Source organism: Neobacillus sp. MER 74 (assembly GCF_023714155.1).
Genome location: NZ_JAMAUV010000002.1, coordinates 1 through 115,343 on the forward strand (window position 1 = coordinate 1; position 115,343 = coordinate 115,343).

Sequence of the window (115,343 nt, forward strand, 5' to 3'; positions counted from 1 at the left end):
ATAATAACTAGCTCCTTCCGTAATGTAGCTCTGATTTGGTTATGTTTTTTCCAGTAAACATTCTAACCAAATTAATCTACGATGTTACGAGTAAGGAGCTAGTTTCGTTCATGATAACTCGTCGCTTCGCTCCTGCGGGGTCTCCCCTGCCCCGTACTCTCGCAGGAGTCTTCTCGCCTTCCGCGCCAATCAACAGAGTGTCTCAATAAAGTACTTCAACTCAACTGATAAATAATAAAAATAATTGATTTCACTGTGTTTGAAAAATAAACGGAAATATTCCATTTATATTAGAAAATACCCATTTTCCCTTAAAAATAAAGGAAGTTTTTCCGTTTATATTATACAAATCTTTGGATTTTTCCTTATTTTGAGCACTTAATCGGAATATCTCCGCTTATATATGCTTCTTAAGCTTCTTTTATATACAATAGCCGGAATTTCTCCGCCTATGAATTCTGATACCTACACGAAAATCAACAATGAATAAATTCAGATCCTTAATATAAGAAAAAGTGGTCGCAATACATTAGGTTGATTTGCCTTCCTGTTGATTGGAGCGGAGGGCACTCGACTCCTGTGGGATAGAGAGGTGACTGGAGACCCCGCAGGCGCCAAAGCGCCGAGGAGGCTGCAGGACCTCCCCGCGGAAAGTGAGTGCCTGGAGCGGAAATCAACAGGGCTGATTGCAGAAAAATACCATATTTCAATAAAAAATTGCCGAGAAAAACAACGTTTCTCGACAATCTGAGGATAGGGATTCCCCTATCCTTTCAGATTCGTTTCAACAAACTTTTTTGCTTCATTTTGCAATTGCTCATAAGTTGCCTGCTCAGAAAGTTCTGTTTTAGATGAAATTGTAAATGAATGATTCTCTAAATCCACATTTACTGTAGCATTATAAAGATAGGTTGCATTCCCTATTAGGTCAATCGTGTATTTACCCTCGCTTTCATGGGCTACACATTGAACTTTTCCACCATTATTATAAACATTTACGACGTTTTCCAATTTATTTAATTCCAGTAAACAAGTAACGAGGGTGGATGCTGACATGGCAGTCCCGCAGGCATTAGTAAAACCTACACCACGCTCAAATGTTCTAACATATATAGCACCAGGTTGTAAATGTTTAACAAAGCTTACATTAACACCGTCTGGGAACAAATGATTGGGACCATTTACTTTTTCACTAAGATGTTTTTGCAGGTCACCTTCAAGGTGTTCTGCTTCAACAATAGCAATGAGGTGCGGATTAGGAACAGCAAGTGCGGTAAACCTTAAATCTGCTGATAGTTCCTCAATTTTTTCATTGAAAAGGGTCGGTTTATTTAAATTTAAAGGGAGAGCTTTTAATTCAAACAACACAGGGGAAATTTCCACTTGGTAAGTATGAATATCTGGTAAAAGTTCATTTTGTTTGCTCACTTTTAAATTTGCTTTCATTGTTTCAATGACAGCTTTATTTTGACCAAGGTGTTCACATACATACCTTGCAACAAGACGCAATCCATTTCCACACATGGATGCTTCCGACCCATCTGAGTTAAAGACACGCATTCTTGCGTCTGCATGTTTGCTATTCATCACGAAAAGAATTCCATCAGCCCCTAATTCAGACTGACGATTACATAACATTCTCGCAAGATCTGCTCGTTCACTCTCAGAAAATACATATTGATTCGACATTTCATCGATAATTAGAAAGTCATTTCCCGATCCATGACCTTTAATTAATTGGACTTCCATTGTTATCCCCCTACTACCTTGATATAAGTATTCTATTTATCATACCAAACAATGTTCGTGAGGGAAACTGTCGAAACTTCTATCTTTCGATAAAATATTCATTAATCAAAAATGACATCCGAAGGAGTTTTTCTTGTTCAGATAAACTCTCTCTAATGGAAAGTACCGGTGTATTCGGCTCTGGAAACAAGGGTCTCCACTCCAATGGCATCCATCCACGACGGAGACGTGCTTCCTGAAAGTGATCGTGGTTTATGAATTGTTCATCCATAAAAGCAACAGCACCTTCTACTGCACCAATAAACTTTCCTTTCGAATCTAGTAATTCCTTTTTGGATGTTCTCCAATCCTTTTTACTTCGCTCAAAACTGCCTAAATATTGCCTTCGATGATTAAATACCTCTATTTTTATCGTTTTTCCACCATTAACCTTATAGTAACCTATGGCTTGGTTCTGGTTCTCCATCGAATAGAGTGCATAAATTTTTGAAAAGGAAAGCTTCTTCGTCCCACTGCCTCGGTATCTCTTAATCATTCCAGCAAGATGCCCGTTCGGAAAGTAAAATAGCAGCCTAGAAGATTTAGTGTTCAGGAAGAAAACTAGTAAATGGCGTGATTCAAATAAAGACCTTCTTCCGGCCTCCGATTTCTTCAGCTGTCTGTCAATTGAAATCGACTGCCGTCTTCTAAATAGATAGAATTGGAAACTAACCAAACTATAGATAAGAAATGGGATCGTTAATAACATGATTTCTTTTGTTTTAAAAATAGTAAGGTTGCCAGCGATGATTATGATGACTGGCAATAGTGAAGCAATACTACCATTTAAGTTCAAATGAGCTGTATCCCGGTAATATTCATTTATTTTCATCTAGAAAACTCCTTATCAATTCCTCTTTTCTTAGTTTATTTACTGTAAACCAAAAAAATGATAGGAGTTTGCAATTACACTAAAAAAGAAGAAACAAAATGGTCTCTTCTTTTAATTCTTAATATAGTTAATTATCGTTGACATAGATGCCCTGGCATCTTCGTAGCCCTGATTGTAAAGCTCTTCCAGCCTATGGGGATTCCGTTCCATTCTACCGACCTTTAATGGCTGGGATGGGCGGATAATCAAAACATTCCCCTTTTTCTCTTCCTGCTCAACATATTCGACCGTTTCATTATATATTCGATATCGGTTCCTAAGGGACTGTTGCAAGCCTTTGTATTCTGGATACTTACGATCTACCAGAAAATGAAACTTTGAGGGCTTTTTCAAATACCCTTCATTTCTTGTAAGAATCACGATATTTTTTGCAAATCCATCCTGTTGTGCTTTCTTGATTGGAATGGGATCGCTAATCCCCCCATCAAGTAATATTTTATCTTTAAAACGGACTTCAGGTGCAATAAATGGAAGGGAGCTTGATGCCCGTATTACGGTTAAAAGGTCATCTCTGTAATCCTTTTTCTTAAAATAAACAGGCTCTCCTGTCAGACAATCTGTTGTCCCCACAACAAATTCTGAAGGACTATTGTAAAAAACATCATAATGGAACGGGACATGTTTATTTGGAATTTCGTCAAAAATAAAATCCATGCCAAAAAATTGCCGATTTCGAAAATAATTTTTCCACGAAATATATCTAGGGTCGGAAGCATATTCAATCGTAACGGTTTTATTTCTCCCTTTTTGCTTCGACAAATAGGAGGCTGCATTACATGCACCTGCAGATACCCCAATAACATATGGAAAAAATAACTGTGATTCCAAGAAGTATTCAAGGATACCTGCAGTATAAACACCACGCATTCCTCCACCTTCTAGGACCAAACCTACTTGGTTTTCCATGTTGCCTCGCCCTTTCATTGTTAACATTAAACTTCCTTGTCATTATAGACCCCACTTGATTCTTTTACAAAATGATACGACTTTGTTTAAAAAATTTTTTCTGATTGAAACTAATCCCTAGGCACCTAAATTGTTAAAATTTATAAAATAACTATTATCAATGTGAAGAAAGGTTTTATTATGACAAAAATTCTTTTAAAAAATGCAACGGTATATCCTATTACATCAAAGCCGATTCCACATGGAGATATCTTAATTGATGCAGGGAAGATCCTTAAAGTTGGGAAAAATCTTACAACAGATTTAAATGTAAAAATCATTGATTGTGGGAACCAATTTCTTTTTCCAGGCTTTATTGATGTCCATACCCATTTAGGTCTCTATGATGAAGGAACAGGCTGGGCGGGAAACGATGCCAATGAAACAGCTGAAGCTCTTACTCCACATATCCGAGCTATCGACGGGGTATATCCTTTGGACCCGGCATTCTCTGATGCAGTTAAAAGCGGGATCACCACAGCTCATGTCATGCCTGGCAGTGCAAATGTTATAGGAGGAACAACATCTGTCATCAAAACTACAGGTAAAAATATCAAAAAAATGATTATCCAAGAGATTGCAGGATTAAAAATTGCCTTAGGGGAAAATCCAAAAAGAATTCATAGCAATGGCAACAGTGATTCCATTACGCGGATGGGAATTATGGGGATGCTTAGGGAGGCTTTTTACCAAGCAATCCACACGGATAATCCAGACTCGCCTAGAGTCGCACCGATTATTATGGCCCTCAAAAGAGAAATTCCCGTTAGAATCCACGCACATCGTGCTGATGATATTATTTCTGCACTTCGCTTCGCAGAAGAATTTAATCTTGACTTGAGAATAGAACATTGTACTGAAGGCCATCTTATTGCAAGTGAACTTTCAGGGGTGAATTTAAAAGTTTCCGTTGGTCCAACCTTAACACGAAGATCCAAAGTCGAATTGAAGAATAAAACCTGGAAAACGTATCAAGAACTGACGAATCATGGTGTAGAAGTTTCTATTACCACAGATCATCCCTATACACCCATCCAATACTTAAATATTTGTGCGAGCCTTGCTGTCAGAGAGGGTTTACCAGAGCAGAAAGCACTTGAAGGAATTACAATTCTGCCGGCCAAGAACTTAAGAATAGACAGTCACGTTGGAAGTATCGAGGAGGGAAAGGAAGCCGATTTAGTGCTTTGGAGCCATCATCCTTTCCAATACTTGGCTAAGCCGAAATGGACGATGATTGGCGGCGAAATGGTCTATCAAGAAGCGTAGATTATTGCTGAAAATTGGTAAAAAATATTATCGAAAAATCCACAAAAAACCTATTTATTTTTTAGCTTTTTTCTTGTATCATACTTTTAGTGAAGCCGTTTAAACCTAAAATCTTTGGAGGTTTACGAACATAGTCTTGTTAACAAAAAAATGATATAGGGAAGGCAAATGGTGCGCCACCAGTATTACTGGTTCTAGTGGGTTCGATTCCCACCCCGAAATTTTTTAGTAACTTTATAAAAAATTTCGAGGGTGGACCGGACCGTTTCTTTTGACATGGGATCGGAATGCCCTAATGGAGGGTTATTCATGCTTAAAAAACGTGATCTTCATGACAGCCACACACTGTACGAATTAATGACGCATCCTGATGTCTTCCCATTTGTGCGCCAAAAAGCTGATACCTATGAAGAATTCTTATTTATGACAAAACAAACCATTGAGGCCGAAGACCGTGGTGAATTAATATCACGAACCATTCTTGATGAATGGGGTGTACCGATTGGTACCATTAACCTTTTTGATATTGAGGAAAATGCCGGATTTTTAGGAACATGGCTTGGCAAGCCTTTCCACGGCAAAGGTTATAATAGTCCGGCGAAAGATGCCTTTTTTCAGGAACTATTTTATGAATTAGGAATCGAAACCGTCTTTATGAGAATACGGAAGGTTAATATTCGCTCAATCAAAGCAGCTGAAAAACTACCTTATGTAATAAAAGCAAACGAAACGAGAAAATCTATATATGAACAATTGAATGCTCATGGTGATGTATATGATTTGTATGAAATACCTAAGGATCAGTACACTTTCTATCTTATGCGGAATGGCGCTGTCCAATCAGACGATTCACAATTGTTGGAAGCGTAAAAAAGCAATCGGCCTTGTCCGATTGCTTTTTGTTTAGAATTTTATTAATTATTATTCTGTTACGTTTTGTTCAATCGCTTCATTCACGTCATTAAGACCCATTTGGAGCAAAAATTCGTCTAATTCCTCATTTGTTAATGTTTCAAAGCGGCCATCATGAAAAAATACCTGAGTTTGATTAGGATTTATTCTGTTCATATTAAAACTCATATTCTTTGCTCCTTTCATAGATGATTATTATCTATTATCCACAAAAGGAGGAGTTTTCATTCAGAAAATCAAATAGTTCAAAAAATTATACTAATTCTTATGTATCTTTCCTAAAACATCCATTCCCCCAGTAATAGGAATGATACTCCCTGTAATAAAATCTGAATTTTCATCAACCAAGAATGCAATGACTCTGGCTATATCTTCGCCTGTTCCATACCTGCCAATCGGTGCATTTCCTTCCATTTCCTTTGCATCATGTATATTACTTTCTTTCCATTGGTTAATGATATCCCCTGGACAAACCATATTTGCTGTAATTCCATATTCCGCTTCCTCTATCGCTATAGTTCTTGTTAGGGAGGCCAAACCTGTCTTTGCTGCAGCAAAGGCTGACCGATATATCCAACCTGGTGAAGTTTCTACGCGATCATACCCGAATGTAATAATTCTCCCCCATTTTTGGTTACGCATGGAAGGGATAACTAGTTTAGACAAATAAAAAACAGAGCTTAAATTCCCTTGGACTACATAATTCCATTCTTCGAAGGAATAGTCTGCGAGCTTTTTTCGTTCTTGGATGTATGGACCTGCATTATGTACTAAAACGTCCACAGTCTTGTAGACAGCAAGTGTTTCATTAACAATTCGGATACAATCCTTCTCGATTGCCACATCTCCTTGAACAGTAATGTTTTTGGTTCCAAAACATTCAGTCAATTGGTTTGCTAAAGAAATTGCTTCTGTTTCACTATTACGATAGTTTATGGCTAACTGATAACCATTTTCCGCTAAATATAAAGCAGTCTTTTTGCCAATACCAGTTGCTCCCCCCGTAATCAGAGCTGTTTTCTTATTCACAAATCATTACCTCTCTATGTGTAGTATCTCTCTTAACTATTTGTTAACTAGACATGTTTAGTCACATTTTTTGTACATTCATATTACTTAGGTTTTTATAACGCATGGGCAAGTGTTAGCATATGATACAAATATCTAAGTAACACGGAAAGGATGAGATCATTGTTCCCGTGGAATATATTCCCTTTTGATAAAAATATAAAGGAAAAGATGGCAAAAATGAAACCGGAAGAAATTAATAATTATGTTCAGGATGTATTAGGGAAAATCATGCCTGGAAATATGAAAGCGGGAATAAATCCAGCAGAGATGTTCCAGGGATTCCAATCATCAGGATCCACACCTTTATCTAATAGTGACGGATTAAATGCAGCTGCATTTGAGACTCATAATTATGTATACGTTAGAATTTCAATAAAACATGAAGATTGGATTAAGCAGCTTCGAATTTATCACACATCTAATCAACTCATTGTGGAGCATATTCCTCGTCATGAAGATAAACACACGATAACCCTACCGGCTATTGTAAAAAAGAAAGGGGCATCTGCTACCTTCAAGGATGGCGTACTTGAAGTTAAAATCCCTAAAAATATTGATTTGCAGTTTTCACAAATAGACGTTACAGAAATTTAACCAAGCAAAAGTATTCAATTTATTGGACAGCAAATCTGCTGTCCATCCTTTATTTACCATTATTTGATTCCTTCATATTATCCATATCCATGTTTTCCATTGAATTCTTTGCATTAGCATCCTCAGGTTCACTTGGGGTCCCGACAACAAATTCCTTTTTAGGCATGTTGTGCATATCTCTTGCAGTCACATGAGAGATGATATAATACGTCCCCTCTTGATTGAAAGATTTTTCAAGGCGATAGATTCCATTTTTAGAATGTTTTATTTCTACTTTTTCATGGTTGTCATTCTTTGCTCGCCAAATCTCAAAGATAACTTCTGCATCCTCCACCTGATCTTTTCCCTGGGTAACTTTCGCTTCAAATGTGACCGGCTTGCCCAGTTCACCTGGATTGGGTTTGATCGACAAGTCTACATCAACCATTTGCGGCAGATTATCCTCTTGTTCTTTTTTATTACAGGAAACAACGATATTTAAACAAAGAACAATCACCAATAAAACGAAAAACTTTTTCAAGGTCTCTCTCTCCTATCTTATTTCTTCCATCACTTTATTATGAATTTTTATTAACTGTACCTTAGCTTCTGGTGAAACTGTTGAATCACTCACTCTATTAATGGCAGAAAAATATTTCTCAAATTTGTTCTTTCTTACTCTCGGATGTGAATTTTCATCGAGAAGCTCTTTTTTTATTGCTTCTAGCAATGTCTCCTTACTGCTTTGCCCCATCGTTTCAAGTAACCGATGATTCCAAATCAGCCGATATTGTTCTAATAAATAATCAAAGGATACCTTTTCAATAGGCAAAAACAATCCCCCCTTTTTGTCTTCCCTTGCATTGTTACATATTTACTTACTACATTGCAAAAAATAACTTTTAACAAGACCGAGAAAGGAGAATCCTAATATGTCGACACCTTATAAATGTCCAAATTGCAAGACCAATCGAAGCCGTTTTAATGTGATCCAACAAGTATCTCATTCTGTTAAACTTGACCCACAATCAGGGGAAGTTATCAAAGAGTATGCCGAAAACGATTTAGAGCCCTTTCATCTCCCTTACAATGGCCCAGACTATCGAATACAATGCGGTGCTTGTGGGTTAATAGAAGATGAACGAACATTTATCAAATTTGGAGAACAGCCATTATAGCATTATCATCAAACAAAAACATCCCTAATTGGTGTGTCCAAATTGAGGATGTTTTTGTTTTTTATTTAAATTTATTTTCCTTAAGAAAATCCTTTGAATCCACTTTCCATGCGTCAAGCGGTGAAAATCTAATTAGGTGAATGTCTCCCCTAAAAGTTTGTCTTCCTCTATTTTTAATATACCAGTCAATTTCCACTGGTACGTCCAAACTGATTTCTTCTGTTAAATCCTCTGCTGGCAATAGTTCGATTCGAGAAAGTCTAATATTTTCAACATCTTCTAAAATGGGTCGCCAATTAATTTTTTGTAGTGAGGCTAGCGATGTAATTCGGCTGTCCTGCTGCTTAAATCCGGCTACATAGGCATTTATGACTTCATATGGATTCGCAGAACCTAAATACTGATTTAATTTCCTTGAAGCTTTCAATACCATAAGCATATGCGATAAGTCCATTGAGTTCGTACGATGTGTGTTACTGCCATAGAAATGAATACAAAAGTGTCCTGGAAAGTTATTCTGAAGTGCACCTGCGCCATGGGGCATCCCATGCATGGAACCTGCAATCCACTGGTCTTTATGAATAACAATAATGGCCCTGCGTTTCCAGCTCCATTTGCCCCCGTATATTTTTTTCATGATCTTCGTATCCTTGGAAGTTAAGGGTTGTACGTCCGCATGGTGGCTCCCCGCCCGTCTTTGCACTTTAAACTTTTTACCCGTTTCTACATCCAAAACAGTAAATTTTGTGTATTTAGGAAGAATTTGATCAACTTCCTTCCAATTCAACATCTCAATATTATAACTAATGTTTGATGCAGCTTTAACCTCTTGACCATTTAGGAGGATATGAATAAAAACAAAAAAAATAACTACCCTCTTCATCGCATCCTCCTTTAAAGTAATAAACTTTGCCACATTAAAAGAGTTACCTGAAGAGGAAATAATCATTCATTCAATCCCGGTATTTTTGTCATTTCTCAAGATTTTCTAATTGTGTTTTAATTCCGTTCCAATCAATATTCTCACCGATAAAGACAAGGTTTAATGGCATATTCATATCCTGTTTCATATATAAGGGCATGCCGTAAGAAAATTGAAATAAAAAAGGGAGCTTTGAAAAATCAAACTTAGGATAGCCTTTAATACGGTAAATCGTATCCGGCAGCTTTTTCAAAAAATCCTCAAATTCTGTTTGGCTGATTGCTGATTCAAATTGGTAAACAAAGGTCGTTAAATTAAGATGGACAGGTTGTGTCACCTTATCAACTGACACGGAAAGTTTTCGCAACTGGTCGATAGAAACCTGAGAAAAATTAGTCAGAAGGCATCTTGCATTTGGATTGATCGACTGAATTTCAAAAGTGATCTTTGCTTGCTCACTCTCTGTTAATTCATTCAACTTGTTAACAAGAATATAGTCCGCATGTCTCACCTGCTCTAGAATCAATTGCTGAAGTTGTGGACTTAATAATTTTCGAACTAACCACCTTGTCCCATCAACGGTGGTGATAATCCCCTTTATGATTAATTTATCTGCAAATAAGGGGGAAAGAATCGCATCTAAAACCTCCACAGGGTGTGCAGCTCCGGTTGTCTCGATATAGATTACTTCTGGTTCTTCCTCTACCAATAAACCTTGTAATTGGGCTTCAAGCTTATCCTGAATGGAACAGCAAATACAACCGCCCAGGAGTTCTTTTAATGTAACATCTTCCTCATCGACTATATCAGAATCAATGGAGACCTTGCCTAATTCATTCATCATGACAGCCGTTTTTCTTCCTGTTCGCTGTTCATCCTCTAATAATTGTTTGAGAAGGCTGGTTTTCCCGCTCCCTAAAAAACCGGATAAAATATAAACCTCAGCTTTTTTCATTGTCAAAACCCTTCCATTCATTGATGGTTACTTAAAAAAATGGACCCAACTTCTAGGGAAGTCGGGTCGCTATTGTTTATTTCATCGTTCCCTTTAATACTTTTATCGCCTCTTGCATTTGTGTATCATTATTTTTAATTTTGTCTCTTAATAATTCCATTAATTTTAAGGTAGAATCGCCTTTTAGAATTCCATTAGCCGGTAGCTTTTGAGCCTTTTGGAAAGCAGTGACGGCAGCTTTTGTCTTTTTATCAAAGAACCCGTCTGTACGGCCAGGGTTATATCCAACTGCTTTTAACATTTTCTGTGCAGTCTGTACTTCTGTTCCCGAACTAGATTGTTTTAATTCTTTATCCGGATTTATGATTGTTAAGGTTGCATAATCAGGCAAGGCAACTGCCACATCAGGATTAATCCCCTTTTTATGGATCCAATTACCGTTAGGTGTTAACCATTTTGCGGTTGTAAATTTAAGATTGGAACCATCCTTAAAGTCGGAAGCCGTTTGCACAGTTCCCTTCCCAAAAGACTTTTCTCCAACTAGTTTTACACCTGCAGATTCTTTTACAGCTCCGGCAAGGATTTCTGATGCACTAGCACTGCCTTTATCAATCAAGACAACTAAAGGAAGATTTGGATTCCCTTCATTTTGCGACGGATACTCTTTGATCTTTCCATTACGATCTTCTACTTTTAAAATAAGTTTTCCTTTTGGAACGAACATACTGGAAATCGAGATGGCTTGGTCTAAAAGACCTCCTGGGTTTTGACGTAAGTCTAATACAAGTCCCTTCATTCCTTTACCATTCAATTCATTGAGCTTTTCTACAAGTTCCTTTGCCGTATTACTTGAAAAACTGGTAATTTGAACCTTTGCAATACCATCGCCAGCCATTTCACCATAAACCGTTTCAATCGGAATCTCATCTCTAATAATTGGGACTGTCATTGGTGTATCTGTTCCAGGCCGTTGAATGGATAACACTACCTTCGTACCTTTTTTGCCACGAATCAAGGTTACTGCTTGTGTTGAATTCATGCCTTGGAGGCTTTTTCCATTCACGGACATAATCTTATCATTAGGTTTTAAACCAGCTTTTTCCGCTGGAGAGCCTTTAATTGGAGATACAATAATAATATGCCCGTCTTTTTCCTGAATTTCGGCCCCTATACCTTCAAACGAAGAAGAAATACTGCCATGAAAGCTTTCGGCCTCTTCATTGCTCATATAATCAGAATAGGGATCATCGAGTGACTCCACCATTCCGTTGATTGCTCCATTAATAGCCTTTTTTTGATCGATTTCTTTGTAATAACCAGTCTTTAATGTATCAAAAGCTTCATAAAGTTTATTAAATTCTGGTCGTTCCGTTCCTACAGTAACTACCTTTTCATCCCCAAATGCAAGTGCAAATGTTGTAATCCCCGCAGAAAGGAACACTACCATAAACAATAGCATGATAAAATGAAATTTCTTTAATCGTATGTATCCTGTCTTGTTTTCGTTTGTCTGCTCTTGTTCGATATTGGTATTTTCCACTTTTTCTTGTCCAATTTTCTCATCTTCCAAAGCCTTCACCACTTTCATTCACCATAAAAATTAACTCTTAGTGATTAGAATAACATCTTTTACAGAAAATTAACAAAGAAAAGTTAATGAAATTAATAATATTCGCAGGAATCCGATATTCACAATAAACGGCACCTACCAAATAGTAGGTGCCGTTCGTATCTATTCTACATCATAGCCTTGGTCTTCAACGGCTTCTTTTAGCTTCGTGACTGGGGCTTTACTTGAATCATGATCTACCTCAACCTTTCCATCCTTTAGTGAAACATTTACCTTGCTTACCCCTTCAACACCTAGAAGTGCTGTTTTGACAGCTTTTTCACAATGTCCGCAAGTCATTCCTGTAACTTGTAATGTTGTTTTCTCCATAACGATTACCTCACTTATTTTTATATATTCATTCTCTTCAATCGAAGGGAATTAGAAACTACTGAAACTGAACTAAATGCCATGGCTGCACCAGCAACCCATGGGGCTAACAATCCTAAAGCTGCTATCGGTATTCCCCCTGTATTGTATACAAGAGCCCAGAACAGATTTTGACGAATATTTTGCATTGTTTTTTTACTTAAAGCCATCGCTTTTGGAATTAAGGTTAATTCACCGCCAAGAATCGTGATATCTGCTGCTTCAATGGCCACATCTGTCCCAGTACCAATTGCTATTCCGATATCAGCAACTGCAAGAGCTGGGGCATCATTAATGCCATCACCGACCATCGCCACTTTAAGACCTTTTGACTGTAATTCTTTCACATGATTAGCCTTTTCCTCTGGCAGTACTTCTGCAATGACATTTGCGATTCCAACTTGATGTGCAATCGCCTTGGCTGTCCGCTCATTGTCACCGGTTAACATAAACACATCAATCCCTAAATGCATCAATTGCTGCACGGCTATTTTTGCCGTTTCTTTCACTGTATCAGCTACTGCAACCACACCGACCATAGTAGAATTAATAGCAATAAACATAGCTGTTTTTCCTTCGTTTTCTAAACGAGACAAATCTTTTTCTCCCGCTTGGCTGGCAATATTTTTCAGATTCATTAACTTTCGGGTGCCAACGAATATTTCATCATCACCAATTTTCGCTTCAATTCCATACCCTGGTACAGCCTTAAACCGTTTAACAGGAAGAGTACTTGATCTTTTTTCCATCCCGTATCTTACTATTGCTTCTGCTAATGGATGTTCAGAAGACTTCTCAGCGGATACAAGATATTGGAGAACCTTTTTCTCCTCCTCATATGCAATAAAATCAGTGACAATGGGTTGTCCTTTTGTAATGGTGCCTGTTTTATCGAGAATGATTGCATTAATCTTATGAGCTGTTTCTAAATGTTCTCCACCTTTAAAGAGGATACCCATTTCTGCTCCTTTCCCTGTCCCGACCATAATTGATGTCGGCGTTGCCAGGCCAAGTGCACATGGACATGCAATCACGAGAACAGCTATGGCTGTTTCAAGGGCGGAAGAAAATTCACCAGGGCGGACAAGGAAATACCAGATCAAAAAAGTAATCAACGAAATAGCTACAACAATGGGGACAAAATATCCCGATATAGTATCAGCGACACGTTGAATTGGCGCTTTGCTGCCTTGTGCTTCCTCGACAATTTTAATTATTCCAGCAAGTGCAGTATCTTTACCTACTTTCACTGCTTTTATTGTCAAGGTACCATTTTTATTGATGGTCGAACCTATGACTGTATCACCAACAGCTTTTTCAACCGGAATCGATTCACCGGTTATCATGGACTCATCAACAGATGACTGACCTAAAGTTACTTCACCGTCAACGGGAATTTTTTCACCTGGCTTCACTAATAAAAGATCGGAAACCTTCACCTCGTCTATAGGGATTTGCCACTGCTTTCCATCTCTAATTACTGTAGCCTCCTTTGCTTGGAGACTTAGTAATTTAGAGATAGCAAGCGTAGTCTTCCCCTTTGCAATCGTTTCAAATAACTTTCCCAAAAGAATTAAAGTAATCAGCACGGCGCTAGTTTCAAAATAAAGATGCGGCATATAGGCCTGGTTTCCAATTGTTTTCACTCCTTCAGCAAGGCTGTAAAAATAGGCTGCAGAAGTTCCCAAGGTAACAAGGACATCCATATTAGCACTTTTATTTTTTAATGCTTTAAAAGCACCTACATAAAATTGACCGCCAATATAAAATTGCACAGGAGTAGCCAAAAGCAATTGAAACCATGGATTCATCAAAAGGTGTGGCATTACCAATCCTAGATCCAATGGAATATGCGCAAGCATCGTATATAAAAGTGGAATGGACAAAATAACCGATAGTAGAAACTTCCGTTTTTTCCTCTGTAATTCCTCTTCTTTATATTGCTGTTTTTGTTCTGCTTCATCAAATCGTGCACCGTAGCCAAGTTTTTCTATTTTAGCAATAATATCATTACTCGAAACTTGTTCAGTATCAAAAGAAATAGCCGCTGTCTCCATGGCCAAATTGACATTTGCTTGTACACCATCCATTTTATTTAGAACCTTTTCTATTCTGCTCGAACAGGCCGCACATGTCATTCCAGTAATATCTAATTTGAGCTGCTCTTTCATTTTAATCACCTCTAATACTTATACTATACCCCCGGAGTGTATATTTCGTCAAAGGAATAATTTCAAAATCATATTATTTTAAATTTAAGCCTAATTAAAACGCCTTTCGATGATATTTATCACAGTGAAGTTTGTTTTTATTAATTCTCCATTTTATTGGTGAGTTCCTGTTATCTAAATAAATTTAAAGCCTCATCCTATATGGAAGAGGCTTGTGGAGATTATTCCTTTATAGCTGCTTCTAATGCTACTTCAATCATATCGTTAAAGGTTAGTTGTCTTTCTTCAGATGTGGTTTCTTCCCCTGTTAGGATGTGATCACTAACAGTTAGAACGGATAGTGCTTTGCGGTCAAATTTAGCAGCTAATGTATATAGTGCTGTTGTCTCCATTTCAATCGCGAGAATTTGATACTTAGCCCACTTTTCCAACTCTGCATTATCATTGTAGAACGAATCTGCTGTAAAAATATTTCCTACTTTCAAGTTAAGCCCTTTTGCCACCCCAGCATCATATGCCTTTCGAAGTAAATCGAAGTTTGCTGCAGGGGCAAAATCGACATGACCAAAGGTAAGTCGATTCATATTAGAATCTGTAGAGCTTGTCATCGCAAGTATGACATCACGAACCTTTACATCTTTTTGAATAGCTCCACATGTTCCCACTCGAATAAGATTTTGGACATTATAGCTTTGCATTAGTTCATTTATATAAATAGAAATAGATGGAACGCCCATCCCAGTCCCTTGAACCGAAATTCGCTTCCCTTTATAGGTCCCCGTAAAACCAAACATATTCCGAACTTCATTGTAACATTTCGCATCTTCTAAGAATGTTTCTGCAATATATTTTGCCCGAAGCGGATCTCCCGGCAGTAATACTGTCTCTGCTATTTCGTTTTCTTTTGCACCAATATGTACACTCATTAAAAATCCTCCAATCAAGAACTACGCACAGTATTTAATGGTTAAAACTGTATCAATGACAATATATCATAAACATTTTCCAATGAGAAACTCTGCAATGAAATAGACATGAATTTTTTAATTTGTGGAAAGCTATTTTTAGATAGGAGGGAGATTATTCATGGGTAAAAAACATCGAAGCCGCATTAATTCACCAAAGAAAAATAACCACATCCCTGCTGAGGCTATCGTAGCTGAACACGAAGCACATGCAAAAGAGCACAATGCAACAGGCGGACGAAAACATTAAGAGAACCAACCGTTTAGCTGCAGAAAATAAACCTAAGGAGTTGACCTTAGGTTTTTTAGAGTTATAGGAGAACGATTCTGTTTATAGGAAACCATCCACCAGGTTTTAATTGATAATAATGCTGGCCGCCACGGCCTTCATCAATTAATACAATATCTCCAGTTCCCTTATAGTTTGCAGGAATTCTATCGGTAACATTAAAGCGGCTGAAGGTTTCCTCTAAGCACTTTTTGCGGCTGGATGCTGGAACCATCGTTCGATAAACCTCTTTATGCCCCTTATGTTCACGATACCTTGGAGTTTGAAAGATCGTAACATCATATTGCATTCTAGCTCTTTTTGTTAAAACTTTGATCATCATAATCCTCCAATTATTAGAATTTAATGTCTATTCTAATAATTAGCGATGCCACCTTTTGATTCCTCCCTAGAACTCCCATTTTTTTGTCGAAAAACACTTTTTTTATCCAGACAGGATGATTCTTGTGATAAATTATCGAATAAAGATGGAACGTTATAAAAAAATAGGACCATACTGGCCCTATTTCCATTGGTTTTATGAATATCGTTGAATTAAACTTTGAATTTTTTGTTGTAAATATGGGATATCTGCATTTGATACTAAGAGGCGCACATTGGTCTCATCTGTCCCTAAAGCTTCCGAGAACAACCCTGATAACCCTCTTGCCCGCCTATCTACTTGAAACATGATATCGAGGCTTCCATTCCCTGATGGAAAGAAAACAACTTCTAATTCATCTAGTTTGCCTCGAAATAATCCTGAAGCAGGGACGAATTCGAATTCTTGAACAAATGGTAATCTCCCTCGTAATCTCCGCGGTGCTTCTTCACAATCGGCCTCACGAATTCTAAAGCCTAACTGATCAATGGCAGTAAACACAGCAGACATCAATGGATTGGGGACAACTTTGAGATAATCTTTATCACTTGGGTCAACACCGCCTTTAATATCAAGGCCTGTTGTTACCCAAACTTTTGATCTTCCAATGGAAAGTGGTGTATCAAACGGAAGTTGAAATGAAAAAGGAATGTCTTTTTTCTCATTCGGACGAATAACAAAAGGAGTAGTCAATCTAAACCTGTCAATTGCGGCAGTGACAGTATATTTTTTGTCATCTGACTCTCTTAAATAAGTGGTATTTAGGGTTAGATAAATCTCATCTACCTGCTGCTCCACCTTGCCGCCTTTAATCTCAACTACACCATTAACTGTCTCTCCGGGCATATAGGTATCTTTTTCAAGCTTTGTGTCTACAGCTGCAGACCCAATTCCTACACTGGCAAATACTTTGTTAAAAAAAGACATCTTTCTTCCTCCTAGATTAAGTATAAATTTATTATTTCAGCTCTTATTTCAGCACAGTTCTCATATGCAGGTTCAATCTGCAAGAGCCTTCTAATTATGTGTTTCGCTTGGTTCGAGATTTTCAGTTCCTCTTCCCAGCTTTTTTCATGTATGTCTTTTGAAAAAGTAAAATTAGAATACAGCAAAAACAAAAGGAAATGTCCAAGTCCATAGAAATCCGCTTGGAGATTTATTTCTTTACGCAAATGATTTTCCTTCGTTTTTACTACGTCATTTTCCTGATGGAAATGTCTACCCAACCCTAAATCGATCAGCCTTACGTTTGAACCATCGGTAATGACATTGGGAATGCGAATGTCACGATGGACTATTTTAAGGTTGTGCAAATATTCTAGTGGTGTAAGTAATTCATGGACAATTTGAAAGGCTTCTTTTTCTGAAATTTTCCTTCCTTCTGAAAAAATGAGCTGTTCGAAATTCATGCCTGCAATATATTCCATGGTGTAAAAGGGAATGTTTTTATAGTTCCCCCCCTCAAAATACCTTGGAAAACTTGGATGATCAATCGAATCTAACAGTTCTTTTTCTAATTCAAAACTTCTTCGCCCAGATCGGATCAATCTTTTATGAAGACGTAAGGCTTTTAGAACCTTTTTCTGCCCACTTTCCAAATCATACACTAAATAACTATGACCATAACCACCTGCTCCAAGATGGGTAATCACCTGGTATCGCTCAGCGATTAGTTCATTTTTTGTAAAGGGTTTTTCCAATAAATTTGATATGAGTAAAGCAATTTTCTTCATCATAAATTAAACACCCGATTACATTTAGCTGCTAAAAAAACTACTACTTTTATATTTCTTTTTATAATAATGGTGTCCTAAGTTGTTGTGCTTATAGTGATTCCTTTTCTTCCAGGCATCACTTGAGGAACTATACTTGTGATGTGACTTGCTTCCAAAAATCATTTTAAGGATTTTTTTTAACATCTCATTCCCCTCCTCACCTTCGTAAATAATTATACGTATCCATAAAGTAAAGGTTTCATGATCTGGAAATATTATTTAAATAAGTCTCACAGATAGTTCTACACACAACAAAAAGCGAGCATTGAATGCTCGTCTTTCGTATTAATCTATAATAAAGGAAAACTTCTTTTCCTCTTTTTTATTCATCATCTTCTTCTTCGTCGATAATACTCTTCTCAATTAGATACTCGAAGGTGATGTCTGCAATTTCTTCTAGCTCTTCTTCGCTAGGAACGTATCCCCTTTTTACAAGCTCATGAAAGAAAAATTCGGCAATCTCTTCGGTATCAATAAATACTTCAATTTCTCTCATAGCATCGCCCCCCTTTTTAGAGAATGTATGATGTACTTGGCTTTTTCATGCTAGATACTTTAGGAGCAAACGGAATATCCATTGGTTGTGAACAAATATCTAAAATAAACTTGGAAAATTTAGCTGGGGATGATGTCTTTTTTTGATTGGACAAGCATAGGATGAATGAAAAGAATTTTTCCAAGGGGTGGATTTGAATGTCAAATTTACAATTAAAATTAGAGGCATGGATTAATGATGTGAATCGGGAGAATAGTTTCACTCTCCAATTAATGGAAAAGTTTTTAGATGGAATGTTTTCCCTCATTAAATGGGCAGGTATCCCGTTTGTTGTTTATTTACTTTTTGAAATTTCAAAGTGGTAATTATACATGGCTTTTGCCATCGTTACTGACGAGACTTTCTAATTTTCTGATAATCACACGCATGACTTGATAATATTCCTGATCCTGAAACATTTCATATAAAATTCGGTAATCATTAAATATGTCCAATAAATTGTCAATTAGTTCCTTCTTTTCTTTTTTTCTTTCAATTTCTTCAATTTCTGCTTTTCTGATCATGTTCTGGACTTTAGGATTTTCGACTACCTTTTCTTGCTTATTCACTAAGTATAGGAGACCTAGTTTTTGAATGAATGTATCAGCATTTTCAGCATCGGCTACAAGTGTTAATTCTTCTTCACCTGCTTCAAGCCATTCACCATCACTAATCCGTGATAACTCATAAATGACATCTTCCCAGGCATCTTCCTTATAGCGCCAAATTTCTGTTCGGAAGCCTACGACTTTAAACAAGTCTGCGCCATAACCGCTTACTTGAACTAGATCACCGAAGAAAAAATTATATTCGATGTCAATTTGTTCTTTCTCCATCACAACGCCTTCAAATTCTGAAAGTAACTGTAAGGCGGATTCAATGAATAATCCGTCACTTTTATTTACTTCATATACATACTTCCCATCTAGCCACTTTACATCTGTCACCTTGCCAACTGTTCCATATATGGTAATCACGACCGTATCACCGATCTTAAACTTCGGTTTTTTTCTATTTGCCATTTCCTCCCATCCTCTCAATAATAAGTCGTGAGTTTTGATTACAATAGTATATGCACCGTTTACATAAAAGCGCATGGCATTTGTAAAATGAAAAAATCGCCCCATCAAGAGACGATTCTAATTTCCTAATCTTTTCGTTCAGTTAACAAATATTGCTGCCATGCCTCATCAAAAACAGACATGGATTCTAAATAATGACCGTTCAGCTCCAAATAAGAGCTGATTTCATCGTAGTCCTCTGATACTTTAGGAAAACTATGATCTAAATACGCATGATTCGCAAATAAACTAATGTCATCCTTTGGTGCTGGATGCCTATATTTCATTAAAAAATGGTAAAAGGATTTGATCATTTCGAAACGCCTTTCTCATCCAGATTTCTTAGAAATACTATAACGGATTCAATGATAGGCGTCCAGCGTTTTGGAACGAAATAGTTTAAAAGTAGCCTGCGAGTGGAGCTGCTTCGTTATGATGAAAAATCAAAATAATTTTTCTTTAGTAATCTCGGAATCGCCATTAATTCTTCAAAGCTGACCACTTTTCCAAGCTGCTTACAATCAATTAAATACAACTGATTTTCAATTTCTTTTACGATTGGTTCACTTTGATAAACCATCTTACAGTCAGGGCAGGAATGGGTAGGGGTTTCTGTTATTTCAATTGCCCGTGTCCCATCAGGTAATTCCCAAAACACAGAATCTGTTAATCTCACCACATTTGAGCTATTACACCACTCACATTCAATTTTCATTTACACCCCTCCTAATCCTTCATTGTTTCAGGCGATTTTCCTTTATTGACTGGTTTCTGACCTTCCATTTCTTTCTGTGTCAATGCCTTAAATTTCTTATCCTTTAATTCATCTCGTTTGCTGCGTTTATCCTTTAATGTGGTGTGTGCAGGGTCTTGGTTATAATCTTTGCGTCGATTTAGCCGCGTTAACCCTTCAGGAACAAGGTTAAAATGCTGGTCATTCATAATCCCTGCGATTCCTGTTAGCGAACGCTTCTCTTCCATATCCGGATAAACCTCTTGAAAATATTCTTCCGCCCTTCCCGGGACATAATTCTCCGGTTCAGGGTAGGAGGTTATCACCCCTTCAAAATTCCGGAGAATCACCTTTTCCGGACTTTGAGAGATTAGGTAATTTGGCTGAAGGGCAATTTTACCTCCGCCGCCAGGAGCGTCGACAACAAAAGTTGGAACTGCATAGCCAGAAGTATGGCCGCGGAGACCTTCAATAATCTCCAGTCCTTTGGAGACAGGTGCACGGAAATGTCCTATCCCCTCTGATAAATCACATTGATAAATGTAATACGGGCGGACGCGGATTTTGACAAGGTCATGCATCAGTTTCTTCATAATAGGTACACTGTCATTTATTCCTGCAAGTATAACAGACTGATTCCCAACCGGAACTCCGGCATTTGCCAGCATTTCACAAGCTCTTTTAGAATCCTCTGTAATTTCAATCGAAGTATTAAAATGGGTATTGAGCCAAATTGGATGATATTTCTTTAAAATATTACAAAGGTTTTCGGTAATTCTCTGTGGGAACACAACAGGGGCTCGTGTTCCGATTCGGATTATTTCAATATGATCGATTTCTCGCAGGTTTTTAAGGATGTATTCCAAGATATTATCATTTATCAGCAGGCCATCCCCCCCTGAAATCAAAACGTCACGAACTTGCGGGGTTTTTCTAATATAGGAAATGGCCGCATCCAGCTGCTTCTTAGGAACACCCATGCCAATTTGACCTGAGAAACGTCTCCTTGTACAGTAACGGCAATACATCGAACATTGATTGGTTACCAAGAAAAGAACCCGGTCCGGATAACGGTGTGTTAATCCTGGGACTGGTGAATCTTCATCCTCATATAATGGGTCTTCCAAGTCATATTTCGTTTTGTAAATTTCCTTTGAAATCGGGACTGATTGCATCCTGATTGGACAGCGCGGATCGTCTGGATTCATTAAGGAGGCATAATATGGTGTAATATTTAAGGGAATGGTTTTTGTTGAAATTCTTACGCCTTCTTCTTCATCAGGCGTTAAATTGATTACCTTTTTCAAATCATCTAACGTTCGAATCGTATTTGTTAACTGCCAAAGCCAATCGTTCCACTGCTCCTCGGTCACATCTTTCCACAACTCTATATCTTTCCAATGCCTGCTTGGTTTATATAAAAATTGTTTCATTGTCAGTTCCTCCCATCTTGCTTCACTAAAATAATATGCAAGATTTATACCAATGTCATAAAAAGGCTTAGAACTCACTTTAGTTGTTTTTGGCCAAAAAAAATACGCCGAAAAATCGGCGGCTTAGTCTATTATTTTTTTCAATTTATATTGTAAGGTTTGTCTAGGAATCTCTAACAGCTTTGCAGCCTGATTAATATTTCCTTCAGATAATTCAAGGGCGTTCATGATCAGATCCCTCTCTAATCTTTCGAGATTTCTCCTTAATGATAGATTTTCTTGTTCGCCGCTGTCATTTGTGGCTGTGCCAGTAAGATGTTTTAATAAACTCGGTAAATCTTCATAACGCAACTGCTCTCCTGCTTCACAAACATTCATCATATATTCAATTGTGTGTTTTAATTCCCGTACATTCCCTGGCCAGTGATAATTCGTCAGGAAGAGCCCTAGCTTCTTTTCATATCCATTAATATTTTTGTGGAGTTTTTGGTTAAATTCATTAATAAAATAGGCTGTTAAAAAAAGAATATCTTCTTTTCGCTCCCTTAAAGGGGGAAGAGAAAAGGTAAAGACATTTAGGCGGTAATAAAGGTCAGCTCTTAGTGTTTGCTCTTGGAGGGCCTTACTTGGGGATACATTCATGGCGGCAATCACACGGACATTCACCAAAATACTTTGTGAACTTCCGACCCTCCTTACCATCCCATCCTCTAAAACCCGTAAGAGCTTCGCCTGGATCTCGATCGGCATCGTATGTAGTTCATCAAGGAATAACGTACCACCATCTGCCAGTTCAAATAGTCCTTTGCGATCTATGGCACCGGTATAACTTCCTTTTGATGTGCCAAAAAGGATACTTTCTAATAGTGTTTCAGGGATGGCAGCACAGTTTTGGGCAATAAACGGGGCATTGGACCGATGGGATTCATGATGCATGCCTTGCACAAATAATTCTTTCCCTGTACCCGACTCACCATAGACAAGAATAGGAGCATCTGATTTTGCCAGTTTCTTTGCCCCATCTTTCATCCTTTGAAACCCTGGATTTACCGTCAATAGATCATTTAAAGTATAAGTAACTTGTTTCAACGCCTTCTTTCTACTACTTTTATTTAATCCTTTTTGTAAATCTAATAGTCGCTCCGCGAGCAGTTTCATCCGCGAATAATCTTTCGCGATTTCAACCGCACCAATAATTTCATTTCCGAGAAAGATCGGCAAAGTGGTGTTCATGGTATCAATCCTTGTCCCATGCAAGTTCATATAGACCTGTGTTTGATTATAAATGGGCTTTCCCGTTTTAATTACTTTTAGCAAGGTACTCGAATCTTCAGTTAGAGAAGGAAATGCGTCAAGTAAATACTTTCCCTGGACCTCCTTCACATCCATGCCATCGTGAGTGGCCGCAACTTCATTGTAAAAAATGGTTTTCCCCTCTGTATTAACTACATGAATCCCTTCATCGATACATTTTAGAATCGCGGTTAAAACTTCTTGCGTTAAAGTGGTTAATAAAACCATATCCTCACCACCCTTCATTTTCTACTTTATGGTGCCGAAAAATTGGCACAGCAGGCCGAAATTTTAGCAGTTTGCCAGATTTTTTACCCACATATTCATATTTTCCAACTTATCATAGATATAACAATTGTTCATAAACCTTCCCCGGTAGGAATAGCCTAGCTGAAATAAGACAGCATTCATCCCAAAGGATAATGACCTTGCAATGGAATAAGCACAATAAATTCCATTTTTCTGTAATTCTCCTTCTAGTTCCTGAAGAATAATTTTCATCAACCCGTATTTTCGATGTTCCGTCAATGTAGCACAATCCGTTAATTCTGCGTTTTTATAAAGAGAATTAACCTCTGCAGAAGCTGCACTAACAATTTTTCCTAAATGGAAGAAAGTGTAATAAATTGTTCCTTCCTTCATTGTCTTTTTAATATATTCGGGATCATGTAATGGAGTTGGATAAATTTGAAAAACCTGACTGTATAGTGCTGCAAGTTCCTCGGCGCAACTATCATCAGCCCTTCTTAATTCATAATCTTTCGGAGGAAATGCCTTTTGAACGGTGGAGTCTAATTGATAAATACTATGAATCATCCCATCCTCAATCACCCAATGATCATTTTTTTTACGGTCCAGTGTGTAAAACTTTGAGAAAAAATGGGCATCCGAGCCAAGAAAATAACGGTCTACCACGGCTTCTGGCTGAAGACCTTTTTCCAAGAAAGTGAAGTAATCTTCACGACGGACTTTAACAATTAATTTTTCAGCTTTGTGTTTGAGAACGAGTTCTTCGACCTTCTCTATCAACAATTTTGTATTGCCGCGGTAATCATCTACACGGATTCGTTTATTAAATGGATCAAGATAAATCTCAAGGAAATAATGGTTCTCTTCTAGAAAAATAGTGGATGCTGTTTGATTCATCGCGTTCACCTCATTTCGATTATTTTTCCAGCATTCTGAAGAAATGTCTGGCCTTAAAAAAGCCAGACATTTCTATATCAATTATATCAATTTTATGGGAATAAAATAGGAAAAAATCTGCTTCTTATTCAGCTGCCTCACACCATTTTAAAAGGGTTAACGCGATAATCTCACTAGCAATAAACATATCTTCGAGGATAATGTGCTCATTGGCATCGTGCGCGGTTTCTGTTATTCCTGGTCCGAATACCACAACGGGAGTATTACCAATCGTGGAAAGAATACCGCCATCTGTTCCCCATGGGCTTGCCTCGATGATCGGGCTATCCCCCTTAACTTCTATAAAACTCTTCGTCAATTCTGCCATCAAAGGATGATCATTTTCGAGACTTCCCGGCAGCCATCTTCCGCCAAACCATTCTAATTTCAGTGGATTCTCAAGCAGCCACTCGTCATGTTTACCTAATTCACTCAAGCACTTTTCCATCTCCAGCTGTGCAGATTGAATCGTTTCCTCCGGAGATACGCCCATCCTGCCTTCGATCACTGCGGTGTCAGGCACCGAAGAAGGCCATTCGCCACTTGAAAGCTTTCCGATATTAATGGGTATTGGAATGGGGATTTTGTCAAAGAGTGGATCGGTCATTCTTGCATTTCTATCTTTCTCTAATTGTTGTAATCTTTGAATGACTAAGAGCGCTTTTTCAATCGCGCTGATTCCTTTGTACCTCGTACCCCCGTGTGCTGCCCTTCCTTTGACAGATATTCTAAACCACATGGATCCCTGTTGTTTCGGGAATATTCTCAAATTGGTCGGTTCAGGAATTATGGCCCCATCCGCATGATAACCTCTTAATACAGCTGCAAGGGTACCAGCTCCACCGCTTTCTTCTTCTATCACACTTTGAAAAATTACATCACCTTTCAGTTTAATTCCATTCGCAATTATTGACTCCATCGCCATTAATAACGCTGCGTTGCCGCCCTTCATATCTGTCGCGCCTCTGCCATACAGCTTGCCACACTCAATTGTCCCACTGAACGGGTCATGGTTCCAACTTGATTCATCCCCAACTGGGACCACATCAATATGGCCATTTAAAATCATCGACTTCCCGCCGCCAGTCCCTTTTAACACTGCCACCAGATTTGGATTTCCTTCGAAACTCTTTCGATCACAGCAATAAGCTGGGTGGGATGTCAACTCATTACCGCCGATTTCCCAAATATCAAGGGTTAAGCCTAACTGTCTGCATTTTTCAATGATAATTGCTTGTGTACTACTTTCGTTTCCCCGAGTGCTATTTTCTCGCACCATTATTTGTAGCAATCGCGCTCCACGAGCTCGATTCTCTTTAATCCACTGTTTGATTCGCATTTCATTATTGTTCAAACGATTCACTCCTTCAGAACGCTTCTGCTTAATATGGAATCATACGAACAGTTTCCCGTATTTTGAATTCGCATCCAGTTTTAGTGACAACCGTTTCTAAACTGTATGGGGCAAATAATTCTGTTAATAGCAAACCCTCTTCCGTTACCCTGAAAACAGCTAATTCAGTTATAATTAAGTCCACACAGGCGGATGAAGTTAACGGTAATGTGCAAGAAGAAACAATTTTGGGATTCCCTTGTTTGTCACAGTGATTCATAACCACAATGACTTTTTTCGCTTTTTGCGCAAGTTCCATGGCTCCGCCCATTCCTGGAACTTTTTTCCCGGGGACAATCCAGTTAGCAAGGTCTCCTCTATTACTTACCTGCAACGATCCTAAAATGGTTAAATCCACTCTGCCCCGGCGAATCATCCCGAACGAAATCGCACTGTCACAATAAGACCCGCCCTTAGTCAAAGTAACTGGAAATCCTCCTGCATTACATAAGTTTTCATCTTCTTTACCCTTACTTGGGCTAGGACCCATCCCGGTAATACCGTTTTCCGCATGGAACATCACTTTTGTCTCACTTGAAAGATGATTCGGAACAAGCGATGGAATACCAATTCCTAAGTTGACAACCATACCGGTATGAATTTCCTCTGCTGCTCTTTTCGCCATTTGATTTCGAACATCTACTCCCATGCCCATTTCCAATTGACCCCCTTCGACAAAATCACATAATCCACGAACACTCCAGGGGTAATAATGGCGTCGGGGGAAAGAGTGCCTAAAGGAACAATTTCTTCTACTTCCGCAATTGTGATATCCCCTGCCATGGCAACGAGTGGATTAGTATTGCGGGCACTTTTGTCATAAATTAGATTCCCATACTCGTCGGCTTTTTTCGCATAAACAATGGACACCTCCGCAGTTAGGGCCGTTTCAAGCAAATACCTCCTATCTGCTAAAGAAATATAGGGTTTGTCTTTCACAACCAATTCATTGTCCAAACCGATATCAGAAAGAATCGCAGGCAGTCCGACACCACCGGCACGGATTCTTTCAGCTAATATTCCCTGTGGAGAAAATTCCACCTCTAGTTTTCCATCATGCATCAACTGTCCTGCAAACGGATTGGAACCGATATGAGATGCGATAACTTTCGATGCTCTTTGTTGGCTCACTAATTTTCCAATACCAATATGCGGGAATCCTGTATCGTTCCCTATTAATGTAAGATCACGAACTCCTTTTTCAAGAATGCCATCAATTATGTCAGGAGGTGAGCCTACCCCTCCAAACCCGCCAAACATTAATGTCATTCCATCATGGAAATATTCCATGACTGCCTCTAATGAAGTTACCTTTCCAAATGGATTTTCCATTCCAGTTTCCCCCCTTTCTTCATTCATTCTGTTGACTTTAAGAAGTCCCTAAATGTTTCTTTTAGTAATTTGACCAGATCATCCATCTCTTTTTGTGTGATGGTTAATGGTGGAGAAATAATGATTGAGTCACCATTTATTCCATCCATTCCTGCACCAGCTGGATAGACAATCAGCCCTTTTTCCTTGGCCACTTCAACCATTCTTTGTGTTACATGCGCGCTTCTAGGGAATGGGGTTTTGGTAGCAGAATTCTGAACAAACTCGATTCCTAGCAATAATCCTTTGCCGCGGACATCACCAATAAATGAGTAGTGTTGCTTTAAATTTTCAAGTTGGCCCCGTAAATAATTCCCCTTATTTTCAACCTCCTGAATGATATTGTTTTCCTCTAAATATTGAAGGACCGCAAAAGCAGCCGCACATGCCTGCGGATTTGCACTCAAGGTATGACCACTCATTACGGCTTTTGTACCAGCCAATATCGGTTCGATAACTTTGTCACTAGCAATAGCGGCGGCAATCGGCGCATACCCCGCACCCATCCCTTTTCCTAAGGCGACAATATCAGGGATGATTCCCCATTGTTCACATGCCAGCATGGTACCTGTTCTGCCACACCCTGTCATGACTTCATCTGCAATAAAAAGGATGTCATTCTCCTCACAAATTTGCTTTAAAATTTTGTAATAGCCAGGGGGTGGGGATATGGCTCCTCCTGCAGCACCAATCACTGGTTCAGCGATAAAAGCCGCAATTTGATCAGCGCCGATTCGCTTAATTGCCGTTTCTAGCTCATGGGCACATAGGTAATTACAATTTGTTGGATCGAGGTTAAATGGGCAACGGTAGCAATAAGGGGGATGAATAACTGGGAAATCCTCTAAAAGTGGAACAAATCTTGCTCTCCTTCCTGTATGCCCTGACATGGATAGTGCTCCAAGGGTTATCCCGTGGTAGCTCACCCATCTTGAAAGCACCTTTGATTTCGTTTGCACCCCCTTTTCCTGCCAATACTGAATCGCCATTTTCATCGCCGTTTCAGTAGCCTCAGAACCACTGTTCACAAAGAAGCACCAATTCAAATCACTAGGAAGCATATCTGCCATCTTTTCCGCTAAATTTTCAGCTGTCTTACTTGTAAATTGGGAACGATACACAAATGAAACCTTTTTCGCTTGTTCATTCATTGCCTCGATGATTTCTGGAACACCATGACCAATATTCGCTGTTACGGCACCGGAAGCAGCGTCTAAGTACTTTTTTCCATCTGTATCAAATAAATAAATTCCTTGGCCATAGTCAATGACGGGATATTTGTCATCGAGCATTGGTTTTATGAGAAAAGTTCGATCCAAAGGGATTCACTTCCTTTATAAGTTAAGCCGTCCTTATAGAAATTGTATGAATGGGTGATATGTTTCTTTCGTGTTATTTACAAAGAAAAGCAGAAACCAAGTCTGTTAAATAAAAGGATTCTTTTACATTTCATATTGATTCATATAGAATTACTTTTAGAATACAGAAGGAATGAATCCGATGAGCGCAATCAAAAAAATAAAGTTAAAAACAAAAGAGATTTCAACGGTACAATTAATCGTTATTTTTTATTTATCTGCTTTAGTCATTTCAACACTATTATTAAAAATCCCGATGGCCCACCGCGAGGATGTTAAACTCAGCTTTATTGATGCCATGTTTACCTCGGCTAGTGCTATAAGTGTTACCGGGTTAAGTGTGATTTCCATTAAAGATACTTTTAGCAACTTTGGAATTTTCCTCCTATGCTTAATTCTCCAATTGGGTGGATTAGGGGTCATGTCTTTAAGTACATTCCTTTGGATTATGCTTGGCAAAAAGGTAGGCTTAAAAGAACGTCAATTGATTATGATTGATCAAAATCAATCGAAACTCTCTGGACTGGTCCAATTGGCAAAACGAATATTAATTATTTTTATCTCGTTTGAATTTGTGGGTGGAATCATTTTAGGGATTCGTTTTTTGAATTATTACGACGGAATATTATCTGCATTTAAACATGGATTTTTCGCATCCATCAGCGCCACGACCAATGCGGGATTTGATTTGACAGATGAGTCACTCAGTCCATTTAGCGGGGATTATTATGTACAGTCGGTTATTATTGTATTGATGATTGTGGGAGCGATCGGCTTTCCAGTGATGGTGGAGGTTTATGAATTCTTAATAAACCTTAATAGGAGGAAGAAATTTCATTTTACTTTATATACAAAGTTAACAACCATAACATTTGTCCTTCTTACCGTAATTGGAGCTATAGTTATATATATTTTTGATAGTCAACACTTTTTTACAGATAAAAGTTGGCATCAATCCTTTTTCTACTCGTTATTTAATTCGGTGACTACCAAAAGTGCGGGCTTAGCAACCATGAATATTAATGACTTAACACCGAGCAACCAACTGTTCTTGTCCATTTTAATGTTTATTGGAGGCTCTCCTAGTAGTGCAAGCGGTGGAATCCGAACGACTACGTTTGCTATTATCATTTTAGCCATTGTATTTTATGCTCAAGGAAAAAGTTCAATCAAGATCTTTAGACGTGAATTGTTAAGTGAGGATGTTCTGAAATCCTTTATTGTCATCACGACAGGTGCGCTATTATGTTTATTTTCTATTTTAGTATTATCGATTACTGAAAACGGCACTGTTCTTGAGGTTATCTTCGAGGTTTCATCTGCTTTCGGGACGAATGGGTTATCGCTAGGGTTAACACCTCGTTTGTCTACATTTGGCCAAATTCTAATTATTATCCTTATGTTTATTGGGAGAGTCGGAATTGTTACTTGTTTACTTATTTTAAGAGGCAAAGGAAGTAAGGAAAAGATCAAATATCCGAAGGAAAAAGTAACGATTGGGTAATATAAAAAATTGCAAAGAATTGAAAATGGCTGACTCGTTTTGAGTCAGCCTTTAGTTCACTATTAACAGCCCCAGCTTGCTCCGATAATGATCAATAGGATAAAGAGAACGACAATTAACGCAAACCCACCGCCGATTCCGCAGCCTCCTACTGGATATGCAGGGTATCCACAACCACAACCACCAAAACCACCATGTCCGTAAAACATGCACATTCACTCCTCGCAAAATTGTTTCTTAACACTGATACAATATGTAGTAGGTACTTGACCCGCATGTGCATTCGCCTATATTATGTTAGACAATGATAAAAATTGTAGGTGAAACGATGAAATCGATAGTGAAAAACTTTATTAACGGTATTTTAACGATTGTCCCTATTATCCTCGTGGTCTATGTCATTTACAAAACCTTTCTATTTTTAGACGGTTTATTGGGAAATACACTGAGGCCGTATTTAAAAGAGGATTACATCCCTGGCATTGGCTTACTGTCGACCCTTATTTTAATTACAATATTGGGCTGGCTATCCACAAAATATATCTCAGGAAAGATCATCAGGTTAATTGATCGGCTTCTCGATAAAATTCCAGTTGTTAAAACAATCTATTCCGTTATTAAGGACACCGTGCAATCCTTTCTTGGTGAGAAAAAATCTTTTTCTAAAGTGGCCTTAGTTGTGATTCCAGGAACCGAAATGCGCAGTCTCGGTTTTATTACTTCTGAACAATTAGAGGACTTTTATTCTCCTTTAAAAGACCATGTGGCCGTTTATATTCCACAAACCTTTCAAGTGGCCGGGTTCACGTTTTTAATTCCCAAGGAACAAGTCGAAATTATTGACGTTAAGCCCGAGGATGCGATGAAATTCATTCTTTCAGGCGGGATGACATCAACTTCTAAACAAAAGTCAAAATAGGTCATCAGCCAGTAAAATTGAAAAAAGCCGCATAGCGCGGCTTTTTATTTTGATTCGAATAGCTTTGCGAACTCTCCGTACCCTTCCTCTTCGAGTTTATCACTTGGAATAAACCGCAAAGCGGCAGAATTAATACAATACCTCAACCCAGTTGGCGCTGGTCCGTCGTTAAATACATGTCCTAAATGGGAATCGGCTTCTTTACTTCTTACTTCGGTCCGTGTCATAAAATGACTAAAGTCAGCTTTTTCAATCACTTCTTCATCTTGAATCGGTTTTGTAAAGCTCGGCCACCCACAGCCAGCATCGAATTTATCCAATGAACTAAATAACGGTTTCCCTGAAACAAGATCCACATAGATGCCCTCTCGCGTTTCGTTCCAATATTCATTTCGGAATGGTGGTTCGGTGCCATTGTTTTGCGTAACTTCATATTGAATTGGAGTTAATTCCTTTTTCAATTGGTCTTTACTTTTCATATTTCTCCCCCCAATGACTTTGAATAAAGCCCGCACGTCCCGAGCCTACATGATAGGACTCATAATGGGCCCGATTTTTCTTATAATACAGCTGATGATAGTCTTCAGCTGGATAGAAGGTCTTTGCAGGCAAAATTGGTGTAACAATCGGCTTACTAAAACGACCGCTTTCTTGTAATGCTTGTTTGGACTGTTCAGCAAGTTCTTTTTGGTTCTCATCATGATAGAAAATCGCCGTTTGATATGACTGCCCACGATCATAGAATTGCCCGCCTGGGTCGGTCGGGTCAATTTGCTGCCAAAATAACTCCAGTAATTTCTGATAAGGAAATATCTCTGGATCATACGTAATCTGGACTGCTTCAAAGTGGCCGGTTGTATCTGAGCATACTTGTTGGTATGTCGGGTTTTCAACCGTTCCCCCTGTGTAGCCAGAAATAACACTTTTAATTCCTGGCTGTTCATCAAATGGTTTCACCATACACCAAAAACAACCGCCAGCAAATGTTGCAACTTGAAATGACTTTTCCAAGGTCCCACCCCTTTAACTATATTTTCTTGATTAAAAGTATACAGAAAGATTTAGTAAAAATACAATTTCAAGGACCATAAAAAAGCTGAGCAAGTCATGGTCGATTTCGACTAACTTGTTCAGCTTTCCTTTAATAGCTTTTTCGTTGCTGTTTCATTTGTTTGTTCAAACTTTTCCATTGCTTTTTAACTTCAGCTTGGGCCCGTTTATCCGCCTTTCGTTCAATAAATGCTAATTCTTTTTGCAGTTTATTGTAGCTTGTTAACCGTTCAGCTGCTACCAATCCTTCTTCAATCGCCCTCACCACCGCACAGCCAGGCTCATTCATATGATGACAATCCCGGTAGCGGCACGAGGTGGCTAGTTCTTCTATGTCTGAAAAGGTTTCCAATAAACCGTCCGTGCTTTCCCAAAGCTGCAATTCCCTCATTCCTGGCGTATCAATCAAGACACAGCCATTGGGAAGAGGGATTAGTTCACGGTGTGTCGTAGTATGACGTCCTTTACCATCTGCCGAGCGGATATCCTGAACCACTTGTTTTTCCTCACCTAATAGGCGATTTGTTAATGTTGATTTTCCTACACCTGAGGATCCAAGCAAAGCAATTGTTTTTCCCGGCTGCAAGAATGGTTCTAATTTCTCTAAACCACTCTCCGTTTCTGCACTCACAGCAAGCACAGGAACTCCCATACTTACTGCTTCAACCTCAGCTAACTTACGATCAAGATCCTGACAAAGGTCTGCTTTACTCAAAACAATTACAGGATTTGCCCCACTTTCCCATGCTAGCAATAGATAGCGTTCAATTCTCCTTAAATTCAAATCATCATTTAATGAATTGACCAGAAACACTGTGTCGACGTTGGTGGCCACTATTTGCTCTTCTGATGTTAAGCCTGCTGACTTTCTTGAGAACTTACTATTCCGCGGCATGATGGCTAAAATCGTTCCCTTACCTTCGTTGCACCTCGGCTTTAGTGCAACCCAATCACCAACAGCTGGGTAGTCCTCTCGGTTGAGGGCATTAAAACTAAATCTCCCGGATACCTTACACAATAATTCCCCCTGCTCTGTCCAGACCCGATACATATGTTTATGTTCAAGTGCGACACGACCTAGAATTATTTCTTCATTTGTATTTAAATGATCAAAATGATGTTTTACCGTTTCAGTTAACCCCATTGCTACTAAATTCATTTATTTTCCTCCAGCGAATCATTATTTTTACATAATAAAAAACCATAGGCACACACAGCCCATGGTTTATTCACTATTGGAATAAATGTACAAAGGAACCCTAACGAGGTAGACATTGGGCTGTGCAACTAACAATATTCAACTGACTGATTGCTTTCATTGTTTCATCTAACATTGCACGTCACCCACTTTAAAATATATTTGTTTTAAGTATATGTGTAATATTTCCATTTGTAAATATAAAGAGGAAAAAAATCTCAAATTTGTGCAAAAGAAGTTAGACACCTACCTATTTAAGCTTGAATAAATTATGATGTAATCCATTAGATAGGAGTTGATAATATGTCCGAGGAAAGAACTTATCCCGATTATCTTCAAAAAGCAGCTATGTATGACTTGTTGGCTCAATTTTATAAATATTCGTTTCCAAATTTACACATGCATTACTACCTAAAGCACATCCAATATATGAATAAAGCGATGAACTTCATGAGAACAAATCCCCAACCAGTCCAAGGAGAAGCGACTATTCGCGTTCTTCATACCTCTCCTGACTCCCCAAACGTTGATATTTATATTGATGGGCACCGAGTGATAAGGGGCTTACCATTTAATAATGTAAGTAGTTACCTATCATTAAAAGCAGGAAAACATCATATTGATATTTACCCAGCGGGAAATATGGTCGACAGTGTTTTAAATAAAAAGATTACCGTTGAACCTGGAAACTCGTACACACTTGCAACCATTGACACTGTGAAGAAAATGCGTTTGTTAGTTTTTCAGAATAAACCAGCAGTCCCAGCAAATGAATCAAAAGTTCGCTTTATCAACTTATCACCAGATACCCCGCCATTAGATATTGCAGTGAAAGACAGGGATGTGGTTTTCCCAAAAGTTTCTTATAAGCAGGCTACTGATTATTTAGGATTAACACCAATGACAGTAGATTTGGAGATTAGGGAGGCAGACACAAAAAACGTACTCTTACCGATGTCCAGAGTTCAATTTTTACCAAATGAAAGCTATACGATTGTGTTCGTTGGACTTACTAACAATGAACCAGCATTCCAATTCATCAAAATTAAGGATTAAATATAGGTGCCTCTAGTATAACGAGGCACCTATTTCACTGGTACTAATATCGTAAACCTAATGTCATCCTTTTTCAGGTCAAATTTGTCCGCTTTTAGCTTAATATCACTTTTTAATTTCAATTGTTGCATATTAATATAAATCAATCGATCTTTAGGTCTGATCTCAACACCTTTTGGGATTTTATAATTATTACTAATAAAATTTAGGACATATGAAATGGGAAGGTGTAAACTCCCGATTGTCATTGATTTTTGCTTTAATACCAAATCACCATTTTCAAGGGCATTCGGTTTAAACGTTAATTTCATATTTAATTCTTCACTAAAAAACGGTAAAGTACCATACAGTTCTACATCATCCCCCAGAACGACTTGATAGTCAATCGATCCCAAAGCCTCTTCTTTAAGATAATGATTAATTAACTGATTTAAATCATTCTTGTTGGATTTAACATGAAAGGAAACATGTTCACCCACCAGCCCCTTCGATTTGCTGGTTTCCGGGCCTTCCGATGGGAACATCATCAGGGACAAAATAATAATAGCGAACAAAAGGTTGATTCCCAGCAAGATGAGGAATCCAATTTTCCATTTGTTTTTCATCTAATTCTCCTCTGTATTAACCATATATGGGGGCTTATCCAATCCAGGTAATACTTGTTCTTCTAAGGTCTCATTCAACCTTTGTGCAATCAACTCATAGCCTTTGTCATTTGGATGGAAATTATCAGTAAATAAAAGGTCTTCTGTTGCATTTAAAAACATATCTTCAATTGGAACAAAATAGGCATTTGGATAATTGGCAATGACCAATTGCCCCGTTTTATTCCAGTCAGCTACAATCTCATCCAACTCTTTTATTTCTGAAAACCACTTAGAAAATGGATTGTACAATCCCACTAAAACCACCTGTGCATGGGGATTCTCCTGATGAATAAGGTCCAAAATTTGCGTTAAATGATTATAATAGGATTCTTTTTCAGCAGTAAACTTAGATAGTTGAAGGTTTGCAATATTATCCTTGACTACTTTCATGATATCGTTTCCGCCAATTGTTAAGATAACCAAATCTGCCTTTTTAAGCGCACCTTTCAGTTCTGATGTTTTCAATCTTTTTAACAGTTGAGTTGTTCGATTGCCTTTCACACCATAATTATAGAAATTAACTTCCTTGATTCCCTTTTCTTTTTCAAGCATCGTTTCTAAATATGGCAAGTAGCCGCCTTTGTTAGTACTATCGCCTACCCCTTGGGTAAGTGAATCGCCCGCAGCTAAGACAGTTAATTTACGGGGAACAAAATCAGCGGGAACTTGTGCAAAGGCTTGTGCAGCAGTTTTCTTTTCAGAATGTAGTGTCAACTGGTCAACTGGATTACATGAACATAGGAATAATACCGAGAGAATTAGAAGGGGGAACAACTTTTTCATCTTCATTTCACCTACCTTCTAAATTATTTTTATTATAGCACGGCTTTAATCATTCAAAACAATATGTACTATATCCTATTCCTGCCAAAAAAAATAGACCCGTCCAAAGGTCTATTGTAATGTTTTCATATCCTCAATTATTTCATCAAATGGAACATCCTTGTACCCATCATAGGATTTTCGAATATGTCCTTTCTGGTCTACTAAATAAAGGGAAGTCCCATGGATGACCTGATTTCCCTCTTGAGGCTTTTTAACCAGTGCTTTATAATTTTTCAAAGCAAAGTTTTCAATATATGCCTGTGAGTACCCTGTAAGGAAGGTCCAATTATTAAAATCGACTTGAAATTGCTCAGCATACCGTGTCATTACTTCCGGCGTATCTACCGTTGGATCGACACTGAATGAAACAAATTCAATATTCTTCAACCCTTCATCTTTAACCATTTTTTGTAATTTTGTCAGATTCGCTGTCATCGGTGGACAGACATCTGCACAGCTGGTGAAAATAAAGTCTGATATCCATACTTTTCCCTTTAAATCCTTTAAACCAAAGGATTTATTGTCTTGATTAGTAGCTGTAAACTCCTTTACAGGCCAATCGACTGCGTTTTCTATTTCTTTTTGTCCACATGCCGTCATGATCAAAGTAAATAGAACCACGATAATTAATAAAAACCTTGCTTTCATACGATCACCTGCAACCTTTATTCTATTCCATTTCGTGATTAGTTTAACAAAGAATTTAAAAAGAAGAAAGGATTTGGTTTGTTAATCAATTACACCGGTTCGTTCTATTGTATTTTTGACGTGCACATCAAATGTTACATCCTTATATACCCTGTCCCACTCTTCCTTTGTGATTGTTTTTCCTCTGAGATGTGCTTCATATTCATTTCCAAGTCCAACGGGATCAATTCCTAATTCCTTAAAACGAAGCAGTAATTCTTCAACCTTCTTTTTCATCTGTTGGTCAAACTTTTTTTGAAGAAATTTTACGGAAGCAGGTTTACCTAAATCCAAGGCTTGAGTCATTTCTAATACCCTTGAATCCAATTTAACATCTACTCGAAAGTGGAGTTTTTTTTTATTGACTAACTTAATTTTAGTCTTACTCCGAATATTATCAACAGTAACATAGATTTTACTAAATATAGGTTTCCTGGTGTAATTTTCATTTTTTAGGATAAGTTTTTCTAATTGTTCCGGCTTGAATCCCATTTCTTTTGTTCCGGCTTTATATTTATCCACTAATATTTTTAAATAAAAAAGATCACCTTGCTTTAATTCATCCACTAAACGGTCTTCTTGAAAAAGGCCGACCCCAGAAATAATCACATCTTTTCCCTTAACTTTTAGGATAGGCAGCACAGGGTCCCTGCCAATATCATAATAATTATGGTTAAACTCATGCAGTGTTGGAGAAATAACTTGTTCGCCCTCAACATTTTGTTTGATTAAATTGTACATATATGTCCCTAGGTTTAAATTCCCTTTATTTCTATTTTCAATTTGCATAATTTCTGAAGCCGTTTGATCAGCTATTGTTAAATAGACCATATTTCCAATTGCGGCATCTCGATTTAACGTGTCCACCAGTTGAATAATACCTTTTTTTGCCAGTTCTCGACTATAGGTAACCGAACGAAGTTGTCCTGAAACAAGCTTCTGATTGGATTGAAGATTTTCTTGTTGTCTTAAACCTTTGGTTGTTTTAGCATAAGATGTAATTACTTTCGTTGCCGCTCGCGTCATCGGATCAAATTTCTGAACAACCGCAGTTCCTTTAATTTTATTTTTTCCTGCTAAATCATAACCTGAGGTCGTAATTAATCCCAATTTTTCAAGTGGCTTTTGCTGTATACAACCAGCACAGAGAATCATCGTCATCAAACATATTGTCCAAAGAATTAGATTGCATTTAGGAAGCTTCTGCACTTGATTTCTTCCTCCTTAGGAACCATTTTTTCATCAATACCAGCATTGAAAGGAGTACAGGATAACAGAAGGCAGATAAAAATCCGAGTTGCGCAACAAAATCAGACAATTCATTCATTTGATACCTTGCTTTAATAAAAAACGAGCCACCCCATACGAGGATACCGATAATCCAAATCCCCTTTTTTTGTTTCCAATTAATAATTCGATTAAACCCCTTAGATGCCGCCCACAAATAGGCGCACATGTTTGGCAAGATGACTAACATCCAAAAAGATACGGCAATAAATTCAAACCGTTCTAAGTTTGGTAACCTAACAATTTTAAACATTGATAAAACAGGCCAAATAGTCCGAGCCAACCCGTTTTCAGCGAAGAAAGTAATGCACACCATTGTCACAGCCGTGAAAAATACCGTTGTATATAAGTTCGCTATTTGTGTGTACATAAATATCTTTTTTTTATCTTTTACATATGGATATAGGAACATAAGTAGTTCAAAGCCCATAAGTGATAAAGAGGTTTTATAGACCCCATAAATAATGTGCTTCAGATCTGTGTTTAAAAGAGGCAGCAAATTTTTAGGATCAGCATACTGCATTGGTACAACTAGAATAAAAACCATCCAAAGAGTCCCTAAGACAGACATAAAAGCTACACCGACAATGATACGAATGCCGCCATTCACGGCATAAATGGTTAGGAGGATCAGAGCAAGCGATATTTGCCATGTGGGCATTTCGGGAAAAATCCACACTTGGATAATTTCAATATAATTCATCAAGATCACAAAAAAACTTATGGTCATATACATCATATAAAAAACATTCAATGCATTCCCAAGCCATTTTCCAAACACATCTACTTGAATCCCATATAAATCTGCACTTTCATATTTTTTAAGCATGAGAACTATCATCGCTAAGACAAAAGCCGAAAATAATCCTCCGAGAAAAACAGAGATCCACGCATCGTGTTTTGCTGCTATATAGACAATTCTAGGTAATCCAACAATTCCTACGCCTGTTTGTACAGAGTGTATAAAAAACATGACCAGGAATGCATTAACCAATAATCCTTCTTTTGGCTGCACATTTATTTTCATCCTGACCGCTCCTATTCATCTACATCCTTTTTTTCAACACCTTTATGTTTAGGAAAAAGCTGTTTGTCCACAGGACGGTTTGTTAACGGCCTGTAGGATAAATATTGAGTCGGAAATTTGATAATACTGTACCCTAAGTCCTTCCACCTAAAGGGATATATAGGGGTAAGGTATGGCCTCCCAATGGTGGTTAATCTTAATAGGTGAACTAGAATAAAACAAAACGAAAACATAATCCCAATCCCCCCCCAAAAACCAGCTAAAATTATGATTGGAAATCGAACCATCCGAATGGCAGTACCCATTAAATAGCTAGGTGATGTAAAAGACCCAAGGGCACTAAGTGCAATAATGATAATTAAGATATTACTTGTAAATCCTGCTTGTACCGCTGCCTGTCCGATGACGATACCGCCAACAATACCCATTGTTTGACCTACTTTAGTAGGGAGTCTTGCGCCCGCCTCCCTTAAAAGTTCGATGACAAATTCTAAGAGAAGGGCTTCGAGGACTGGTGGAAATGGAACATTTGCCCTTGATTGACCAAGAGAAATGAGCAGTGCTGATGGAATAACCTCATAATGATAGGTCAAAACAGCCACATAAGCTGGAGTCAATAAGACTGAAAGAAAAATTGAAATAATCCGCAGCATCCGTAAGAAAAAGCCCATATTCCAACGCATATAGACATCTTCGGTTGATTCAAAGAAACTAAGGAAGGGTGTTGGACCATAAATAGCCGACGGGGACCGGTCCATTAATACTGCCACTCGCCCCCTCATCAAGGAAAGAGTGACCCGGTCTGGCAGTTCGGTTGACATAATTTGCGGGAAAATCGTCCAGCTATTATCCTCGATTAACTGCCCTAAGACCGTCGTATCCGGTATGTAATCATATTCTAAATCCGTAACCCTCTGCCGAAAGGTATTCACATTTTCTTCATCTGCGATATCCTTAACATAGACAAGTTTTCCAGGGGTCTTAACCCTTTTTCCAATTGTGATATCTTCCATACACAATTGTGGATCTTTTAAATTACTCCTAATAATATTTAAATTACCAATTAGAGATTCGGTAAAAGAAATCTTTGGCCCATAAACAAGTGACTCGGTTTCTGCCTTTTCAAGGGATCTTTCCACAGTTGAACCGACATTGGCAAGTATCCCATAAGGTTCACCATCGATATAAATGTACGATTTTCCTTCTATTAAGGAGGAAACAACTTCTTTTAATTGATTAGCAACCGAAAGTTCAGCAATCGGGAGAATCTGTGCAAGACTTTCCGTTGTCCATTCATTTTGTGTACTTTGCTGGACAGGTGACAAAAGAAATTCATCAAAGCTTGTTTTATCAATGAGGCTGCTTAAAAAGCAATAGACAATTTTCTTCCCATTTTTATTTATGGTTCGAAAATTCAGATCTGAACAATCGCCTATCGCTGTTTCCAATTCTTTCTTAAGATCATCCACATTTAAACTATGCGGTTTCTTATCCTCTGATCGTTTATTTTCCGATTTCCGCTTAAACATAAGCAACACCTTAACCATTCAATTTTTTTTATCTTTACCAGAACAACTAATATTATCCAAAAGAAAAAACAGAAGGGTGTCAGGCACCATGCGAAAAAATTCACATGGTGCCTGACACCCTTCGTTTGATAAATTTATTCAAAATAATACATTAAAGCGATTGTACCAGGCCCAGTATGGGTACTAATGGTAGGTCCTGTATAATCAATTGAAAGATCCTGATAGCCTGTTAATTCTGAGATTGCTGCTTTTAGTTTAGAAGATAGTTCAATCGCTTCGGCATGAACAATACCTGCACCAAGAATGGTTTTCTCTTTCACATCTTCCGTAAATTGTTTAGCCAAGTATTTAACCACCTGCGAATGACTTCGAACCTTGGCAACGGGGTTGTATTCAGCCCCTTCAAGGGAGGCAATCGGCTTGATATTTAATAACGAGCCAATAAATGCCTTCCCTTTTCCAATTCGGCCGCCCTTCACCATGTTTTCAAGTGTATCGACCATAATATAAAGTTTAGTATTTTCACGTATCTTGTCTAGGCGTGATAGAATTTCCTCCATACTCTTTCCCTGCTTCGCCATTTCCGCTGCTTCCTTAACCTGGAACTGGAGCGCCAACGAAATAAACTTCGAGTCAACAACGGTGACTTTAGTTTTTGTCATCTGTGCAGCGCTTTCAGCTGAACGAACGGTACCGCTCATTTTGCCTGTCATGTGGATCGATAAAACCTCATATCCTTCATCTCCGAGCCGGTCGTACACTTCAAGGAAGGTTCCAGCCGACGGCTGCGAACTTTTAGGTAATTCGTTAGATTGGTTCATCACTTGAATATATTCAGCCACATCTATGTCTACTCTATCTAAGTATGATTCTCCATTTATAGTTACGGACAATGGTACTACTACAATACCATGTTTTTCGGCTATATCTAATGGCATGTCCATTGTTGAATCGGTTACAATTTTAATTTTTCTCAAAAAAGTCACTTCCCTACCAGTACTGCTTTGTATTATACAGTTAAGTGCAGTGGAAAGGAATAACATACATCACTTTTGATGATTTTTTAAAATTAGGCTGTGTTAAACTTGTCTGTTGATTTCCGTTCCAGGCACTTCGCTTTCCGCGGGCGTGCCGGGGAGCCTCCTCGTCGCTTTGCTCCTGCGGGGTCTCCCCTGCCCCGTACTCCCGCAGGAGTCTTCGCGCCTTCCACTCCAATCAACAGAGTGCTAAAATCAACATTAACCTTTAACACAGCCTAAAATTAAAAAGCACCGCTGGGGGAATCCCTGCGATGCTCTGAATGCATTAAGCGTTATTCTTTAATTCTCCTATTTTAAACAAGCGTTCATAATCAGGCCATTTCATGATCTTTTTCAAATAATCTTTAAAGGAATAGCATTTTTTCAAGCTTTTTTCCTCATAGAGCGACGTAACATACGTCTGTAAACGGACTTGGATCATAAATTTATAAGCGCTATCTTCCTCCAATACAGGAATTTCAATAATTTTAACCTTCTGTCCAATATCATTTTTGAACTCTAGGCTCTTGAATAACAAAATATCAATCCTCTTTTTCACCCGTTTGTGTATATTATACACCCAATGTGGTTCGAAATGTGTCTTATTCTGCTTGGAATGAGAAATATTTATGAATTATTTACTAGTCATTAGTTATTACCCAATAATCAAAACAGGTCAATATGATGGGCTGGTTTTCTCATCAAGGTTGGTTAAAATAGAAGACTTTCATGAAAACCGTAACTACTTTAAATTTCAGTCCTGGATGAAAGAACTGAACAAATGCTAAAAAATTGCCCGCATTCCTATTGAAATGAGGGCTCACTTTTTGCTATTCCAGCTTATTTACGCTTCAACCATTTCTTCTGTTTCCTCTTCTTGCTGCTTTTTCAACCGTTTACGGTAAACAAATTTTGATAGATTAATGCTGATTTCATAAAGCAATAAAAGTGGTACGGTTACCACAAAATCAGACATAAAGTCTGGTGGCGTGATGACGATCGCGATAATAATAAGCACGAAGTAAGCATATTTACGAATTTTTGAAAGAACAAACGGATTGATAATACCCAGCGAAGTTAAAAACATAACAACAACTGGAAGTTCAAATAATACCCCGAATGGCAGCGTCATGTTTAAGATAAAACTAAAATATCTTTCGGCTGTGAAGTTTGTGACAAACATATCTTTACCTATGTTCACTAAAAAGTCTAACACCATAGGGAAAATGACAAAATATCCAAAGGCTAGTCCAATAATAAATAAGAAAAATAAAGCTGGAACATAGGAAAGGGTTATTCTTCTTTCATTCGGTTTCAATGCTGGTCTGACAAACAGCCAAATTTGTAAGGCGAGGACAGGAATGGTTCCTGCCACGGCAATTACGGTTGCCAGCATAAAATAGATCCACATAATATCACTAGGGCCGAGAACTAGTAATTTTTCATTTCCAACAAACCATTTATAGATATCATCAACATAAATAAAACCGACAATAAAAAAACCTACAAAGGCAAGTGCAGAAATAATAATCCGTTTGCGCAGTTCTTCTAAATGATCCACTAAATTTAATTCTCTATCATCCATGTACTTCCCCTGCCATTATCAAAAGATTAAAAAAGAGCACGTGCTTGTACTCTAGGTAAAACAACTTCAGTTATGATTATATACGAAATGTACCATGAACTTCCTTAGTCAAAAGGATATTTATAAAGAAGAAAAGGCGTAAGACGGAAATCTCACACCTTATTTAGTCAAGTTTTTCTTTTCTTCATCAATGTCGCTCATTACATCATCTGTGAGTTCACGAGTAGACTTTTTAAATTCCTTTAATGTTTGTCCGAAAGCACGTCCGATTTCTGGAAGTTTCTTAGGTCCGAAAATAATTAATGCAAGTGTTAAAATCAAAATCAATCCGGGTACTCCGATATTTGAAAACATGGATGTACAGCCCCTTTAATTGTTATATTATTGCTACTATGATTATATTACCTAAAATTCAATTTAGGTAAGTTATCATCAATAATTCATAGTAATTTCACAATATCAACTAAACATCATTGTAATATTTAGTATTTCTTATCACATTATAAATTACTACTGACAATTTAACAATTACAACTAGTGAAGTCAATCATTTATTTGTTATTTACACATTAGACTTTCGATTATATATTCTAAACTCATAATCATATGGATTTTTATCATCTCTTAGGCCTTTTTCAAGAGAAGCTAATTCCCATTCGCTTGAATCAAACTCAGGAAAAAATGTATCACCTGCAAATTTATCATGAATAAGCGTAATGTAGAGCCGGTCAGCAGCACTGAATGTCTCTTTGAATATTTCTGCTCCGCCAATCACAAAGATTTCATCGTTTTGCTTTTTGCAATACTTAACAAACTCCTCAACGGAGGTAAAAACCTTACAATCTTTACTGCGGTAATCAGCCTGGCGGGTGATTACAATATTCTCTCTGCCAGGAAGAACACGGCCAATGGATTCATGCGTTTTTCTTCCCATCGCAATTGGGTGGCCCATTGTAACCCGCTTAAAGAACTTTAAATCCTCGGGTAAATGCCAAGGAAGTTGATTATCTTTCCCAATCACTCTATTTTCGTCCATCGCGACAATAAAGGAAATCATACACTAACCACTCCTTTAATATGTGGATGTGGGTCATAGCCTTCAAGTGTAAAGTCTTCATACTCAAAAGAGTAGATATCTTTAACGGACGGATTTATTTTCAGGACAGGCAAAGCACGAGGCTCTCTCCCCATTTGTAACTTTACTTGTTCGAGATGATTTTGATAAATATGAACATCACCGAATGTATGGATAAATTCGCCTGGTTCTAGGTCACATACCTGTGCAATCATCATTGTTAGAAGCGCATAGGATGCAATGTTAAACGGAACGCCAAGAAAGACATCTGCTGACCTTTGGTACAGCTGACAGGACAATTTACCGTCTGCCACGTAAAATTGGAACATGCAGTGGCACGGTGGCAGCGCCATGTTGTCAATTTCCGCCACATTCCATGCATTTACCAGCAGTCTTCTGGAATTAGGATTTGTTTTGATTTGTTCGATGAGTTCGCTAATTTGATCAACAGTTTTACCGTCAGCCCCTGTCCATGACCGCCATTGGTGGCCATAGACCGGACCCAATTCACCGTTTTCATCGGCCCACTCATTCCAAATACGGACGCCATTCTCCTGTAAATATCCAACGTTGGTATCTCCGTTTAAAAACCAAAGTAGTTCATAGATAATTGATTTTAAATGCAGTTTTTTCGTAGTCATGAGCGGAAAGCCTTCCGCTAAATTAAATCTCATTTGGTAACCGAAGGTGCTAATCGTGCCCGTACCTGTTCGGTCGCCCTTTTCGTTTCCATTTTCAAGGACATGCTTACATAAATCTAAATATTGCTCCATCCCGGACAACTCCCTTATCGCACATATTTATCTATTTTAACAATCAAAGACTCATTAGTGAAGCGATAGCTGTTTCATAAATTGAAATGTTTTCGGTGCTTTCATTCGTAATAGTTCTTTTGAATCAGAATTTAAAAAGTACATTGCGAATGTTTCTGCAAAATATTCCTCTGGATATTGAAAATAGCTGTTTCCTGGAAATAATTGTTCATGTTCATTTTCCAACAAATTCATAAATTCTTTCGAACCACTAATTTCATTGAACACATAGTGATCGATGGAATGCGCCAGTTCATGTAATTCCAAATTTATCGAACCGTGGCCTTGTCCTTTATCACTCGCACCGATTTTAACTAATACCACTTTAGAACCACCAATTCCAGGGACATCATCCCAAGTTACATTATTGGTATACCCCCTAGGAATTTTCCCTTTCAGGTGACTTGCCGTTGGATTATCCGTAAGTTTTCCAGTAAATAATTTCATGCTGATTCCGTTATTAATTATTTTTTCTAATATAGAGTCAGGAATCGAGTCAATTCGGTTAATTATTTCTGCTGCTTCTTTTTGATCAAAACTTTGCTTAGGTAAGACAATAATTTGATCGAGGAGTGATAATGATTGATTGACTTTAAGTGATTGGTAGAGCAGTGAATTCGTAGAATAATCACCAAGCAAAACACCGGCACCAGAAGCCTGCGAAGTAGTGATTGATGATAGAAACAAACCAGCGATTAATACTGAAACGATAGTTTTTCGCACCCTATCATCCCCTTGTCATTCATAGATTACTTGAATTATAACATGGGAACACGAATGCGGTTTCAGAAAATTATATGGAATTACTGGATAAAAAAAGGGAAGAAGCTGCCATAACGGCAGCTTCTTCAAGTTACACTTCTAAACCATAATTTCGGCAAAGGGCTGCTAATCCACCAGCAAAACCACTGCCAATTGCGTTAAATTTCCAATCACCATTATGACGATAAAGTTCACAAAATACCACAGCTGTTTCGACGGAAAAGTCCTCGCCAAGATCAAAGCGCAATACCTCATTCTCCGTTTCTTCATCAACAAGACGGACAAAAGCGTTAGAAACTTGACCGAAATTCTGAAATCTTGCATCCGCATCATGAATGGTTACTGTAATGGCGATTCGCTGTATATGTGATGGAACTTTACTGAAGTCAATCTTGATCTGTTCATCATCGCCGTCACCTTCACCCGTACGATTATCTCCTGTATGTTCAACCGAACCTGAAGGGTGGACGAGTTGATTGTAAAAAATAAAGTCCGAATCGTTAACGACTCTGCCATTCGCATCAGCTAAAAACGCCGATGCATCCAAGTCAAAGTCATTTCCGCCATGATAACGATTCGTATCCCAGCCCAGACCACAAACTACTCTCGTTAAGCCTGGGTTTGTTTTTGTTAAATCAATTCTTTGCCCCTTTGACAAGTTAATACCCAAAAGGAATCACCTCAATTTGAACTTTTTACCTTACTTAACTAAAGGAACGAACGACTTCACTAAGGCTTGCTGCATTTGTACCACTGCCGATTGCTGCAAACTTCCATTCATTGCCGTGACGATAAATTTCTCCTGTCACAAGGCATGTTAAACCGCTGTAATCGTCTGTTAGGTTGTAGTGAAGTAACTCTTGATTATTTCCTGGATTTACGACCCTGATAAAAGCATTTTTAATCATTCCAAAATGCTGCTTTCTCTTAACACAGTCGTAAATATTTACAACGAAAACAAGTTTCTGAATATTGGCTGGTACACGGCTTAAATCGATCATTACCTGCTCGTCATCGCCGTCACCATCTCCTGTTAGATTATCTCCTGAGTGTTGTACGCTGCCATCATTGCTTCGCAAGTTTCCGAAGTAAACGACATCCTTGTTGTTTTGAAGCTTATCGTTTGCGCCCAGCATAATAACCGAGGCATCACAGTCCACATTAGCTGCACTGCCACCGCCAAACAAACCTCCGAATAAGCCGCCGCCACCGCCGCTTTGAACTGGATCCCATCCTAAACCGACCATGATTTTAGATAATCCCGGATTGCTTTTTGTTAAATCCACACGCTGACCTTTTTGTAAATTGATAGCCAATTTAATCACTCCTATTAAAAATTTTTATATTATGATTGTTTCAATTTTTTAAAGTTATCTTGCAGCTGCTCTAAACGTTTGGTGCCTTCAGCCCGCATTCGTTTATTTTCTTCTTCAATAGCCTTGGTTTCCTGCATACCCTTTATGATAATGTTCCACGATTCTTCAATCGTCTCAATTTTAATACTTGGACCACCAGCTAATCTCGCAATATCGGTACTTTGCTGCGAAATGTTCTGCGCATTCTTAAGAAGCATTTCGTTTGTCCTGCGGTCTAATTCACTCATCGAATCAGCCACTAGCTTTTGTCTTTTTGCTGCCATCGCTTGAATTAACCCATTCTTAAAAATCGGAATGGTCGTGACAAATGCCGAATTAATTTTCCCAATCAGTTTCGTATTTCCTCTTTGTAAAAGACGAATCTGAGGAGCAGTTTGCAGAGCAACCATTTTTGCCATTTCCAGATCATAGATGCGCTGTTCCAATAACTCAATCACATTTTTGAGCGAGTCCAATTGCATGGAAGCCATCTGATCACCAGCAGCTGTCCGGGCTTCAAGCTGTGGAAGTTGATTATTCTTTAATTCCTCTACTTTTATTTCACCCGCAACAATATATTTTTCAAGGGTCAAATAGTATTGATAGTTTTGCTCATACATTTGTTCGAGCATATTGGTTGAATCAACCATTTCATGCTGATATTTTGATATTTCTATGTATACCTTGTCAATTTCTGAGCCCATGGTTTGGTACTTGCCAAACAGCTTTTCGACCATCTTTTCACCCTTTTTAAAGAGCTTTCCGAAAAGTCCGCCTGACGTCTTTTGAAAGTCCTTTGCATCAAACTTATCCATGATTCGGCCCAGTTGCTTAAGTAGCTCCCCTGAGTCCTCTACTTTCGTTGTCCGCATATTATTTAGGATCTGGTCAGAAAATCGGGAAATTTGTACAGCAGGTTCCTTCCCAAACTCTAGCACTTGAATCTGGTCACGTTCATCAATGGTACGGGCCAAATTTTGAATTTCTGGTTCTTTCCGAAGTGCAAGTTTAATGTCAGAGACTTTTGTTTCTGTGAGGATGTCATCTGCACCTGCTGGCGTTAAGCCGCTTGATGGATTAGGCGTAAGATTCACTTATTAATCTCCCCTTAAATTTTTTAAGATTCCTTGGAAAAGCCCTTTTTTGAAAATGGACGGTTCCTTAAACTCCATTTCAAAAACAACATCTTCGAGCCAATGCTTATCAAATAACCGTTCGTCAAGAAAATTTTCAATATCATTATGGCCTGGAGGATTATATAGGATGATATCGATCCCAAATTGATTTAAAAGTAAAAGCAGTGCTGCATCGGATCTTGTCAGCATACCGGCTAATTCATTATTGAAAATGATTAACTTCGGTACATGTTGAGAGTAGTCAAATTTCTCAATCAACTGAATAATCGGTTTAGGCATAAACAAGGCCTGCGTAAATAAATACATTTTTACGTCTTCTATCGTTTCCGTTGGCAGGGGCTTTAAACCTGGTTTATCACATATTCTTCTCACCGCGTTAGCAATTCCCTTTTGTAAGCCGGTTGATAGGAACGAGTAAGGCCAATAATGTGACTTCATCATGATTTCAGGATTAATAAAGCCATCCTTTCCGTGAGCATTTCGATAATGAAAGCGAAAATCACTTGTGCTTTCCATCGTGATCGGCAAGCGTCGAATCAGTAAACTATGATCTAATTCACTCAGTGATTGCAAACGGTCCCAGTACTCTTTACGATTCTTACTCACACCCTGAACCTTTGCAAAGATGGAAGGAATTTTAACTTGTCCGTTCCCTACCTCAAAATCAGGCCGAATCATAGCTATTTCTTTGCCAAGGATAAAAAGTTCATCATACGTGGTTTTTAACGTAATCGAAGATGGTGTGTAATCCCTTAATTGCCATGGCTTGTAAAGGCCAGAACCCTCTTGGTTTAAAATGGTCTCAATTTCTTTAGAGGCTCGGTAAGCAACCGTTGCTTTACGCGTGCGCTTTGCCTTAGGGAATGGTTCTGCAGGGATCCGATTAGGGTATCCATGAGAGAATATCGGCTCATTCATCATCCCTTCTAAGATATCCTTACCTTCTGGGTGGAAAATGACCAGATCACAGCCTAGCTTTATTAAATAATATAAAAAATATTGATGACTTTTCTTAAAATCGCCATACCACAAAAATTTTGGCATTTCTTTTTGTGGATCGCACTTTTCCAAAACTGGCTCTAAATGATTGATAGACCATTTCACAAGATCAACCAGGACCCGCCTTAAATCATGGTTAACTAACCCGTCTTTTTCACTCTTAGCGAACATCTCTAATGTTGCAATCATCGCTTCGCGCAGTTTCCGATGTATAACTGGGTTCCTTGATTTCAACAATAGCTGTTCCCCTTCAAGAAAAGCGGTAAATCGGTTGATGGACAGCTTTTGTTCTCGATGGATATTGATGACCTTTTGAATGGATTGAAAGTGATGGTTATTAATCGTTTTATCCAGTGATTCTTCACTTAATAAATGCAAATCCCATTCCGGATTATTCACATAATCAAAGAGCTCGTTATAATAGTGGTCCTGGTCGATAGGTATTCCAAGGAACTTCCCAATTACTTGCCCAATGTGAATAGTGCCATTTTCTAATGAATAATTTGGCCGCTCTGGCAATGATTTCTTCAGCAAAGCCTGCCAATTTTCATATGAAAGGGCGACAGGTTGGGCCTTTAACTGATTATATGATGGATTCATTCATAATCCCTTCCCTCTAGAAGCGAAAGCTTTTTTTTCAAGCGTTTAGAAAATTATGTAAGGTTTCCATAACATCATATCACAGTTATTTAATTGGTTCATTTGTTTATACGAAACTCCTTAAAAAATGTTTCATACAACATGTATTTCCCTAATTCTTCACCTTTTTCCTTGTCCTTACATACTATTGAGTACTCACACTAAAGTAGGTGACTCAAATGCGTTTTTTATATAAGCGGCCGCGGATGGAGCAGATACAAGAGGAATTGGATACCGTTATGGATGTAATGGTTTCAGATGTTTTTGTTTATCTAGATTTATTTGTTTTCAGTTTCATCTTTACGTTTCTACTATCTCCAATATTGCAATCATTAGCCTTGTCAGTCCTATTCTGCTTAGGAACGTATAGTTTATTTTCCTGTGTTTATTTTTTCGTTATTACCCGAAAAGAGAAAAAAATTAAACTGTAAGACGAAGCAGTTGTAGAAATTGTAGGATAATCTCCTCCCCTGCACCGATCCCCTTATTTTTTGTCAGAGTATAATCATTGGTGCCTGACACCCTTGCCAGTTCCCCGTGGGCCGGGACAAAACGATAGTGGCAGTTTTTCAGAAAGTCCCAATCTAGTATGGAGTCCCCCGCACCAGCAATTACTTTCATTCCTTCTCGTTTTGAGATATATTCAAGTGCGTCCCCTTTGTTAATTGCTCGAGGGATAAGGTAGAGTTTTCTCCCTTGTAAGGATATTCTCCAACCATTTAGAACTGCCACTTCATGAATTACTTGGAGATCAGAAGCAGGTGGAAGACTGTTTAAGACGAAATAGAAAAATAAATTCTCCGCCTGCTTCATTTGCCCATCAAATTGGAATCCTTCCTTTTTTAGCTTAGCAAGCAGTTCATTTTGAGGAACTGATTCCTCCGTCATACGGTCGATAATATGCGCTGACCAATCTTTCAACAACAAACCCTGATAAATGATATTAGCCCCATTTGAAGTGATTGCATACTTAATTGGAATGTCATCTTTAAAAATGTGAAAACGGTTAAATTGTTCCGTTGTCCTTGTGGTAACAGGAATAAATAAACTATTTATGGCTAACTCTTTCAATGCTGAATAGGATGATTCGGTCATATAGGCAACCCAGTTATCCTCTTTTCTTTCAACTGGTTTAAGGACGACCGGATCACCGTTACCCAGATCCTCGATCGCCCGTTGCGAATAAACTATAGTACGGTCTAGGTCAGATGCAAAAATCATGGGTTACTCACCTTAACCGATTTTATTAAGCCGCAGCATAAATACTTTAAATTTGGATATGGTACGACTTCTACTTTCTTTTCTTCTGCGAGCATCAGAATATGTTTGACGAATGGACTTGAAGGATCCCGCATCAGAATTTTCCAAGGAACCCTGCGAAGTAATACGCGCGTGGTTTCTCCAACACCTGGTTTAATAAAATGAGGGCTTTCAATTCCAAATTCAGTTTGAATTCGTTTGACGTCCTCCATCCCTAGGAATCCCGTTTCTATTCTTTCGTCAACCATGTTTCGAGCGACTCCAGCCGCTTCCTCCGAAATGCTTTTAAATTCCCTACTAATCAAATCAATATATTCATTGGAAACATCGATGGAAATCAATTCCTGGTAATACTTCGCTCCATGGAAATCATCCTTGCTTATATATTGATCATTTAAAACGGTTCTGCTTACCAACCCAGATACGGTTGAGTTAAGACAAGCACTTGGGATTAAAAAATCTTCCCTTGTTCCAAACAATGTCGTGCAGTAGCCGGGGTCGGCAATGACTGCCAATGTGTCATCCAGTGAGACCCCATATTTTTTTTTGAACTCGTGACAAGCTTTTGTCAATTCTTTCGAAATGGCCCCCTTACCCGTCCACCCATCAACAAACTGAATTTCAGCATTAGGATGTTGAGTTAAAATGTACTTTAAGGCATTTTCATCGATCCCTCTATCACGAATGATAGATATACTATAATGTGGCACTGAAACATGGTAGTTCATGTGTATATATCTTTTTATCAAAATTCCAACCGGTGTTCCTGCACGTGCAAGGGACACGAGCACGGTCTTATCACCTTTCGATTGATAGATTCGTTCGGACACAATCCCAATGCATAAGGCCACTTTTTGCTTATACTCCTTGAGAGTGGACCAGAATAATTCCACATAGGCATTTGGCGGCTGGTACTCGATTGGTAACGATTCACTGTAGTGAACACCTGATTGAACCTTCATTTCACGATTCTCTGTGGTATCCTCTAGGGAAATCTCACTTAAATCCTTTAATAGAAATTGAACGTCCTCCACTTTATAACTTCCAATACTTGCTGGTTTATTGGTTGTGCTTTTCATCTTGTTCCCCTCGATTATTAGAAAAATAGACAAGCTTAATCATCTTTATTTGTAATTTTTCCAGTTCCTTCAGGAGCGGCTGTAAACTCTCTAATTCTACTTTTCTTTCCATAAAGATAAATAGTTCATCGTAGAATCCTGGTGGGATGTTGTAAACAAAGTGTGTAATCGATAGGTCTTCCGGATTTGGAAAAGATTCACCGAACCTTGCCCCATAACCCACTTTGTTTTCGATGAAGATAGGGCTGCGGGTGGTCGATTGATAAAAAACCCCATTGCCCATGAGAGATGCGAGTTTCATGGGAAGATACATAAACTCTCCCGTTCCTAAGCAAAGAGTCTTATTCCCCGATCTTTTTTGATTCAATTTCGCCGCAGCTAGAGAGGCTATATGGTGAAGATTATTATTTTCTGAACTACTCAGACCAAATCGACCTGTTTCGTGAATAAATGCTGATTGATTCATTGGATTATCCACGGATAATGTTGTTTTCGAAAAAAAAGAAGATATATCAACCCATTCTACGGTTGCCATAGCATACTCTTTCCTTTCGGTGATTGGCGAGTGGTTTGCTATTTCTCGCATCTGCTTCACCTGTACCGTACCCGTTATCAAACTTACGACATTAATTTTTATACCAAGTTCCTGTTGAAACTGTTGAAAATTTTTTCGATCTTGTTCTGAACGCCAATCCAAAATGGAAACGATCGTATAAACACGTCTCGGGAATTTATCATGAATGGATTTAATAATATTTAAGGCCGTTTTACCAGTGGTCACTTCATCATCAACAAGGATTATTTCTCGTTCATTTTGAATCATCTCTAACGGAATATAGCAGCGGTGGGATGTTGCATGAGAATGCTCTTCTTCAAAGGTAATTTCCGGTCTCAACTGCTTGATTTCTTCCCGAGTGGTATGGAAATATTCGGCGTTTTGAAAACAATCAAAGAAAGCATGCCCCAGCGCTGTGGCCGTTTCAGCAAAGCCAATCACTACTGGACTAACATGTGTAGGAATAAACGCACTACTCTTGTATAATTCTTCTCTATTAAATGAGGTTAATAGTTTCTCCGTTTCTACATATTTAATTCCCTGAACCATTTCTAAATATCTGGCACCTAGGAGGGCAGCAGTCAACAGCCCTTTATGGGGATTTATCGGGATATGTTTACCAAGCACCTTACTTACGAAAAGGAACGAACGCTTCTTATTTATCCTTGCCGCCATGGTGAATAACTCTTGGATGGATAACTCATACGGATTTTTAGTCACTTCTATCTCGGTTTCAATCGATTCTAAAATATTATACGTATATTTCTTTTTTAATAAGGTCGATGGTTGTGAATTCTTCATGCAGCACCCCGTATAACTTTGATTTTAAGATGGTTTTCTTAGCCCAATAATAGTGAGGTTTAATCTCATTCATTTTATTTTCAAAATTACTTTTCATTACACCAATTTCCCCTGTTGCTGCTGCAATGATATTGCTGGCATCAATGAATTCTTCGTAGGAAACCACATTAAGGGCTTGAACGACTTTGATATGTGTAGGATGGATGATCGTTTTTCCAGTTAGCCCGTTTGCGATATCCATGAGGATTTCCTGAATTAATCCATCCATATGATCATCAATTAACTTCGCCCGCCATTTCAGCCCTTCATCGCCATACCTTTCACGAAAAGGGGTTTGCCTTAACTGTGGCTTGAGCATTCTTTTTTTTGAAGAAAAATACTCCCAGACAGGACCAGAAACAACGTAAGGACTGTCAAAACGTTGAAAGACATTGATTATGTCAGAAATGCAATCTCTCAAAACAGCAATATCATACACCGTTGTATCTGCACTTCGGCGTATTCCATATAATCCACAAAAATCGGTCGCCCCAATCCGGACATTTAGAATATTTTCCTTGAAGCGATCAAGCAGGTTTTTTATACTTATTAATTCTTCCATTCTTGATTCTTTTTGGATGACCTTAGCTGTCTCCAAAACCGGCATAGCATAAAATGGATGCTGCTTAGTATGAATTCGACTTACCTCTAATAATAGTTCTTCACCTGTTTCGGCGCTGAATTTTGGAAGCACTACCCCTGTTAGAAGATGAATGGCATCAGTTAATTGAGCGGTTACCCTTTTAAACTGCTCGAGATTTCGAATTCTAATAAACATTAGTGGGAGATCCCTATAGCTTAGAAATCCCTTATTTATTTCTGCATGTAACATTACCAATTCATGGATGAGCATTGTCTCTGCATCCATTACCTCGTGATCCCCTACGGCATCTTCCAAGTCGATGACAAGAGAAGTTAATCCTTCATGCTTTTTAGATAATATTTCTTGATGAATATTAGGGCGTGTTGCTGGCATATAAAGAGTAGCTCCCAAACCATAGGATAGGAGTTCGAGGTTAGAATATTTAGTAAATGTCTGAGGTTTTTGATAGAAGAAGCGTTTAATTTCATCCTCGTAAAAGTATGTAAAAAATTCCATAACCAATTTCTCCTCTTTTAAAGCTAAAAAATAGAGGAGACGGACTCTCGTCAGCTCCCCTTTTTAATCAATAGTTTATGATTGGTTTTGTTTACTGGCTTCTTTCTTTTTATTCATGAAGTGAACAATAAAGGTAGCGCCAAATGTTATAGCGAGAATGATAAAGAAATGTAATGATTCAATATGAATGTTAAATAACGGTAAAGTTAATGCCATCTTAATAGAAATAATCAGGATTAAGATATAAGCAGTGGTTTCAAGTTCTGGAATTCTGTCAATTAAGGTAAGGAATACACCAGCGACACCTCGCATCATTAACACACCGAGGATACCACCTACAAACAGAATCCAAACTTGGTTGCTGACCCCAAATGCAGCAAGAACGCTATCGACGGAGAAAGCAATATCCATTAATTCAACAGCTGCTACGGTTCCCCAGAAAGTACCAAATAAACGGATTAGTAAGCCACCTTGATTAATTCCTTCTGCTTCCTCTTCATCATGACCAGTATCGCCTTTTCGCTTATCGATGAAATACTTAATCGCTAACCAAGCAAGATACGCTGCCCCAAGAGCTTTGATGACCCAAAACTTGATTAAGTATACTCCAATTCCAATTGCGATAAATCGGAATATATATGCTCCTAATAAACCGTAAAACAAAGCTTTTTTCCGCTTTTGAGGCTCCAAGTGTTTCACCATTACGGCTAAAACAAGAGCATTATCTGCAGAAAGCAAACCTTCTAAAATAATAAGTGTTCCAATAAGTCCCCAGCTGACCGGATCTACTAATATCTTACCCCACATATCTAAATCAAAAAATTGTGCATATGTGTCCAAGATATGATTAATAACTGACATTTAGAATAATTCCTCCCAAGTTGTTAAAAAGTTTTTGTAAAAAGACCCAGTATGAAACTGGATCTTTTCACAACTAATAATTAACCAATTTGTAAGCCGAAGTCTGTAGCAAGTGCTGCTAATCCGCCTTGATAACCGCTGCCGATGGCACTGAACTTCCATTCACCATTGTGGCGATATAATTCACCGACAACAATGGCTGTTTCAATCGAGAAGTCCTCACCTAAATCATAACGAATCAATTCTTCCCCATTAGCTTCATTATAGATACGGGCATAGGCATTTGAAACCTGTCCAAAGTTTTGGTTTCTGCTATCGGCATCATGAATTGTAATAGTAAAAGCAATGCGTTGAATATTAGCAGGAATCGATGTAAGATTTACTTTTACACCCTCGTCATCACCATCGCCAGCGCCTGTTCGATTATCACCAGTATGTACTACAGCACCATTTGCCCCTTGAGGATTATTATAGAAAATAAAGTCAGTTTCATTCGTTACTTTCCCATTTTCCCCCAATAAGAAAACGGAAGAATCTAGGTCAAAATCATTGCCGCCATCATATTTGTTCGTGTCCCAACCTAGTCCAACGACCACATTTGTTAATCCTGGATTGGTTTTTGTTAAATCAACTTTTTGACCTTTTGATAAACTTACTGCCATTTTTCATTCCTCCAATTTAAGTAATAGTCTATTTACGAGTTTGTCATAAAAAGGTTTCAATTATTATAATAAATTTTTTTTGTGCTTATTAGCAAATCACTTAACTCATCCATTTGGGTGGTGTATTTTTAGCCCAATAAATGGCGCCCAATTCATGGTGGTTCTGAAAATCATCGTGATAGGTGTGATAATGAAAATTAAACCAATAGCCTTCTTGTGGCGGATTATCCCGTCTCACATGGAAACGAAGGACATCTTTACCAGTACCTTGATTTTTAATATTAAATATTTTCTCCGATTGGCCTGCTCCGGGTTGTTCTGTAATAGTGAGATTTTTTAAATCTTCTTCAGGAAATTGAATGGCCATTTCCTCAAGCGCACTTTCGATATTCGGTAAAATAATTTCTTTGAATTCATTTTCGATGACAGGTTTTATTTTGGTACCAAATTTCTGATAAGACTGGATTTCTGCTTGTTTCATTAGATCTTCTATAAATTTGTCTCTATTAAACTCGGATTCTTCCTCAAAATTGTTCAGTTGTCCATATGCATTTTCTGCTGACGGCGATTCAAACGCATCAAGATCGATGAAATTACCTGCTTTTATATGGTCCATTAATTGTGTTGGTGTAACAAGTCCAAATGTTAAAACGGATACTAGTACAAATAACGTTTTACGGACCCAATTATTCATTATTAATCACCTTATTCTTTATCAATTTTCTATTATTATTTCAAATTAGTTACTATAAAAATATTATACTGCTTTTTTCATATAATTGGAAAAATTTCCGTCTTCAACACACAAAAAAAAGAGGATGTCGGCTGACATCCTAATTAATAATTAACAATGGGCTTCGAATGCCCCAAGTAAATTATGCATTACTGATTCCATCGGCATTCCTTCAATATCATGTCTTGGAATAAAATGAACAACTTGTTTATCTTTTAATAATGCCATTGAAGGAGATGATGGTTCAATTCCTTCAAAATACTCACGCATTTTTGCGGTTGCTTCTTTATCCTGTCCAGCAAACACGGTTACGATATGATTCGGTTTTTTCTCGCTATTTAGGACAGCTTGAGTTGCCGCAGGACGAGCCAACCCAGCCGCACAACCGCATACGGAATTTACGACTACAAGGGTTGTACCACTCACATTTTCCATAAATTGTTCTACCTCTTGTGCTGTTGAGAGCTCTTCAAAACCAGCTCTTGTTAATTCTTCACGCATTGGTAAAACCATTTGTTTCATATATTCTTCATATGCATTTGACAATTTTAATCACTCCGTTTCGGTTCATCCACTTTAGAATACCTAATCTACTGCTTATTTGCAATTTTATTCAACGCTCTTCCTGGCTTCCGTCATCTGCTTCCAAACAGAACCCTTTGCTTCTGAGCCGCCTTCTATTCTTTCGATTGCCATTTTTATTTGCAAACTGACTTCAAACTCCGAATCATTTTCGGCAGCTTTTAATGCTGGAAGTGCTTTTGCATCGCCTGCTTCATATAAAAACATAGCTGCCCGCCAGCGGACAAGCTTGCTTCTATCCTGTAATGCCTGCATCATTTCGTCTGTGGCTTCCGAAAAGCCTAAATCTGATAGACAATCACCTGCCGTCCTGCGAACAGTCACCGTTTTATCTTTCAGTGCCTTATATAGTAACGGCAGTACTTTCTTTTCCTTGATCATACCGAGGTAAACGGTTGCTAACCTTCGGATCGAAGCCTTTTCGTCGGATAATGCTTTTTCAAGGACAGGTAAATCCTCTAATTCAGGGTCATCCATTTGTTCCAGAACCTGATAGCGAATTTGCCAATCCGGATGATTTAACTCTTCTACCGATACTTTTTTGCGTTTTTTACTATATTTTTGTTCCGGCTTAGGATCCGTGGATTGAGCTTTTGCAACCAATTCTTCAAGCCGTACCTCAGGATAGGCGGCAATAAGTTCGTCCACCACTTCCTGGCCGATCTGATCAAAATCTCCATAGCGGACGCCTTGATTTTGCCACTTTCTAAGTAAAAGATAATGGTCATCAGGCAGCTGTGCCCGTTCTCTAGCGTTTAAAAAGTATTCCGGCATGCCAAACCGCTTTTCAGTTGTGCCGTCCGTCAGCTTTACTTGGATGGGTATATCTTTAAACAGTTGGATTTCAACTTTGATCTCACCAAAATGTTCGTTGATCTGATTGGTTCGTTTAATTTCCTCAGCTTTTTCTCCAAATGCTTGGCGTACTTGCGGCAATAATTCCTTCCAATCATATTTCGCATTTCGTTCAATGGCAAGGAAATCTGCTACATGATAAACACCTTTTATACCATCAATTTGAAGGATGGCTTGAATCCTAGCTGGTGCATCGGCAGCAGTTTCTTTTTTATAATTATGGCTTTTCCCCATGGGAAGTTCTTCATCTAGTATGATTTTCATTGTATTTGGACTTGGCGTTGGTTCAATCGCCTTAATTCTCAACACGACCACCTCATTCCTTTTCCGCAAGTTCGGCCAAGTATGACCAGCGCTCAATTAAATGCTCGAGTTTCTCGTTCAATTCAGTTTCTTGCTTCATTAAATCTTGTGCCTTGGTAAAATCACTGCCTGTCTTTGCCATTTCAGAAGCTATTTCTTCCAAGCGGGCTTCGGTTGTCTCGATGTCTTCATCAATGGATTCCCATTCTTTTTTCTCTGAATAGGTCATTCTTTTCTTTTTTTCTTTTTCGATTGTTTTTGTTGGCTTAGCGGTAACAGTGACTGTTTTTTGTGCCTCTAATGCCGCTTCCTTTTCAAGATACTCTGTATAATTTCCATAGAAGGATTCAATTGTCCCTTCTCCTTGTAAAACGAGAAGCTGCTCAGCTACCTTATCTAAGAAATAGCGGTCGTGGGAAACTGTAATCACCACTCCTGGAAAATCCTCTAAATAATCTTCGAGAACGGTCAGTGTCTGTGTATCAAGATCATTTGTAGGTTCGTCCAATAGAAGCACATTTGGTGCTGTCATTAGTATTTTCAATAAGTACAAACGTCGTTTTTCTCCACCCGATAACTTGCGGATTGGTGTTCCGTGCGTAAATGGCGGAAACAAAAAGCGTTCGAGCATTTGGGCCGCTGAGATTGTTTTCCCATCCGATGTGTTTACCACTTCGGCGGTCTCCTTAATGTATTCAATCATCCGCTTATTTTCATCCATGTCTTCGCTTTCCTGGGTATAATAAGCAATTTTCACGGTCTGCCCCATGATGAATTCCCCTTCATCAAGCGGGATTTGTTTGGCAAGAACATTTAACAGTGTTGATTTACCTGTCCCATTTTTCCCGATAATACCTATTCGATCCCCAGGCTTCACAAGCAAATCAAAGTGATGTAAGATCGTTTTTGGTCCAAATCGCTTGGATGCATCCTTCAATTCGAAAACCTGTTTGCCTAATCGGCTGCCATTTAAAGTGATATCAAGTTTCTCAGCGGTTGGCTTTCCACTTGAAACCTTATCATCGAGCTCTTCGAATCGTTGAATTCTGGCCTTTTGTTTTGTTGTTCTTGCTTTTGCACCGCGCCTGATCCACTCAAGTTCTCTTCTGAAAAGATTTTTTCTTTTTTCAAAAGTCGCAGCTTCATTCTCTTCACGAATCGCTTTTGCCTCAAGAAAGGCCGCATAATTGCCTTTATAACTATATATTTGCCCGCCATCTAATTCAAACATTCGATTGGCCACTCGGTCCAGAAAGTAACGGTCATGTGTGACAAGCAAAATCGACCCGCTATATCTGCTTAAGTACTCTTCCAGCCACTTCACTGAATCAAAATCTAGATGGTTGGTTGGTTCATCTAAAATAAGTAAATCTGGTTCAGCAATCAAAACTTGTGCTAATGCGACACGCTTCTTCTGACCACCGGACATCTCACCAATTCTTTTTGTAAAATCTTCTATTCCTAATTTCATTAATATTGATTTGGCATTCGTGCTCGCATCCCAGGCATTTAGTGCATCCATCTGCTTTTGCAAACGAAAAAGGTCTTCTTGCACTTTTGTGTCATTTGGTGAAGCGGAAAGGTCCAATAAAGTTTTTTCATAGGAGCGCATCAGTTTTAAGATGGGTGCTTCCCCAGCAAAGACTTGTTCAAGGACGGTTTTATCCCCATCTAATTCCGGTTGCTGGTTTAAAAATGTGATTGAATAATCTTTGCTCGTGATGAGTTTGCCTTCGTCCGGTGTATCTAGTCCCGCAATAATTTTTAAAAGTGATGATTTACCGGTCCCATTGACCCCGATTAAACCGACGCGTTCTTTTTCCCCAATTGTAAAGGAAATAGAATTAAAGAGTTGTTTTTCCCCATATGTTTTTGAAACATTTTCAACTGTGAGCATTTTCATCCTTGTCCATCCCATTCTTGGTAAAATTGTCCTAAAAATGTGACCATCATTTGTTGACGACTTTCTGCCATTTTTCGTGCCGTATCTGTATTTAGTAAGTCTTTCAATTTAAGCAGTTTTTCGTAAAAATGATGAACACTTGTTGATTTCCCTTTTCGATACTCTTCTACCGTCATTTCATTTCTTACTGAAATGCTCGGGTCATAGATGGATTGCCCTTTTTTGCCGCCGTAGGCAAACACCCTAGCAATCCCAATGGCTCCAATCGCATCTAAACGGTCAGCATCCTGAACAATTTTTGCTTCAACCGTGGACAGTGTTGTCGTTTGTCCACCCTTAAAGGAAATCGTTGCGATAATTTGTTTTATATGTCTTTTATCATTATCTGTCAGCGGTAAGGTTTGCAAAAAGGATTCCAGTTTTTCTTCCCCTTTTTCACAGCTTTCATTAAGCTTTTCATCTGATATGTCATGGAGGAGGGCCGCCATTTCAATAATGAACGGATTTCCTGCCGTTTCTTCCTTGCAAATATGTAGGGCATTTCTTCGAACACGGTCCACATGAAACCAATCATGGCCAGTAGCATCTTCCCCTAATTCATTGCGGACATAATTTTCTGTTTGTTCTATCATTTGGTTTTGCATTTTCTCGAACACCCACTTTCACCCTTGCTATTTTATCATGAAAAACCAATAAAAAATAACCCCGAAGAATCGGGATTATTTTTTATTTGCTTGACGTCCACTTTTTTTCTGACTTTGCGATTTGGTATTACCAATCTGAAATTCACTGCCGAGTTCAATATCATTTCGTTTGTCTTGTTTTTCAATTTGCTCTCTTGTTTGATTCGCATTTTGTCTACCCTGCTTACTAATTGTGCATCTTCCTCTCATTTAAAATTAAATGCAAAATTAGTATGCTCCGTTCAAGAAAAAGTTATTTCAACCCATTGTGCCAGCTAATCCCCAGCGTATTTTCACCTGCATGTACACCGATTACCGCTCCTAAGGGGCAATGTACTATCTCTAATTCAGGGAATTCCCTTTTGATTTCATTTTCCCAATTGGAAGCCTGTTCCTCATGTAATCCATATAAAATATATACTTCTTTAAAGTGATGCTGCTCGTAGGATGATCGTAAATAATCCAATATTTTCTCTTTCGCCTTTTTCTCGCTTCTTGCTTTTTCTTTTACATTTAGTGCTCCGTCTACGATGGATATGATTGGTTTAACATTAAGCATACTGCCAAGAAAGAATTTCAAGCCTGACATTCTGCCACTTCGGTGGAGTTGTTCTAAACTGCCTACAAGCACATATGTCTCGTTTGTTTTCTTAATTGTTTCAAGTTGATTGAGTACCGATTCAAGACTAGCACCAGCTTCTAGTAAGGCTATTCCCTTTTTAAGCAAGGCCGTCATCGGATAAGTAAGAATGTTAGAATCTAACGTGGTAACCGGAATATCTACCAATTTTGCTGCCTGCTCACTTGAAGATACCGTACCACTTAACTTTCCAGATAAAAGTACGGCCACCACTTGATCATAATCCGCTGACAATTTTTCGTATAGTGCCTGAAATGCCCCAATAGAAGGCTGTGATGTTTTTGGAGGATTTTTAAGCTGCTTTAAGCGATCAAATAATTGGGCAGATGTTAAGTCAATCCCATCTGAATATTCCTCTCCATCAAGTAAAATTGTTAAAGGTATTGTATATAAATCCGGATGATTTCTTAATTCATCGTCTAAATAGGCAGTGCTATCTGTAACCCATGCCGTTTTGACCAACGTCATCTCCCCTTTTTAATCATTTTAAATTAGTATGTAAATTAATCGTACATAAAAATTAGAATATTGTAAATATTATAGGAACAATAACAAAACCAGCTTCCAATATAAAAAGCTGGTTTTGGATTTTCAACTAATTTCCTCGTTTAGTCTCTTTAGCGTTGTGATAATAAACTCCGTCATTTCGACTAAGTCCTCAATTTGGTCTTCATGAATCAGTCTGTCAAATTCAATCGTTATTATAAGAGAATGAGCTGGGTCAATACTTAACGGGTCATAAAGAACACTTTGATTTATTATTCTGGTCGGTCCCCAAATATCCGTTAAAAGAGCTTTTATTGCGGTATAGTCAATGTCCAATTCATTCTCTTTGGCTGCAATAAATTTCAGACTTAACATACATCCTGCCTGCTCCTCTGATTGTATAGATGGTAAAAGCTCTGCTGCTAAATTAACAAGACCTGATTTCAGTTCAATTGTTGCTTTTACCTTTTTTTCGGGTAATCGAAATGTCATGTCAAATCTTCGCGACATTTTAGCCATATTAATGGAATCGTTTCGATCGGTAATAACGATTTCTCCACTAATATCCAGATCATAAAGAGCCCCTTCAATCACTACTTTCATATTATCAAATGCGGTTGGATCAAACATAAACTTTCGACTCTCCTCTTAAAATAACCCGATTGCATTCCCGTTTTCATCGACATCCATATTTAAAGCTGCAGGTTTTTTTGGCAAACCTGGCATCGTCATGACATCTCCTGTTAAGGCAACAATAAATCCGGCCCCAATTGAAGGTTTAAATTCCCTGACTGTCACACTGAAATCCGATGGCCTGCCTAACTTTGATGGATCATCAGATAAAGAATACTGAGATTTCGCCATACAAACGGCCAAATGGGACCAGCCAAACTTTTCAAAATCAATTAACTGTTTTTTTGCTTTTGATGAAAATTCAACATCGCTTCCGCCATAAACTTTTTGAACAATCGTTCGAACTTTTTTCTCGATCGGATCAGATAAGTCATATAGCGGTTTAAAATTATTTTTTTCCTTGTCCATGACAGCTAAAAGCGTATTAGCTAAATCAATCCCGCCTGCTCCACCTTTTTCCCACACTTCAGTTAAGGCAACAGGAACATTTTCCCTTTTACACCACTCAAGTAATGTTTCTACCTCCTGCTTGGTATCCGTGATGAATTTGTTAGCGGCCACAACAACTGGTAATCCAAAGCTCTGAATGGTCTCAATGTGTTTCTTTAGGTTCGCAAAGCCCAGCGTTAATGATGGAATATTTTCATTTGCTAACTCGCTCTTCGCTACACCACCATGCATTTTCAAGGCACGAATCGTTGCAACAATAACAACAGCTTCCGGTTTAATACCCGCACTTCTCGATTTTATATGTAAAAATTTCTCTGCGCCTAAATCAGCACCAAACCCTGCTTCTGTAATAACATAATCCGCTAATTTCGCTGCTGTGGTTGTAGCAATTACACTGTTACATCCATGGGCGATATTAGCAAATGGACCGCCATGAATTAGTGCTGGCGTGTGTTCAATTGTTTGTACAAGGTTGGGTTTAACCGCATCTTTCAACAATAATGTTAATGCACCTTCAACCCCTAGGTCTCCAACAGTCACCGGATTCTTATCAAAATTATAAGCAACCACCATCCGTGATAACCGTAACTTTAAATCTTTTAAGTCTGCAGCTAAACATAGAACCGCCATAATTTCTGATGCGACCGTAATATCAAAACCATCTTCCCGCGGCACTCCTTGAAGAGGACCGCCAAGTCCGATGATTACTTTTCTTAAGGCTCTGTCATTTAAATCAACCGCCCGTTTCCAGACAATTCTACGTTGATCAATGTTAAGTTCGTTACCTTGTTGGAGATGATTGTCGATTAATGCTGCGAGGGCATTGTTTGCAGTCGTTATCGCATGAAGATCTCCAGTAAAGTGTAAATTGATATCTTCCATTGGCAGTACTTGTGAGTACCCACCACCAGTCGCACCGCCTTTAATACCCATTGTAGGACCTAGGGAAGGCTCTCTTATGGCAATCATTGTTTTTTTACCAATCTTATTAAAAGCATCGGCTAGCCCAACCGTCACGGTCGACTTTCCTTCGCCAGCCGGTGTTGGATTAATAGAAGTGACAAGGATGATTTTCCCACTTTCCTTTGTACTCAGTTTAGCAAGAGCTTCGTTAGAAATTTTGGCCTTATATTTACCAAAGAGCTCTAAATCATCCGCTTCTAGACCAATTTTTTCGGCAATTTCAACAATCGGTCTCATCTTTGAGTCTTGTGCAATTTCAATGTCTGATTTCACTATTGTATTTAATACCACCTTTATCCCCCGCATTCAGCATTAGAATTGACCTACGGTTTCATTGTATCAAAAAAGCGCTTTCAATCCGATTGCCAATTATGAACAAATTATTATCTTTTCTGAAATTACAATAATGTTTATAATATTATTATTAAATATTTTAAATATTCATTGACATTTTGTCGTATATAGTAGTTATATTAATGGATGTAGTATGAAGTAAAACACCTGAAATTAAACCAGAAAAAGGGGATGGTCACTTGCCAATTAACATTCCAAAACTTCTCCCAGCAAGGGAAATTCTTGAAACAGAAAATATCTTCATCATGGACAATGAACGTGCAATTGCTCAGGATATCCGACCGTTAAATATACTTATTCTGAATTTAATGCCTGAAAAAGAAAGAGCAGAAACACAGCTTTTACGATTATTAGGAAACTCACCCTTACAGGTAAATGTAAACTTTTTAAAAACGAATTCTTATGAATCCACCCATACGAGTAAACAGCATCTCGAACAATTTTACACGACCTTTTCACAAGTGAAGAACCTGAAATTTGACGGGATGATTATTACTGGTGCCCCGGTGGAGCTGTTAGAATTTGATCAAGTGAAATATTGGTCAGAGTTAACAGAAATAATGGATTGGGCCAATGAAAATGTCACTTCGACGCTACATATTTGTTGGGGAGCCCAAGCTGCACTGCATTATCATTACGGAATTGGGAAATTTGAATTACAAAGAAAATGCTCCGGCATTTATGCCCACCGGATTTTTGAACAAAATGATATTTTGCTGCGTGGTTTTGATGATCAGTTTTACGCGCCACATTCTCGTTATACAGATGTTTCGATTGAAGCAATTAAAAAGAATTCACAATTAAAATTATTAGCTGCTTCCGATGATGCAGGAGCCCTATTAATTGCTTCGCAAGACAGAAAGCATGTGATGATTACCGGACATTTAGAATATGAATCAGATTCTCTTGCCCAGGAGTACGAAAGGGATGTGAAGAAGGGGCTTGAAATCCATATTCCCGAAAACTACTTCCCAAATAATGATCCAACGCAACCTCCTATAAATCGCTGGCGGTCCCATGGCCACTTATTCTTTTCAAACTGGCTCAATTATTATGTCTACCAAGAAACTCCTTTTTTTTGGGGTTAATAGAAAGCATCGGAAATTAAACCTCCGATGCTTTTTTTAGTTTATTTTTTGTAAAAATAGAAAGAATATAGAAAAAGTAAGAGCACCAAAAAATAGCTAAAAGGGAGAGTTTTGATGGAATCAATCGTCGCACTTCATCGCAATTACAATGGTGATATTATTAACTTCGTTACTTCTGAGGGTCGAATCATCTCGTATCGAAAAGCGTTACAAGAGGCCGAAGAGGGTCTAATCCAAGGGGTCCAGGCGATTGAGGAACACGGGAAAATGTCTTTAATACCAGAGAGCAGCCAATCTTTTGACCAATTCCCTGATTTATATTAAAAGCACCTAGCGTAATTCCGCTAGGTGCTTTATTATTCATTTTCATTCTGTTTTTGAATTTCATTTAATGCATCAATTCGCTTTTGATCCTCTTCAAAAAATTGAACCAAGTCACCGATCCGATCGATGGAATCCCAACTTAAATGGTGCTCAATCCCTTCGACATCGTTATAAATATTTTCATCTTTTACACCAATGATTTTTAGGAATTGTTCTAGCAAATCATGTCTAAAGACAAGGCGTTTACCAATCTTTTTACCCTTTGTTGTTAACACAAGACCTCTATATTTTTCATAAACTAAGTACTCATCTTTATCAAGCTTTTGCACCATTTTCGTTACTGAGGAGGGATGTACAGACAGCGCTTCGGCAATATCTGAAACCCGAGCGTATCCTTTTTCTTCAATCAATATATATATTTGTTCAATATAATCTTCCATACTTGGTGTTGGCATCCCATACCCTCCAAAAAAATTACTCAACTAAAAGTGTACTATAAGAAAAAAATAGTGACAAGGCTCTTTATCAATTATCTATAATTACTTCCTTATTTTGAGGCGTTTGTTCAAATAAAAATTTGACCTTTTTTTCAGATTCGTCTATATAAAGCCGGGCATTAAAAGTTTTATCTTTATTAACAAACCCTTCAATCGGCTCTGTTTTCCCTTCTGATAAAAGAAGCTTAATATTCTTTTGCGTAATGTTTTTACCTAAAATCTTCTTAGATATAGTAAAATCACAATGATTTTTTTGGTAATTGGAACAGCCGTAAAAACTGCCCTTGTCCACCATAGACCCCTCACATTTTTTACAAGGCCCTAGTTTGGTATATGACTGTTTTCTTCCCTTTTGCTTCCCTGGTGCAAAATTTTCACGCATTTCATCCGAAAACGACCAATTTGCCGCTTGATCTATACTAGACGAAATTAAATGAAAAACCATCTTTTTCGTTTGCTCCATGAAATGTTTTGGCGCAGCAGATCCTTCGGAAATTTCCTTCAATTTCTGTTCCCACTTGGCGGTCATCTCTGGCGAAGCTAAAATCTCCTTGCCGATGGCTTCAATCAAGATTTTGGCCTTTGCTGTGGCATAGACTAAATTTTTGTTGACCTCAATATATAAGCGATCCTTTAGCATCGTAATGATGCCTGCTCTCGTCGCTTCCGTGCCAAGACCCTCCGTTTTAGTGAGAATTTTTTCAAGTTCCTTATCATCAATATGCTTACCTGCTGTTTTCATTAACGTAATCAATTGACCTTCGGTATAACGTTTTGGAGGCTGAGTTTTACTTTCTTTCACTTCCACTTTATCTGTTTTACCTTGCTCACCTTCTGTTAACTTTGGCAGTGCAGGCTCATCATCATTATCTTTTGGTTTCAGTACCTTTCGCCAGCCTTCTTCAATTTGTACCTTTCCTTTTGAGATAAATGCCGCCCTGCTATCTACTAATGTTGTTACAGTAGTATACTCCGCAATCGCCTTATTGTAATGTGCAGCTATTAAACTTGTTACGACTAAATCATAAATTTTCTTTTCATCCGGAGTAAGCCGTTCCACAATTGGGATTTGTTCCGTTGGAATAATTGCATAGTGGTCCGTGACCTTTTTTTCATTTACATAGCGTTTGTTTTCTGAAATCGATTCTATTGGCAAAGGAAAGAAGCTTTCGTAATCTTTCAAATGACTTAATTTGTTTAAAATATCTGGGAAAGTATTAGCTTCCTCTTTCGTTACATACCGTGAATCGGAACGAGGGTATGAAACATTTCCTTTTTGATAGAGCTTTTGCATAACATCGAGAGTTTTCTTTGGAGAAAACTTATACCGTTTATTCGCTTCAGCTTGGAGAGCCGAAAGATTGTATAAGAGTGGAGGGAGAAATTCTTTTCTTTCTGATTGAACCTCACTAACCTCAGCGGGTTTATTCTTGCAAAAAGCCGCAACTTTTTCTGCTAACTCTTTTTTGTTTACTCGGGTTTCGCCATCATTCTGCCATTTTCCTGTGTACTTTTTTCCATCCATATTAAAATGTGCTAGAACCTCCCAAAAAGGTTCAGACTTAAAGTTCTCTATTTCTAGTTCTCTTTTAACAATTAACGCTAAGGTTGGGGTTTGCACTCGCCCAACTGAAAACACATCGGAAAATCCTTGTTTTTGCAATAAGAGGCTATAGAGCCGTGAAGCATTCATACCTACCACCCAGTCAGCACAAGCCCTGGTATAGGCTTCAAAATATAAACTCCTTGTCTGTTGTTCATCCAAGAGCTTCTGAAAACCTTCTCGAATACTATTGGCAGTTAACGAAGAAATCCACAGCCTTTTCATGGGTTTGTGACATTTAGTCAGCCTGAGGATATTGCGGATAATTAGCTCACCCTCGCGCCCCGCATCACCTGCATGAATAATTTCAGTAACCCTTGGGTCTGAGACCAATTTCTTAATGATGGCAAATTGTTTTGCCTTATCCTTTGTTACCTCGTATTCAAACTGTTCGGGGATCATTGGCAAATGATCTAAAGACCATTTTTTCCAGCCTTGTTGATATTTTTCAGGCGAAACTAATTGGCATATATGTCCAATGGCCCAAGTGACATAGGCTCCCTCAGGAAAAACATCATTTGAAAAAATTTCAATAAAACCATTTTGTTTTTTATGTTTAAAGATTGATGCTAAGGTCGAACCTTGATCCGGCTTTTCGGCAATAATTAATTTCATGTGATTGCTCCCTTTTTTACAAGCATCCCGAAATCCATTTTACCCATTAAATCCATCGTTAGTAAAGAGATAAAATACTGGGCATCCATTACTTTCCTTGACAAAATGATGACAAATGCGCCGGCTGGAGAATAAATAAAAGGATGGCCATTTTTATGGCCACCCTTGAGGAACATTACATTATTTGTTTTAACGTGCTAATCTTTGGATGATCATACCAATTGTCATCAGGGATAATATTTGAAACTGTTAATATTAAAGATGGAATTCTCTCAACTTCGAAAACTATCGCACCAACTTTTTTCGTAAAAATGATAAAGGCGCTTCCATGAGAATATTTACTTAAATCAGCACCGATATGAAGCAGAGCCATTAATATCGCCTGTTTTTCAACTGAATCAATATAAACTTGCGGTGAAAATCTTAATATCCATTCCGCACCTTCAATAGAAAATCGGTACATGATATCTGCCTCCTGCATGTATATTGGTTATTTAAACATATGATGCAAAAGTAGTTTTATGTTAGTGCCTGCTAACGATTATCTAAATAATTTCATAGAATCTATGAAAAATACACTAAAAAACCTAAGTCCTTCCTTGACTGTAAATTTTCAATATTGTATATTTAAAGCATCATGTATCTACTATATGCATTATTTTACTAGTGCAGATTGTCTACATGATAATATTTATCTTTGGCACCATAAGGGTGGCTTGAAAAGGCTTAGGAGGAAGAAGTAAATGCAAAACGGTAAAGTTAAATGGTTTAACAATGAAAAAGGTTTTGGTTTTATTGAAGTAGAAGGCGGCGACGATGTATTCGTACACTTCAGCGCGATCACTGGCGAAGGCTTCAAATCTTTAGAAGAAGGCCAAGAAGTTTCTTTTGAAATCGTTGAAGGAAACCGTGGACCACAAGCAGCTAACGTTGTAAAACTATAATCTAAATTAACCAATTTGGGCTGACGAATATCGTCAGCCTTTATATTTTTGCAGGAACTATGTGATTGCATTAACTTAATTTTTTCCCAAATTCCTGGAGTTGTTCCCCTACTGTACACTGGGAAATGCAAAACCGGTGTGCTGATCTTCGCCCGCCTTCTTTTTTCATATGTTGATGTAAAAAGCAGCCTTCACAGTAATGAGCCATTAAAGATTCGACATGACTCAATAATTCTCTTCTGTTGATTTCCTTCACAACAGTTTCCCACCCCTTTCCTAAAGAATTAATGTTTTTGCAAATATTTCTTTTCCTGCTAATGCTTGTGTTGCCAGTTTATCTGCCTCTTTATTATCTTTTCTATTAATCGTCGTATATTTTGGGATTAAACCTAACTCTTTAATTTTCCCCTCAATTCGGTCAAGCCAGCTGTTAAGTGTATCTTCATAGCATGGCCACTCCCCTTCTAATTGTTTTAACACAACCTGGGAGTCCCCTTTAAATTCACAAGATAAATGATGTACCCCTAAATCTTCTAAAATATTCAAGGCATAATAAAAAGCAGCATATTCTGCTTCATTGTTTGTCTCTAATTCATCTATTCGCTCATTCGCTCGAATACGATATTTCTTCCTTCCCTGTTTAAAAAATATAACTGCACCAAGACCTGCTTGATTTGTTTCCTTTTGAAAGCCCCCGTCAAAGTAAACGGTTATTTCATGTGGATCTTCTTCAATTTCAGTCATCAACTTTTTCATTTCCTTTAAGATCCAAGAGGTGCCTTTCTCATCATAAAAAAACAAATCCGATATTTTGCCAGTACTTTCAAGCTCCTCGCCGATTTGTATCGCTGTTTCACCTGATACCAATTCAGAGGAAAACTGTACCTTTTCATTAGTTTTTGTTTTATACATCCACTCTAACCGATATTTCAATGTCTTCAACCTTTCTTTAAAGAATTCAATGGCATTTAAAATAATCGATTCCTATTCGGCAATTTTACCACTTCATCCTAACCTATTCTGATATATTCTTATCATACCCACTTCTTCATAGTTGTTATAAGAATAAATATTTTCTGCCTTAAAAGAAATATGATAAACTTTCATTAGTACACATATGGAGGAAACAGAATTGATTGAAGTATATATTGACGGGGCAAGTGCTGGAAATCCTGGACCAAGCGGAGCCGGGATTTTTATTAAAGGAAATGGCATTTCTGAAAAATATTCCATTCCCCTTGGAAACATGTCAAATCATGAAGCAGAATATCATGCGTTTATTAAAGCATTAGAAATATGTTTAGAAAAAGGGGTTCAGGATTCCGTTTTGTCTTTTCGAACGGATTCTCAATTAGTAAATCAGGCCGTTGAAAAAGAGTTTGTTAAAAATAAGCTTTACACCCCATTACTTGAACACGCATTACATTTATCCAAACAAATTCCTTTATTTTTTATGAAATGGATTCCGAGTGCTGAAAATAAAGTTGCAGATGAATTAGCACGGCAGGCGATTCGAAAAAATCTTCCCGGGGAGCAATGAAACTCATGAAAAAACCTTTATTTGCTGATTTAAGTTTGCTCCTTGTCACCATTATTTGGGGTACAACGTTTGTATTAGTTCAAAATGCTATTGATTTCCTTGAACCATTTTCCTTTAATGGCATTCGCTTTCTTGCTGCAGCCATAATATTAATTCTTTGCCTTTTCCTATTTGACAAAGAGCAGTTGAAAAAATTGGATAGAAAGTTACTTTTATCCGGTGTTTTCATCGGATTTTGGTTATTTCTTGGGTATGCTACCCAAACCATCGGGCTATTATATACTACTTCTTCTAAAGCAGGATTTATAACAGGGCTAAGCGTTGTCCTCGTCCCATTATTTTCGATGATGTTATTAAAGCAGTATCCCACCAGAAATGCTGTTTTCGGTGTGCTGACAGCAACGATTGGCTTATTTCTGCTGACAATGACTGATGTAATTGCATTGAATAAGGGAGATGGCTTCGTCTTCATTTGTGCGATCAGTTTCGCGCTTCAAATTATTTATACCGGTAAATTTAGCAATAAATTTCCAACACTGCTGTTAACGATTATCCAAATTACAACTGTAGCTTTTCTTTCAATCGTATCCTCCTTCCTTTTTGAAGATTGGAGGAAGTCTTTTAATCCCGAAATACTATTTAGACAAGAGGTGCTTATTGCCCTAATCATCACGAGCTTGTTCGCGACGGCGCTTGCCTTTTTAATTCAGACCAATTTCCAAAAGTATACCTCAGCAACAAGGGTAGCCTTGATTTTTGCAATGGAGCCAGTGTTTGCTGCGATTACAGGTTTTTATTGGGCACAAGAACGATTATCCTATAGTGCTTTAATAGGCTGTTTCCTAATTTTTGCAGGCATGATATTTGCTGAACTCCCCACCCAAAAAATTGCTTTTCTTAAAAGAAGTAAGAGTATTGAAGATGAAGTTTCATGAAAAAACTCCCTTTTAAAAGGGAGTTTTCTCATGTTTATAACGCTAATAGTTCCTTTTCTTTAACAAATTGAATCGCTTCTTTTCTAGTGCTGATTTTGTTTGAAATTAAGGTTTCCAATAATGATACATAAAAACTTCCATCAAAACTTCTTTGTGCTTTAAGAGTCATCTCAATGGCCGTATTGATCATTTCATCTGAAGCGTTTGTGTAGTGCTTCCCAAAGAAAATAAACCCAATTGCATCCTCTTGGAATTGAAAACCCTTTCCTTTCAGGTGATGCAAATAATCTTCGACTGTTCCCACTGACTTTGCCATCCCTCTCCCAACAAACTCTGAACATCCCTTTAAAATCTTAACTTAAATTTTGGTAATTTTCTATTCTTTTTTGTACATAAGTGACCAATGACTCCCACCAAAACACCTAGGATGGCTCCACCAACAACCTCTTCCGGTTCATGACCTAACATCTCTTTTAACTTTTTTGGAGAGTCCTGTTTAAATTCAACGCTTTCCTCTTTATGAATTTTTTCAATTAATTCATTCATGGAATTAACTTTTAAGGTTAACTCACCTGTTTGCCTTCTAACCCCTTGTGCATCATACATGACAATTAATCCGTAGATAAGGGAAAGGGCAAAATCAAAGGTTGGCAGGCCACGCTGCATGGCAATATAGGTTGTTAAAGTAGAAACCCCGGCTGAATGGGAACTAGGCATCCCGCCAGTTCCAAAGAATAGTTCAGGGCGCCATTCTTTCTCTTTTATATAGTGAAGCGGAATTTTCATTCCTTGTGCTAGTCCGATGCTAAAAAGCGATAAATAAACACCTTTGTTCATCAAATCACCCCTGCTACTATTGTTCGAATTCCTGAGTTTTATTATTCCAACAGGAAATACTAAAAAAGTGGGAGGTGAACGATTATGGGTAAAAATGGTCAAGCAAATCGCGGCGTGAAAGCACCAGGGGTTAATCCTCAAGGATATGGTCAAGATGCCGAGTTTGCCGAAGAACCGAAAAGCAAATTGGAAAATGCCGCTAAAAAGAAAAATACAAAATAAAAAGCGGAAATTCCGGCATACCTTATTCATTAATCTAAAAAAAATGAGGTCGTCTCAAATAGACAACCTCATTTTTTCAGGAAACAAACACTTCGTCTATTGGCAGTAGGCGCTGTAATCCACGAAGTTCTAATTCCATTAACTTATTCAATGCTTTTTCTTTTTCAATTCTTAAGCCCGCCTCATCTAAGGCACAACTTACGGGAACATCACATTTTATTTCAGCAAGTATTCTCGATAAATGGAGCATTTCTAAATCCTGTTCAATTTTAGTCTTATTTGATTTGGACAAGCGATCTAAATTGGAGATAATACCTTCAACATGTTCGAACTCCTTTAAGAGCTTTAGAGCTGTCTTTTCTCCTATCCCTCTTACACCAGGATAATTATCACTAGTATCACCCATTAGAGCTTTTAAATCGATCATTTGCCGAGGAGTAATCCCCTTCTCTTCCAAAAAAGTTTCTGGCGTATGAACAAGATAATTCCCATAGCCCTTTTTCAATAAAATTACGGAAATACTGTCATCAAGCAACTGAAGCATATCCTGATCACCAGTTAAAATCGAGACATGAGCATAATCTTTCGATTGATTGGCAATGGTTCCAATGCAATCATCGGCTTCGTATCCAGCTAGTCCGATATTTGGGATATCAAAAGAGGCCACCACCTCTTTTACTAAATCAAACTGCGGAATAAGCTCAACCGGAGCTTCTCCACGATTCCCTTTATAATCAGAAAACAATTCAGTACGGAAGGTCTTACTTCCCATATCCCAACAAACGGCAAGATGTGTGGGCTTGAAAGAATTTACAGCCGTGAATAAATGCTTCACAAAGCCATGAATTCCATTCGTGGGTGTTCCTTTTGAATTTATCATAAATTGTCCAGTAACTGCGGTAGCGTAAAAAGCACGGAATAGCAAGGCCATTCCATCAACAAGCATCAGTGAAGGTTTTTGATTCGTCATTTTGGACCTCCTTATTTGGCTGTTTAAAAACAACACGATTTCCATTATAACATAAGTTGCCCCAAAATATTATTCTATCTTATTATCCTCATATGAGATCCAATCACTAAAACTTCCAACATAGAGCTTTACTCTCTCAAAACCAGCTTCTCTTAAGGCCAAGTAATTAGGGGCAGCTGTTACCCCTGATCCACAATATACAATTATTTCCTTAGAAGGGTCGAGATTTTCGAACCTTTGTTTCTGATTCTCAACAGGCTTATAATGACTGTCACTTAATCCTTCCATCCATGGCATATTGATTGCTCCAGGAATATGCCCAGCTTTGTTATCAATTGGTTCTTCTATACCTAAAAAGCGTTTTTCTTCCCGCGAATCGATTAAGATTTTATTGGTTAACTGTTTTTCAACTACTTTTCTTACCTCTTCCGTTGTTGCCAGCAATTCAGGTTGAACCCGGAAATGGAATTCAGTTTTTCCAAAGACAGGAATTTCCTTTGTTACAGGATAAGATTTTTCTACCCAAACTTTATATCCACCATCAAGCACATAGACATTTTCATGACCGAGGTATTGAAGCATCCAGCTAAAACGGGCAGCATACGCTCCTTCACCATTATCATAGGCCACTACAAGTTTGTTTTCATCAATCCCTGCATTCTCAAGTTTAGAGATAAATTCTTCTAGCACTGGCATTGGATGCCTGCCGCCATAGGTTTGTTTTGGACTGGACAGATCTTTTTCTAAATCAAAGAACACTGCTCCTGGAATATGGTCTTGTAAGTATTCTTGCTTGCCTTTTTCTGGTTCGGCTAATGAAAACCGGCAATCGATGATCCTGACATGATTCTCATTTAAGCTTTTCAAGACCCATTCCTGATCTTTAATATATTTCACTAGAGCGTCCTCCTCGATTTTGATATATAAACTTAGAACTATTATGCCAGCTTTGTTTGGATATCCTTTAAAAATTCAATGGGGATTCCACCGTCTAAGGCCGAAAGATGACTTAAATAAAAATCATTTACTTGCGCGTTCATTTCTTCTAATAGACGATCGAATTCCTTTGTGATTTCATCGCTATAATGACTATTTAATCGTTTCGCTTCTTCTGCTAAATATTCCTCTGCTGGTATATCTAACACTTGATAAAGCTCATCACTCATTTGTTTCTTTTCATTTTTTTCAAAGAAGGATTTTGGATTTTTAAAATAAGACATGGCTTTCGTAAATATTTGTTTATTTACATTTTTAAAGGCATTTGGAAATTCTATTGTTTCTTTATGCTCCATTTCAAATGGTGAAAAAGAAAGGTCTGAATTAATTTCCTGTAAGTTCCTGATAAGACTTGATTGGAAATCAGACATCTGCTTTTCAGTAAAGCGCTCAATACGTACAGTAGTTGCTCTCATTTCTTGAGCAAAATCAAACCCTAGACTTTCGAGAAATTCATCCAACGCACTTTGTAAAACTTTTTTTAAATTACGTCCATCATCCCTCAGAGAGCTTGGATTAAATGACTCCCTAAAGAAATCCCCGAAGCGTAAAAATACCCGTTTCTTAATGTAATAAACCAGCTCATCTGCCTCTTGATGCAAACGGTTTTGTAATGTTCCAACTGTTTGGTTTGTAAATAACTCTTGAATTAGCGCTTGCTGGTATCTAATATCCTCCCGTTTTTTCTCTTTTACCGATTGATCTTCGCGCGAACTTTGAATCAGATTAGTGATTAAATCATGGACACGAGTTACCTCCTTTTCCGCTGAGGAGATAGCCATTTCTGTTAATTCATTGGTAATGAAGCGATAAAACGCCTGTTCAAATTTATTCAGTCCTGAATCCAATTGTTGATTAGCATCCGTTTTTTCCTTTAAGGCTAATAAACTAGACACAGGATAAAGATGCGGATTTCTTATCCCATATTTGCTAAGTTGATCCTCAACATAATCAATCACCGATTCCTTCTCTTCCTCACTCTCAGCAAGATCGATCGCATTGATAATAAAAAACATTTTATCCATTTGGAATGATTCCTTCACACGCCCAAGTTGGATTAAGAATTCACGGTCAGCTTTAGAAAATGCATGGTTGTAATACGTAACAAAAAAACACGCATCTGAATTTTTAATATAATCAAAGGCTACACCGGTATGACGAGCATTGATTGAATCTGCTCCAGGTGTATCAACAAGTGTGATGCCTTTTCGAGTTAGCTCGCAATCATAATAAAGCTCGATCCATTCCACATAGCAAGATTTTTCTTCTTTTGCGACGAACTCGCTAAATTCAGTAACATCCGTTTCGAGAACAGTTCCCAACAAATTCCCATATGATGCATGGCCTTTCATAAATGCCTGTAAGAAGGCATAATGGGTCTTTTCTAAAACTCCACCTTCTTGCCCTGTTTGAAGCATAATCTGATCTATTTGCTTGGATGCACCTTCTAAATCTGCAACCTGGTGTTCAAATACTTTTAAAGAACGATTAACATCCTCCAGCATGGCTGATGCATCTTTAAATTTAACAAGGACTGTGCCATGAGGATGATTTTCCGTAACTGGTTTAATTTTATTAATCGCAGCCGTGGTAGGATTTGGTGAAACAGGTAATACCTTTTCACCCATAAGTGCATTGGCAAAGGATGATTTGCCTGCACTGAAAGCACCAAATAATGCGACGGTAAACCCTTTGTTTGCAAGTCTTTCTGCTTTTTCCGCTAATTCCATTGAGAGCTTTTGAAACCCAGGAATGTCTTTGATTAATGTTGAAGTAAGGCTGAGACGCTCTACGGTTTTTATTAAATGGTCTTTCGATGAATTTACTTCCGTTTCCTTAAATATGGATTTTTCAAAGGGTTCAGGCTTAGAAGTTTTGGTGACAGTTGAATCAGTGCTAGTGGTTGGCTGAGCTCTGACCACCTCAAATACTTCTTCATCCTGTTCAAAAAGATGATAACTATCTTCTTGCAGCACAACATCCGATGTTAATAACTCTTCGATTTTTGTTTCCATCAAGGTAATTTTCTGCTGCGATTTTTTTAATTCTGTTAATGCCTTAACATATCGATCTGTGCTTTTTAGTTCTTGTTCATACTTCCCTATTAGTTTGGTGGTTCGTTCCTTTAATGCTTTAAGAAACTCCTCTTTAAAAGTCGTGAGTTGGATTCGTGCCAGTTTTTTAATTTCATTGGCCACATCTTCTGTATAATGTAATACATATTCACCAGATACTCGTGCACCGGGCTTTACTGCTTCTGTTAAGAGACTTGTTGGAACATTGATGGAATAAGATTGTGCCAATCCCAGCAGTTCCCCCTCATCAAGTCCAGTTTCTTTTAATGTGCTTAGTAAAAATTCGCGGACATGCCATTCTAACTGAGCTTTCGTTTTATCAAGAATATCATGCTGGAAACGATCCAGCCTTACCTTTTTCTCTTCTGCTGTCTTTTGCTTAGAAAACAAAAATCCAATCTTAAATTCTGGCTGACATGATTCCAAATAACTTTCAGCCAATTCTCTCGTTGGAAAGGGCATCAGATAGGCGTTTTTAAGGATTTGGGCAATTTGATGATCAAATTCCTTTTCAATTCCAGCCACCCCATCTTTTAATGTCTTGAGGTTACCTACCGCTTCTTCGGCAGCATTGGACAATGTACTTCTTTCTTCATCAGATAATTCATCTAGAATCGCCAGAATAGGTGCCAAATTCTCTTGATCTAATATATGCCTTTGCTGGATATGATCCTGTGTAATTTTCTTCAAAGATTGAAATATGGATGGAACTAATAATTGATCTTTAGACGACAATTTTTCTCTAATAAAACCTTGAAGATCGTGAAATTCATTGAAGGGATGGGTTTCATGCTTCAATGAAGTATAAAATATTCTTGCTGGTTTAACCCCCCATGATGCAAACGAATCTTCCACACTGTTTTGAAACTCCAGAAAACTTAGTTCTTCATCATTGTGTTTGTCAATTTGGTTTATGACTAAGTAAACTTCTTTCCCTGCTTCAGTCAATTCTTTTGTAAATAAAAAATTCAACTCTGCTTGGACATGGTTATAATCCATTACGTAAAGAATCAAATCAGCAAGATGGATGGCCGACTCCGTTGCAATTCGGTGGGCATCGTCAGCTGAATCAATGCCAGGTGTATCCATAATGACAGTATGTTCGGGCAGACCCGTATCACTGTGACTTATTTCGATTTCTTCAATTTGGTCGCCGTCTTTACAATAATTCTTTACTAATTCATAATCATAAGGTGCTAAATATATACGAGGTGTTTCATTTTTGAAGAAGACTTTGGCGTATTCTTCCCCTGCTTTTACTTTCACCAAGTTTGCACTGGTAGGAATTGGACTCGATGGCAGTAATTTTTCACCCACTAGTTGGTTAATCATTGTCGATTTCCCTGCAGAAAAATGACCGCAAAAAGCTATTAGAAACTCTCTGTTCTCTAACTTTTTGGCTAATTGTTTAATTTTTTTTGCATGTTCAAAATCCTCTTGATTCATTAAATATTCATATATTGATATGATTTTCGTTTTCAATGTCTGGATGGCTTCTTCTTGGTTCGCTATTTTTATCATTACTTATTCCCCTTAACAACTTTGTAATATTTTTTATTTTATACGATAATTCAAACTTTTCCTATCCTGATACATTTTTTCTTAAAACAAATTTTTCCCAAAAACGACAAAAAGCCAAGGTTACCGGCCTTGGCTCAAAAAAGGTAGATATTTATTTTTAATGGGTAACATTTTTTAACACGTGCTTCATGACAAATGCATAAATAATAACCGTTCCGCCAACTAAAGCAAAAGCCATATGTAACACCTTCCTTATCAAGGTTGTTGAGAATGATTTTCATTGTTAATCAAATTTTAACATAGGTGATAATCATTTTCAATAGTCCTAATTAAATTGTCACACTTTTTTAACAACTTTAGGGAGAAAACGATTACGATCCTGAAATATCCCTTCATATTCCGTCAGTTCCATAAGCGCTTTTTCTTCTTCAGTAATCCGAACTATAAGGATAATGCTATTTAGGAAAGTAAAGAGACACGCCGTTATATAGCAGTTGAATAATAAAGGTAACACAGCTATTTCTATCGCAACCACAAAATAATTGGGATGTCTGATATAAAGATAAGGACCTTTTTTTATCACCTTTGCATCTCGTAAAACAATTATCTTCGTGTTCCAATACCTTCCAAGTGAAATAATCACCCAAATTCTCATGATTTGCATCAATAAGAAAATTGATAAGAGGATCGGCCAAAAATAAGAGAGTTCCCTATTCTCATAAACTTTTTCAGCAACTAGGCAAATAAAGAACAGTACATGCATCAAAACCATCAATCGATAATGTTTTTTACCAAATTCGATAGCACCTTGGTTCTTCATCCATTTTTCATTCCGTTTTGCGATACAAAGTTCAACCACACGTTGAAAAATAATGAAGCCAATGATGATTTCGAATACAAGAAATCCTTCCATTTACCTCCACCTCATTAAATGCAGTTCTGAACTAAACCCTGGCCCAAGAGCAGTACCAAGACCATAGGCACCTTTTGGAATTTCTTTCTCCATGAATCGCTTCAGCACAAAAAGGATTGTCGCTGAAGACATATTTCCAAACTGTTTTAGCACATCAAGTGAAACCTTAGTCATTGAGGGAGGAATTTCTAATGATTTTACATAAGCATCGATTACCTTTTTTCCACCTGGATGGGCAATAAAATAGTTAATTGTTTCAAGTTCTACATGATTTTCTACTAGAAACTCCGTTACATTCGGCTTCAACCAATTTTCAATTATATGAGGAATATCGCGAGAAAAAACGACATATAACCCGTTACTCTTTATATCCCATCCCATCACATCTAAGGAATCCGGCATAAGTGTTGACTGAGTTGCAATAATGAAGGGTGAAGTCTTCTTCTTTCTGTATTCACAATAATTTGAATCATCACCGCAAACTAACGCACAGGCAACACCATCAGCAAATAAGGATGTACCTATGAAATTACTTTTCGATAGATCATTACGTTGAAAGGTCAAGCTGCAAAGTTCCACAGAAAGTACAAGGACCTTTGCTTTCGGAAAAGCAAGGCAGTATTCACGGGCTCTTGATAACCCTGCAGCACCACCTGCACAACCAAGTCCCCATATTGGAACCCTCTTAGTATGAGGCAGGAAGGGAAGTAAGTTCATAATTCTCGCTTCGATGCTTGGAGTAGCCATTCCGGTGGTTGAAATAAAAAAAATGGCGTCAATCTCCTGATAAGGGATTTCCCTTGTTAAGAAATCAGAATTATATAAACACTTCTCGATTGCTTCTCTTCCAAGTTCAACCGCTGACTCAATATAAGCCGTATTTTTTTCTTCCAACGTTTTATCTTCTTTAAACCAATCAATGTTTTTTACAAAATGCCTTTTTTCAATTTGGCCATTTTGAAAGGCGCGTAAAAGTCTTTCAATGTCCTTAAAAGAATCGGAGAACAGCTCGCGGGCAAACTCCGATGCTTGATTTTGGTTTACTTCAAATGGCGGCGTTACCTCTGCAACTGAAATTATCGTCGGCATATCTTATCTCCTTCAAGCTATGTAAGGGTATTTTTTCCAGATTGGAGATATTTATGCAGAAAGGTCAACACATAAAAAAAAGCCCCCTTTAAGGGAGAAACCGAAGTTTCTCTATAAGGGAGCAAACGTTTTGAAGGTTGTTGCTGTGCTCTTAAATTATATAATGGATGCTAATTTCGTTCATTAGCTAATGTTTTCCAATTTCAACTTCTTAAAGAAAAGCAAGAAATATGCTTTTCTTGATCTAATTTTTATCAGGCTGCTTTTGAACTTCAATCTTAATTTTATTTTTTACTACAGTTCCACAAATTTTACAAATTTCCACATTGTCATACAAGAGACGACATCGTTCGCAATAATATTTTTCCACAAAAATCCACTCTTTTCTAGAGGAAAATAAGATTTATTATTATCATATTTTCGAACTTCGAGAGTGTGACATTGATTCCAAAAGATATCTTTTTATCGTTTATGAAGGATTATTCAATTACTTTTATCACAGAGGAAGTGTGATAGTTCACATTTTATTCACAAATACCCCGGGGTGATTGTGATATAAATCACTGTTATATCAATTTTATAATATTAACATAGTAGATACCTAAGGAATGAACAATTCGTGAACTATGATATTTGTTATTTTTTCCTCACAATTGTTTTGTATTATGAAAGAGAACTAATCAATTATTTTATTACTCTGAAGGGAGTGCGGGGGATGGCGAAGGCGGAACTTAAAACAAACAATAAAACAGAAATTGAAGACAGCTCTTCTCTTAAAGGGACATTAGCGTCCGTTTTCTTATTAGGAGCTTTTATTGTTGTTACTTGGGTAAGTGTCTATTACTTATTTGTTGATCGTTTTTAATGATTGAAGGGGGAAAAGATTATGCATATGCATAAATTCGAAAAAATTTGGCTAGCCTTTGGAATTGGCGCTCTGGTTGTTTTCTTAACAACTGTAGGTGTAAGCGCGTTCTATCTTGGCAACAAGCCGCCGAGCTGTTTAACGACGATTAATGTAGATAAGGTCGATCAAACGAAACCCTTTGATAAACCGGGATTACATAAGGTTGAAGGGAAAGATTGGGACTATGAGTTAGTCTATGTTGCTTCGGCTTTCTCCTATAATCCAGTAAAAGTGGAAGTACCACTTGGAGCAAAGGTGAAAGTTATTGCTACAACTAAAGACGTCGTCCATGGCTTTGAGGTTGCGGGAACAAATATCAACATGATGCTGGAGCCTGGTTATGTCAGTGAATATACGACAACATTTGATAAAGCAGGAGAATATTTAATTGTTTGTAATGAATATTGTGGTGCTGGACATCATTTAATGAGTTCGATGATTGAGGTGAAAAAATAATGACTAACTCCATAACAACGAAAGTAAAAGTGGACCCGCGAGATGCAAAGCTTTCAATGGCGCATTTTTTTGTTGCCTTCTCTGCTCTTGCACTTGGAGGTTTAATGGGGCTATTACAAACCCTTGTCCGTTCCGGAAAATGGGAGCTTCCATGGGGCATTGATTATTACCAAATCCTAACTGTCCATGGTGTTTTAATGGGATTGGTTTTAACGACGTTTTTTATTATGGGATTTCAATATGCTGCGGTAAGCAGAACCACTGGAGGTCATTCAATTGCTGCCCGCCGAAGCGGCTGGATCGGTTTTTGGATAATGTTAGTAGGAACTTTAATGGCAGCAACCATGGTTTTGCTAAAAGAAGCTTCTGTACTTTACACTTTTTATGCACCACTTAAAGCACATTGGATTTTTTACTTAGGTTTAACGTTTGTAGTAATTGGAAGCTGGATTGATGGTTCGGCTCAAATCATGACCTATGCAAAATGGCGAAAAAACAATCCAGGTCAGCCAAGTCCATTATTAAGTTTTATGGCTGTAATAAATACTGTCATGTGGATTATTGCTACATTGGGCGTTGCAGCAACGGTATTGTTCCAATTACTTCCTTGGTCGCTTGGATTAGTGGATACTGTTGATGTATTAGTAAGTCGGACTTTATTTTGGTATTTTGGTCACCCACTCGTTTATTTCTGGCTTTTACCTGCGTACATGTGCTGGTATGCGATTATCCCGAAAATTATCGGTGGAAAAATTTTCTCTGATTCATTGGCACGCTTGTCATTTATTTTGTTTCTGCTCTTCTCGATTCCGGTTGGTTTTCACCACCAATTAACAGAGCCAGGGATTGACCCTGCTTGGAAATTCTTACAGGTTATCTTAACATTCATGGTTATTATTCCATCATTAATGACTGCTTTCTCGTTATTCGCTACGTTTGAAAGATATGGTCGCTCAAAAGGAGCAACAGGCCTTTTTGGCTGGTTTAAAGTTCTGCCTTGGAATGACGCTAGGTTTACTGTTCCATTTATTGGGATGGCTTCATTTATTCCTGCTGGTGCTGGTGGGATCATTAACGCTTCCAACCAAATGGACCAAGTGGTGCATAACACCATTTGGGTAACTGGTCACTTCCATTTAACTGCGGCAACATCCGTTGTATTAACGTTCTTTGGAATTTCTTATTGGCTTGTTCCACATTTAACCGGCCGCAAATTAACAAAAGCTATGAATAAATTAGGTATCATTCAAGCTTGGGTATGGTTCATTGGAATGGCCTTCATGTCGGGTGCCATGCACTTCCAAGGCCTTTTAGGCGGACCAAGACGTTCTGCATTCTCTACTTATGGTGGAGCCAAACAAGCAGCTGAATGGGTTCCATATCAAATTGCACAAGCAGTGGGTGGAACAATTTTATTCCTAGGAATTATTCTGATGATTATCATATTCATCAATCTTGCCTTCTTTGCTCCTAAAGGGGATGAAGAATTCCCTGTAGCGGTAGCTGAGAATCTTGAGGAAAAAGCACCAATGGTATTTGAAAACTGGAAATTATGGCTAGGAATTGCCGCAGCCTTAATTCTTTTCGCTTACACGATTCCATTTATCGATATTATTCAAAACTCCCCTCCAGGCTCAAAAGGATTCCAGACCTGGAGTAAATGGTAATAAGAAAAGCGCAAACGCCCTGGAGCAGGACAATTCTCAAAGCAAAATATTAATAATTTAACAAGACTTCAATCTTTTCGATTGAAGTCTTGTTTCATTAATTTAATCTATATACCTTTCCAAACTTCTCATATAGATAATCAATTAAATATTTGGAATTTAGGCCCTCTCCGGTAACATCCTGTAAGATTTCAAGCGGCTTTTTCATTTTGCCGTATCGATGGATATTAGCTGTCAGCCATTCTTTGATTGGAATAAGGTTCCCCTCTTCGACTAATTGATTAAAATTCGGTAGATCTTCGACCATTTTCTGCTTAAATTGTGCTGCATACATATACCCTAAGGCATAGGAAGGGAAATAACCAAAGCTGCCTCCCGCCCAATGGACGTCCTGCAGCACACCCAATGCATCATTTTCAGGACGAATGCCTAAATACTCTTCGTACTTATCATTCCATATCTTTGGTAAGTCCTTCACAGCAACATCATCATTAAATAACCCTTTTTCAATTTCATAACGAATTATCACATGGAGCGGATATGTTAGTTCGTCCGCTTCAATTCTAATGAATGATGGTTTCGATTCATTAATAGCACGATAAAAATCTTCAATTTCCACTTGGTCAAATTGTCCAGTTGCATAGTCTTTCAGCAGTTGGTAATTATTTTTCCAAAATGAAAAGCTTCTTCCCAGGATATTCTCATAAAAAAGGGACTGCGACTCATGAATCCCCATAGAGGTACCCGTGCAAAGCGGTGTACCAATTAAGTATTTAGAAATATTCTGTTCATATAAAGCATGACCACCTTCATGTATCGTCCCAAAAACGGCAGTACGAAAGTCGTTTTCATTATAATTTGTGGTCACACGGACATCACCAGGGTTTAATCCTGTTGCAAAGGGATGAACCGTTTCATCCAGACGGCCTGCTTTGAAATTATAACCCATTTTTTCAAGAATTTTTAAACTCAATTCACGTTGGTTTTCCTTAGGAAATTTTTTAAATAGAAAATCAGTTTTAGGTTTGTTTGACGACTCTGAAATTTGTTTGACTAAAGGCACAATTTTCTCCCTTAGTTCCGCAAATACTTGATCTAATACATTCATCGTCATACCAGGCTCATACATATCTAATAACACATCGTATTTGTTTTGTTCATGCCCCCAATAACCTACGAATTTCTTAGTCATAGCAACCAGTTTTTCTAAGTAAGGACTGAACAAAGCAAAATCTGAATGTTCTTTCGCTTCCTCCCAAACACTTTCAGCCTTAGATTGGAGAATGACAAACTCTTTATACTCCTCAGCGGGGATTCTTTTATTTCGTTCATATTCTTTTTTGCACTCATCGAGAATTTTTCTAGTTCTTTCGGACAGGGGCTGTTTTCCTAAACTTGCTATATATGCAGCCATTTCCTCAGAGGTAGACATTTTAAATACTTCCGAGGAAAGCATTCCAATCACTTCAGACCGTCGCTCCACACCTTGTTTGGGAGCCCCTGTTCTTAAATCCCAATATATTAATCCTAATGCTTCATTATAGGCTGACATCTTTTTCACGTAATCCAAAAACTCTTTTTCTAGTAGCTGCTTATTCATTCCATATCCCCCTTTAGATTCCCATTTAAATTTTAACACATTATTCAGAAAAATAGGTAAATGGCTATAACCATCGGAATAAAAAAACAACAGAAAGAAATTCTGTTGTAAAATAGAAATATAGGGAAAAGAGGATGAATCCTGGAAAATAAATAGATTGGAAAATTTAGCAATGGTTAAGTTAATCAAGTTTAATTGAAATTAATTTTTAAGGGAACTACTTTTTAGCAATAGCTACTCTCCAAGTTTCTGGACCTTCTTCAAGGTACTCCCAAGAAAATTGCTCTGGTCTTTCCATCATGAATTGATATAACAATGGTCTTGGATCGTGGTCATTGACAATCATCATCGTTTCACCAGATGCTAGTTCGTCAAAGCCATTAAAAATGGTAGGATGTTTCTCACGTGGTGGGAAATCTGGTACATTGATAACTTTTGCGTATGTTTGCATTATTATCACTCCTATTAATTTGTTAACTTCTCTTTTATTATATTAAAACCTGTATGAAAACTTAGTGAGAGGCATCACACCAAAAACATGATTTTGCTTAAACGGGGGGATGACAATGAAGGAACTCATTGGAAAGTGTACATGCTGTAGTAAAGAAATCTATTGTTTGGATGGTTTTTTTAACGGGGTCCATACAGAGGAGAAAGAAATCTATTGTTTTGAGTGTTTTGAGAAAAAGAGCAAAGAAAATCCGCAAAGCTGACCTTTGCGGATTTTTAATGATTACTCTTCATCTATTGATAAATCTTTAACTGGAAGCTTTTCTCCTTCTTTATGTGTTGGCTTTCTCAAATTAAAGATTGCCTTAATACAGAATACTAACAATATCACTACGCCAATTAAGAATATGGTGTCAGGCACCGCGCGCCAAGTTAATAATGTTTCAACAATATCCTTTTGTAAGAAAGATGCTGAACGAGATGCTGCATATCCATGATTAAATGCTTCTTTAATTTGGATGAATCCGACTGGAAGTAAGGATAGGAACACCATTCCTGCGAGTCCAATGTTTAACAAGATACAGCTGATTTTAATCCATTTATCATTCCATGCTTCTGGCTTTACAATATTTCTTAAGGAGTAAAGAAGTACTGCACATGCGAACATACCGTATACCCCCATCATCGAACCATGGCCGTGTGCTGGGGTTAAGAATTGTCCATGTTCAAAATAGCTGACAGCAGGCAGGTTAATCAAGAAGCCAAGCACACCTGCACCGACTAAGTTCCAAATGGCAACTGAGATTAAGAACCAGAATGTTCCTTTGTAAGGGAAATTTACTCCACCCTCACGCATCATTTTGTATTGCTCATATGCTTCAAGGATTAACAATGTTAACGGAATAACTTCTAATGCAGAGAATACAGCGCCGAGAGACAGCCAAATTTCTGCAGAACCATTGTAGTAATAATGGTGCCCGATTCCGATTACCCCGCTGCCCAAGAGAAGGATCAATTGGAAATAAAGTTGTCTTACGGTAGATTTCTTCGTTACGAGGCCCAGTTGAACCAATAAGAAACCAATAACTACAACTGCAAACACTTCAAAAATACCTTCTACCCATAAGTGGATAATCCACCAGCGCCAGTAATCGGCAAATGTAAAGCTGGTACCTGGGTTGATAAATAAGGCAAAAATATAGAAAGCTGGTACAGCAATCGCTGAGTAGAATAATAGGTGAATGAGTCCGCCTTTATCTGTTTCTCGCTTAAGACCTGCCCTGACTCCACGATAAACAATAAACAGCCAGATAAGCATCCCCACAATGAGAATGAGCTGCCAAACACGTCCTAGTTCAATATATTCCCAACCTGTATGTCCAAATAAGAACCACTTGTTTCCTAAATAACCATTTGCACCAAGCCATTCTCCAACCATACTTCCGGCAACAAGAACCACCAGTGCCCAGAATAAAATATCTACTAATAGACCTTGTTTCTTAGGTTCATACCCGCCAACAAGCGGTGCAACATAAATTCCCATTCCAAGCCAGGCTGTAGCTATCCAGAAAATAGCCAGCTGCAGGTGGTAACCTTTTGAAATATTAAATGGAAGAATATCATGAATCCACTTCATTCCAAAGAAACTATCTGGTTCGATATAATAGTGAGCTAGTAAAGCCCCAAACATACATTGTACAAAGAATAAAGCAGCAACAATCACGAAGTATTTCCCTGTTTTCACTTGTGAACTTGTCACTGGCATTTTTCGTAGATCAATCTGCGGGAAATTACCTTCTTTATACGCTTCCTGCATTCCAAAATTATAACGGTAGAACACGAATAGGATAATTCCTACCATTAATACAAATAATGTAATGCTTGCCCCGCTCCACCAAACGGCTGAAAAGGATAATTGGTTGCCTGCGTCTTCATAATATGGCCAATTATTCGTATAAGTAATTTTATCACCTTCACGAACCGTACTTGAAAGCCAGGCAGTCCAGAAGAAGAAATCTGATATTTGTGTAATTTGGTCGCCTTTTGCAACATACGCACGATCTGTTTTAGGCATGTCGCCTTCTTTAATTAGATTTGGCTTTAATCCCCAGCCGTCACCTTTAGTGAATACCTCTTTATAGTACTCTCTAACTCTTTCAAGTCCAAACGCCTGTGCATTTGTTAACTTCATGGTATCGCTGCTTGAGTCATAACGGTTTTTCCGCATTTCTTTGATTACTTTATTTTTAATTGCTGATTTTTCATCATCATTTAAAGAAGCATAGTCTTTACTATATTGTTCATTTGCCCTAAAGTCTTGCATTCCCTCAGTATATAACTTTAAAGCTTCCGCCGTATAGTCAGGACCCATATATGAACCGTGACCTAAAACAGTACCATAATCCATTAATCCGTACTTTTGAAAAACGGCCTGTCCACCCATGATGGATTCTTTTGTAAATAGAACTTCACCTTTTTCATTAGTTACTTCGACAGGTCTTGGTGCCTGTTCTTTAAAAATCCAATATCCCCCAACTAGTAAAACAGTGAAGCTGAGCAATATTGTGATCACTAATACTGATTTAAGCAATGCATTTTTATTCGCCTTCACCACTTTTTTTGGTGGTGTTCCTCGTTGTATTTCCATAACCCTTCATCCTTTCGTGTTTCATTACCTTTCGTATTGTAACTTTCACAAGTCTGACACAAAGTGAAGCATTTCATCCTTTTCCTGTGATATTTGCCACACACCTGTTAGACTGAGAATAATTTTCATAAAAACTAGTTAACTATGACGGAGGTCACATTATTACTTGTAAAACATTGCTACAATCTAACTAAATCATAATTACTAATACGAAGGTGATGTTAATGAGGCAAGAAGACATTGTGAATAGATTATCTGTTGTCCCCATCTTTAAGGAATTGTCAGTAGAAGAACTGAAGCCAATCGTGAAGATTGCACAAACTCGGTTTTATAAACATAAGATGTATGTTTTTATGCAGGACGATCCACTTGACCGCGTGTTTTTTATTCATAGTGGAAAGATTAAGATTTGCAAAACAGACCTATCAGGTAAAGAACAACTAATTTCCGTCCTTGAGCCTGGTGAAATGTTTCCACATGCAGGATTTTTCAGAAAGGGCAATTTTCCAGCCCATGCTGAAGTAATGGAGGATGCTAATCTCATTATCATTCCGATTGATAAGTTTGAAGAAATTCTCATTACCTATCCAGAACTTTGTATTAAACTCTTTAAAGTATTGGGAGAAAAAATAGTAGATTTACAAGGAAGATTAGAAGCACAGGTACTTCATAATACTTTTGAACAAATTATTTTACTGCTGGTTAGGCTTTGTAAATCTAATGGAGAAATGATTGATGGCCGTTATAGACTCACCACACAGTTTACCAATCGTGAATTAGCTAATATGATTGGTACCTCAAGAGAAACGGTAAGCAGGACGATTAATCAAGTGAAAAAGAAAAACTTTATTACACTCGACGAGGAGGGGTATTACCTTATCGACCGGGATGCACTTCAACAGGAATTGTTCTATTAATAAATAGATTTCAATTAAATATAGGGAGATGTAAATACAATGGAACAGAAAATTATTGAACTAGATGTAAGAGAAGATTTAAAGAATAAAATAGAACCCTTCCAAAAAATTATGGAGGCAATTAAGGAGCTAAAAGGAAATGATATCTTTATCCTACATGCCCCTTTTAAACCCTCACCACTCTTCACGGTATTAAAGGCGAAAGGCTTTACACACGAGGAAGAAGAAATTGATCATAAGCATTGGAAAGTAACTTTCACAAAAAAAGCTTAAGGAAGAAGGGGAAATTGTATGATTTTAGATAATCGCGGTTTAGAACCGCCACAACCAATGATGCGAACCTTAGCTGCCTTGGAAACCCTCGGAGAAAATGAAACATTAACAATAATTAATGATAGAAGGCCCATGTTTCTCTATGAGCAGCTTGAGGAATTGGGTTATCAACAACGAACAGAACAACAAAGTGACGGAAGTTTTAAAATCCAAATCTTCCGGTAAGCGGGGTGAATGATCATGCTTCCTCAAAATATGGGAAGTGAAACAAATATTAAACTTCCATTTTCATTTATTTTGTTTAGTTTAATTGCATTAGTACTTTCGCAAATTCTCCTATTAGTAAATGGTCAATTAATAGCTTCAGGGACTTTTAGAATTCCTGTGATCTGGTCTTCAGCCCATTTATTAGTTTTAGGCTGGTCATTAATGGCTGCCATGGGATCGATGTATCAATTGGTACCAGTTGCTTTCCTAACTAAAATATGGAATGAAACATTCGGATTTATTCAATTCTTCGTAACAGCCGTTGGAATTGTTTCATTTTCAGGGATGTTATATTGGTCGCCGCAAAATGCGATGCTGCCCGGCATCCTCATGCTGCTTGGGATCTTAATGTTCTTATTCCAAATGTTTATGACCCTTAAAACACAAGCAAAACCAACTATTCTTACTGCTTTTGTAGGTTCCGCGCTTGTTTGTTTATTTATTACAATTTCCTTAGGGATTACCCTAATATATTGTTTAAAAACAGGTTTTGCTGGGGAATATTATCAATCCATCTTTAAAGCCCATTTATTACTGGGGATTACAGGCTGGTTTACACTGTTAATTTTCGGATTCTCTTACAAGATGGTGCCGATGTTTTCCTTATCCCATGGTTTTCCGATGGTCCAAGCAAAATATGTATTTACGTTTTATATTTCTGGTCTTTTCCTATCATTAATTTCATTCTTTACCAATAACAGTCTGCTATTGAAAATAGGATTCTTTTTACTCTTAGTCGGTTTTACTATTTTTAGCTGGCATATTAGCCTTATTATCAAAAAACGATTAAAAAAAACATTAGATAAACCATTTACGTTCGCACTTGTTGCGATTGGATTGGGGAATTTGATTCATTTGGCAGCATTTATCATGCTATGGAATCATCGATTCACGAACCTTATAGGAGCGCTTGTTTACGCCTATTTATTACTCTGGATCGTCTTAAGTATCGTTAGTTATTTATATAAAATCGTTCCATTTCTTTGGTGGACATTTAAATATAGTAAAGAAATAGGAAAAAACAAGGTTCCTTCATTAAAAGAAATGATGAATGAAAAAATTGTTATCCCCTTGTTTTCAATATTTATTGCAGCGATTTTGTCAGTCTTTTGTGCCTTAACCTTTCATATAACTGTTTTGTTTAATATCGGACAGACCATCCTGTCGATTATATTTATTATTATTGCATTCAGTATCCTGCACGTTTTAAAAAAATAGTGAGGTGTTTATGATGAATATCAAAGAAAAAATTTTAAGTGCATTAAAAAGTGTTTACGATCCAGAATTAAATATAAATGTAGTCGACCTCGGATTAATTTATAATATTGAGATTACAGAGTCGAATGATGTTACAATTACGATGACCTTAACTACGCCAGGCTGCCCGCTCCATGACAGTATAACAAGCGGGGTGCGATACAGTGTTGAGGGGATTGAAGAAACAAAAAAAGTAGATGTAAATCTGGTTTGGGAACCAGCATGGTCTCCGGATAAAATGACCTCTGAAGGACTCAAATTATTAGGAAGATAATATATAAAAACGGAAGCACACTTTACGGTGCTTCCGTTTTTTATCATGCTTTAGGTTCAGTAGGCAAAGCTTCTTTAACCCTCTCTAATACATCTGGGTTAATATGTTCATTTACCATAATATGAACTGCCCCTTGATCCTGTTCACTCCGTATCAAGCGTCCCACACCTTGGCGTAAGCGAAGGAGCATATACGGTAGTTCAACCTCCGTAAACGGATTTTCCACACCCGCTGTTTTTGCGGTAAAGACAGGATCATTCGGTGGAAATGGAAGTGAAAAGATCATCACATTTTCAAGCGATCTTCCTGGAATATCGAGGCCTTCCCATAGATGGATGGAACAAAGAATCGCATGTTCTTCATTCTGAAATTTAGAAACAAGTGTGCTAATTTCTTCATCGCCTTCAAAATAAATAGGATATGGGACTTCTCCAGAAAGATTTTTCTTAAGATATGCTAACTCCTCTTTATTATTGAGAAGAATTAATGCACGCCCCTCTGATTCGCGAATTCCCTTTAAAATATAGTCAATTTTTCCGTCCATATCAGCTTGTTTAAAGACAGGCAGGTAAATGTCCATCTTATCATCATAATCAAAGGGAGATGACACTGAGAACGAAAGATAGTCATCAACACCAAGACTCGCTGAAATATAATCGAACGATTTTTGATTTGCAAGCGTTGCAGAAGAGAAAATAAACGGTTTTTTCTGTGTGAACACTTCTTCCCGCATTACTTCTTCAACCATTTTTGGCATAATCACTAGTGTCCGTTCTCCCCCTTTTTCTTCGAACCAAGTAATTCCATTTAACTCCTGAAGAAAAAGTGATAAAGAATAAGTAATTTGTTCCAGGTATTCCTCTACAATTTTCAAATCGTATTCATTTATAACATATAACTCACTTTCAAATACTAATTCCTCTTCTAAGAATTGGAGAGTGGACAAAAGCTTTCTGCATGTCTTCAATACTAATGGGTGCTTAGTAATCATTTGTTTTTCAGACCCCTGTGAAAGGGAGGAGAATTGTGAAATTCCATCGAAAAATGCTTCATTATCTAATAAAGCCTCTTCTATCTTATATAAGGTCTTTTCTCGGACTTCATTTTCCATTAGTCTTGTAAGCAGTGTTTCTAAGGTATAATCTGTAAAACGGTAGCTTAACGCTTTCTGTGCCGCATATTCAAGAAGATGCCCTTCGTCAAAAACAACGGAAGAATGTTCGGGTAATAACGGCAGCTGTCCTTCACGCTTCCTCGATTCTTTTGTCCAAATATGTTCCATGTAAAAATCATGGGAACAGATAATTAAATCCTCAGAGTGGCGGTAATATTCTCTGTGTAGGGTCAACCCACAGCGGTGCCGCTTCTCACATGAAAAACAATCCTGGACAGCATCCCAGCTAACTTCACTCCACTTCTCATCAGATAATGTTGGATAGTCCCTTCTGTCGCCATATTTTTCAAAAGTTTGCATGGAGCCAACAGAATGAACGAAATCAGGCAGGTTTTCATATATACTTGCAATCTCATCGGAAAAGTCATTGTTCTTCGTTTGATCCAGCTTCTTTAAACATAGGTACTGATCTCGAGATTTAGCCAAGCGGACATCGATATCGAGTCCAAGGACCTTCTCTAACTTTGCGATATCTCCCTCTTTTTTCACCAACTGCTCAATTAAAGTCTCATCTGCACAGGCAATGACAGCCGGGCGATTCGTATAGCGAGCATACATGATCGCATAAAGCAAGTAAACGATTGTTTTCCCCGTACCAACTCCTGCTTCAGCAAACATTACTTTTTTATCTTTGAAGGCATTTTCAAGTTGAAAAGCCATATATATCTGTTCATCTCTTAATTCGAAGCCTGCTTCGGGCAATATGTCATAGAATAAGTCTCCGATCCATTCACCCAATTTTTCATAAAAAGACTCCGTTTTTGCAATTTCAAATGGCAAGCGTTTTTGCATGGTACCCTCCCCAAAAAACTTTCATGTTTCCAACAAAAATAATGTTTCATTTGAATTACTTGTCTTGATTTAAATCATCTTGACGCGGCGGTCTTTTTCCCCAATATTGATAAAGATCCGTACGAATAAAGCCGTTAAATAGTTTTCTCTTTTTTGTCGCGGGCTTACCATAAAATTGTTCGAACTGCTCGTTGGAAGTTAAGATATATTTAGACCATGTATCAAGTGCGTTGAATGCCTCGCCCATTTCTTTATACATTTGTTCGACTGCTTTTTTCTCCCCAAGTCTTTCACCATAAGGGGGATTCCCAACAATGACACCGTATTGCTTATTGGTAGAAATGTCTCTAACCTGCATTTGCTTAAAATGGATCAAATCCCCAAATCCAGCCTCAAAAGCATTGTCTTGCGCAATTTTCACCATTCTATGGTCGATATCTGACCCTAAAATATCTAAGGGCTGGTCGTAATTTGCTAAGTCCTCAGCTTCATTTCTAGCATCATCCCAAACTTTCGCCGGGATCCAATTCCAACGTTCCGACACAAATTCCCTGTTAAACCCTGGAGCAATATTTTGCCCGATCATTGCCGCTTCAATAGGAATCGTTCCAGAACCACAGAAAGGGTCCATAAAGGGACGGTCTGCTTTCCAATTAGTGAGTAGAACTAGCGCAGCTGCAAGGGTTTCCTTTAGAGGCGCCTCACCTTGATCCACTCGATAACCGCGTTTATGCAGCCCTTGACCACTCGTGTCAATGGTAATGGTCGCAACGTCTTTTAGTAAGGCTACTTCGATCCGATAATAGGCACCGTTTTCTTCAAACCAAGTACTTCGCTTGTAGTGTTGTTTCATCCGTTCCACAACAGCTTTCTTCACGATGGCCTGACAATCAGATACACTAAAGAGCTTTGACTTCACTGATTTCCCCACAACGGGAAATTCAGCATCTTCGGGTAAAAATTTCTCCCATGGCAGGGCCTTTGTTTTTTCAAATAATTCATCAAAGGTGTATGCCTTAAATTCTCCAATTTTAATCTTAATTCGATCCGCCGTTCGAAGCCATAAATTACTGCGGGCAATAGCAGATTCATCCCCTATGTAGGTGACCTTTCCATTTTCAACTTCACAGTCATATCCTAATGCCCGGACTTCTTTGGCAACTAAGGCCTCCAGTCCCATGGCTGCAGTAGCTATTATTTGATATTTTCCCATTTCTTCACCCTTAATTCATTTCATTTGTATGTATATGGATTTCATTATTGACAAAAAGTGGTTTTTGAATGCAGTTTGCTGATTAATAACAATAAAAAGCTCTCCTTATTAGGAGAGCCGTTTATATCCAGCATTCATTCCCATTAATAACGTTCTGTAAGCCATGTTCTGTACCAGTGTACTACAAACGACACGGGTGTGTCTCGTACTTAGGTGGTAATCATCTATCTACAGACTCAAATTTGAGCCTGTCCTTCTCCTTGTTCAATTCCTCAGAGAAAGTGCCCCTACCATTATTTGGGTTTCTCGCTCGTGGGGTTTACCCGTTCCACCCTTTCCATTTCTGGAAAGACTACGTCACTGTGGCACTTTTATAGGTATTCATACCATATCCCAAAAGGACTTAGGTATTTTCCCGGCCGTCAGTTGGATGCTAGCCCCAACTGCCCTAGCTTATGAATTCACTAGGCACGAACACTACGAGCATCTCAGCTCGTGCGAGCATGGACTTTCCTCTGCAAGAATGCAAATGCATCTTACAGCGATTACCCGAACGTTATTAATGAATACAATTTATTATATGTATTTCACGCTGGTAATTCAATGGTTATTAACAGGAAATCTTCCTATTTTTTGTTAATCGTAAAGCTTGTTACCAAAAACATGTTTTTCAAGATTGGATAAGCGCTTCAAGATATCAAAATTCGTTGTTCCTGCAGGTTGTGCTGCTGGCTGTCTTTTGGAAGTTTCCTCAAGCTGTTTCCGGAGTCGAAGATTTTCCTGTTGAAGATCTTCAATCTCCTGATGAAAAGTTCCATAATCTTTAATGATTAAATCTAAAAACTTATCAACATCTTCTTGTTTATAACCGCGTACTCCAGACTTAAACTCTTTTTCTAAAATATCCTTGGCTGTTAATTTTACTTTATCTGACAGCATTCCATTCACCTCAGTATTCGCCAATCACTACCTATTATTTTTTCAAAAATATGTAGTTTTGTCAATTTTCATTTGTATTGAAAGTATTATGATTTTTAAAACAATTCAATATATGGAATAAAAACTGTAAAAATGACTAAAACTTAAAAATCAGACAGTTTCATCTGTTCTTCTTCCACGATCATCTGTAAATCATAAAATGTTATTAGTTCAATCGAGTATGAATATCTTTTTTGGTATTCCAAAGCCATTTCATAAAGATATTTTGGACTTCCTTCCTTTTCCTGATCATAAAGAAGGAGGAGCCCTTCGCTTTTTTCAATAAAAAATTGATTTTTTAAGCGAAATTGCCATGGTTTTTCATAGCCCTTTTTCGTAACAGAATCAATGAAATCCGCTTGTGCCAGGATCGATTCATACCATTCCCGGTTATTCTCTTTCCATGATGCTTGCTGGTCTAGAAATGGAGTAATTACCGCAAGTTTTAAATCAGGAAATTCCATCTGTAATTCAAAAACAACCTCAGCAGCCCATAGTTCCACGCCTAACTGACCACTGATCAGTACCCATTCTAATCCTTCTTCCACCATTGGTAGTAACGATTTCTTTATCGCAGCCTTAATAAATAAAACCGATGGATGATCATTCTTAAAAATCCCCAATTCAAACGGTTTATAACCGGATATGGCTAAAACTTTCATCTAAAATGTTCTCCTCAATGAAAAAATTTTTTAAAATGGACAAACATTTGGACAAGAATAGCATATCATGTAGTAAAAATAAATAAAAAACAAGGGCTGAAAAGCCCCTGTAATCGCCGTTTTGATATTAGCGTCTTGGTCCCATAAATGGTCCTGGTGCAAATCCTGGGCCTCCTGGACCTCCCATTCCTGGACCAAATCCTGGGCCTCCCATTCCTGGACCAAATCCTGGGCCCCCCATTCCTGGACCAAATCCTGGACCTCCCATTCCTGGGCCAAATCCTGGACCTCCTGGCAAAGCATTTGGCAAAGCATTTGCAGCAGGCAAAGTCGCTGGCATTGGAGCAGCACATGGGTTACAGCAATTAATTTGCTGGTTGCATACCTCTTCAGCGCATGATGCAGTTTGCGGGCAAAAATGTTTGTGTTGAAACAGATGATGATTCACCGTAGTTGTGTGGACAGGGTGAATATGGGGAACCACTGTTGTTGAAAACGTATGGTTCACAATTTGTTGAGTCGGATGAATAACAGGCGGCATAAAATTAGTTCCAAGATACATATGATAATCTCCCTTCAGTATTTTGTTTACATTACAGCCTATGTTGAAGGGATTACTCTTGTACTAATGAAAATACCTATTTTTCCTTGAGAACAGTTCATTTTCTTGATTTCTATTTATATATGTAAAACTGCCTAGCTTCTTGAACTATACATACTAGGCATATGCTTTTTTTATAGAAAAGAATAAAAGCTATCTTTTAAACTTGTAAAAATAACTGCAGTCAAACATACGACAACAAAAAATAAAAATAAAATCGCCTTGTACATATATTACCAGCTCCAAATGTTTTGTATTTCATTTTTTTCAATCCAATTTCAAATTTTACAACTTTTAACGTTGTTTAACAATATGGAAATGCTGGTTTTACAAACAAATTACAAAGTTTTTTTGACAAAAATGTGAACGTTATAATAATCCATCGTTTTTCAGTTATTTTTCCATTTTCCTTTCTAACCGCTGAAGCCTGAACTGAAGTTGTTCTAGACTGCATTGACCTGAAATTACGGCAGTTTGTTCCGATCGAGACACGAGCATGATCGCTTTCTGACAGTAATCTATGGCAAGTTCATAATCTTTTATTCTATGTTCATGAATTTTTGCGAGTTCTAAGCAGGCTTCCAACATCAGCCGAGTATCACCAGAATCGGTGACATCTGAATACAGCTCCATTGCTTTTACCCAATCTTTTTCCTTTTTGCGTTGTAAAGCCAAAGAAAATTTAGCTTGATAGGATGTCATATCACTGCCATTTACAAGTTTGCTTAATACTTTCTCGGCTTGATTTCTTTCCCCTAAAGCTGCGAACCAGCGCCCGACCTCAAAAGACTCCGACCTTGTTTGATCTATATCCACCCCGCAAAGCTGAAAGGTGATATGAGTATATAAGGTAACAAGCGATAAAATATCAATTTCATTATGCTTTAGAATACCCATCATCCCATCAGGTTGTTTACTCTCAATAAAATCAAAATAAATCATTGGAGCTAAAAAGCCCGGAATGTCATCAACTCTTTCTACACCAAGAACCTCTTTCTCAACCACAGCTAATTTCAAGCGTTCTAATTTATGCTTCCAAAGTCTCCGCGCGGCATGAAATAAATCAAAATGACCAAACTGCGGCAGTTTGGGTACATGTTCTCGAACTAAGGTATGCCTTGTTTTTACCTGCGGCCAATCAAATGACTTCCCATTGTAGGTCACTAATGTTTTATAATTGATTTTCTCTAGAAAGCTTTGATATAAAGGGACTTCTGCTCCTAGGTTTGGTAAAATATGTTGTCTCAAAACAAGGGAATCTCCCGAAATACTCGCATATCCAAGAAGGAAAATGGTGTTTCCTACACCTCCTCCGAGACCCGTTGTTTCGGTATCAAAAAAGAATAATTCGTCAGCTTGGTGTCCCTCTGCCGATAATGGATGATTAACGGGCTGGTTGTTCCAAATGTCGACTGCAGCGAGGAAATCACGAAAACAGTAATGCCCATGCTGATGCGAGAGTGGATATGTTACTTCTCTTATTAAACAGTAATTCTCGTCGAAATAATAAGGAAACACGTTTGCTTGCTCCCATTTCTCCTTGAAGGGAACCTCAATGCTAGCGGATTGTGGAGGAATGAAATTTTTTTCTGAAGTTCCGCTAGCAGAAAGATGTGGCTTTAGACGATTTAATTTATTTTTTAACGACATCGCTAATCTTCCTTCCCCCTATTTTGAGGATTTTAAAAATGCTTCAATTATTTTTAAGACATCCTTTTTAGCTGCCTCACTAACCGTGTCCGTCCCAATACAAGACGGGCAGCCACATTCACAGTGACATCCCGTAATCATTTTCTTTGTTTCCGCAAATACTTCTGACATTCCCGTGTGTATTTTCTCGCTTAATCCGACCCCTCCTGGGTAGCGGTCATAAAAGAAAATGGTTGGCTTTTCGTTATGGTCTGCCTTTACCTGCGGTATGACATGAATATCCTGTGGGTCGGCCATTACGAATAAGGGGGCAATATGGTTTAGTGCATGGGCCGTCCCTACAAGCCCCTGTTCGAGTCGCTCATGGCCCAGCTCTGACAATGGCTGGTTTAAGGAAATCCAAGCTGCACTTGTGTGGAGCTCCTCTTCCGGCAAATGGATTGGTCCCGACCCAATGTTTTCGTGTGTTTCAAATTTTATTTTTTTAAAAATGGTTGCCATGGCTCGTACACTTACATCCCCATAGCCAAATTCAGCTTCATCCAATGATTGAAGTTTGTCCACTTCCAGTACTTTTAATTGAACCGCTAGATTTGCATCAGTAAAATAGTCTACATCTACTTCCCTTACGAAAGCTTTCTTCTCTTCCCAATCAAGTTTTTCCACCTGGAATTGTGTACCTTGATGCAAATAAATGGCTTCATCGTGGAGAAGTGTCATCGCGGAAAAGCGGTCCATTTCACCTATAACTTTGACATTGGCCACATCTGATTGGTCAACAATGATGACATTTTCCTGTGATGCCGATCGTAAACTAATGTTATGTGCAGGGAAGGAATCATTCATCCAATACCACTTGCCGCTATTATGATAAAGAACACGTTCCTCGGTTAAGTATTCTAACAATTCCTCTGTTTCGACACTGCCAAATTGTTCACCTGCTTTAAAAGGGAGTTCGTATGCAGCACATTTTATATGATCTATTAAAATTATTAGGTTATCTGGATTGATCCTAGCTGTTTCAGGGCTTTTATTAAAAAAGTATTCAGGATTCTGGATAATATATTGGTCAAGCGGACTAGAACTCGCTACCATTATAACCAGGGCTTCACTATGTCTTCTGCCTGCTCTTCCCGCTTGCTGCCAAGCACTGGAAATAGTACCTGGATAGCCAGTCATAATACATACTTGCAATTGTCCAATATCTACTCCTAGTTCTAGAGCATTGGTGCTGACTACGCCATAAATCTCACCTGAACGAAGACCTTTTTCAATCTTCCTTCGTTCAGTAGGAAGGTATCCACCTCTGTAGCCTCGTATAGACTTTGCACCCAATTGATTTTTCACTAATTCTTGCAAATAGGTTAAAATAATTTCGACTCTTACTCTGCTTCTCGCAAAGACTATTGTTTGAATTTTATTTTTTAATAGTTCGCCTGCAATTTTTCGCACCTCTAGCGTGGCGCTTCTTCTAATGTTTAACGGCTTGTTTACGATAGGCGGGTTATAGAAGAGAAAGTGCTTTGTACCACTTGGGGCTCCATTGTTATCAATCAGGTGCATTTTTTCCTCTGTAAGAGTTTCGGCTAACTCTAGTGGGTTGGCTATCGTTGCGGATGTACAAATGAATACAGGGTTGCTCCCATAATATTTACAAATGCGTTTTAGCCTTCTAATTACATTGGCAACATGGCTTCCAAATACGCCGCGATACGTATGAAGTTCATCTATGACAACAAATTTAAGGTTTTCAAACAAGGAAACCCATTTTGTATGATGCGGCAGAATCGCTGAATGGAGCATATCTGGGTTAGTAATCACCACATGTCCTGCTTGTCTGACTCTTTGACGAATATTTGCTGGCGTATCTCCGTCGTACGTGTAACTATTGATGTCTACTCCTGCTGCTTGAATAATTTCATTAATTTCACTCTTTTGATCCTGTGCCAGTGCTTTAGTAGGAAACATATAAAGTGCGCGTGCACTTGGATTTTCTAGGATTGTTTGTAGGACCGGAAGATTATAGCATAGGGTTTTCCCCGAAGCTGTAGGAGTAACTGCAACAATACTCTTTCGCTCCATAATTTTTTCATAAGCAGCTATTTGATGTGTATACAGCTGCTCTATTCCCCTTTCAAATAGCGTAGATTTTAATACTGGATGCAGGTCATTGGGAAGAGGTACTGTTTGGGCCTGCTTTTCATCTATTGTGTGCCAAGTGACGATATTGTCCTTGAATTGATCATTTATTTGTAAATCAGTTAAAATTTCTTGTAGGGTTTTTCTTAACTTCATGCTTATCACCTCATTACTTCTATTCTATCGAATGAACGTTCGTAACAAAAGTAAAAATAATTAATTTCTGCTTTTATTCCTTTGGTATCTTTTTCCTCTACTATAAAATGTTCCAGCTATTTTTTAACATTTATTAATACCATAAACTATTTCTAAAATTTTTGTTACAATAGATAATAACTGACTATGACTGTGAAGGTGAATCTAATGAAAATAGAAGAAATAAAAAGGGTGCTTGCTGATTTTACTCTTTTTCGAGAATTGAATGATTTTGAATTAACGAAAATCACTGATATCGCCATCTCCAGAGAATGGAAAAAGCAAAGCCATGTATTTCTCCAAGGTGACCCGCTTGAAAATGTCTATTTCATTTATGACGGAAAAATCAAAATCTACAAAAGTGACATTAATGGCAAAGAACAAATTGTTGCAATTGCCAAAAAAGGGGAGATGTTTCCGCATGTGGGCTTTTTCAGAAAAGGTGATTATCCTGCCTATGCGGAAGTACTTGAGTCATCAACACTTATTGCCATTCCAATTTCAAAATTTGAAACGGTTTTAATTGATAACCCCGAGTTATGTATTAAAGTGTTTAAAGTGTTGGGTGAAAAAATCGTTGATTTACAAAACCGTTTAGAAGAGCAAATTCTCAATAATACATATGAGCAAATAGTAAAACTTCTGATACGCCTTGCCCAAAATCATGGAAAAGAACAAGAAGATGGGACAATCCTCTTAAAATCGGAATTTACGAACAAGGATCTTGCTAATATGATTGGGACTACTAGGGAAACCATTAGCAGAACACTGACAAAAATGAAAAAAGATGAATTAATTGAAGTTGATGATGAAGGCAACATGATAGTAGATATTAAAATTTTAATGGAAGAAATTCATTTAATATAGGCATTAATACCGCAGCATATAGGCTGCGGTTTTTATTTATAAATTCAGGCGTTTTTGGACCAATTTGAATTTCCTGAATCCCAAGGATAAAATATGACGGCACATACCCAGTTATATTCGCATATACTGGCAAGTGAAAAACTGGAAAGCGAGGGAATCCATATGTCATCTTTGGTGCCGAATGATAAAAATTCAAAAAAGCCTAGAACTGATTCTTTTGGTGATTTAATGAAAACGATGAACGAATTTTTCCATGAAAAACCGATTAAGGGCTTTTTACAGTCAATTGATGAATTTTTCAAAAGTCCATTTCCACCAGGGGCAAACTTCCATGTTGACACACTTGAAACAGGTAACGAATATATCATCTCAGCTGAACTGCCTGGGGTTAAACGGGAGCAGATTCAATTAAATATCTCAGGTAATTATTTGACTATTTCTGTAGAAAATAAAGAACTTGAAACAGCCGAAGATGAGCATAACCAGATTTATCGGCGAAAATACTTACAACAAAAATCATCCAGAACCATTTCCTTTCCACACACAATTAACGAAAAAAATGTCAAAGCTTCCTATCGTGATGGTTTATTAAAAGTCCGAATTCCACAGGAAAAAGGGAAAATGATTGAAATTGATGAGTAAACATCTATATATATCCAATAAAAAGACGGCTTCCTTATGAGCCGTCTTTCCTTATGCTTTAAATATTCCACCAAATCCTTTGACAAGTGAACTTACTTGACTAACAGCATTCATCATTTGCCCAGCAGTGTTAACCATTTTATTAATATCTACCGATCCATCCTGGGACTTAAAAGAGTTCATAAAGGACTGGACTCCTCCCGCCTGTTTCGGGATTGCACTTTGTTTAGGATATGGATTCATCGCTGGATAACCATTCATTGGCATATACTGTGGTTTTTGAACCATTTTTTCCTGAGGTTGCAATGGATTTTGGAATAGGAATTGCGAATCCCCTTGTGAAAAAGACTGGTTATTAAAAGAACCTTGTGGAACATGGCCAGGTTGATAGTTTTGCATATAAGGCGGATAGGCTTGCTGATAATATGGGTTTGGTGGGTTTTGTGGATTTTGTTGTTGGTATAATGTCCAATCCAAGTTTTGAGGTGGTGCTTGATATAAGTATGGTGGATTACTAGTAAAATGCTGCTGATTTCTTTGTTGACCAACTGGACCTTGGTGCATCATTTGCCCCGGATATCCATTATTGAAGTAGTAATTGGTTGGTCTTTTCTTTCCAAACATGGGCAAACATCTCCTCCGCATTTTATCTACTACACTTTATGAAGAAAAGGAAGGAATGGTGATTCCTCCTGAAAAGATTCCCAATGTCATAATGACAAGAATTTTGTCTAAAGTTTAAATATTTTAAAAACTAGAAAATCATCACTTTCGTGTTACGATAGAAAAAAGGATGAAGGAGGAGCTAATAGATGGACATTCGCGAATTAAAAAGCAAATTTATTCAAAGCAGGGATTATACTACTGATGATGTAAATGCATTAATGGATTTTGCTAAGAAAGCGTATATTCATAACGATATAAATATTAAAGAATATCGTCTTCTAGTCTGTGAGCTTGAAAAACAAGGCGCAGTCATACCTGAAACGGATAATGAAAACTCCCTCATCGAACATTCTTAATACTCATCAAAGAGATGCAAATGCATCTCTTTTCTATTTTTTTAACTCTTTTAATATTTCTAAAAGGAAAAATTCAACCGTGCGATTGGCATTAATAAACCTTGTTTTACTGGTCTCTGGGAAAAAGGCTTGGATTGAAAGTTGATCAATATGTTCAGAAGTGGTGTCAACTTGCTTTAAATGAAGATGTTTATGGTCTGAGTCTGAAAGCCACCTCTTCATCGCCAGTTTCCATTGGTCATTTATTTCCTTTACTTCATTTGCAAATGGCTTTATGACTTCATGAAAATCATACTTAGTCCCTGTTGTTCGCCCCTCTTGATAATACTTCATGAATAAGCTGTTAAAAGCTAATAGTTTTTCTGTTAAATCAATAATTTCTTCAGACATCTCGAAAAAACCCTTTCTCCCTAAAAATAGGCTCTGTTAATGTGCCTGTTGATTTCCGCTCCAGGCACGTGCGGTTCGCGGGCGGTCCGGCGAGCCTCCTCGTCGCTGGGCTCCTGCGGGGTCTCCCCTGCCCCGTCCTCCCGCAGGAGTCTTCGTGCCTTCCTCTCCATTCAACAGGGTGCCAAAATTATTAATAAGTTTTAACATAACCCAAAAATAAAAAAGCAGCATGAAGTTTTTTCCATGCTACTTTCATTGATATTGTTATTTTAACGGCAATTAAAAGCCCAATTCAAGTTGTATGGCTCTCCGGTCATTTCTACGTTTGAAATAGAGTTAACTTTTTCCATTGTTTTTTCTAGTCCAAATAGTTTTTGTTTGGATTCCATTATCTTATCCTGTTCTTCCTGATCTAAACTTTTGCGCAGGTCTGAGAAGGATGCTTCTAGCACCACTTCCAAGTCTTCTAATTGATCATATATTTCCGTAAGCATTGAAATCAACTTTTCTTTATCGGACAATGGCTTATTCATCAATCAAACCCCTCCCAGCATTTTCTATTTAGTATAATTCTCCTTCTCTTTTTTGCTTCCTTCTGCCTTGACAAAACTAGTTTCTATTCGCCAAAGGTAGTGGTAAAATGGCATTTTTCCCTTAAGGTTTCGACACCACTTAACTTGCATGAAAATTAAAAAAGCGCACATTCTATTATTGGAGGTGCAATTAATGCCAAAAAATAAAAATCAAAATAAAAAGCAACAAACAAGACCAGCTGATGAAGTTAAAAAGACAGGCTATGGTGATAAAAAGCTTGTTGGTGAAAACCGTCCGGCAGAATAATACCCAAAAAAGCAAGGGGGGTCTCCCTTGCTTTTTCTAATTCCACTTTTTTAACTGCAAGGTCTTTTGGAGCGCTAGTATTAACTGAAGTTGATTGGATTTTGAAAAGTACCAATCGGTCAGATGAATGGGTTGACGATTGTCTACCGGAAAATACATCCAACTAGGGGGGACCCTTCGACGCAAACTCCAATCTTCAAATTTATGTTGATTATGCTCTATAATTGGAAAGGTTGCTCGTAAAATCGGTGTTTTTTGACCAGATTTTATTTTAAAATATTGTTCATAATCATATCTTGAACCAGTATGAGGCGTTTTCTCTGCAAACTCAAAAAAGTAAGGAAATAGTCTCGGGTGAAAAAGAATACTGGCAAGTCGTTTACCTAGATTGATTCGTTTCGATAGTGATTTGAAACCATTGACGCTAGCGCCGTATACTTCTCCTCCGCATGTCGGAAACAAAACGCAGCTGAAATGCAGCCAATCCTGAAAAGAAAAAAGCTTTGATTTGAAAATCTTTTTTTTATAAACAGGATGGTCAATTACAGGGGTTTGAATGACATTTTGCTCATTTATGATTAAACAAGTGGTTAGTCTATTCTTATCGTTTTCTTTCCAATATCGATACCATTCCTTTTGTATAAACGCTGAAACATGAAAATAAGGAAGTAAATGAAACATTTGTCGATTCATTTTCGTCGAATATTGATAGACCAACAACTGAGGATAGACATCATTAAAAATAAGCCAATTTGCCCGTTCATAGGTAAGAAAAAGCTGTTTTCTCGTCATATCTGTAATTAATTGAGGAAAGATGGAGCCTTGCAGGTCACACATATTCCATCCACCATTTCTTGAAACCATACTTGCTAAAAAAGCCCAAATGATATCAGGATTTTTTTTAAAATAAGATAAATAAGCTTCTGTCCTTGAGATATTATCGACATTTTTCTTCTTCGTTTCTGCTTGAATTTGACGAATGATTGTTTGTTCCTGTATTGTAAGATGATTCATATTCATCTTCCCTTGTGTTTTTTAATAGATTATTAGTACATTTTAGCGTTTAGGTCCTTTATGAAAAATGCATCATGTATAATTTTGGCATTATCATTACAATTGTTATTAGCCTTTGTATGCAAAAGTATTTTATACACCCCAATCTCGCTAAGATTTGGTATGATAAGGAATAGCTTGAGAGGTGTAAAAGATGAATTTTAACTATCCAAACGGAAAAAGGTACATACCTAAAGCCCTTGACGCAGACACAGAAAGTACCAGTAAAAAAAGGAAAAATGATTCTTATAGTAACAGAGGAATGACGCTGGAAGAAGATTTAAATGAAACAAATGAATATTACCGGGAGAGAAAGATAGCCGTTATTCATAAGAAACCAACACCTGTTCAAATAGTCCAAGTTGATTATCCAAATCGGAGTGCAGCTGTGATTAAGGAAGCTTATTTTAAGTTAGCATCTACGACGGACTATAATGGGGTTTATAAAGGAAGGTATATTGACTTCGAAGCAAAGGAAACACAAAATCCTACCTCATTTCCATTAAAGAATTTTCATCAACACCAGATACAGCATATGGAAGAAGTGCTTTATCAAGGTGGTATATGTTTTGTTATCCTCCGTTTTACAAAGTTTGAGCAAGTTTTCTTACTTGAATCAAAGCACTTGTTAACTTTTTGGGAGCGAATGACAAATGGCGGAAGAAAATCAATCACGAAAGAAGAAGTGGAACAAAAGGGGTACCTGATTCCACTTGGTTTTCAACCCCGAATTGACTATATTAAAATAATAGATAAGCTCTACAATTGAGATTAGGCTCGAAAGGAAGGAATATTACAATGTCTGAACAATACCAATCAAGAGAGGAGCGCAGAAAGAAACTCCAAACTAAAGGTAAACCAAAAGCCAAGAAAAAATCTGGGGGGCTTGTAAAGAAAATTTTCCTAACAATAGTAGCCCTTGGTATTATTGGTATACTGGCTGGTGTGGGTACTTTCGCGTACTTAGTTAAGGATGCTCCCGTACTTGACCCGAAATTATTAAAAGATCCAATCCCTTCGAAGATTTTAGATAAAGATGACAAACTTGTAACAGAAGTGGGCGCTGTTAATCGGGAATATGTAAACTATAAAGATATTCCTCAGGTAGTCGAAAATGCGATCTTAGCAACAGAAGATTATCGTTTTTACAAGCACCATGGAATTGACCCGATTCGATTAGGAGGGGCGGTCCTCGCAAATATCAAACATGGCTTTGGTTCTGAGGGTGCCAGCACCATTACACAACAAGTAGTTAAAAACTCATTTTTAACCCCAGAAAAAACTTTAAAGCGAAAAGTTGAAGAAGCCTGGCTATCCTATCAATTGGAACAGCAATATACAAAGCACCAAATTTTCGAAATGTATGTAAATAAAGTGTATGTTTCTGAAAATAGTCATGGGATTGCTACGGCTGCAAAGATTTTCTATGGAAAAGAATTAAAGGATTTAACACTTTCAGAAGCGGCCCAAATTGCTGGGATGCCGCAAAGTCCAAATAATTATAATCCTTTCGACCATCCTGATTTAGCTGAAAAAAGACGCAACATCGTCTTAACATTAATGCACCAGCATGGATTTATTTCGAAACAAGCCATGGAAGATGCGAAAAAAGTATCAGTTAAAGAAACCGTATTAAATGAAAAAGAGCGAAAGGTTAAAGAGAAACCTTTTGATTCATTTGTCGATGCAGTAATTGATGAAGTGAAAGAAACATCTGATTTTGATATTTTTACTGATGGCTTAACCATTCATACAACACTTGATCCGAATGCACAATCTTATGTTGAGGATATCCTTAACAAAGATGATGTGATCGACTATCCAGATGATGAATTCCAAGCTGGAATAGCACTTCTGGATACGAAAACGAGTGAAATCCGTGCCATTGGGGGCGGTAGAAATCAAAAAGTCAAACGGGGATTTAACTATGCAATTGATACCCAGCGTCAACCTGGATCAACTATCAAACCCATTCTTGATTATGCTCCTGCAATTGAGTATTTAAACTGGGGAACCTATCAAATGATAGAAGATAAGCCTATTACTTATTCTTCTGGGAAAAAGTTTGGGAACTGGGACCAAAGCTATAAGGGAGCTATGACTATCAGAACAGCATTGCAATTATCACGAAATTCACCTGCTGTTCAAGCATTGCAACAAGTTGGCCTTGATAAAGCAAAAGACTTTGCAGTGGATTTAGGTATCCCTTTAAAGGAAATTTTTGAATCTTATGCGATTGGTGGTTTTAAAACAGGTGTATCACCGCTGCAAATGGCAGGTGCCTACAGTGCATTTGGTAATAAAGGCATTTATACAAAACCTCATGCAATTAGGAAAATCAAACTCCGAGATGGTACTGTGATAAGCACTGCTCCAGAACCGAAAGTGGTAATGAAAGACTCTACTGCTTTTATGATAACAAGTATGATGGAAAGTGTCCTCGATTATCCTGGTACAGGCACAAGAGCGGATGTTCCTGGACTTGATATAGCCGGTAAGACAGGTACAACTAACTATACAGATGAAGAAATTCAAAAATGGAATATTCCAAGCAGCAGATCCGTTCCTGATGCATGGTTCACGGGTTATACGACCAATTACACTGCATCTATTTGGACTGGTTATAAAGACCGGAGTACCCCTATTAATGCGGTTGGAAATAATCAACGTTTAGCCCAATTAATTTTTAAAAACGTCATGGAACATGTATCTAGGGATACCGATACACCTGACTTTAAAATGCCTAGCAGCGTTCAAAGAGTAAGGATTGAGAGAGGCTCAATGCCTCCAGTTTTAGCAAGTCAATACACACCATCAAGTCAAATTATTACAGAGTATGCTGTGAAGGGTCACTCACCTAATCGAGTTTCCACAAAGTATGACAAACTAGCTGCTCCAAAAAATCTAAAAGCAAACTATGATCAGACAAGTAATACGATAGGATTATCTTGGAAGTACTCTAATAAATCCAATGTTACTTTCTCTATTACAGTGTCTAGTGGTACAGAACAGAAAAAATATACTCAATCAGAGACTTCATTAACTATTCCAGCAGTACCGGGGGCAAAGTATTCCTTCACCATTATTGCGATTAGTGGAGATAGACAAAGCGATCCCGTAACGGCAACCATTGAAATTCCAGCCCAAGAAACTAACCCTGACACGGGTAATGAGCCAGCCACCCCGCCAGGTAATGGCAATGGCAATGGCAATGGTAATGGCAATGGCAATGGCAATGGTAATGGTAATGGTAATGGTAACGGAACGGGCAACGGGAACGGGACCGGCAACGGGACTGGGACTGGCAACGGGAACGGGACTGGCAACGGGAACGGGAACGGGACTGGGACAGGTGATGGCACAGGTGACAACGGCGGGGAACAAGGAAATGGAGAAGGAACCACCCCACCAGATATCCCAGTTGACAGTGGGACAGGAGAGCAGCCAGCTGTGGGGACTCCTGGCTAAAACCTAGCAATCAGAAAACATTAAAAAGCGTCTAACCATTTGGTTTAGACGCTTTTTTTAATATGTTTCTCTTTACAAACAATTTTTCCTGTTCCATCATCAACTCTGATAGTTGTCGATAAGAATGATATAATGCTGGCCTTGAGGTAATAAAGGCCAATCGTTCCTCAACATTAACCGGCTTAAACTCTAACTGTTTTAAATTAAGCGATTCATTCAAAGCAACTGGCAAATCATTGGACCAAGCCAGAAATTGAATAAACAATTGAATCCCCTTATCCATCAACAATTTTGTATTTTTATACTCACGTTCCCGAAATAGTACTTCCAATTGCATTTTACTATTTTTCCATTCTGTTAGAAGGTTGGAAATCTCCACTTCCTTTTTATGCATTGCTTGCGACCTGCCCTTTCATCCTCTTTTTTCCTTCCCTGCAGAGCTCTAATAAAGGGCAGTTTGGACATTGTGGATTCTGTGCCTTACAGTGATAACGCCCAAAAAAAATCAGGCGGTGGTGTGTGAGTGACCACTCTTCTTTTGGAATCTTCCTCATTAATGTTTTTTCCACTTCAAGGACAGAGTCTTTCCACCTGCAGATACCTAATCGTTTACTAACTCTTTCCACATGTGTGTCTACTGCAATTGCGGGTATATTATAAGCAACCGACACCACAACATTCGCTGTTTTCCTGCCAACACCAGGCAGTTTTGTTAACTCATCACGGTCTGTTGGGATTTCACCGTTATATTCTTCTAATACAATTCGACAAAGGTTTTGGATGTTTTTAGCTTTATTTCGGTAAAGGCCAATCGAACGAATATCGTTTTGTAATTCTTCAAGTGGAACAGCTAGGTAATCCTCGGGTGTTTTATATTTTTCAAATAATGATTTGGTTACTTTATTTACAAGGACATCGGTACATTGCGCTGATAGAGCTACAGCAATGACCAGTTCGAATGGATTCGAATGGTTAAGCTCACAGTGGGCATCGGGAAACATTTCGCCTATTTGATCAAGGCAATAACGGATTTGGCTGTTATTTAGCATATCTTTCACCTACTTCTATTTAAATGAAGTGCTGTGTTAACTGGTCTGTTGATTTCCGTTCCAGGCACTTCGCTTTCCGCGGGCGGTGCCGGGGAGCCTCCTCGTCGCTTTGCTCCTGCGGGGTCTCCCCTGTCCCGTACTCCCGCAGGAGTCTTCGTGCCTTCCACTCCAATCAACAGAGTGCCAAAATCACCATTTACCCTTAACACAGCCAAATGAAATAAAACGAGAGATATGTCTCTCGCTCTTCGAATTTATTGTTCTAACCAGTTGTAGAAAGGGACAGTTGGTTGGTGTGGTTCGTCTTTGATACTTCCCTTTTGTGTTTGCTTTTGACGAAATTTAAGACCATGGTTTTTGGCCTGCTCAATTGTTTTTATTCCATTCTTTTTCCACTCAAAGAGAATTCTATCAATATAGCGGAAATTTAATTTCCCCGACATTACCGCTTCACGTAAAGCCGCTTTTATGATCATTGGGTCATGATGGTCATCATCCATCCACATTGCAAGTGATTCACATTCAAACGGAGAAAGCGGACGTCCGAATTCCTTTTCAAAACATGTATAAAGATCTGTTTCATCAGCTTTCTTGTCCGAATCTTTATTCATTTTATTATTTATTAAGAACTGTTCTATCAGTCTTTCCCATAAAGGCTCAATGGAATACTTCTCATATCGAATACCATCATGATTATGTCCATCGGTGATTTGAATAAAGCCTCTTTGAATCAGTCTCCTGAGCATTTCATTACATTCAGAAATAGTTATCGTCATTCTTGCTGAAAGCTCATCCGGAGTAGGGAATTCATGACCTTTTTCTAAATAGGTGAGAATATTTAATAAAAGAACAAGTTCATATTCATTTAAATTTAAATTGCGATATTCAGAAAATAATAATGTAGGAACAGTAATGTTTCCTTCTTGAATCCATGCTAGTAAGTTTGTTTTCATATTCAGGACACCTCCTGTTAAGTATATCATGAACATTCTATCCGAGTAAGAGTATACGGCATCCATCTTTGGTAACTAAAAGCAAAAAGCCTGCAGCTATTCGCAGACTTTTTACAGTAATTAATGATTGACCATACTTGACTTTGAAACCACAAATTGGTGGATTCTCTCCACTGCCTTTTCTAACAATGTTAAAGATGTTGCGTAGGAAAGACGAATATTATCAGGCGTTCCAAATCCTGACCCAGGAATTACTGCAACTTTAGCGTCCACGAGTAGTGCCTCTACAAAAGCATCCACATTCTGGTACCCAGTTATTTCTGCTGCTTTCTTTACATTTGGATAAAGATAAAAAGCTCCTTGTGGTTTTACACATGTCACACCTGGAATTGCAACAAGCTTTGTAAAAATAATTTCTAATCTTTCTTCAAATGCCTTCCTCATTTCTTCAACTGGCTGTTGTGAACCAGTATAAGCAGCAATTGTTGCATATTGGGCAGTTGTTGTTGGATTAGATGTACTATGGCTTGCAAGGTTTGTCATCGCTTCAATAATTTCTTTATTTCCAGCTGCATACCCTATTCTCCAACCAGTCATCGAATGTGACTTGGAAACGCCATTAATAACAATCGTTTGCTCTTTTAATTCAGGAGAAAGTTGAGCAATTGAAATATGTTTATTTTCTCCATAAACTAGCTTTTCGTATATTTCATCTGAAACAATGAGAATGTTCTCCTCAAGGCAAACTTTGCCTATTTCCAAAAGTTCTTCAGCTGTATATAGGACTCCAGTAGGGTTACTCGGTGAATTAATAATAACAGCTTTTGTTTTCTTCGTAATTGCCTTTTTTAATTGTTCTGGTGTCACTTTAAATTGATTATCCTCAAATCCCTCAATATAAACTGGGACTCCACCAGCTAATTTTACTTGTTCTGGATAACTGACCCAATATGGGGTTGGAATGATGACCTCATCACCATCATTTAAAATCACTTGAAACAAAGTATAAAGGACATGTTTCGCGCCATTTCCAACAATGATTTCATTAGGATTAAAAGCTAGTCCCTGGTCTTCAACAAATTTCTTAATAATTGCCTTCTTTAATGCAGGCAAGCCGGCTGAAGGGGTGTACTTCGTATGCCCCTCATTCATTGATTGAAATGCAGCATCTAAAATATGTTGTGGGGTATTAAAGTCAGGCTCACCAGCACCTAGACCGATAACATCCTCCCCTTGTTCCTTTAGTTCTTTTGCTTTTGCTGTAATCGCTAATGTCGTTGAAGGTGTAAGTGCTTTTACACGATTAGCTAATTCCACTACCATTTCAATTCCTCCGCTCTCCATCTATTTATAGGTTTTCAATTTTTTTTAGCCATTCACCTGTATCAAAGTGAACATAGTAATAATTTATTAAATTATTATTAGAACGGTAATAAATTTCCCAAAGTGGGATATTCTTTTCCATACCGAGACGAACAGAGATAATCTTCTTCGGGCTTTTCTCTTGTTGAAGTTTTTGAATTGCTTCTTCCTTTGTTAACCCATTCTTAGCTTTTCTTACGATAATTTCCTTACTTTTCTCAGGCATCCATACGATAATTTTGTCACCATTTTTACTTTTCCCCTCAATGACATTAATCGTTTCAATACCATTATAAATATGAAAATCTTCTACTTCCTTTAGTGAAATTTTCTCTTGAGCACGTGAGACAGCTTTTGTCTCTGCTGTTTTCACGGGATCCAATGCTGATAAATAAACTTTTATCAATAACCCACAAAAGGCTAATACTATTATTGAAAGAACAATAATCCACTTTTTCATTACTAATTCACTTCTTTATGTACGATAAATCGTAAAAATCGCTGTATTTTGATTCGCTTGATCCAGTGCAAGTCCAAACATAAGGTCTTCCTGTTTCAAGGTTCGATTAAGGGCATCAACAATTTTATACAGATCCGGACTGTGTTGGATTTTCACTGTTGATAAAACTTCTATTTTACTTTCCATCCGTTATCCTCCAATATTTTCCTGTTTATCTACATTATTTGATAAATCTTATCCATTATTATAACAGGTGGAAGCAAAAAGCGGGTCAAAGATGCTATGATTTTTTTAATTAAATTTTATTCATCTGATTCAATCGGAATGGTTATGATTTCATAATTTGAATCGGTGAATTTTATTGTTATAGTTCCATGTTTTTTCGTTGAATAAATTTCTGACCAAGTTTCGTGAAGATCAACCAGTATATCTGGATCATGCGTCTCTTCTTCTGGTGCAAAAAGGACTGAAATTTGCGGATTTAGATATTGAATTAATTTCTCAGATAAAGAGTCTGCCGGTGCACCATTAGGGATTTTAAACACATTAATATTCTCTAGATTTTTCTCCAAGAGTGTCTCTTCTGCCCTTGGCGTGAATGAAGTCATTAGGAATATTCGATGATTAAAAAAATCAAGTGTTAAATCCATACCTTCATTCGTATCATTTCCCACAAATTGAACTTCAGCAGTCATCTCAGGCAGAATTGGCCTCTTTGTACCCTGCCCCCATGAGACAACTGCAGGCTTATTTGTTGAATCTAGTTCCTTTTTGATTTTAGCAGAGAATTTAGGTGTTGAAATAATTTCTTTAATATTATATTTCGAGATTAGACGATTTAATTGTTGTTTAGAAAGTTCTGTTCCGTTATGTGTAAGGATTAATTTAGAAATCTCTTTTACATCATAAAGGAATAGCCAACCCTCTAATTCAGCAGCAGTTTCTTTCCCTCCGGTATTGATCAAGGTATTCTCGTTATTTGCGCCTTGAATCAGTGTTGCTTCCCCTTCCGACAAACCCAGAAAAGTGACTGCAACTTCATGGTCCTTAATATTTAAATTAATATTCTCAATATTTTTTAATGAAGGCTCTGATGCCTCTACCATGAGCGTTGTTTGAATAAATAATGACATGATAATTAGTAAGGTTCTCATGACACACCTCCTATATTAAGGATGTGTTTATTTACCAATTTTTATCCAGATTAAGTTGACTGATGTCTCTCAAATCATAACCACGAGTGGATAATTTCAACTAATTCATCCATCTTTCCTCGATTAATAGGAACGGGAGGTATAGATTTCAAAAAGGCCTTCCCATATTTGGTGGTTACAATTCTTTTATCAAACACCACAATGATACCTCGATCACTTTCTGTTCGAATAAGGCGCCCAAAACCTTGTTTAAAACGGAGAATTGCTTCTGGAAGGGAGTATTCTGAAAAGGAATTTCCCCCGCGTTTTTCGATTAACTGGCATTTCGCCTCTGTTAAAGGATCATCTGGCGGGCTAAATGGAAGTCTAACAATAACAAGGCAGGACAAGTCCTCTCCAGGTATATCTACACCTTCCCAGAAACTGCTTGTCCCCAACAATAACGCCTTATCATAGCGTTGAAAGTTTCGGGTTAGTCTTGTTCTGCTTCCACTAGTTATCCCTTGGGCAATCATTGCATAATCATGTAAAAAACCACTCTCTTTGATTAATTCATAGGTTTTCTTTAACATGTCATAGGCGGTAAATAGAAGCAGCATTCTCCCATTAGTTGCTTCAGCTATAGTTATGATATGCTCCGTAATTGAAATTACATAATCATCTAAAGAAACTGTATTAATTTCTGGTAAGTCCTCAGGAATTAAAAGCTGCACCTGTTGATTATATGCAAATGGAGATGGGATATTTAATTGGACCGTAGATTCAGGGTCTAGACCCATTTCCTTTATAAAATAATTAAATGATTTATTTACAGTCAACGTTGCTGAAGTAAATACTACCGCTTTTTTTAATTGAAAGAATTGTTCATTTAGCTTCCCTGCTACGGATGTTGGCTGAACCATAAAGGTAGTAACATTTTGCGGTGAGCGTATATCTATTTCAATCCATTTTACATCATTCGTTATTTTAAGAAAGGAATTAGTAACCGTATCTCTAAGATCTGCTAATTCGCTTTGAAATTGGAGGATTTCTTCCAATTTATTTTCTTCTATCCGTGAAAAAGAAGTACTCGCATTTTTTAACCATTCAAGACGTTCACTAATTTCTGAATCAAGGTCCTTTAGTATAAAGGCAAATCTCTCAGCACTATGAATCAATGCCTTTTTTTCTCTTGCTTCGTCATTGGGTGAAAAGCGAATTTTGGCACGATTAACTCCTTTTTTATTCGCCATCTTGGCTCTCGCAAAAAGAGCAATCAATTGGAAAAATTCGTCCATTTCAAACGTAAGATCTGTCACAAGTTGATTTAACTTAGTAGTGTTGGTCCTGGCTTCAT

The 115,343-nt window shown here is 37.8% G+C and carries 128 protein-coding genes and 1 other RNA gene (1 of these 129 running past the window's edge); 29 read left to right on the forward strand and 100 right to left on the reverse strand.

Translation table 11 applies throughout. From position 1 onward, the window contains the following. Positions 1-765: 765 nt before the first annotated feature. The 3 genes from dapF to M3610_RS04195 form a co-directional block, all read right to left on the reverse strand. Positions 766-1,749 carry a diaminopimelate epimerase gene (dapF, locus tag M3610_RS04185; RefSeq protein ID WP_251456782.1) on the reverse strand — a complete coding sequence of 328 codons (984 nt, stop codon included), beginning with the start codon at positions 1,747-1,749 and terminating at the stop codon, positions 766-768. A 79-nt stretch (positions 1,750-1,828) separates the two neighbouring features. Then, positions 1,829-2,620, reverse strand: a complete 792-nt coding sequence (locus M3610_RS04190; RefSeq protein ID WP_251456784.1) for a hypothetical protein — start codon at positions 2,618-2,620, stop codon at positions 1,829-1,831. Between the two features lie 111 nt (positions 2,621-2,731). After that, positions 2,732-3,586 carry a patatin-like phospholipase family protein gene (locus M3610_RS04195; protein ID WP_098575042.1) on the reverse strand — a complete coding sequence of 285 codons (855 nt, stop codon included), beginning with the start codon at positions 3,584-3,586 and terminating at the stop codon, positions 2,732-2,734. A gap of 180 nt (positions 3,587-3,766) precedes the next feature. Between M3610_RS04195 and M3610_RS04200 the strand changes: the two genes are divergently transcribed. Next, positions 3,767-4,894 (forward strand): amidohydrolase, encoded by a 1,128-nt coding sequence (locus M3610_RS04200; RefSeq protein WP_251456786.1) that lies wholly within the window; start codon positions 3,767-3,769, stop codon positions 4,892-4,894. Positions 4,895-5,203: 309 nt separating this feature from the next. Then, on the forward strand, positions 5,204-5,764 hold the full coding sequence (locus M3610_RS04205) for a GNAT family N-acetyltransferase (protein ID WP_251456788.1): 561 nt from the start codon (positions 5,204-5,206) through the stop codon (positions 5,762-5,764). Between the two features lie 51 nt (positions 5,765-5,815). On the opposite strand, the gene M3610_RS04210 is transcribed toward M3610_RS04205, so the two are convergent. Both M3610_RS04210 and M3610_RS04215 read right to left on the reverse strand, forming a co-directional pair. Then, a complete protein-coding gene (locus tag M3610_RS04210) occupies positions 5,816-5,974 on the reverse strand; it encodes a hypothetical protein (RefSeq protein ID WP_180230154.1) in 159 nt (52 codons plus the stop codon). 90 nt (positions 5,975-6,064) lie between these two features. Continuing rightward, on the reverse strand, positions 6,065-6,835 hold the full coding sequence (locus M3610_RS04215; protein ID WP_251456790.1) for an SDR family oxidoreductase: 771 nt from the start codon (positions 6,833-6,835) through the stop codon (positions 6,065-6,067). Between the two features lie 219 nt (positions 6,836-7,054). Between M3610_RS04215 and M3610_RS04220 the strand changes: the two genes are divergently transcribed. Beyond that, positions 7,055-7,471, forward strand: a complete 417-nt coding sequence (locus M3610_RS04220) for an Hsp20/alpha crystallin family protein (RefSeq protein ID WP_311315800.1) — start codon at positions 7,055-7,057, stop codon at positions 7,469-7,471. 49 nt (positions 7,472-7,520) lie between these two features. Here M3610_RS04220 and M3610_RS04225 read toward each other — a convergent pair whose 3' ends face one another. Together M3610_RS04225 and M3610_RS04230 are read right to left on the reverse strand one after the other, a co-directional pair. Further along, complete coding sequence (locus M3610_RS04225; protein WP_251456793.1) at positions 7,521-7,991, reverse strand: FixH family protein; 471 nt, start codon at positions 7,989-7,991, stop codon at positions 7,521-7,523. Positions 7,992-8,003: 12 nt separating this feature from the next. After that, complete coding sequence (locus M3610_RS04230; RefSeq protein ID WP_098575022.1) at positions 8,004-8,282, reverse strand: hypothetical protein; 279 nt, start codon at positions 8,280-8,282, stop codon at positions 8,004-8,006. A gap of 100 nt (positions 8,283-8,382) precedes the next feature. On the opposite strand from M3610_RS04230, the gene M3610_RS04235 reads away from it, so the two are divergent. Further along, positions 8,383-8,628, forward strand: coding sequence for a DNA alkylation repair protein (locus tag M3610_RS04235; protein ID WP_098575023.1), 246 nt, complete (start codon positions 8,383-8,385; stop codon positions 8,626-8,628). A gap of 61 nt (positions 8,629-8,689) precedes the next feature. Here M3610_RS04235 and M3610_RS04240 read toward each other — a convergent pair whose 3' ends face one another. The 6 genes from M3610_RS04240 to deoD form a co-directional block, all read right to left on the reverse strand. Further along, positions 8,690-9,511, reverse strand: a complete 822-nt coding sequence (locus tag M3610_RS04240; RefSeq protein WP_251456795.1) for a hypothetical protein — start codon at positions 9,509-9,511, stop codon at positions 8,690-8,692. Positions 9,512-9,599: 88 nt separating this feature from the next. Further along, complete coding sequence (locus tag M3610_RS04245; protein ID WP_251456797.1) at positions 9,600-10,505, reverse strand: CobW family GTP-binding protein; 906 nt, start codon at positions 10,503-10,505, stop codon at positions 9,600-9,602. A 76-nt stretch (positions 10,506-10,581) separates the two neighbouring features. Next, positions 10,582-12,093, reverse strand: a complete 1,512-nt coding sequence (locus tag M3610_RS04250; RefSeq protein WP_285850939.1) for a lmo1851 family serine protease — start codon at positions 12,091-12,093, stop codon at positions 10,582-10,584. A gap of 144 nt (positions 12,094-12,237) precedes the next feature. Beyond that, the gene (copZ, locus tag M3610_RS04255) at positions 12,238-12,444 is read right to left on the reverse strand and encodes a copper chaperone CopZ (RefSeq protein ID WP_098575027.1); all 207 of its coding nucleotides are present in this window, start codon (positions 12,442-12,444) and stop codon (positions 12,238-12,240) included. Positions 12,445-12,464: 20 nt separating this feature from the next. Beyond that, complete coding sequence (locus M3610_RS04260; protein WP_251456799.1) at positions 12,465-14,654, reverse strand: heavy metal translocating P-type ATPase; 2,190 nt, start codon at positions 14,652-14,654, stop codon at positions 12,465-12,467. Between the two features lie 221 nt (positions 14,655-14,875). Next, positions 14,876-15,580 carry a purine-nucleoside phosphorylase gene (deoD, locus tag M3610_RS04265; protein WP_251456801.1) on the reverse strand — a complete coding sequence of 235 codons (705 nt, stop codon included), beginning with the start codon at positions 15,578-15,580 and terminating at the stop codon, positions 14,876-14,878. Positions 15,581-15,740: 160 nt separating this feature from the next. On the opposite strand from deoD, the gene M3610_RS27950 reads away from it, so the two are divergent. Then, complete coding sequence (locus tag M3610_RS27950; RefSeq protein WP_098575029.1) at positions 15,741-15,869, forward strand: hypothetical protein; 129 nt, start codon at positions 15,741-15,743, stop codon at positions 15,867-15,869. 61 nt (positions 15,870-15,930) lie between these two features. On the opposite strand, the gene M3610_RS04270 is transcribed toward M3610_RS27950, so the two are convergent. The 4 genes from M3610_RS04270 to M3610_RS04285 all read right to left on the reverse strand — a co-directional run bounded on the left by M3610_RS04270 (position 15,931) and on the right by M3610_RS04285 (position 18,540). Next, positions 15,931-16,230: a hypothetical protein gene (locus M3610_RS04270; RefSeq protein ID WP_251456803.1), complete on the reverse strand. Its 300-nt coding sequence runs from the start codon at positions 16,228-16,230 to the stop codon at positions 15,931-15,933. Between the two features lie 195 nt (positions 16,231-16,425). Further along, on the reverse strand, positions 16,426-17,196 hold the full coding sequence (locus M3610_RS04275) for a sporulation protein (RefSeq protein WP_251456805.1): 771 nt from the start codon (positions 17,194-17,196) through the stop codon (positions 16,426-16,428). 11 nt (positions 17,197-17,207) lie between these two features. Next, a complete protein-coding gene (locus M3610_RS04280) occupies positions 17,208-18,005 on the reverse strand; it encodes a serine/threonine protein kinase (protein ID WP_251456807.1) in 798 nt (265 codons plus the stop codon). A gap of 361 nt (positions 18,006-18,366) precedes the next feature. Continuing rightward, a complete protein-coding gene (locus M3610_RS04285) occupies positions 18,367-18,540 on the reverse strand; it encodes a YozD family protein (RefSeq protein WP_098571979.1) in 174 nt (57 codons plus the stop codon). A gap of 197 nt (positions 18,541-18,737) precedes the next feature. Between M3610_RS04285 and M3610_RS04290 the strand changes: the two genes are divergently transcribed. Further along, complete coding sequence (locus M3610_RS04290; protein WP_180229994.1) at positions 18,738-18,905, forward strand: hypothetical protein; 168 nt, start codon at positions 18,738-18,740, stop codon at positions 18,903-18,905. On the opposite strand, the gene M3610_RS04295 is transcribed toward M3610_RS04290, so the two are convergent. From M3610_RS04295 to M3610_RS04340, 10 genes are all read right to left on the reverse strand, one after another. Continuing rightward, positions 18,906-19,601 (reverse strand): hypothetical protein, encoded by a 696-nt coding sequence (locus M3610_RS04295; RefSeq protein WP_251456809.1) that lies wholly within the window; start codon positions 19,599-19,601, stop codon positions 18,906-18,908. A gap of 125 nt (positions 19,602-19,726) precedes the next feature. Beyond that, positions 19,727-19,951, reverse strand: a complete 225-nt coding sequence (locus tag M3610_RS04300) for a YozE family protein (protein WP_251457593.1) — start codon at positions 19,949-19,951, stop codon at positions 19,727-19,729. Positions 19,952-20,070: 119 nt separating this feature from the next. Further along, on the reverse strand, positions 20,071-20,355 hold the full coding sequence (locus tag M3610_RS04305) for a YokU family protein (protein WP_251456811.1): 285 nt from the start codon (positions 20,353-20,355) through the stop codon (positions 20,071-20,073). 11 nt (positions 20,356-20,366) lie between these two features. Then, complete coding sequence (kamA, locus tag M3610_RS04310; protein WP_251456813.1) at positions 20,367-21,806, reverse strand: lysine 2,3-aminomutase; 1,440 nt, start codon at positions 21,804-21,806, stop codon at positions 20,367-20,369. Positions 21,807-21,929: 123 nt separating this feature from the next. Next, complete coding sequence (locus tag M3610_RS04315; protein ID WP_251456815.1) at positions 21,930-23,327, reverse strand: sigma-54 interaction domain-containing protein; 1,398 nt, start codon at positions 23,325-23,327, stop codon at positions 21,930-21,932. Between the two features lie 63 nt (positions 23,328-23,390). Further along, positions 23,391-24,245: a putative beta-lysine N-acetyltransferase gene (gene ablB / locus M3610_RS04320; RefSeq protein WP_251456817.1), complete on the reverse strand. Its 855-nt coding sequence runs from the start codon at positions 24,243-24,245 to the stop codon at positions 23,391-23,393. Positions 24,246-24,369: 124 nt separating this feature from the next. Then, complete coding sequence (locus M3610_RS04325) at positions 24,370-25,623, reverse strand: peptidase (protein WP_251457596.1); 1,254 nt, start codon at positions 25,621-25,623, stop codon at positions 24,370-24,372. Positions 25,624-25,666: 43 nt separating this feature from the next. After that, the gene (locus tag M3610_RS04330; RefSeq protein WP_098571974.1) at positions 25,667-26,332 is read right to left on the reverse strand and encodes a 3-oxoacid CoA-transferase subunit B; all 666 of its coding nucleotides are present in this window, start codon (positions 26,330-26,332) and stop codon (positions 25,667-25,669) included. Next, positions 26,317-27,009 carry a CoA transferase subunit A gene (locus M3610_RS04335; protein ID WP_098571973.1) on the reverse strand — a complete coding sequence of 231 codons (693 nt, stop codon included), beginning with the start codon at positions 27,007-27,009 and terminating at the stop codon, positions 26,317-26,319. Before M3610_RS04335 ends, M3610_RS04330 begins: the two co-directional genes overlap by 16 nt. A gap of 23 nt (positions 27,010-27,032) precedes the next feature. Beyond that, positions 27,033-28,367 carry an aspartate aminotransferase family protein gene (locus M3610_RS04340; protein ID WP_251456819.1) on the reverse strand — a complete coding sequence of 445 codons (1,335 nt, stop codon included), beginning with the start codon at positions 28,365-28,367 and terminating at the stop codon, positions 27,033-27,035. A gap of 190 nt (positions 28,368-28,557) precedes the next feature. On the opposite strand from M3610_RS04340, the gene M3610_RS04345 reads away from it, so the two are divergent. Further along, complete coding sequence (locus tag M3610_RS04345) at positions 28,558-29,910, forward strand: TrkH family potassium uptake protein (RefSeq protein ID WP_483861179.1); 1,353 nt, start codon at positions 28,558-28,560, stop codon at positions 29,908-29,910. Positions 29,911-29,972: 62 nt separating this feature from the next. Here the strand turns inward: M3610_RS04345 and M3610_RS28490 are convergent, their stop codons facing one another. Beyond that, a complete protein-coding gene (locus tag M3610_RS28490) occupies positions 29,973-30,047 on the reverse strand; it encodes a YjcZ family sporulation protein (protein WP_142332963.1) in 75 nt (24 codons plus the stop codon). Between the two features lie 191 nt (positions 30,048-30,238). Here M3610_RS28490 and M3610_RS04355 point away from each other — a divergent pair, with 191 nt between their 5' ends. After that, positions 30,239-30,829 (forward strand): DUF502 domain-containing protein, encoded by a 591-nt coding sequence (locus M3610_RS04355; protein WP_098571969.1) that lies wholly within the window; start codon positions 30,239-30,241, stop codon positions 30,827-30,829. A gap of 44 nt (positions 30,830-30,873) precedes the next feature. Here M3610_RS04355 and msrB read toward each other — a convergent pair whose 3' ends face one another. The 3 genes from msrB to rsgA form a co-directional block, all read right to left on the reverse strand. Continuing rightward, a complete protein-coding gene (gene msrB, locus M3610_RS04360; RefSeq protein ID WP_098571968.1) occupies positions 30,874-31,308 on the reverse strand; it encodes a peptide-methionine (R)-S-oxide reductase MsrB in 435 nt (144 codons plus the stop codon). Next, positions 31,298-31,789, reverse strand: coding sequence for a peptide-methionine (S)-S-oxide reductase MsrA (msrA, locus tag M3610_RS04365; protein ID WP_373561656.1), 492 nt, complete (start codon positions 31,787-31,789; stop codon positions 31,298-31,300). Before msrA ends, msrB begins: the two co-directional genes overlap by 11 nt. Before the next feature lie 181 nt (positions 31,790-31,970). Next, on the reverse strand, positions 31,971-33,038 hold the full coding sequence (gene rsgA / locus M3610_RS04370) for a ribosome small subunit-dependent GTPase A (protein ID WP_251456821.1): 1,068 nt from the start codon (positions 33,036-33,038) through the stop codon (positions 31,971-31,973). Between the two features lie 342 nt (positions 33,039-33,380). Here rsgA and M3610_RS04375 point away from each other — a divergent pair, with 342 nt between their 5' ends. Continuing rightward, positions 33,381-34,133 (forward strand): DUF4397 domain-containing protein, encoded by a 753-nt coding sequence (locus M3610_RS04375; protein ID WP_098571965.1) that lies wholly within the window; start codon positions 33,381-33,383, stop codon positions 34,131-34,133. 29 nt (positions 34,134-34,162) lie between these two features. On the opposite strand, the gene M3610_RS04380 is transcribed toward M3610_RS04375, so the two are convergent. The 18 genes from M3610_RS04380 to M3610_RS04465 form a co-directional block, all read right to left on the reverse strand. Continuing rightward, a complete protein-coding gene (locus tag M3610_RS04380) occupies positions 34,163-34,738 on the reverse strand; it encodes a YpmS family protein (protein ID WP_098571964.1) in 576 nt (191 codons plus the stop codon). Next, positions 34,739-35,569 (reverse strand): SGNH/GDSL hydrolase family protein, encoded by an 831-nt coding sequence (locus M3610_RS04385; protein WP_251456823.1) that lies wholly within the window; start codon positions 35,567-35,569, stop codon positions 34,739-34,741. It lies immediately after the preceding gene. Between the two features lie 105 nt (positions 35,570-35,674). Next, complete coding sequence (locus M3610_RS04390; protein ID WP_251456825.1) at positions 35,675-36,253, reverse strand: SCO family protein; 579 nt, start codon at positions 36,251-36,253, stop codon at positions 35,675-35,677. A gap of 81 nt (positions 36,254-36,334) precedes the next feature. Next, positions 36,335-37,501: a Ger(x)C family spore germination protein gene (locus tag M3610_RS04395; protein ID WP_251456827.1), complete on the reverse strand. Its 1,167-nt coding sequence runs from the start codon at positions 37,499-37,501 to the stop codon at positions 36,335-36,337. After that, positions 37,485-38,606, reverse strand: coding sequence for a GerAB/ArcD/ProY family transporter (locus tag M3610_RS04400; protein WP_251456829.1), 1,122 nt, complete (start codon positions 38,604-38,606; stop codon positions 37,485-37,487). Before M3610_RS04400 ends, M3610_RS04395 begins: the two co-directional genes overlap by 17 nt. A gap of 11 nt (positions 38,607-38,617) precedes the next feature. Further along, a complete protein-coding gene (locus tag M3610_RS04405; protein WP_251456830.1) occupies positions 38,618-40,135 on the reverse strand; it encodes a spore germination protein in 1,518 nt (505 codons plus the stop codon). Between the two features lie 134 nt (positions 40,136-40,269). Then, on the reverse strand, positions 40,270-41,112 hold the full coding sequence (locus tag M3610_RS04410) for a DegV family protein (protein ID WP_251456832.1): 843 nt from the start codon (positions 41,110-41,112) through the stop codon (positions 40,270-40,272). Positions 41,113-41,204: 92 nt separating this feature from the next. Then, a complete protein-coding gene (locus tag M3610_RS04415; protein WP_251456834.1) occupies positions 41,205-41,387 on the reverse strand; it encodes a hypothetical protein in 183 nt (60 codons plus the stop codon). Between the two features lie 53 nt (positions 41,388-41,440). After that, positions 41,441-41,692: a DUF2535 family protein gene (locus M3610_RS04420; RefSeq protein WP_098571958.1), complete on the reverse strand. Its 252-nt coding sequence runs from the start codon at positions 41,690-41,692 to the stop codon at positions 41,441-41,443. A gap of 306 nt (positions 41,693-41,998) precedes the next feature. Then, positions 41,999-42,739: a twin-arginine translocase subunit TatC gene (gene tatC, locus M3610_RS04425; protein ID WP_251456836.1), complete on the reverse strand. Its 741-nt coding sequence runs from the start codon at positions 42,737-42,739 to the stop codon at positions 41,999-42,001. Between the two features lie 159 nt (positions 42,740-42,898). Continuing rightward, a complete protein-coding gene (locus M3610_RS04430) occupies positions 42,899-43,093 on the reverse strand; it encodes a twin-arginine translocase TatA/TatE family subunit (protein ID WP_098571956.1) in 195 nt (64 codons plus the stop codon). Between the two features lie 208 nt (positions 43,094-43,301). Continuing rightward, the gene (locus M3610_RS04435) at positions 43,302-43,796 is read right to left on the reverse strand and encodes a dihydrofolate reductase (RefSeq protein ID WP_251456838.1); all 495 of its coding nucleotides are present in this window, start codon (positions 43,794-43,796) and stop codon (positions 43,302-43,304) included. Then, positions 43,793-44,587: a thymidylate synthase gene (locus M3610_RS04440; RefSeq protein WP_251456840.1), complete on the reverse strand. Its 795-nt coding sequence runs from the start codon at positions 44,585-44,587 to the stop codon at positions 43,793-43,795. Before M3610_RS04440 ends, M3610_RS04435 begins: the two co-directional genes overlap by 4 nt. A gap of 54 nt (positions 44,588-44,641) precedes the next feature. Further along, positions 44,642-45,349: an anthrax toxin lethal factor-related metalloendopeptidase gene (locus M3610_RS04445; RefSeq protein WP_251456842.1), complete on the reverse strand. Its 708-nt coding sequence runs from the start codon at positions 45,347-45,349 to the stop codon at positions 44,642-44,644. 130 nt (positions 45,350-45,479) lie between these two features. Next, a complete protein-coding gene (locus M3610_RS04450) occupies positions 45,480-46,058 on the reverse strand; it encodes a TerD family protein (protein WP_251456844.1) in 579 nt (192 codons plus the stop codon). A 34-nt stretch (positions 46,059-46,092) separates the two neighbouring features. Continuing rightward, entirely contained in the window at positions 46,093-46,704 is a 612-nt protein-coding gene (locus M3610_RS04455; RefSeq protein WP_251456846.1) for a TerD family protein, read from the reverse strand. Between the two features lie 29 nt (positions 46,705-46,733). Next, positions 46,734-47,837, reverse strand: coding sequence for a toxic anion resistance protein (locus M3610_RS04460; RefSeq protein WP_251456848.1), 1,104 nt, complete (start codon positions 47,835-47,837; stop codon positions 46,734-46,736). 3 nt (positions 47,838-47,840) lie between these two features. Beyond that, positions 47,841-49,478 (reverse strand): YceG family protein, encoded by a 1,638-nt coding sequence (locus tag M3610_RS04465; protein ID WP_251456850.1) that lies wholly within the window; start codon positions 49,476-49,478, stop codon positions 47,841-47,843. Between the two features lie 218 nt (positions 49,479-49,696). On the opposite strand from M3610_RS04465, the gene M3610_RS04470 reads away from it, so the two are divergent. Further along, positions 49,697-49,948: a hypothetical protein gene (locus M3610_RS04470; protein ID WP_098571948.1), complete on the forward strand. Its 252-nt coding sequence runs from the start codon at positions 49,697-49,699 to the stop codon at positions 49,946-49,948. On the opposite strand, the gene M3610_RS04475 is transcribed toward M3610_RS04470, so the two are convergent. The 14 genes from M3610_RS04475 to M3610_RS04540 form a co-directional block, all read right to left on the reverse strand. Further along, positions 49,938-50,738 (reverse strand): hypothetical protein, encoded by an 801-nt coding sequence (locus M3610_RS04475; protein WP_251456852.1) that lies wholly within the window; start codon positions 50,736-50,738, stop codon positions 49,938-49,940. The genes M3610_RS04470 and M3610_RS04475 overlap by 11 nt on opposite strands. Beyond that, complete coding sequence (locus M3610_RS04480; protein ID WP_251456854.1) at positions 50,735-51,856, reverse strand: cysteine protease StiP family protein; 1,122 nt, start codon at positions 51,854-51,856, stop codon at positions 50,735-50,737. Before M3610_RS04480 ends, M3610_RS04475 begins: the two co-directional genes overlap by 4 nt. Beyond that, positions 51,837-53,213 (reverse strand): phosphoribosyltransferase family protein, encoded by a 1,377-nt coding sequence (locus M3610_RS04485; protein ID WP_251456855.1) that lies wholly within the window; start codon positions 53,211-53,213, stop codon positions 51,837-51,839. Before M3610_RS04485 ends, M3610_RS04480 begins: the two co-directional genes overlap by 20 nt. Then, complete coding sequence (locus M3610_RS04490; RefSeq protein ID WP_251456856.1) at positions 53,164-54,351, reverse strand: HpcH/HpaI aldolase/citrate lyase family protein; 1,188 nt, start codon at positions 54,349-54,351, stop codon at positions 53,164-53,166. Before M3610_RS04490 ends, M3610_RS04485 begins: the two co-directional genes overlap by 50 nt. Before the next feature lie 75 nt (positions 54,352-54,426). Next, positions 54,427-55,212, reverse strand: a complete 786-nt coding sequence (locus M3610_RS04495; protein WP_251456857.1) for a TerC family protein — start codon at positions 55,210-55,212, stop codon at positions 54,427-54,429. Positions 55,213-55,292: 80 nt separating this feature from the next. After that, the gene (locus tag M3610_RS04500) at positions 55,293-55,874 is read right to left on the reverse strand and encodes a TerD family protein (protein WP_251456858.1); all 582 of its coding nucleotides are present in this window, start codon (positions 55,872-55,874) and stop codon (positions 55,293-55,295) included. 100 nt (positions 55,875-55,974) lie between these two features. Next, positions 55,975-56,568, reverse strand: a complete 594-nt coding sequence (locus M3610_RS04505; protein WP_251456859.1) for a YpjP family protein — start codon at positions 56,566-56,568, stop codon at positions 55,975-55,977. Between the two features lie 150 nt (positions 56,569-56,718). Beyond that, positions 56,719-57,153, reverse strand: coding sequence for a BrxA/BrxB family bacilliredoxin (locus M3610_RS04510; RefSeq protein ID WP_098571941.1), 435 nt, complete (start codon positions 57,151-57,153; stop codon positions 56,719-56,721). A gap of 63 nt (positions 57,154-57,216) precedes the next feature. Beyond that, positions 57,217-58,350, reverse strand: a complete 1,134-nt coding sequence (locus M3610_RS04515; protein ID WP_251457599.1) for a conserved virulence factor C family protein — start codon at positions 58,348-58,350, stop codon at positions 57,217-57,219. A 10-nt stretch (positions 58,351-58,360) separates the two neighbouring features. Then, positions 58,361-60,250, reverse strand: a complete 1,890-nt coding sequence (locus tag M3610_RS04520; protein WP_251456860.1) for an ABC-F family ATP-binding cassette domain-containing protein — start codon at positions 60,248-60,250, stop codon at positions 58,361-58,363. Further along, positions 60,247-60,894: an HD domain-containing protein gene (locus tag M3610_RS04525; protein WP_251456862.1), complete on the reverse strand. Its 648-nt coding sequence runs from the start codon at positions 60,892-60,894 to the stop codon at positions 60,247-60,249. The genes M3610_RS04520 and M3610_RS04525 overlap by 4 nt, the downstream gene beginning before the upstream one ends. Before the next feature lie 292 nt (positions 60,895-61,186). Beyond that, positions 61,187-62,035, reverse strand: a complete 849-nt coding sequence (locus M3610_RS04530; RefSeq protein WP_251456864.1) for a DegV family protein — start codon at positions 62,033-62,035, stop codon at positions 61,187-61,189. Between the two features lie 129 nt (positions 62,036-62,164). Further along, positions 62,165-62,689 carry a hypothetical protein gene (locus M3610_RS04535; protein ID WP_251456866.1) on the reverse strand — a complete coding sequence of 175 codons (525 nt, stop codon included), beginning with the start codon at positions 62,687-62,689 and terminating at the stop codon, positions 62,165-62,167. A gap of 18 nt (positions 62,690-62,707) precedes the next feature. After that, positions 62,708-64,396: a formate--tetrahydrofolate ligase gene (locus M3610_RS04540; protein ID WP_251456868.1), complete on the reverse strand. Its 1,689-nt coding sequence runs from the start codon at positions 64,394-64,396 to the stop codon at positions 62,708-62,710. 242 nt (positions 64,397-64,638) lie between these two features. On the opposite strand from M3610_RS04540, the gene metA reads away from it, so the two are divergent. Continuing rightward, positions 64,639-65,547: a homoserine O-acetyltransferase MetA gene (gene metA, locus M3610_RS04545; RefSeq protein ID WP_251456870.1), complete on the forward strand. Its 909-nt coding sequence runs from the start codon at positions 64,639-64,641 to the stop codon at positions 65,545-65,547. A 114-nt stretch (positions 65,548-65,661) separates the two neighbouring features. Beyond that, positions 65,662-65,871: a DUF3892 domain-containing protein gene (locus tag M3610_RS04550; protein ID WP_251456872.1), complete on the forward strand. Its 210-nt coding sequence runs from the start codon at positions 65,662-65,664 to the stop codon at positions 65,869-65,871. 32 nt (positions 65,872-65,903) lie between these two features. Here M3610_RS04550 and mntR read toward each other — a convergent pair whose 3' ends face one another. The 3 genes from mntR to M3610_RS04565 all read right to left on the reverse strand — a co-directional run bounded on the left by mntR (position 65,904) and on the right by M3610_RS04565 (position 69,049). Further along, positions 65,904-66,326: a transcriptional regulator MntR gene (gene mntR, locus M3610_RS04555; RefSeq protein WP_026563854.1), complete on the reverse strand. Its 423-nt coding sequence runs from the start codon at positions 66,324-66,326 to the stop codon at positions 65,904-65,906. Between the two features lie 70 nt (positions 66,327-66,396). Beyond that, positions 66,397-68,586 (reverse strand): DNA topoisomerase III, encoded by a 2,190-nt coding sequence (locus tag M3610_RS04560; RefSeq protein ID WP_251456874.1) that lies wholly within the window; start codon positions 68,584-68,586, stop codon positions 66,397-66,399. A 175-nt stretch (positions 68,587-68,761) separates the two neighbouring features. Next, positions 68,762-69,049, reverse strand: coding sequence for a hypothetical protein (locus tag M3610_RS04565; protein ID WP_098571203.1), 288 nt, complete (start codon positions 69,047-69,049; stop codon positions 68,762-68,764). A 280-nt stretch (positions 69,050-69,329) separates the two neighbouring features. On the opposite strand from M3610_RS04565, the gene cspD reads away from it, so the two are divergent. After that, a complete protein-coding gene (gene cspD, locus M3610_RS04570) occupies positions 69,330-69,530 on the forward strand; it encodes a cold-shock protein CspD (protein ID WP_026563856.1) in 201 nt (66 codons plus the stop codon). A 70-nt stretch (positions 69,531-69,600) separates the two neighbouring features. Here the strand turns inward: cspD and M3610_RS04575 are convergent, their stop codons facing one another. Continuing rightward, the gene (locus M3610_RS04575; RefSeq protein ID WP_306460573.1) at positions 69,601-69,786 is read right to left on the reverse strand and encodes a zinc-finger domain-containing protein; all 186 of its coding nucleotides are present in this window, start codon (positions 69,784-69,786) and stop codon (positions 69,601-69,603) included. A gap of 20 nt (positions 69,787-69,806) precedes the next feature. After that, a complete protein-coding gene (locus M3610_RS04580) occupies positions 69,807-70,463 on the reverse strand; it encodes a reverse transcriptase-like protein (protein ID WP_098571202.1) in 657 nt (218 codons plus the stop codon). A gap of 199 nt (positions 70,464-70,662) precedes the next feature. On the opposite strand from M3610_RS04580, the gene M3610_RS04585 reads away from it, so the two are divergent. Both M3610_RS04585 and M3610_RS04590 read left to right on the forward strand, forming a co-directional pair. Further along, the gene (locus M3610_RS04585) at positions 70,663-71,070 is read left to right on the forward strand and encodes a reverse transcriptase-like protein (RefSeq protein WP_098571201.1); all 408 of its coding nucleotides are present in this window, start codon (positions 70,663-70,665) and stop codon (positions 71,068-71,070) included. Between the two features lie 5 nt (positions 71,071-71,075). Beyond that, entirely contained in the window at positions 71,076-72,005 is a 930-nt protein-coding gene (locus tag M3610_RS04590; RefSeq protein WP_251456876.1) for a DMT family transporter, read from the forward strand. 34 nt (positions 72,006-72,039) lie between these two features. Here the strand turns inward: M3610_RS04590 and M3610_RS04595 are convergent, their stop codons facing one another. After that, complete coding sequence (locus M3610_RS04595) at positions 72,040-72,321, reverse strand: DUF6123 family protein (RefSeq protein WP_251456878.1); 282 nt, start codon at positions 72,319-72,321, stop codon at positions 72,040-72,042. Between the two features lie 29 nt (positions 72,322-72,350). Continuing rightward, positions 72,351-72,842 carry a divergent PAP2 family protein gene (locus M3610_RS04600; protein WP_251456880.1) on the reverse strand — a complete coding sequence of 164 codons (492 nt, stop codon included), beginning with the start codon at positions 72,840-72,842 and terminating at the stop codon, positions 72,351-72,353. Positions 72,843-72,926: 84 nt separating this feature from the next. Between M3610_RS04600 and sspL the strand changes: the two genes are divergently transcribed. Then, positions 72,927-73,064 (forward strand): small, acid-soluble spore protein L, encoded by a 138-nt coding sequence (gene sspL, locus M3610_RS04605; protein WP_026563862.1) that lies wholly within the window; start codon positions 72,927-72,929, stop codon positions 73,062-73,064. A gap of 76 nt (positions 73,065-73,140) precedes the next feature. On the opposite strand, the gene M3610_RS04610 is transcribed toward sspL, so the two are convergent. The 5 genes from M3610_RS04610 to M3610_RS04630 form a co-directional block, all read right to left on the reverse strand. Continuing rightward, entirely contained in the window at positions 73,141-74,034 is an 894-nt protein-coding gene (locus M3610_RS04610; RefSeq protein ID WP_098571198.1) for a 5'-3' exonuclease, read from the reverse strand. Between the two features lie 69 nt (positions 74,035-74,103). Continuing rightward, complete coding sequence (locus M3610_RS04615) at positions 74,104-74,931, reverse strand: sulfurtransferase (RefSeq protein WP_251456882.1); 828 nt, start codon at positions 74,929-74,931, stop codon at positions 74,104-74,106. Between the two features lie 41 nt (positions 74,932-74,972). Beyond that, positions 74,973-78,626 (reverse strand): dynamin family protein, encoded by a 3,654-nt coding sequence (locus M3610_RS04620; RefSeq protein WP_251456884.1) that lies wholly within the window; start codon positions 78,624-78,626, stop codon positions 74,973-74,975. Between the two features lie 337 nt (positions 78,627-78,963). Continuing rightward, positions 78,964-79,539: an isoprenylcysteine carboxyl methyltransferase family protein gene (locus M3610_RS04625; protein WP_251456886.1), complete on the reverse strand. Its 576-nt coding sequence runs from the start codon at positions 79,537-79,539 to the stop codon at positions 78,964-78,966. Then, entirely contained in the window at positions 79,540-80,628 is a 1,089-nt protein-coding gene (locus M3610_RS04630) for a type III polyketide synthase (protein WP_098571194.1), read from the reverse strand. Positions 80,629-81,343: 715 nt separating this feature from the next. Here M3610_RS04630 and M3610_RS04635 point away from each other — a divergent pair. Genes M3610_RS04635 through M3610_RS04645 form a run of 3 tightly spaced genes read left to right on the forward strand, consistent with a single transcriptional unit; the run spans position 81,344 to position 83,658 of the window. Then, entirely contained in the window at positions 81,344-81,493 is a 150-nt protein-coding gene (locus tag M3610_RS04635; RefSeq protein ID WP_251456888.1) for a cytochrome c oxidase subunit 2A, read from the forward strand. Between the two features lie 21 nt (positions 81,494-81,514). Then, positions 81,515-81,991, forward strand: a complete 477-nt coding sequence (locus tag M3610_RS04640) for a cytochrome c oxidase subunit II (protein ID WP_251456890.1) — start codon at positions 81,515-81,517, stop codon at positions 81,989-81,991. After that, entirely contained in the window at positions 81,991-83,658 is a 1,668-nt protein-coding gene (locus tag M3610_RS04645) for a b(o/a)3-type cytochrome-c oxidase subunit 1 (RefSeq protein ID WP_251456892.1), read from the forward strand. The genes M3610_RS04640 and M3610_RS04645 overlap by 1 nt, the downstream gene beginning before the upstream one ends. Positions 83,659-83,755: 97 nt before the next feature. Here the strand turns inward: M3610_RS04645 and M3610_RS04650 are convergent, their stop codons facing one another. From M3610_RS04650 to M3610_RS04660, 3 genes are all read right to left on the reverse strand, one after another. Continuing rightward, a complete protein-coding gene (locus tag M3610_RS04650; RefSeq protein WP_251456894.1) occupies positions 83,756-85,258 on the reverse strand; it encodes a carboxypeptidase M32 in 1,503 nt (500 codons plus the stop codon). A gap of 217 nt (positions 85,259-85,475) precedes the next feature. Next, entirely contained in the window at positions 85,476-85,709 is a 234-nt protein-coding gene (locus M3610_RS04655; RefSeq protein WP_098571189.1) for a DUF2249 domain-containing protein, read from the reverse strand. 282 nt (positions 85,710-85,991) lie between these two features. Continuing rightward, the gene (locus M3610_RS04660) at positions 85,992-88,355 is read right to left on the reverse strand and encodes a nitric-oxide reductase large subunit (RefSeq protein ID WP_251456896.1); all 2,364 of its coding nucleotides are present in this window, start codon (positions 88,353-88,355) and stop codon (positions 85,992-85,994) included. A 224-nt stretch (positions 88,356-88,579) separates the two neighbouring features. On the opposite strand from M3610_RS04660, the gene M3610_RS04665 reads away from it, so the two are divergent. Genes M3610_RS04665 through M3610_RS04685 form a run of 5 tightly spaced genes read left to right on the forward strand, consistent with a single transcriptional unit; the run spans position 88,580 to position 91,343 of the window. Then, positions 88,580-89,272: a Crp/Fnr family transcriptional regulator gene (locus M3610_RS04665; RefSeq protein WP_098571187.1), complete on the forward strand. Its 693-nt coding sequence runs from the start codon at positions 88,580-88,582 to the stop codon at positions 89,270-89,272. Between the two features lie 39 nt (positions 89,273-89,311). Then, complete coding sequence (locus tag M3610_RS04670) at positions 89,312-89,545, forward strand: DUF2249 domain-containing protein (RefSeq protein WP_098571186.1); 234 nt, start codon at positions 89,312-89,314, stop codon at positions 89,543-89,545. Positions 89,546-89,563: 18 nt separating this feature from the next. Next, positions 89,564-89,770: a DUF2249 domain-containing protein gene (locus M3610_RS04675; RefSeq protein ID WP_251456898.1), complete on the forward strand. Its 207-nt coding sequence runs from the start codon at positions 89,564-89,566 to the stop codon at positions 89,768-89,770. Between the two features lie 15 nt (positions 89,771-89,785). Further along, entirely contained in the window at positions 89,786-91,030 is a 1,245-nt protein-coding gene (locus M3610_RS04680) for a hypothetical protein (protein ID WP_251456900.1), read from the forward strand. Positions 91,031-91,043: 13 nt separating this feature from the next. Then, positions 91,044-91,343 (forward strand): metal-sulfur cluster assembly factor, encoded by a 300-nt coding sequence (locus M3610_RS04685; RefSeq protein ID WP_098571183.1) that lies wholly within the window; start codon positions 91,044-91,046, stop codon positions 91,341-91,343. Between the two features lie 43 nt (positions 91,344-91,386). Here M3610_RS04685 and M3610_RS04690 read toward each other — a convergent pair whose 3' ends face one another. The 8 genes from M3610_RS04690 to M3610_RS04730 form a co-directional block, all read right to left on the reverse strand. Next, on the reverse strand, positions 91,387-93,309 hold the full coding sequence (locus tag M3610_RS04690) for an ATP-dependent DNA helicase (RefSeq protein WP_251456902.1): 1,923 nt from the start codon (positions 93,307-93,309) through the stop codon (positions 91,387-91,389). Positions 93,310-93,364: 55 nt separating this feature from the next. Beyond that, positions 93,365-94,522: a THUMP domain-containing class I SAM-dependent RNA methyltransferase gene (locus tag M3610_RS04695; protein ID WP_251456904.1), complete on the reverse strand. Its 1,158-nt coding sequence runs from the start codon at positions 94,520-94,522 to the stop codon at positions 93,365-93,367. A gap of 152 nt (positions 94,523-94,674) precedes the next feature. Then, positions 94,675-95,079, reverse strand: an RNA gene (rnpB, locus tag M3610_RS04700) — RNase P RNA component class B. Between the two features lie 79 nt (positions 95,080-95,158). Further along, on the reverse strand, positions 95,159-95,461 hold the full coding sequence (gene gpsB / locus M3610_RS04705) for a cell division regulator GpsB (RefSeq protein ID WP_026563881.1): 303 nt from the start codon (positions 95,459-95,461) through the stop codon (positions 95,159-95,161). A 143-nt stretch (positions 95,462-95,604) separates the two neighbouring features. Then, positions 95,605-96,162 carry an SLOG family protein gene (locus M3610_RS04710; RefSeq protein WP_251456906.1) on the reverse strand — a complete coding sequence of 186 codons (558 nt, stop codon included), beginning with the start codon at positions 96,160-96,162 and terminating at the stop codon, positions 95,605-95,607. A 127-nt stretch (positions 96,163-96,289) separates the two neighbouring features. Beyond that, positions 96,290-96,724: a CotD family spore coat protein gene (locus M3610_RS04715; RefSeq protein ID WP_251456908.1), complete on the reverse strand. Its 435-nt coding sequence runs from the start codon at positions 96,722-96,724 to the stop codon at positions 96,290-96,292. A gap of 432 nt (positions 96,725-97,156) precedes the next feature. After that, positions 97,157-98,413: a ribonuclease H-like domain-containing protein gene (locus M3610_RS04725; protein ID WP_251456910.1), complete on the reverse strand. Its 1,257-nt coding sequence runs from the start codon at positions 98,411-98,413 to the stop codon at positions 97,157-97,159. Positions 98,414-98,431: 18 nt separating this feature from the next. After that, positions 98,432-100,708, reverse strand: a complete 2,277-nt coding sequence (locus M3610_RS04730) for a DEAD/DEAH box helicase (protein WP_251456911.1) — start codon at positions 100,706-100,708, stop codon at positions 98,432-98,434. A 207-nt stretch (positions 100,709-100,915) separates the two neighbouring features. Here M3610_RS04730 and M3610_RS04735 point away from each other — a divergent pair, with 207 nt between their 5' ends. After that, a complete protein-coding gene (locus M3610_RS04735; RefSeq protein WP_251456913.1) occupies positions 100,916-101,614 on the forward strand; it encodes a Crp/Fnr family transcriptional regulator in 699 nt (232 codons plus the stop codon). A gap of 162 nt (positions 101,615-101,776) precedes the next feature. Then, positions 101,777-102,256, forward strand: coding sequence for an Hsp20/alpha crystallin family protein (locus tag M3610_RS04740; protein ID WP_251456915.1), 480 nt, complete (start codon positions 101,777-101,779; stop codon positions 102,254-102,256). Positions 102,257-102,307: 51 nt separating this feature from the next. Here the strand turns inward: M3610_RS04740 and M3610_RS04745 are convergent, their stop codons facing one another. Continuing rightward, positions 102,308-102,880 carry a YppG family protein gene (locus M3610_RS04745; RefSeq protein ID WP_251456917.1) on the reverse strand — a complete coding sequence of 191 codons (573 nt, stop codon included), beginning with the start codon at positions 102,878-102,880 and terminating at the stop codon, positions 102,308-102,310. Between the two features lie 188 nt (positions 102,881-103,068). On the opposite strand from M3610_RS04745, the gene yppF reads away from it, so the two are divergent. After that, positions 103,069-103,278 carry a YppF family protein gene (gene yppF, locus M3610_RS04750; RefSeq protein ID WP_098571175.1) on the forward strand — a complete coding sequence of 70 codons (210 nt, stop codon included), beginning with the start codon at positions 103,069-103,071 and terminating at the stop codon, positions 103,276-103,278. Positions 103,279-103,311: 33 nt separating this feature from the next. On the opposite strand, the gene M3610_RS04755 is transcribed toward yppF, so the two are convergent. The 4 genes from M3610_RS04755 to M3610_RS04770 all read right to left on the reverse strand — a co-directional run bounded on the left by M3610_RS04755 (position 103,312) and on the right by M3610_RS04770 (position 105,522). After that, positions 103,312-103,668 (reverse strand): DUF1798 family protein, encoded by a 357-nt coding sequence (locus tag M3610_RS04755; RefSeq protein ID WP_251456919.1) that lies wholly within the window; start codon positions 103,666-103,668, stop codon positions 103,312-103,314. A 36-nt stretch (positions 103,669-103,704) separates the two neighbouring features. Continuing rightward, positions 103,705-103,899, reverse strand: coding sequence for a hypothetical protein (locus tag M3610_RS04760; RefSeq protein ID WP_251456921.1), 195 nt, complete (start codon positions 103,897-103,899; stop codon positions 103,705-103,707). A 38-nt stretch (positions 103,900-103,937) separates the two neighbouring features. Beyond that, positions 103,938-104,201 (reverse strand): hypothetical protein, encoded by a 264-nt coding sequence (locus M3610_RS04765; RefSeq protein ID WP_251456923.1) that lies wholly within the window; start codon positions 104,199-104,201, stop codon positions 103,938-103,940. Positions 104,202-104,544: 343 nt separating this feature from the next. Further along, entirely contained in the window at positions 104,545-105,522 is a 978-nt protein-coding gene (locus tag M3610_RS04770; protein ID WP_251456925.1) for a DUF2515 domain-containing protein, read from the reverse strand. 193 nt (positions 105,523-105,715) lie between these two features. Between M3610_RS04770 and recU the strand changes: the two genes are divergently transcribed. After that, the gene (gene recU, locus M3610_RS04775; protein WP_251456928.1) at positions 105,716-106,330 is read left to right on the forward strand and encodes a Holliday junction resolvase RecU; all 615 of its coding nucleotides are present in this window, start codon (positions 105,716-105,718) and stop codon (positions 106,328-106,330) included. A 29-nt stretch (positions 106,331-106,359) separates the two neighbouring features. Next, positions 106,360-109,029, forward strand: coding sequence for a PBP1A family penicillin-binding protein (locus M3610_RS04780; protein ID WP_251456930.1), 2,670 nt, complete (start codon positions 106,360-106,362; stop codon positions 109,027-109,029). 31 nt (positions 109,030-109,060) lie between these two features. On the opposite strand, the gene M3610_RS04785 is transcribed toward M3610_RS04780, so the two are convergent. From M3610_RS04785 to dinG, 9 genes are all read right to left on the reverse strand, one after another. Continuing rightward, positions 109,061-109,423, reverse strand: a complete 363-nt coding sequence (locus tag M3610_RS04785) for a YpoC family protein (protein ID WP_251456932.1) — start codon at positions 109,421-109,423, stop codon at positions 109,061-109,063. Next, a complete protein-coding gene (nth, locus tag M3610_RS04790) occupies positions 109,416-110,078 on the reverse strand; it encodes an endonuclease III (protein ID WP_251456934.1) in 663 nt (220 codons plus the stop codon). Before nth ends, M3610_RS04785 begins: the two co-directional genes overlap by 8 nt. A 5-nt stretch (positions 110,079-110,083) precedes the next feature. Then, entirely contained in the window at positions 110,084-110,287 is a 204-nt protein-coding gene (locus M3610_RS04795; protein ID WP_251457602.1) for a multidrug transporter, read from the reverse strand. Positions 110,288-110,332: 45 nt separating this feature from the next. Then, entirely contained in the window at positions 110,333-111,031 is a 699-nt protein-coding gene (locus M3610_RS04800; RefSeq protein WP_251456936.1) for a DnaD domain-containing protein, read from the reverse strand. Positions 111,032-111,151: 120 nt separating this feature from the next. Then, positions 111,152-112,348, reverse strand: coding sequence for a pyridoxal phosphate-dependent aminotransferase (locus M3610_RS04805; RefSeq protein ID WP_251457605.1), 1,197 nt, complete (start codon positions 112,346-112,348; stop codon positions 111,152-111,154). A gap of 31 nt (positions 112,349-112,379) precedes the next feature. Further along, complete coding sequence (locus tag M3610_RS04810; protein ID WP_098574776.1) at positions 112,380-112,853, reverse strand: cell wall elongation regulator TseB-like domain-containing protein; 474 nt, start codon at positions 112,851-112,853, stop codon at positions 112,380-112,382. 15 nt (positions 112,854-112,868) lie between these two features. Further along, on the reverse strand, positions 112,869-113,039 hold the full coding sequence (locus tag M3610_RS04815) for a YpmA family protein (RefSeq protein WP_098574777.1): 171 nt from the start codon (positions 113,037-113,039) through the stop codon (positions 112,869-112,871). Between the two features lie 116 nt (positions 113,040-113,155). Further along, positions 113,156-114,007: a ComEC/Rec2 family competence protein gene (locus tag M3610_RS04820; RefSeq protein WP_251456938.1), complete on the reverse strand. Its 852-nt coding sequence runs from the start codon at positions 114,005-114,007 to the stop codon at positions 113,156-113,158. A gap of 74 nt (positions 114,008-114,081) precedes the next feature. Beyond that, positions 114,082-115,343, reverse strand: the 3' end of a protein-coding gene (dinG, locus tag M3610_RS04825) for an ATP-dependent DNA helicase DinG (RefSeq protein ID WP_251456940.1). It continues 1,540 nt past the right edge of the window; only the last 1,262 of its 2,802 coding nucleotides appear in the window; the start codon falls outside the window, past its right edge — the gene reads right to left on this strand; its stop codon occupies positions 114,082-114,084.

What these genes read in the sequence shown, in the direction of transcription:
- M3610_RS04195 (WP_098575042.1), bottom strand. Translation starts at nt 3,586, where the DNA reads ATGGAAAACCAAGTAGGTTTGGTCCTAGAAGGTGGAGGAATGCGTGGT.
- M3610_RS04535 (WP_251456866.1), bottom strand. Translation starts at nt 62,689, where the DNA reads ATGTTTGATCCAACCGCATTTGATAATATGAAAGTAGTGATTGAAGGG.
- M3610_RS04400 (WP_251456829.1), bottom strand. Translation starts at nt 38,606, where the DNA reads ATGAAAATAAATGTGCAGCCAAAAGAAGGATTATTGGTTAATGCATTC.
- M3610_RS04595 (WP_251456878.1), bottom strand. Translation starts at nt 72,321, where the DNA reads ATGGCAAAGTCAGTGGGAACAGTCGAAGATTATTTGCATCACCTGAAA.
- M3610_RS04770 (WP_251456925.1), bottom strand. Translation starts at nt 105,522, where the DNA reads ATGAATCATCTTACAATACAGGAACAAACAATCATTCGTCAAATTCAA.
- mntR (WP_026563854.1), bottom strand. Translation starts at nt 66,326, where the DNA reads ATGCCAACACCAAGTATGGAAGATTATATTGAACAAATATATATATTG.
- yppF (WP_098571175.1), top strand. Translation starts at nt 103,069, where the DNA reads ATGGACATTCGCGAATTAAAAAGCAAATTTATTCAAAGCAGGGATTAT.
- tatC (WP_251456836.1), bottom strand. Translation starts at nt 42,739, where the DNA reads ATGGATGATAGAGAATTAAATTTAGTGGATCATTTAGAAGAACTGCGC.
- M3610_RS04430 (WP_098571956.1), bottom strand. Translation starts at nt 43,093, where the DNA reads ATGTTTTCAAATATCGGAGTACCCGGATTGATTTTGATTTTAACACTT.
- M3610_RS04590 (WP_251456876.1), top strand. Translation starts at nt 71,076, where the DNA reads ATGAAAAAACCTTTATTTGCTGATTTAAGTTTGCTCCTTGTCACCATT.
- dapF (WP_251456782.1), bottom strand. Translation starts at nt 1,749, where the DNA reads ATGGAAGTCCAATTAATTAAAGGTCATGGATCGGGAAATGACTTTCTA.
- nth (WP_251456934.1), bottom strand. Translation starts at nt 110,078, where the DNA reads ATGCTAAATAACAGCCAAATCCGTTATTGCCTTGATCAAATAGGCGAA.
- M3610_RS04815 (WP_098574777.1), bottom strand. Translation starts at nt 113,039, where the DNA reads ATGGAAAGTAAAATAGAAGTTTTATCAACAGTGAAAATCCAACACAGT.
- M3610_RS04260 (WP_251456799.1), bottom strand. Translation starts at nt 14,654, where the DNA reads ATGAAAGAGCAGCTCAAATTAGATATTACTGGAATGACATGTGCGGCC.
- M3610_RS04190 (WP_251456784.1), bottom strand. Translation starts at nt 2,620, where the DNA reads ATGAAAATAAATGAATATTACCGGGATACAGCTCATTTGAACTTAAAT.
- msrA (WP_373561656.1), bottom strand. Translation starts at nt 31,789, where the DNA reads ATGGTGAAACCATTTGATGAACAGCCAGGAATTAAAAGTGTTATTTCT.
- M3610_RS04220 (WP_311315800.1), top strand. Translation starts at nt 7,055, where the DNA reads ATGAAACCGGAAGAAATTAATAATTATGTTCAGGATGTATTAGGGAAA.
- M3610_RS04270 (WP_251456803.1), bottom strand. Translation starts at nt 16,230, where the DNA reads ATGATGATCAAAGTTTTAACAAAAAGAGCTAGAATGCAATATGATGTT.
- M3610_RS04245 (WP_251456797.1), bottom strand. Translation starts at nt 10,505, where the DNA reads ATGAAAAAAGCTGAGGTTTATATTTTATCCGGTTTTTTAGGGAGCGGG.
- M3610_RS04240 (WP_251456795.1), bottom strand. Translation starts at nt 9,511, where the DNA reads ATGAAGAGGGTAGTTATTTTTTTTGTTTTTATTCATATCCTCCTAAAT.
- M3610_RS04645 (WP_251456892.1), top strand. Translation starts at nt 81,991, where the DNA reads ATGACTAACTCCATAACAACGAAAGTAAAAGTGGACCCGCGAGATGCA.
- M3610_RS04295 (WP_251456809.1), bottom strand. Translation starts at nt 19,601, where the DNA reads ATGGCAAATAGAAAAAAACCGAAGTTTAAGATCGGTGATACGGTCGTG.
- M3610_RS04670 (WP_098571186.1), top strand. Translation starts at nt 89,312, where the DNA reads ATGGAACAGAAAATTATTGAACTAGATGTAAGAGAAGATTTAAAGAAT.
- M3610_RS04745 (WP_251456917.1), bottom strand. Translation starts at nt 102,880, where the DNA reads ATGTTTGGAAAGAAAAGACCAACCAATTACTACTTCAATAATGGATAT.
- M3610_RS04285 (WP_098571979.1), bottom strand. Translation starts at nt 18,540, where the DNA reads ATGAGAGAAATTGAAGTATTTATTGATACCGAAGAGATTGCCGAATTT.
- recU (WP_251456928.1), top strand. Translation starts at nt 105,716, where the DNA reads ATGAATTTTAACTATCCAAACGGAAAAAGGTACATACCTAAAGCCCTT.
- M3610_RS04250 (WP_285850939.1), bottom strand. Translation starts at nt 12,093, where the DNA reads ATGAAAGTGGTGAAGGCTTTGGAAGATGAGAAAATTGGACAAGAAAAA.
- gpsB (WP_026563881.1), bottom strand. Translation starts at nt 95,461, where the DNA reads ATGCTGTCAGATAAAGTAAAATTAACAGCCAAGGATATTTTAGAAAAA.
- M3610_RS04490 (WP_251456856.1), bottom strand. Translation starts at nt 54,351, where the DNA reads ATGGAATTTTTTACATACTTTTACGAGGATGAAATTAAACGCTTCTTC.
- M3610_RS04390 (WP_251456825.1), bottom strand. Translation starts at nt 36,253, where the DNA reads ATGAAAGCAAGGTTTTTATTAATTATCGTGGTTCTATTTACTTTGATC.
- M3610_RS04660 (WP_251456896.1), bottom strand. Translation starts at nt 88,355, where the DNA reads ATGGAAATACAACGAGGAACACCACCAAAAAAAGTGGTGAAGGCGAAT.
- M3610_RS04200 (WP_251456786.1), top strand. Translation starts at nt 3,767, where the DNA reads ATGACAAAAATTCTTTTAAAAAATGCAACGGTATATCCTATTACATCA.
- msrB (WP_098571968.1), bottom strand. Translation starts at nt 31,308, where the DNA reads ATGAAAAGTAAAGACCAATTGAAAAAGGAATTAACTCCAATTCAATAT.
- copZ (WP_098575027.1), bottom strand. Translation starts at nt 12,444, where the DNA reads ATGGAGAAAACAACATTACAAGTTACAGGAATGACTTGCGGACATTGT.
- M3610_RS04735 (WP_251456913.1), top strand. Translation starts at nt 100,916, where the DNA reads ATGAAAATAGAAGAAATAAAAAGGGTGCTTGCTGATTTTACTCTTTTT.
- M3610_RS04560 (WP_251456874.1), bottom strand. Translation starts at nt 68,586, where the DNA reads ATGAAATTAATTATTGCCGAAAAGCCGGATCAAGGTTCGACCTTAGCA.
- M3610_RS04355 (WP_098571969.1), top strand. Translation starts at nt 30,239, where the DNA reads ATGAAATCGATAGTGAAAAACTTTATTAACGGTATTTTAACGATTGTC.
- M3610_RS04785 (WP_251456932.1), bottom strand. Translation starts at nt 109,423, where the DNA reads ATGCATAAAAAGGAAGTGGAGATTTCCAACCTTCTAACAGAATGGAAA.
- M3610_RS04315 (WP_251456815.1), bottom strand. Translation starts at nt 23,327, where the DNA reads ATGGTTTTATTAACCACTTTAACGCAAGAAGTTTTAACCGCGATTCTA.
- M3610_RS04760 (WP_251456921.1), bottom strand. Translation starts at nt 103,899, where the DNA reads ATGCTGCTTTTTTATTTTTGGGTTATGTTAAAACTTATTAATAATTTT.
- M3610_RS04470 (WP_098571948.1), top strand. Translation starts at nt 49,697, where the DNA reads ATGCGTTTTTTATATAAGCGGCCGCGGATGGAGCAGATACAAGAGGAA.
- M3610_RS04635 (WP_251456888.1), top strand. Translation starts at nt 81,344, where the DNA reads ATGGCGAAGGCGGAACTTAAAACAAACAATAAAACAGAAATTGAAGAC.
- M3610_RS04330 (WP_098571974.1), bottom strand. Translation starts at nt 26,332, where the DNA reads ATGGGCATGGGAGTAGATGTTCGAAATCAAATGGCGAAAAGAGCAGCA.
- M3610_RS04325 (WP_251457596.1), bottom strand. Translation starts at nt 25,623, where the DNA reads ATGCGAATCAAACAGTGGATTAAAGAGAATCGAGCTCGTGGAGCGCGA.
- sspL (WP_026563862.1), top strand. Translation starts at nt 72,927, where the DNA reads ATGGGTAAAAATGGTCAAGCAAATCGCGGCGTGAAAGCACCAGGGGTT.
- M3610_RS04335 (WP_098571973.1), bottom strand. Translation starts at nt 27,009, where the DNA reads ATGGAAAATCCATTTGGAAAGGTAACTTCATTAGAGGCAGTCATGGAA.
- M3610_RS04695 (WP_251456904.1), bottom strand. Translation starts at nt 94,522, where the DNA reads ATGGGAAAATATCAAATAATAGCTACTGCAGCCATGGGACTGGAGGCC.
- M3610_RS04205 (WP_251456788.1), top strand. Translation starts at nt 5,204, where the DNA reads ATGCTTAAAAAACGTGATCTTCATGACAGCCACACACTGTACGAATTA.
- M3610_RS04565 (WP_098571203.1), bottom strand. Translation starts at nt 69,049, where the DNA reads ATGTACCGATTTTCTATTGAAGGTGCGGAATGGATATTAAGATTTTCA.
- M3610_RS04675 (WP_251456898.1), top strand. Translation starts at nt 89,564, where the DNA reads ATGATTTTAGATAATCGCGGTTTAGAACCGCCACAACCAATGATGCGA.
- M3610_RS04550 (WP_251456872.1), top strand. Translation starts at nt 65,662, where the DNA reads ATGGAATCAATCGTCGCACTTCATCGCAATTACAATGGTGATATTATT.
- M3610_RS04525 (WP_251456862.1), bottom strand. Translation starts at nt 60,894, where the DNA reads ATGCAAAACCAAATGATAGAACAAACAGAAAATTATGTCCGCAATGAA.
- M3610_RS04820 (WP_251456938.1), bottom strand. Translation starts at nt 114,007, where the DNA reads ATGAGAACCTTACTAATTATCATGTCATTATTTATTCAAACAACGCTC.
- M3610_RS04280 (WP_251456807.1), bottom strand. Translation starts at nt 18,005, where the DNA reads ATGATGAAGAAAATTGCTTTACTCATATCAAATTTATTGGAAAAACCC.
- M3610_RS04520 (WP_251456860.1), bottom strand. Translation starts at nt 60,250, where the DNA reads ATGAAAATGCTCACAGTTGAAAATGTTTCAAAAACATATGGGGAAAAA.
- deoD (WP_251456801.1), bottom strand. Translation starts at nt 15,580, where the DNA reads ATGAGTGTACATATTGGTGCAAAAGAAAACGAAATAGCAGAGACAGTA.
- M3610_RS04630 (WP_098571194.1), bottom strand. Translation starts at nt 80,628, where the DNA reads ATGCCGACGATAATTTCAGTTGCAGAGGTAACGCCGCCATTTGAAGTA.
- M3610_RS04640 (WP_251456890.1), top strand. Translation starts at nt 81,515, where the DNA reads ATGCATATGCATAAATTCGAAAAAATTTGGCTAGCCTTTGGAATTGGC.
- M3610_RS04495 (WP_251456857.1), bottom strand. Translation starts at nt 55,212, where the DNA reads ATGTCAGTTATTAATCATATCTTGGACACATATGCACAATTTTTTGAT.
- M3610_RS04715 (WP_251456908.1), bottom strand. Translation starts at nt 96,724, where the DNA reads ATGTATCTTGGAACTAATTTTATGCCGCCTGTTATTCATCCGACTCAA.
- M3610_RS04385 (WP_251456823.1), bottom strand. Translation starts at nt 35,569, where the DNA reads ATGAAGATGAAAAAGTTGTTCCCCCTTCTAATTCTCTCGGTATTATTC.
- M3610_RS04810 (WP_098574776.1), bottom strand. Translation starts at nt 112,853, where the DNA reads ATGAAAAAGTGGATTATTGTTCTTTCAATAATAGTATTAGCCTTTTGT.
- M3610_RS04275 (WP_251456805.1), bottom strand. Translation starts at nt 17,196, where the DNA reads ATGTCTTTTTTTAACAAAGTATTTGCCAGTGTAGGAATTGGGTCTGCA.
- M3610_RS04740 (WP_251456915.1), top strand. Translation starts at nt 101,777, where the DNA reads ATGTCATCTTTGGTGCCGAATGATAAAAATTCAAAAAAGCCTAGAACT.
- M3610_RS04800 (WP_251456936.1), bottom strand. Translation starts at nt 111,031, where the DNA reads ATGAAAACAAACTTACTAGCATGGATTCAAGAAGGAAACATTACTGTT.
- M3610_RS04610 (WP_098571198.1), bottom strand. Translation starts at nt 74,034, where the DNA reads ATGACGAATCAAAAACCTTCACTGATGCTTGTTGATGGAATGGCCTTG.
- M3610_RS04600 (WP_251456880.1), bottom strand. Translation starts at nt 72,842, where the DNA reads ATGAACAAAGGTGTTTATTTATCGCTTTTTAGCATCGGACTAGCACAA.
- M3610_RS04465 (WP_251456850.1), bottom strand. Translation starts at nt 49,478, where the DNA reads ATGAATCCATCATATAATCAGTTAAAGGCCCAACCTGTCGCCCTTTCA.
- cspD (WP_026563856.1), top strand. Translation starts at nt 69,330, where the DNA reads ATGCAAAACGGTAAAGTTAAATGGTTTAACAATGAAAAAGGTTTTGGT.
- M3610_RS04435 (WP_251456838.1), bottom strand. Translation starts at nt 43,796, where the DNA reads ATGATTTCCTTTATTGTCGCGATGGACGAAAATAGAGTGATTGGGAAA.
- M3610_RS04485 (WP_251456855.1), bottom strand. Translation starts at nt 53,213, where the DNA reads ATGAAGAATTCACAACCATCGACCTTATTAAAAAAGAAATATACGTAT.
- M3610_RS04680 (WP_251456900.1), top strand. Translation starts at nt 89,786, where the DNA reads ATGCTTCCTCAAAATATGGGAAGTGAAACAAATATTAAACTTCCATTT.
- M3610_RS04480 (WP_251456854.1), bottom strand. Translation starts at nt 51,856, where the DNA reads ATGAAAAGCACAACCAATAAACCAGCAAGTATTGGAAGTTATAAAGTG.
- M3610_RS04780 (WP_251456930.1), top strand. Translation starts at nt 106,360, where the DNA reads ATGTCTGAACAATACCAATCAAGAGAGGAGCGCAGAAAGAAACTCCAA.
- M3610_RS04440 (WP_251456840.1), bottom strand. Translation starts at nt 44,587, where the DNA reads ATGGAGCAATATTTAGATTTATGTAAGCATGTCCTTGAAAATGGAAAC.
- kamA (WP_251456813.1), bottom strand. Translation starts at nt 21,806, where the DNA reads ATGAAACAATTTTTATATAAACCAAGCAGGCATTGGAAAGATATAGAG.
- M3610_RS04710 (WP_251456906.1), bottom strand. Translation starts at nt 96,162, where the DNA reads ATGAAAGTTTTAGCCATATCCGGTTATAAACCGTTTGAATTGGGGATT.
- M3610_RS04505 (WP_251456859.1), bottom strand. Translation starts at nt 56,568, where the DNA reads ATGAATAATTGGGTCCGTAAAACGTTATTTGTACTAGTATCCGTTTTA.
- M3610_RS04765 (WP_251456923.1), bottom strand. Translation starts at nt 104,201, where the DNA reads ATGAATAAGCCATTGTCCGATAAAGAAAAGTTGATTTCAATGCTTACG.
- M3610_RS04305 (WP_251456811.1), bottom strand. Translation starts at nt 20,355, where the DNA reads ATGAAAATTGAATGTGAGTGGTGTAATAGCTCAAATGTGGTGAGATTA.
- M3610_RS04685 (WP_098571183.1), top strand. Translation starts at nt 91,044, where the DNA reads ATGAATATCAAAGAAAAAATTTTAAGTGCATTAAAAAGTGTTTACGAT.
- M3610_RS04690 (WP_251456902.1), bottom strand. Translation starts at nt 93,309, where the DNA reads ATGCAAAAACGCTTGCCATTTGAAATTGCAAAAACGGAGTCTTTTTAT.
- M3610_RS27950 (WP_098575029.1), top strand. Translation starts at nt 15,741, where the DNA reads ATGGGTAAAAAACATCGAAGCCGCATTAATTCACCAAAGAAAAATAAC.
- M3610_RS04375 (WP_098571965.1), top strand. Translation starts at nt 33,381, where the DNA reads ATGTCCGAGGAAAGAACTTATCCCGATTATCTTCAAAAAGCAGCTATG.
- M3610_RS04665 (WP_098571187.1), top strand. Translation starts at nt 88,580, where the DNA reads ATGAGGCAAGAAGACATTGTGAATAGATTATCTGTTGTCCCCATCTTT.
- M3610_RS04210 (WP_180230154.1), bottom strand. Translation starts at nt 5,974, where the DNA reads ATGAGTTTTAATATGAACAGAATAAATCCTAATCAAACTCAGGTATTT.
- ablB (WP_251456817.1), bottom strand. Translation starts at nt 24,245, where the DNA reads ATGAATCAAACAGCATCCACTATTTTTCTAGAAGAGAACCATTATTTC.
- M3610_RS04625 (WP_251456886.1), bottom strand. Translation starts at nt 79,539, where the DNA reads ATGGAAGGATTTCTTGTATTCGAAATCATCATTGGCTTCATTATTTTT.
- M3610_RS04755 (WP_251456919.1), bottom strand. Translation starts at nt 103,668, where the DNA reads ATGTCTGAAGAAATTATTGATTTAACAGAAAAACTATTAGCTTTTAAC.
- rsgA (WP_251456821.1), bottom strand. Translation starts at nt 33,038, where the DNA reads ATGAATTTAGTAGCAATGGGGTTAACTGAAACGGTAAAACATCATTTT.
- M3610_RS04725 (WP_251456910.1), bottom strand. Translation starts at nt 98,413, where the DNA reads ATGTCGTTAAAAAATAAATTAAATCGTCTAAAGCCACATCTTTCTGCT.
- M3610_RS04290 (WP_180229994.1), top strand. Translation starts at nt 18,738, where the DNA reads ATGTCAAATTTACAATTAAAATTAGAGGCATGGATTAATGATGTGAAT.
- M3610_RS04730 (WP_251456911.1), bottom strand. Translation starts at nt 100,708, where the DNA reads ATGAAGTTAAGAAAAACCCTACAAGAAATTTTAACTGATTTACAAATA.
- M3610_RS04475 (WP_251456852.1), bottom strand. Translation starts at nt 50,738, where the DNA reads ATGATTTTTGCATCTGACCTAGACCGTACTATAGTTTATTCGCAACGG.
- M3610_RS04620 (WP_251456884.1), bottom strand. Translation starts at nt 78,626, where the DNA reads ATGATAAAAATAGCGAACCAAGAAGAAGCCATCCAGACATTGAAAACG.
- M3610_RS04500 (WP_251456858.1), bottom strand. Translation starts at nt 55,874, where the DNA reads ATGGCAGTAAGTTTATCAAAAGGTCAAAAAGTTGATTTAACAAAAACC.
- M3610_RS04655 (WP_098571189.1), bottom strand. Translation starts at nt 85,709, where the DNA reads ATGCAAACATACGCAAAAGTTATCAATGTACCAGATTTCCCACCACGT.
- M3610_RS04235 (WP_098575023.1), top strand. Translation starts at nt 8,383, where the DNA reads ATGTCGACACCTTATAAATGTCCAAATTGCAAGACCAATCGAAGCCGT.
- M3610_RS04380 (WP_098571964.1), bottom strand. Translation starts at nt 34,738, where the DNA reads ATGAAAAACAAATGGAAAATTGGATTCCTCATCTTGCTGGGAATCAAC.
- M3610_RS04405 (WP_251456830.1), bottom strand. Translation starts at nt 40,135, where the DNA reads ATGTTTAAGCGGAAATCGGAAAATAAACGATCAGAGGATAAGAAACCG.
- M3610_RS04650 (WP_251456894.1), bottom strand. Translation starts at nt 85,258, where the DNA reads ATGAATAAGCAGCTACTAGAAAAAGAGTTTTTGGATTACGTGAAAAAG.